The 109,747-nt window shown below is 68.8% G+C and carries 97 protein-coding genes, 3 tRNA genes and 4 pseudogenes (1 of these 104 running past the window's edge); 57 read left to right on the top strand and 47 right to left on the bottom strand.

Translation table 11 applies throughout. From position 1 onward, the window contains the following. Positions 1–110: 110 nt before the first annotated feature. Positions 111–1,553, bottom strand: coding sequence for a CCA tRNA nucleotidyltransferase (locus ABZV38_RS01870; RefSeq protein WP_356323447.1), 1,443 nt, complete (start codon positions 1,551–1,553; stop codon positions 111–113). A 183-nt stretch (positions 1,554–1,736) separates the two neighbouring features. On the opposite strand from ABZV38_RS01870, the gene ABZV38_RS01865 reads away from it, so the two are divergent. The 7 genes from ABZV38_RS01865 (at position 1,737) to trxA (ending at position 11,403) form a co-directional block, all read left to right on the top strand. Continuing rightward, the gene (locus ABZV38_RS01865) at positions 1,737–4,034 is read left to right on the top strand and encodes a DUF6049 family protein (protein ID WP_356323445.1); all 2,298 of its coding nucleotides are present in this window, start codon (positions 1,737–1,739) and stop codon (positions 4,032–4,034) included. Between the two features lie 49 nt (positions 4,035–4,083). After that, positions 4,084–6,240, top strand: a complete 2,157-nt coding sequence (gene murJ / locus ABZV38_RS01860) for a murein biosynthesis integral membrane protein MurJ (RefSeq protein WP_356323443.1) — start codon at positions 4,084–4,086, stop codon at positions 6,238–6,240. A gap of 128 nt (positions 6,241–6,368) precedes the next feature. Beyond that, the gene (locus ABZV38_RS01855; RefSeq protein WP_356323441.1) at positions 6,369–8,084 is read left to right on the top strand and encodes a protein kinase family protein; all 1,716 of its coding nucleotides are present in this window, start codon (positions 6,369–6,371) and stop codon (positions 8,082–8,084) included. A gap of 164 nt (positions 8,085–8,248) precedes the next feature. Beyond that, on the top strand, positions 8,249–8,953 hold the full coding sequence (gene sigM / locus ABZV38_RS01850) for an RNA polymerase sigma factor SigM (protein ID WP_356323439.1): 705 nt from the start codon (positions 8,249–8,251) through the stop codon (positions 8,951–8,953). Next, positions 8,950–9,927: a hypothetical protein gene (locus ABZV38_RS01845; protein WP_356323437.1), complete on the top strand. Its 978-nt coding sequence runs from the start codon at positions 8,950–8,952 to the stop codon at positions 9,925–9,927. Before sigM ends, ABZV38_RS01845 begins: the two co-directional genes overlap by 4 nt. Positions 9,928–10,060: 133 nt before the next feature. Beyond that, on the top strand, positions 10,061–11,023 hold the full coding sequence (gene trxB / locus ABZV38_RS01840) for a thioredoxin-disulfide reductase (RefSeq protein WP_356323435.1): 963 nt from the start codon (positions 10,061–10,063) through the stop codon (positions 11,021–11,023). Positions 11,024–11,070: 47 nt separating this feature from the next. Continuing rightward, positions 11,071–11,403, top strand: coding sequence for a thioredoxin (trxA, locus tag ABZV38_RS01835; RefSeq protein WP_030930508.1), 333 nt, complete (start codon positions 11,071–11,073; stop codon positions 11,401–11,403). Between the two features lie 79 nt (positions 11,404–11,482). On the opposite strand, the gene ABZV38_RS01830 is transcribed toward trxA, so the two are convergent. The 9 genes from ABZV38_RS01830 to rpmH all read right to left on the bottom strand — a co-directional run bounded on the left by ABZV38_RS01830 (position 11,483) and on the right by rpmH (position 18,365). Further along, positions 11,483–12,100: a GNAT family N-acetyltransferase gene (locus ABZV38_RS01830; protein WP_356323433.1), complete on the bottom strand. Its 618-nt coding sequence runs from the start codon at positions 12,098–12,100 to the stop codon at positions 11,483–11,485. 300 nt (positions 12,101–12,400) lie between these two features. After that, positions 12,401–13,498, bottom strand: a complete 1,098-nt coding sequence (locus tag ABZV38_RS01825) for a ParB/RepB/Spo0J family partition protein (RefSeq protein WP_356323431.1) — start codon at positions 13,496–13,498, stop codon at positions 12,401–12,403. Continuing rightward, positions 13,495–14,571 (bottom strand): ParA family protein, encoded by a 1,077-nt coding sequence (locus ABZV38_RS01820; RefSeq protein ID WP_356323482.1) that lies wholly within the window; start codon positions 14,569–14,571, stop codon positions 13,495–13,497. Before ABZV38_RS01820 ends, ABZV38_RS01825 begins: the two co-directional genes overlap by 4 nt. Before the next feature lie 291 nt (positions 14,572–14,862). Continuing rightward, entirely contained in the window at positions 14,863–15,579 is a 717-nt protein-coding gene (rsmG, locus tag ABZV38_RS01815) for a 16S rRNA (guanine(527)-N(7))-methyltransferase RsmG (protein ID WP_356323429.1), read from the bottom strand. Positions 15,580–15,688: 109 nt separating this feature from the next. After that, a complete protein-coding gene (locus ABZV38_RS01810; protein ID WP_030930494.1) occupies positions 15,689–16,198 on the bottom strand; it encodes a R3H domain-containing nucleic acid-binding protein in 510 nt (169 codons plus the stop codon). Positions 16,199–16,212: 14 nt separating this feature from the next. Further along, positions 16,213–17,478: a membrane protein insertase YidC gene (gene yidC, locus ABZV38_RS01805; protein WP_356323426.1), complete on the bottom strand. Its 1,266-nt coding sequence runs from the start codon at positions 17,476–17,478 to the stop codon at positions 16,213–16,215. A gap of 3 nt (positions 17,479–17,481) precedes the next feature. Then, a complete protein-coding gene (yidD, locus tag ABZV38_RS01800) occupies positions 17,482–17,841 on the bottom strand; it encodes a membrane protein insertion efficiency factor YidD (protein ID WP_356323424.1) in 360 nt (119 codons plus the stop codon). After that, positions 17,838–18,209 carry a ribonuclease P protein component gene (rnpA, locus tag ABZV38_RS01795; RefSeq protein ID WP_078852784.1) on the bottom strand — a complete coding sequence of 124 codons (372 nt, stop codon included), beginning with the start codon at positions 18,207–18,209 and terminating at the stop codon, positions 17,838–17,840. The genes yidD and rnpA overlap by 4 nt, the downstream gene beginning before the upstream one ends. Positions 18,210–18,227: 18 nt before the next feature. Further along, the gene (rpmH, locus tag ABZV38_RS01790; RefSeq protein WP_030930485.1) at positions 18,228–18,365 is read right to left on the bottom strand and encodes a 50S ribosomal protein L34; all 138 of its coding nucleotides are present in this window, start codon (positions 18,363–18,365) and stop codon (positions 18,228–18,230) included. A gap of 392 nt (positions 18,366–18,757) precedes the next feature. Between rpmH and dnaA the strand changes: the two genes are divergently transcribed. From dnaA to ABZV38_RS01745, 9 genes are all read left to right on the top strand, one after another. After that, complete coding sequence (dnaA, locus tag ABZV38_RS01785) at positions 18,758–20,548, top strand: chromosomal replication initiator protein DnaA (RefSeq protein ID WP_356323421.1); 1,791 nt, start codon at positions 18,758–18,760, stop codon at positions 20,546–20,548. Positions 20,549–21,574: 1,026 nt separating this feature from the next. Next, entirely contained in the window at positions 21,575–22,705 is a 1,131-nt protein-coding gene (gene dnaN, locus ABZV38_RS01780) for a DNA polymerase III subunit beta (protein ID WP_267004087.1), read from the top strand. Between the two features lie 133 nt (positions 22,706–22,838). Continuing rightward, entirely contained in the window at positions 22,839–23,717 is an 879-nt protein-coding gene (gene gnd, locus ABZV38_RS01775; RefSeq protein ID WP_356323419.1) for a phosphogluconate dehydrogenase (NAD(+)-dependent, decarboxylating), read from the top strand. A gap of 85 nt (positions 23,718–23,802) precedes the next feature. Beyond that, on the top strand, positions 23,803–24,933 hold the full coding sequence (gene recF / locus ABZV38_RS01770; protein ID WP_356323417.1) for a DNA replication/repair protein RecF: 1,131 nt from the start codon (positions 23,803–23,805) through the stop codon (positions 24,931–24,933). A 26-nt stretch (positions 24,934–24,959) separates the two neighbouring features. Next, positions 24,960–25,523 carry a DciA family protein gene (locus ABZV38_RS01765; protein WP_356323480.1) on the top strand — a complete coding sequence of 188 codons (564 nt, stop codon included), beginning with the start codon at positions 24,960–24,962 and terminating at the stop codon, positions 25,521–25,523. Between the two features lie 415 nt (positions 25,524–25,938). After that, the gene (gyrB, locus tag ABZV38_RS01760; protein ID WP_356323415.1) at positions 25,939–28,008 is read left to right on the top strand and encodes a DNA topoisomerase (ATP-hydrolyzing) subunit B; all 2,070 of its coding nucleotides are present in this window, start codon (positions 25,939–25,941) and stop codon (positions 28,006–28,008) included. Positions 28,009–28,054: 46 nt separating this feature from the next. Beyond that, positions 28,055–30,697 carry a DNA gyrase subunit A gene (gyrA, locus tag ABZV38_RS01755; protein WP_356323413.1) on the top strand — a complete coding sequence of 881 codons (2,643 nt, stop codon included), beginning with the start codon at positions 28,055–28,057 and terminating at the stop codon, positions 30,695–30,697. A gap of 93 nt (positions 30,698–30,790) precedes the next feature. Continuing rightward, a complete protein-coding gene (locus tag ABZV38_RS01750) occupies positions 30,791–31,411 on the top strand; it encodes a DUF3566 domain-containing protein (RefSeq protein WP_356323411.1) in 621 nt (206 codons plus the stop codon). A gap of 70 nt (positions 31,412–31,481) precedes the next feature. Then, positions 31,482–31,555, top strand: a tRNA-Ile gene (locus tag ABZV38_RS01745). Between the two features lie 383 nt (positions 31,556–31,938). Here ABZV38_RS01745 and ABZV38_RS01740 read toward each other — a convergent pair. Next, positions 31,939–32,307 (bottom strand): DUF6344 domain-containing protein, encoded by a 369-nt coding sequence (locus tag ABZV38_RS01740; RefSeq protein ID WP_356323409.1) that lies wholly within the window; start codon positions 32,305–32,307, stop codon positions 31,939–31,941. Between the two features lie 275 nt (positions 32,308–32,582). Here ABZV38_RS01740 and ABZV38_RS01735 point away from each other — a divergent pair, with 275 nt between their 5' ends. From ABZV38_RS01735 to ABZV38_RS01725, 3 genes and pseudogenes are all read left to right on the top strand, one after another. Next, positions 32,583–32,717: a DLW-39 family protein gene (locus tag ABZV38_RS01735; protein ID WP_003958712.1), complete on the top strand. Its 135-nt coding sequence runs from the start codon at positions 32,583–32,585 to the stop codon at positions 32,715–32,717. Between the two features lie 221 nt (positions 32,718–32,938). Beyond that, positions 32,939–34,666 (top strand): annotated as a pseudogene (locus ABZV38_RS01730) (hypothetical protein). Beyond that, entirely contained in the window at positions 34,666–36,018 is a 1,353-nt protein-coding gene (locus ABZV38_RS01725; RefSeq protein WP_356323407.1) for a hypothetical protein, read from the top strand. Before ABZV38_RS01730 ends, ABZV38_RS01725 begins: the two are co-directional and overlap by 1 nt. A 53-nt stretch (positions 36,019–36,071) precedes the next feature. Here ABZV38_RS01725 and ABZV38_RS01720 read toward each other — a convergent pair whose 3' ends face one another. Both ABZV38_RS01720 and ABZV38_RS01715 read right to left on the bottom strand, forming a co-directional pair. Further along, a complete protein-coding gene (locus ABZV38_RS01720; RefSeq protein ID WP_356323405.1) occupies positions 36,072–37,448 on the bottom strand; it encodes a protein kinase in 1,377 nt (458 codons plus the stop codon). 81 nt (positions 37,449–37,529) lie between these two features. Continuing rightward, positions 37,530–38,078 carry a DNA-binding protein gene (locus ABZV38_RS01715; protein WP_356323403.1) on the bottom strand — a complete coding sequence of 183 codons (549 nt, stop codon included), beginning with the start codon at positions 38,076–38,078 and terminating at the stop codon, positions 37,530–37,532. 171 nt (positions 38,079–38,249) lie between these two features. Between ABZV38_RS01715 and ABZV38_RS01710 the strand changes: the two genes are divergently transcribed. Continuing rightward, positions 38,250–38,322: transfer RNA gene (locus tag ABZV38_RS01710), tRNA-Ala, on the top strand. Between the two features lie 101 nt (positions 38,323–38,423). On the opposite strand, the gene ABZV38_RS01705 is transcribed toward ABZV38_RS01710, so the two are convergent. Continuing rightward, positions 38,424–39,362: a LysR family transcriptional regulator gene (locus ABZV38_RS01705; protein WP_356323401.1), complete on the bottom strand. Its 939-nt coding sequence runs from the start codon at positions 39,360–39,362 to the stop codon at positions 38,424–38,426. A 73-nt stretch (positions 39,363–39,435) separates the two neighbouring features. On the opposite strand from ABZV38_RS01705, the pseudogene ABZV38_RS01700 reads away from it, so the two are divergent. Both ABZV38_RS01700 and ABZV38_RS01695 read left to right on the top strand, forming a co-directional pair. Beyond that, positions 39,436–39,954: pseudogene (locus ABZV38_RS01700) on the top strand (amino acid decarboxylase); the annotation flags it as partial. A gap of 55 nt (positions 39,955–40,009) precedes the next feature. Continuing rightward, positions 40,010–40,960, top strand: a complete 951-nt coding sequence (locus tag ABZV38_RS01695) for a hypothetical protein (protein WP_356323398.1) — start codon at positions 40,010–40,012, stop codon at positions 40,958–40,960. Positions 40,961–41,186: 226 nt separating this feature from the next. Here the strand turns inward: ABZV38_RS01695 and ABZV38_RS01690 are convergent, their stop codons facing one another. Then, positions 41,187–41,912 (bottom strand): DUF5324 family protein, encoded by a 726-nt coding sequence (locus ABZV38_RS01690; protein WP_356323478.1) that lies wholly within the window; start codon positions 41,910–41,912, stop codon positions 41,187–41,189. A gap of 362 nt (positions 41,913–42,274) precedes the next feature. Here ABZV38_RS01690 and ABZV38_RS01685 point away from each other — a divergent pair, with 362 nt between their 5' ends. Next, positions 42,275–42,802, top strand: coding sequence for a peptidylprolyl isomerase (locus ABZV38_RS01685; protein ID WP_356323396.1), 528 nt, complete (start codon positions 42,275–42,277; stop codon positions 42,800–42,802). A 153-nt stretch (positions 42,803–42,955) separates the two neighbouring features. Beyond that, complete coding sequence (locus ABZV38_RS01680) at positions 42,956–43,855, top strand: rhomboid family intramembrane serine protease (protein ID WP_356323394.1); 900 nt, start codon at positions 42,956–42,958, stop codon at positions 43,853–43,855. A 301-nt stretch (positions 43,856–44,156) separates the two neighbouring features. Here the strand turns inward: ABZV38_RS01680 and crgA are convergent, their stop codons facing one another. After that, positions 44,157–44,411 (bottom strand): cell division protein CrgA, encoded by a 255-nt coding sequence (gene crgA / locus ABZV38_RS01675; RefSeq protein WP_356323391.1) that lies wholly within the window; start codon positions 44,409–44,411, stop codon positions 44,157–44,159. 137 nt (positions 44,412–44,548) lie between these two features. On the opposite strand from crgA, the gene ABZV38_RS01670 reads away from it, so the two are divergent. Genes ABZV38_RS01670 through ABZV38_RS01645 form a run of 6 tightly spaced genes read left to right on the top strand, consistent with a single transcriptional unit; the run spans position 44,549 to position 49,058 of the window. Then, a complete protein-coding gene (locus ABZV38_RS01670) occupies positions 44,549–45,316 on the top strand; it encodes a DUF881 domain-containing protein (protein WP_356323389.1) in 768 nt (255 codons plus the stop codon). 25 nt (positions 45,317–45,341) lie between these two features. After that, positions 45,342–46,064: a class E sortase gene (locus tag ABZV38_RS01665; RefSeq protein WP_356323387.1), complete on the top strand. Its 723-nt coding sequence runs from the start codon at positions 45,342–45,344 to the stop codon at positions 46,062–46,064. A gap of 56 nt (positions 46,065–46,120) precedes the next feature. Beyond that, positions 46,121–46,303: a hypothetical protein gene (locus ABZV38_RS01660; protein ID WP_356323385.1), complete on the top strand. Its 183-nt coding sequence runs from the start codon at positions 46,121–46,123 to the stop codon at positions 46,301–46,303. After that, positions 46,300–46,938 carry an aminodeoxychorismate/anthranilate synthase component II gene (locus ABZV38_RS01655; RefSeq protein WP_030930417.1) on the top strand — a complete coding sequence of 213 codons (639 nt, stop codon included), beginning with the start codon at positions 46,300–46,302 and terminating at the stop codon, positions 46,936–46,938. The genes ABZV38_RS01660 and ABZV38_RS01655 overlap by 4 nt, the downstream gene beginning before the upstream one ends. Beyond that, complete coding sequence (locus ABZV38_RS01650) at positions 46,935–48,299, top strand: class E sortase (protein WP_356323383.1); 1,365 nt, start codon at positions 46,935–46,937, stop codon at positions 48,297–48,299. The genes ABZV38_RS01655 and ABZV38_RS01650 overlap by 4 nt, the downstream gene beginning before the upstream one ends. A gap of 27 nt (positions 48,300–48,326) precedes the next feature. Then, positions 48,327–49,058, top strand: a complete 732-nt coding sequence (locus tag ABZV38_RS01645) for a class E sortase (RefSeq protein WP_356323381.1) — start codon at positions 48,327–48,329, stop codon at positions 49,056–49,058. 69 nt (positions 49,059–49,127) lie between these two features. Here ABZV38_RS01645 and ABZV38_RS01640 read toward each other — a convergent pair whose 3' ends face one another. From ABZV38_RS01640 to ABZV38_RS01610, 7 genes are all read right to left on the bottom strand, one after another. Further along, positions 49,128–50,054, bottom strand: a complete 927-nt coding sequence (locus ABZV38_RS01640) for a restriction endonuclease (RefSeq protein WP_356323379.1) — start codon at positions 50,052–50,054, stop codon at positions 49,128–49,130. 194 nt (positions 50,055–50,248) lie between these two features. Then, positions 50,249–52,249: a Stk1 family PASTA domain-containing Ser/Thr kinase gene (pknB, locus tag ABZV38_RS01635; protein WP_356323377.1), complete on the bottom strand. Its 2,001-nt coding sequence runs from the start codon at positions 52,247–52,249 to the stop codon at positions 50,249–50,251. Positions 52,250–52,416: 167 nt separating this feature from the next. Continuing rightward, positions 52,417–53,874 carry a penicillin-binding transpeptidase domain-containing protein gene (locus tag ABZV38_RS01630; RefSeq protein ID WP_356323375.1) on the bottom strand — a complete coding sequence of 486 codons (1,458 nt, stop codon included), beginning with the start codon at positions 53,872–53,874 and terminating at the stop codon, positions 52,417–52,419. After that, on the bottom strand, positions 53,871–55,283 hold the full coding sequence (locus tag ABZV38_RS01625; RefSeq protein ID WP_356323372.1) for an FtsW/RodA/SpoVE family cell cycle protein: 1,413 nt from the start codon (positions 55,281–55,283) through the stop codon (positions 53,871–53,873). Before ABZV38_RS01625 ends, ABZV38_RS01630 begins: the two co-directional genes overlap by 4 nt. A 23-nt stretch (positions 55,284–55,306) precedes the next feature. Next, entirely contained in the window at positions 55,307–56,812 is a 1,506-nt protein-coding gene (locus tag ABZV38_RS01620; protein ID WP_356323370.1) for a Stp1/IreP family PP2C-type Ser/Thr phosphatase, read from the bottom strand. 129 nt (positions 56,813–56,941) lie between these two features. Next, on the bottom strand, positions 56,942–57,457 hold the full coding sequence (locus tag ABZV38_RS01615) for an FHA domain-containing protein (RefSeq protein ID WP_356323368.1): 516 nt from the start codon (positions 57,455–57,457) through the stop codon (positions 56,942–56,944). Between the two features lie 10 nt (positions 57,458–57,467). Beyond that, positions 57,468–58,343 carry a DUF3662 and FHA domain-containing protein gene (locus ABZV38_RS01610; RefSeq protein WP_356323366.1) on the bottom strand — a complete coding sequence of 292 codons (876 nt, stop codon included), beginning with the start codon at positions 58,341–58,343 and terminating at the stop codon, positions 57,468–57,470. 325 nt (positions 58,344–58,668) lie between these two features. On the opposite strand from ABZV38_RS01610, the gene ABZV38_RS01605 reads away from it, so the two are divergent. Next, positions 58,669–58,751: transfer RNA gene (locus ABZV38_RS01605), tRNA-Leu, on the top strand. A 180-nt stretch (positions 58,752–58,931) separates the two neighbouring features. On the opposite strand, the gene ABZV38_RS01600 is transcribed toward ABZV38_RS01605, so the two are convergent. Continuing rightward, positions 58,932–59,543, bottom strand: a complete 612-nt coding sequence (locus ABZV38_RS01600; RefSeq protein ID WP_356323364.1) for an NAD(P)H-dependent oxidoreductase — start codon at positions 59,541–59,543, stop codon at positions 58,932–58,934. Between the two features lie 131 nt (positions 59,544–59,674). On the opposite strand from ABZV38_RS01600, the gene ABZV38_RS01595 reads away from it, so the two are divergent. Then, positions 59,675–60,019 (top strand): helix-turn-helix domain-containing protein, encoded by a 345-nt coding sequence (locus ABZV38_RS01595; RefSeq protein WP_356323362.1) that lies wholly within the window; start codon positions 59,675–59,677, stop codon positions 60,017–60,019. Positions 60,020–60,043: 24 nt separating this feature from the next. Here ABZV38_RS01595 and ABZV38_RS01590 read toward each other — a convergent pair whose 3' ends face one another. Continuing rightward, entirely contained in the window at positions 60,044–60,511 is a 468-nt protein-coding gene (locus ABZV38_RS01590; protein WP_356323360.1) for a MarR family winged helix-turn-helix transcriptional regulator, read from the bottom strand. 78 nt (positions 60,512–60,589) lie between these two features. Here ABZV38_RS01590 and ABZV38_RS01585 point away from each other — a divergent pair, with 78 nt between their 5' ends. The 4 genes from ABZV38_RS01585 to ABZV38_RS01570 all read left to right on the top strand — a co-directional run bounded on the left by ABZV38_RS01585 (position 60,590) and on the right by ABZV38_RS01570 (position 64,710). After that, complete coding sequence (locus ABZV38_RS01585) at positions 60,590–61,750, top strand: hypothetical protein (RefSeq protein WP_356323358.1); 1,161 nt, start codon at positions 60,590–60,592, stop codon at positions 61,748–61,750. Between the two features lie 136 nt (positions 61,751–61,886). Then, positions 61,887–63,338: a DUF2252 domain-containing protein gene (locus ABZV38_RS01580; RefSeq protein WP_356323356.1), complete on the top strand. Its 1,452-nt coding sequence runs from the start codon at positions 61,887–61,889 to the stop codon at positions 63,336–63,338. Between the two features lie 59 nt (positions 63,339–63,397). Further along, the gene (locus tag ABZV38_RS01575) at positions 63,398–64,306 is read left to right on the top strand and encodes a hypothetical protein (protein WP_356323354.1); all 909 of its coding nucleotides are present in this window, start codon (positions 63,398–63,400) and stop codon (positions 64,304–64,306) included. A 59-nt stretch (positions 64,307–64,365) separates the two neighbouring features. Further along, a complete protein-coding gene (locus ABZV38_RS01570) occupies positions 64,366–64,710 on the top strand; it encodes a rhodanese-like domain-containing protein (protein ID WP_356323352.1) in 345 nt (114 codons plus the stop codon). A 50-nt stretch (positions 64,711–64,760) separates the two neighbouring features. On the opposite strand, the gene ABZV38_RS01565 is transcribed toward ABZV38_RS01570, so the two are convergent. From ABZV38_RS01565 to paaA, 6 genes are all read right to left on the bottom strand, one after another. Continuing rightward, positions 64,761–65,939 (bottom strand): acyl-CoA dehydrogenase family protein, encoded by a 1,179-nt coding sequence (locus ABZV38_RS01565; RefSeq protein WP_356323350.1) that lies wholly within the window; start codon positions 65,937–65,939, stop codon positions 64,761–64,763. Between the two features lie 138 nt (positions 65,940–66,077). Further along, positions 66,078–67,136 (bottom strand): 2Fe-2S iron-sulfur cluster-binding protein, encoded by a 1,059-nt coding sequence (locus ABZV38_RS01560; protein WP_356323348.1) that lies wholly within the window; start codon positions 67,134–67,136, stop codon positions 66,078–66,080. Further along, on the bottom strand, positions 67,137–67,643 hold the full coding sequence (gene paaD, locus ABZV38_RS01555) for a 1,2-phenylacetyl-CoA epoxidase subunit PaaD (protein WP_356323346.1): 507 nt from the start codon (positions 67,641–67,643) through the stop codon (positions 67,137–67,139). Then, positions 67,637–68,338, bottom strand: coding sequence for a 1,2-phenylacetyl-CoA epoxidase subunit PaaC (gene paaC, locus ABZV38_RS01550; RefSeq protein ID WP_356323343.1), 702 nt, complete (start codon positions 68,336–68,338; stop codon positions 67,637–67,639). The genes paaD and paaC overlap by 7 nt, the downstream gene beginning before the upstream one ends. Continuing rightward, complete coding sequence (gene paaB, locus ABZV38_RS01545) at positions 68,335–68,625, bottom strand: 1,2-phenylacetyl-CoA epoxidase subunit PaaB (protein ID WP_030972485.1); 291 nt, start codon at positions 68,623–68,625, stop codon at positions 68,335–68,337. Before paaB ends, paaC begins: the two co-directional genes overlap by 4 nt. After that, positions 68,622–69,692 carry a 1,2-phenylacetyl-CoA epoxidase subunit PaaA gene (paaA, locus tag ABZV38_RS01540; protein ID WP_356323341.1) on the bottom strand — a complete coding sequence of 357 codons (1,071 nt, stop codon included), beginning with the start codon at positions 69,690–69,692 and terminating at the stop codon, positions 68,622–68,624. Before paaA ends, paaB begins: the two co-directional genes overlap by 4 nt. Before the next feature lie 115 nt (positions 69,693–69,807). Between paaA and ABZV38_RS01535 the strand changes: the two genes are divergently transcribed. The 3 genes from ABZV38_RS01535 to ABZV38_RS01525 are packed head-to-tail and all read left to right on the top strand — an operon-like array spanning position 69,808 to position 72,559. Further along, entirely contained in the window at positions 69,808–70,584 is a 777-nt protein-coding gene (locus tag ABZV38_RS01535; RefSeq protein WP_356323339.1) for a DUF5819 family protein, read from the top strand. Then, a complete protein-coding gene (locus ABZV38_RS01530; RefSeq protein ID WP_356323337.1) occupies positions 70,581–71,816 on the top strand; it encodes an HTTM domain-containing protein in 1,236 nt (411 codons plus the stop codon). Before ABZV38_RS01535 ends, ABZV38_RS01530 begins: the two co-directional genes overlap by 4 nt. Next, on the top strand, positions 71,813–72,559 hold the full coding sequence (locus ABZV38_RS01525) for a TrmH family RNA methyltransferase (RefSeq protein ID WP_356323335.1): 747 nt from the start codon (positions 71,813–71,815) through the stop codon (positions 72,557–72,559). Before ABZV38_RS01530 ends, ABZV38_RS01525 begins: the two co-directional genes overlap by 4 nt. Positions 72,560–72,653: 94 nt before the next feature. Here the strand turns inward: ABZV38_RS01525 and paaN are convergent, their stop codons facing one another. Beyond that, complete coding sequence (paaN, locus tag ABZV38_RS01520) at positions 72,654–74,354, bottom strand: phenylacetic acid degradation protein PaaN (RefSeq protein WP_356323333.1); 1,701 nt, start codon at positions 74,352–74,354, stop codon at positions 72,654–72,656. Positions 74,355–74,477: 123 nt separating this feature from the next. Here paaN and ABZV38_RS01515 point away from each other — a divergent pair, with 123 nt between their 5' ends. Next, a complete protein-coding gene (locus tag ABZV38_RS01515; protein WP_356323331.1) occupies positions 74,478–75,071 on the top strand; it encodes a TetR/AcrR family transcriptional regulator in 594 nt (197 codons plus the stop codon). Between the two features lie 143 nt (positions 75,072–75,214). On the opposite strand, the gene ABZV38_RS01510 is transcribed toward ABZV38_RS01515, so the two are convergent. Next, positions 75,215–75,721 carry an Lrp/AsnC family transcriptional regulator gene (locus tag ABZV38_RS01510; RefSeq protein WP_356323476.1) on the bottom strand — a complete coding sequence of 169 codons (507 nt, stop codon included), beginning with the start codon at positions 75,719–75,721 and terminating at the stop codon, positions 75,215–75,217. 264 nt (positions 75,722–75,985) lie between these two features. Here ABZV38_RS01510 and pdhA (ABZV38_RS01505) point away from each other — a divergent pair, with 264 nt between their 5' ends. The 7 genes from pdhA (ABZV38_RS01505) (at position 75,986) to ABZV38_RS01475 (ending at position 84,643) form a co-directional block, all read left to right on the top strand. Continuing rightward, positions 75,986–77,149, top strand: a complete 1,164-nt coding sequence (pdhA, locus tag ABZV38_RS01505) for a pyruvate dehydrogenase (acetyl-transferring) E1 component subunit alpha (protein WP_356323329.1) — start codon at positions 75,986–75,988, stop codon at positions 77,147–77,149. After that, entirely contained in the window at positions 77,146–78,174 is a 1,029-nt protein-coding gene (locus ABZV38_RS01500; RefSeq protein WP_356323327.1) for an alpha-ketoacid dehydrogenase subunit beta, read from the top strand. The genes pdhA (ABZV38_RS01505) and ABZV38_RS01500 overlap by 4 nt, the downstream gene beginning before the upstream one ends. After that, a complete protein-coding gene (locus ABZV38_RS01495; protein ID WP_356323325.1) occupies positions 78,174–79,586 on the top strand; it encodes a dihydrolipoamide acetyltransferase family protein in 1,413 nt (470 codons plus the stop codon). Before ABZV38_RS01500 ends, ABZV38_RS01495 begins: the two co-directional genes overlap by 1 nt. 65 nt (positions 79,587–79,651) lie before the next feature. Then, positions 79,652–80,500, top strand: a complete 849-nt coding sequence (locus tag ABZV38_RS01490; RefSeq protein WP_356323323.1) for an NTP transferase domain-containing protein — start codon at positions 79,652–79,654, stop codon at positions 80,498–80,500. Between the two features lie 353 nt (positions 80,501–80,853). Then, entirely contained in the window at positions 80,854–82,458 is a 1,605-nt protein-coding gene (locus ABZV38_RS01485) for a molybdopterin molybdotransferase MoeA (RefSeq protein ID WP_356323474.1), read from the top strand. Then, positions 82,416–83,549 carry a potassium channel family protein gene (locus ABZV38_RS01480; protein ID WP_356323321.1) on the top strand — a complete coding sequence of 378 codons (1,134 nt, stop codon included), beginning with the start codon at positions 82,416–82,418 and terminating at the stop codon, positions 83,547–83,549. Before ABZV38_RS01485 ends, ABZV38_RS01480 begins: the two co-directional genes overlap by 43 nt. A gap of 104 nt (positions 83,550–83,653) precedes the next feature. Then, entirely contained in the window at positions 83,654–84,643 is a 990-nt protein-coding gene (locus ABZV38_RS01475; RefSeq protein WP_356323319.1) for an NAD(P)H-quinone oxidoreductase, read from the top strand. 105 nt (positions 84,644–84,748) lie between these two features. On the opposite strand, the gene ABZV38_RS01470 is transcribed toward ABZV38_RS01475, so the two are convergent. From ABZV38_RS01470 to ABZV38_RS01455, 4 genes are all read right to left on the bottom strand, one after another. After that, a complete protein-coding gene (locus ABZV38_RS01470; protein ID WP_356323317.1) occupies positions 84,749–85,291 on the bottom strand; it encodes a bacterial proteasome activator family protein in 543 nt (180 codons plus the stop codon). Positions 85,292–85,424: 133 nt separating this feature from the next. After that, entirely contained in the window at positions 85,425–88,277 is a 2,853-nt protein-coding gene (locus ABZV38_RS01465; RefSeq protein ID WP_356323315.1) for an ABC transporter permease, read from the bottom strand. Continuing rightward, positions 88,274–89,059 carry an ABC transporter ATP-binding protein gene (locus ABZV38_RS01460; protein WP_356323313.1) on the bottom strand — a complete coding sequence of 262 codons (786 nt, stop codon included), beginning with the start codon at positions 89,057–89,059 and terminating at the stop codon, positions 88,274–88,276. The genes ABZV38_RS01465 and ABZV38_RS01460 overlap by 4 nt, the downstream gene beginning before the upstream one ends. A gap of 146 nt (positions 89,060–89,205) precedes the next feature. Further along, entirely contained in the window at positions 89,206–89,823 is a 618-nt protein-coding gene (locus tag ABZV38_RS01455) for a PadR family transcriptional regulator (protein WP_356323311.1), read from the bottom strand. Positions 89,824–90,019: 196 nt separating this feature from the next. Between ABZV38_RS01455 and ABZV38_RS01450 the strand changes: the two genes are divergently transcribed. Then, positions 90,020–90,349: a hypothetical protein gene (locus ABZV38_RS01450; protein ID WP_356323309.1), complete on the top strand. Its 330-nt coding sequence runs from the start codon at positions 90,020–90,022 to the stop codon at positions 90,347–90,349. Positions 90,350–90,894: 545 nt separating this feature from the next. On the opposite strand, the gene ABZV38_RS01445 is transcribed toward ABZV38_RS01450, so the two are convergent. Further along, complete coding sequence (locus tag ABZV38_RS01445; protein WP_356323307.1) at positions 90,895–92,556, bottom strand: protein kinase; 1,662 nt, start codon at positions 92,554–92,556, stop codon at positions 90,895–90,897. A 303-nt stretch (positions 92,557–92,859) separates the two neighbouring features. Between ABZV38_RS01445 and ABZV38_RS01440 the strand changes: the two genes are divergently transcribed. Beyond that, on the top strand, positions 92,860–94,443 hold the full coding sequence (locus ABZV38_RS01440) for a protein kinase (RefSeq protein ID WP_356323305.1): 1,584 nt from the start codon (positions 92,860–92,862) through the stop codon (positions 94,441–94,443). Positions 94,444–94,455: 12 nt separating this feature from the next. On the opposite strand, the gene ABZV38_RS01435 is transcribed toward ABZV38_RS01440, so the two are convergent. The 3 genes from ABZV38_RS01435 to ABZV38_RS01425 form a co-directional block, all read right to left on the bottom strand. Continuing rightward, a complete protein-coding gene (locus tag ABZV38_RS01435; RefSeq protein WP_356323472.1) occupies positions 94,456–95,439 on the bottom strand; it encodes a phosphotransferase in 984 nt (327 codons plus the stop codon). 63 nt (positions 95,440–95,502) lie between these two features. Then, a complete protein-coding gene (locus ABZV38_RS01430) occupies positions 95,503–95,955 on the bottom strand; it encodes a pyridoxamine 5'-phosphate oxidase family protein (RefSeq protein ID WP_356323303.1) in 453 nt (150 codons plus the stop codon). Between the two features lie 148 nt (positions 95,956–96,103). After that, positions 96,104–96,763 carry a response regulator transcription factor gene (locus ABZV38_RS01425; RefSeq protein WP_356323301.1) on the bottom strand — a complete coding sequence of 220 codons (660 nt, stop codon included), beginning with the start codon at positions 96,761–96,763 and terminating at the stop codon, positions 96,104–96,106. A 338-nt stretch (positions 96,764–97,101) separates the two neighbouring features. Here ABZV38_RS01425 and pdhA (ABZV38_RS01420) point away from each other — a divergent pair, with 338 nt between their 5' ends. Genes pdhA (ABZV38_RS01420) through ABZV38_RS01410 form a run of 3 tightly spaced genes read left to right on the top strand, consistent with a single transcriptional unit; the run spans position 97,102 to position 100,672 of the window. Then, positions 97,102–98,250: a pyruvate dehydrogenase (acetyl-transferring) E1 component subunit alpha gene (pdhA, locus tag ABZV38_RS01420; protein ID WP_356323299.1), complete on the top strand. Its 1,149-nt coding sequence runs from the start codon at positions 97,102–97,104 to the stop codon at positions 98,248–98,250. Between the two features lie 2 nt (positions 98,251–98,252). After that, positions 98,253–99,233 carry an alpha-ketoacid dehydrogenase subunit beta gene (locus ABZV38_RS01415; protein ID WP_356323297.1) on the top strand — a complete coding sequence of 327 codons (981 nt, stop codon included), beginning with the start codon at positions 98,253–98,255 and terminating at the stop codon, positions 99,231–99,233. A gap of 11 nt (positions 99,234–99,244) precedes the next feature. Further along, complete coding sequence (locus ABZV38_RS01410) at positions 99,245–100,672, top strand: dihydrolipoamide acetyltransferase family protein (protein WP_356323295.1); 1,428 nt, start codon at positions 99,245–99,247, stop codon at positions 100,670–100,672. On the opposite strand, the pseudogene ABZV38_RS01405 reads toward ABZV38_RS01410, so the two are convergent. Beyond that, positions 100,659–101,084, bottom strand: a pseudogene (locus tag ABZV38_RS01405) (ATP-binding protein); the annotation flags it as partial. The gene ABZV38_RS01410 and the pseudogene ABZV38_RS01405 sit on opposite strands and share 14 nt — an antisense overlap. 235 nt (positions 101,085–101,319) lie before the next feature. On the opposite strand from ABZV38_RS01405, the gene ABZV38_RS01400 reads away from it, so the two are divergent. Then, entirely contained in the window at positions 101,320–101,505 is a 186-nt protein-coding gene (locus ABZV38_RS01400) for a DUF397 domain-containing protein (protein WP_356323293.1), read from the top strand. A 51-nt stretch (positions 101,506–101,556) separates the two neighbouring features. Here the strand turns inward: ABZV38_RS01400 and ABZV38_RS01395 are convergent, their stop codons facing one another. Further along, entirely contained in the window at positions 101,557–102,456 is a 900-nt protein-coding gene (locus tag ABZV38_RS01395) for a D-alanyl-D-alanine carboxypeptidase (RefSeq protein ID WP_356323290.1), read from the bottom strand. A gap of 173 nt (positions 102,457–102,629) precedes the next feature. Between ABZV38_RS01395 and ABZV38_RS01390 the strand changes: the two genes are divergently transcribed. After that, complete coding sequence (locus tag ABZV38_RS01390; protein ID WP_356323288.1) at positions 102,630–103,304, top strand: GntR family transcriptional regulator; 675 nt, start codon at positions 102,630–102,632, stop codon at positions 103,302–103,304. Then, positions 103,301–104,611, top strand: a complete 1,311-nt coding sequence (locus tag ABZV38_RS01385; protein WP_356323286.1) for an MFS transporter — start codon at positions 103,301–103,303, stop codon at positions 104,609–104,611. Before ABZV38_RS01390 ends, ABZV38_RS01385 begins: the two co-directional genes overlap by 4 nt. Before the next feature lie 74 nt (positions 104,612–104,685). Here the strand turns inward: ABZV38_RS01385 and ABZV38_RS01380 are convergent, their stop codons facing one another. Beyond that, complete coding sequence (locus ABZV38_RS01380) at positions 104,686–105,510, bottom strand: maleylpyruvate isomerase family mycothiol-dependent enzyme (protein ID WP_356323284.1); 825 nt, start codon at positions 105,508–105,510, stop codon at positions 104,686–104,688. 183 nt (positions 105,511–105,693) lie between these two features. Between ABZV38_RS01380 and ABZV38_RS01375 the strand changes: the two genes are divergently transcribed. Both ABZV38_RS01375 and ABZV38_RS01370 read left to right on the top strand, forming a co-directional pair. Further along, positions 105,694–106,494: a carbon-nitrogen family hydrolase gene (locus ABZV38_RS01375; protein ID WP_356323282.1), complete on the top strand. Its 801-nt coding sequence runs from the start codon at positions 105,694–105,696 to the stop codon at positions 106,492–106,494. Positions 106,495–106,697: 203 nt separating this feature from the next. Then, entirely contained in the window at positions 106,698–108,515 is a 1,818-nt protein-coding gene (locus ABZV38_RS01370; RefSeq protein WP_356323280.1) for an NHL domain-containing thioredoxin family protein, read from the top strand. Between the two features lie 47 nt (positions 108,516–108,562). Here the strand turns inward: ABZV38_RS01370 and ABZV38_RS01365 are convergent. From ABZV38_RS01365 to ABZV38_RS01355, 3 genes and pseudogenes are all read right to left on the bottom strand, one after another. Further along, positions 108,563–109,124, bottom strand: a pseudogene (locus tag ABZV38_RS01365) (AfsR/SARP family transcriptional regulator); the annotation flags it as partial. A gap of 98 nt (positions 109,125–109,222) precedes the next feature. Then, a complete protein-coding gene (locus ABZV38_RS01360; protein ID WP_356323278.1) occupies positions 109,223–109,444 on the bottom strand; it encodes a DUF6458 family protein in 222 nt (73 codons plus the stop codon). Between the two features lie 126 nt (positions 109,445–109,570). Continuing rightward, positions 109,571–109,747: the 3' end of an ABC transporter permease gene (locus tag ABZV38_RS01355; RefSeq protein WP_356323470.1), read on the bottom strand. The gene runs 1,032 nt beyond the window's last position; the window shows 177 of its 1,209 coding nt (coding positions 1,033–1,209); its start codon lies off the right edge, out of view — the gene reads right to left on this strand; it ends in the stop codon at positions 109,571–109,573.

Below are 109,747 nucleotides of genomic sequence, written 5' to 3'. Positions count from 1 at the left end.
GTTGTTAATTCGTGTGATATTACTATATGGGGAAATTTTTCACGTTAAACAGTGCCCCTCGTCGCATCGGCCGCGTCATGTTTCACGTGAAACATGACGACGGTCCGACCTCAGTTCTGTGCGGCCCACCACTTCTTGAGCTCAGCAACCGCGGTGTCGTGCTCCATCGGACCGTTCTCCAACCGCAGCTCCAGCAGGAACGCGTATGCCTTACCGATCACCGGTCCAGGGCCGACGCCCAGCGTCTGCATGATCTCGTTGCCGTCCAGGTCGGGCCGGATGGCGTCCAGCTCCTCCTGGTTCTTCAGCTGCGCGATGCGCTCCTCAAGTGCGTCATACGTCCGCGAGAGGGCACTGGCCTTGCGCTTGTTCCGTGTCGTGCAGTCCGAGCGGGTCAGCTTGTGCAGCCGCTCCAGCAGCGGACCCGCATCGCGCACATACCGACGCACAGCGGAGTCGGTCCACTCCCCGTCGCCGTAGCCGTGGAAGCGCAGATGCAACTCCACCAGCTTCGAGACGTCCTTGATCATCTCGTTGGAGTACTTGAGCTCGGCCATTCGCCTCTTGACCATCTTGGCGCCCACCACCTCGTGGTGATGGAACGAGACGCGCCCATCCTTCTCGAAGCGCCGGGTCCGCGGCTTGCCGATGTCATGGAGCAGCGCCGCGAGCCGCAGAGTCAGATCGGGTCCGTCCTCCTCCAGCTCCATCGCCTGCTCCAGGACGATCAGCGAGTGCTCGTAGACATCCTTGTGACGGTGATGCTCGTCACTTTCCAGTCGCAGCGCGGGCAGCTCCGGCAGCACCTGCTGCGCCAGTCCTGTGGAGACCAGCAGGGCCAGACCCTTCCGGGGGTGCGCGGAGAGCAGCAGCTTGTTGAGCTCCTCACGGACCCGCTCGGCCGAGACGATCTCGATACGGCCTGCCATCTCCGTCATCGCGGTGACCACATCGGAGGCCACGTCGAAGTCCAGCTGCGCGGCAAAGCGCGCGGCGCGCAGCATGCGCAGCGGGTCGTCGGAGAACGATTCCTCGGGCGTCCCGGGGGTGCGCAGCACGCGCTCCGCCAGGTCCTCGAGGCCGCCGTGCGGGTCGATGAATTCCTTCTGCGGCAGCGCGACGGCCATCGCGTTGACCGTGAAGTCGCGGCGCACGAGGTCTTCCTCGATGGAGTCGCCGTAGGAAACCTCCGGCTTTCGCGAGGTCCTGTCGTACGCCTCCGACCGATACGTGGTGACTTCGATCTGGTAGCCGTTCTTCTGGCACCCCACCGTGCCGAAGGCGATACCGACCTCCCACACCGAGTCGGCCCACGGGCGGACGATCTTCAAGACGTCCTCGGGACGGGCATCAGTGGTGAAGTCCAGGTCGTTCCCCAGCCGGCCCAGAAGCGCGTCCCGGACCGAGCCGCCAACCAGGGCGAGACTGAATCCGGCATCCTGGAAGCGGCGGGCGAGGTCGTCGGCGACCGGGGACACCCGCAGCAGTTCGCTGACTGCTCGGTGCTGCACCTGGGTCAGGGCACTGGAAATGTCTTCATTGGCGTTCGGCACAACAGAAAAGGGTACGTGCCCGGACCGGCCCAGGCGTCATTGTTTCTTTCCGCCCTGCAAGACTCTCCCGATCACCAAGCGCACTCCCGAGCGCTGGGCCCCGGCGCACATCGTTACCATGCGGGGACGCAGCAACCGACAACGATCGACAGCAGCTGACTACGACGAGGGACGGACGGGCGCGTGGCCGAGGCGGCAGACATCCAGGGGATCAGTCACTCTCCTGCCCGCCGGTGGCTGCGGCGCACAGCCTCCGTGATCCTCGGGGCGCCACTCGTCGCCTCTCTGCTGGCCGGTCCGGCCGTGCCCGGGGCGCAGGCCGACGAGGCGAGCAAGGCTCCGACCGGCTCCAGCACCGTCGACGTGTCCCTGGACTCCCTGACCCCCAGCGCGCCGGTGAAGGGGGACGCGCTCACCGTCTCCGGCACTTTGACCAACAGGAGCAAGGAAACGGTCACCGATGCCCGGGTCGACCTGCGGGTGGGACCGCAGCTGTTCGGCAGGACATCCATCGACGCGGCCGCCGAACGCACGGGTTATGTGCCCGGCGGTGATCCGGTGGCGATCGGCGGCAAGTACACGCTGAAGATCGCGAAGCTCCCGTCCGGGGTCACCCGGGACTTCACGCTGTCCGTGCCCGTCGGCAAGCTGGGGCTCGACGACGCCGGTGTCTACCAGCTCGGTGTCTCGCTCTCCGGGCAGACCTCCCGTGTCCCGTACGAGCAGGTCCTCGGCATCGAGCGCACCTTCCTTCCCTGGCAGGAGGACGAGAGTGATTCCAGGACCCGGATCACCTACCTCTGGCCGCTGATCGCGTCGGCGCACCTCACTGCCGAGACGGGCTCCGACGAGCAGCAGACCCCGGTCTTCGCGGACGACGACCTTGCCGCGGAGCTCGCTCCGGGCGGACGCCTCGAGCAGATGGTCTCGCTGGGCAGCCAGCTGCCCGTGACCTGGGTGATCGACCCGGATCTGCTGGCCGGCGTCGACGCAATGACGAAGAGCTACCGCGTCAAGGTAGGCGAGACCACCGTCGCCGGGAAGAACCAGGCCGTCGCCAAGCAGTGGCTCGCCTCGCTGGAGGCAGCTGTGGCGAACCACAAAGTCGTCGCGCTGCCGTTCGCCGACCCGGATCTGGCGTCCCTCGCCCACCGCGGAAAGAATGTCTCGGGAAGCCTCAGCCACCTGCAGAACGCCACCGAGGTGGCCGACCTGACGGTAGAGACCGTCCTGCATGTGAAGCCGTCCACGGACTTCGCGTGGCCGGTCGACGGCGCCATCGATCCGTCGATCGTCGATGTCGCCACATCGGCCGGTGCGCACAACGTGATCGCCCGCAGCGACAGCCTCCAGGAGACCGGAGGGCTGCCGTACACGCCGAGCGCGGCCCGGCCGATCGGTGGCGGCACCACCGCCGTCGTCGCCGACTACCGGCTCTCCAGGGCCTTCGAGGGCGACATGTCGAATGCGGGGGATTCCACTCTCGCCGTTCAGAAGTTCCTCGCCACGACCCTCGCGCTGAACGAACAGGACACGGACGCCGAGCGCAGCATCGTCGTCGCACCGCAGAGGATGCCGACCGCCGCCCAGGCCCAGTCGATGGCACGCGCACTGCACGCCCTCGACGACGAACGGTGGACGCAGCCCCTCGACCTGGTGGGCGCGGCCGAGGCGAAGCCCGATGCCGGGGCGACGACGAGGGTCCCCGGGACCTCCCAGTACCCGAGGAAGCTCCGCAGCCAGGAGCTGCCCACCCAGGCCTTCCAGGACATCAAGGCCACCCAGGCCTCGCTCAACAGCTTCCAGGTCATCCTCACCCAGCCAGAGCGGGTCGTGACCCCCTTCGGCAACGCGATCAACCGGTCCATGTCGACGTCGTGGCGCGGCAGGCCACTGGAGGCACAGCAGTACCGGGACTCGGTACGCACGTACCTGCAAGGCCTCACCAACGAGGTGCAACTCATCTCCAAGTCGGACGTCACCCTGTCCGGCCGCAGCGCCACGATCCCGGTGACCGTGCAGAACAAGCTGGTGCAGGGTGTCGATCATCTGGTTCTCCGGCTGAAGTCGGACAACGCGACGCGGCTCAGGCTGAACAACGGCGGCGCGGTGGCAGAGAAGCCGATCCGCATCGCGGGCGGCCACAGCCAGTCCGTGAAGTTCGACGCCTCGGCGAACGCCAATGGCCAGGTTCAGGTGAGGGCGCAGCTCTACACCGAGGACGACACACCGTACGGCGAGGAGATGACCTTCACGGTGAAGGTCTCCGAGGTCACACCGACCGTGCTGCTGGTGATCGCCGGCGGACTGTTGCTGCTGGTCCTTGCGGGCATCAGGATGTACACCCATCGCAAGCGTGCCAACGCGGGCGGCCCGTCCGGAGGCGACGGCGGTGAACCCGAGCAGCCGAGTGACCCGACGCCGGACACCGGTCCGGAAAGCGGGGAGCCGTCGGGCACGGGTGAGAAAGTGGACCGTTGAGCGATGTCTGTCGTGGCCGGTCGGCCGGGGACAATGAGGTGGGGTATCGATGAACGCGCCGTACGACGGTGACCGCGGTCAGGGTGCGGGCGGAGCTGGGTCTTCCGACGGGTTCCCGGTGCCCTCGGACCCGGGGCAGGTGGATCCGGTGCCGGACCCGTATCTCCAGGACGCGTACAACCACGATCCCTACCGCGCTCAGGACCTCTCCGCCCAGGACCCGGTGGCCGAGGTGCTGTACGACCGCGCCGCACACCCGCCCCCGCCCCCTGGCACGTACCAGCAGCCGCAGCCGCTCTACCAGCAGCCGCCCGCGGCGCAGTACGCCCCCGATCCCCGCGTCTGGGCGCAGACCCCGCCGCCCGAGCCCGCCGGGCCGTCCTGGCACCTGCCGTACGGCGAGGACGCGGCAACCACCCAGTTCGTCGGCGTGGACGACCTGGTCACCCAGGCGTCCGAGGACCACGAGGAACCGGATGCGTTCGCGCACCTGTTCCGGGACCAGGAGGGGCCGGCCGGGCCCCCCGTTCCGTCCGAGCCGGAACCGGCTCCGGCGCCCGCCCCACCGAAGTCCGGCGGCCGGGCCTCCAGCCTGCTGAGGTCCAGCGCGGTGATGGCGGCCGGCACCCTGGTGTCCCGGCTCACCGGATTCGTACGCAGCCTGGTGATCACCGCTGCGCTGGGTGCGGCACTGCTCGGTGACAGTTTCACCATCGCGTACACGCTCCCGACAATGATCTACATCCTCACCGTCGGCGGCGGACTCAACTCGGTCTTCGTTCCACAGCTCGTCCGTTCCATGAAGGACGACGAGGACGGCGGCGAGGCCTACGCCAACCGCCTGCTGACCCTTGTGATGGTCGCGCTCGGCGTGATCGTGGCGATCGCCGTCTTCGCCGCCCCCCTGTTGATCCACCTGATGTCGAGCACCATCGCGATCGATCCTGCGGCCAACAACGTCGCCACCACGTTTGCCCGGTACTGCCTGCCGACCATCTTCTTCATGGGCGTGCATGTGGTGATGGGCCAGATCTTGAACGCACGCGGCAGGTTCGGCGCGATGATGTGGACCCCGGTCCTCAACAACATCGTCATGATCTTCACGTTCGGCATGTTCATCTGGGTCTACGGCACCTCCGCCGAATCCCACATGGGTGTGCAGACGATTCCGCCGGAGGGTATCCGGCTGCTGGGCATCGGCACGCTGCTCGGTCTGGTCGTCCAGGCCCTGGCGATGATTCCGTATCTGCTCGAGGCCGGCTTCCGCTTCCGTCCGCGCTTCGACTGGAAGGGCCACGGCCTCGGTAAGACGGTCAAGCTGGCCAAGTGGACCGTCCTGTTCGTCTTCGCCAACCAGGCCGGTGTCCTGGTCGTCACGCAGCTGGCGACCGCGGCCGGCAAGGCTTCCGGCAGGAACGGCGCGGGTTTCCTCGCCTACTCCAATGCCCAGCTGATCTGGGGAATGCCGCAGGCGATCATCACCGTCTCGGTCATGGCGGCCCTGCTGCCCCGTATCTCCCGCGCCGCCCATGACAACGACCCCGGCGCGGTCCGTGACGACATCTCCCAGGGGCTGCGCAACTCCGCCGTGGCGATCGTGCCGGTGGCCTTCGCGTTTCTCGCGCTCGGCGTCCCGATGTGCACCCTGCTGTACTCGTCCAGCGGCACCGAGGCTGCCCGGTCCATGGGCTTCATCCTGATGGCGTTCGGACTCGGCCTCATCCCGTACTCCGTGCAGTACGTCGTGCTGCGCGGCTTCTACGCGTACGAGGACACCCGCACGCCGTTCTACAACACGGTCATTGTCGCCGCGGTCAACGCTGCCGCCTCCGCTCTCTGCTACGTGGTCCTTCCGGCCCAGTGGGCCGTCGTCGGCATGGCAGCCTCGTACGGGCTGGCCTACACCGTCGGCGTGGGCATCGCCTGGCGTCGACTGCGCAACCGGCTGGGCGGCGACCTGGACGGCGCCCATGTCGTGCGTACGTACGCCCGCCTGTGCCTCGCGGCGATCCCCGCAGCGGTCATCGGCGGCGGCGTGGGCTTCGCCCTGCTGCTGGGCCTGGGCGAGGGTGCCTTCGGTTCGCTGATCGCGTTGATCTTCGGCGGGGCCGCGCTCATGGGGGTCTTCTTCGTCGCTGCGAAGCGCATGCGGATCGAAGAGATCAACGGCATGGTCGGTATGGTCCGCGGACGGCTCGGACGCTGAAGACCGGCGGCCCGCACAACCATCGCCGGTCTCCGTGTGTCGTGCATAGCGCTGGAGTGTGGGCACAATTGGCGTGACTGTGCAGAGCTGGCTGGCATCGCGCAACGGATGGGGAGGCAGGAACGACGGTGGCGGAACGTAGCACGGCTGCCGTCGACGTGGCCGACAACAGCGGTGATGAACCGCTGACCGCCAAGGCGGATGAGGCCACGACCGACGGGACGACAGAAGCCCAGGACACGGAGGGCACAAGCCCCCAGGACGCGGACGGTGAGCGAAGCAGCTCTGAAGCCGCCGCAGCGACCCCGGACCTGCACAGCGGTCACAAACTGGCCAGACGCTACCGGCTGGAGGAATGTGTCACCCGTCTGGACGGATTCAGCAGCTGGCGTGCTGTCGACGAGAAACTGCGCCGCGCGGTGGGTGTTCATCTGCTCCCGGCGGACCATCCACGAGCCCGTTCCGTGCTGGCCGCGGCCCGGTCCTCCGCGCTGCTCGGGGACCCGCGATTCGTGCAGGTCCTCGACGCGGTCGAGGAGGACGACCTCGTCTATGTCGTCCACGAATGGCTCCCCGACGCCACCGAGCTCACGGCTCTGCTGGCCGCTGGCCCGATGGACGCTCACGACGCCTACCAACTGGTCAGCCAGGTATCCCAGGCCATGGCCGCCGCACACCGCGAGGGCCTCGCGCATCTGAGGCTCACCCCGGGCGCGGTACTGCGGAGTTCGACCGGCCAGTACCGGATCCGCGGCCTCGCCGTGAACGCCGCCCTGCGCGGCATTACCGCCGACGGTCCGCAGCGCGCAGACACCGAGGCGATCGGCGCCCTGCTCTATGCCGCATTGACGCAGCGCTGGCCGTACGAGATCGATGCCTACGGTCTCACCGGGCTCCCCAAGGGTGTGGGGCTGATCGCCCCCGACCAGGTGCGGGCTGGAGTTCACCGCGGCCTCTCCGAACTCGCCATGCGCGCCCTCGCCAACGACGGGGCCACCGCCTCCCGGCAGGAACAGCCGTGCACCACGCCTGATGAGCTGGCCAAGGCGGTCGCGGCAATGCCCCGCATCCGCCCGCCGGAGCCCACCTTCACGGCTCCGCCCGAGTACCAGCGCACGACCTACCAGCAGGGCAGCTACGGGCGTCCGCCCGCCGGCCCCGGCGTTCCCGCGACGCAGCCCGTCATGGCCCCACCGCCGGCACCGCTCCAGAGCCGCACCGGCAAGGCTCTCAAGTGGGCCGTGTCAGCCCTCCTCATCGCTGCCCTCGGCCTCGGCAGCTGGCAGCTCGCGGAGACGCTCCTCGACCGCGGCAACGAAACGGACGACCCGGGAACCACACAGACGGATCCGGAGAACGGCGACAAACCTTCTCCTGCCCCGGCCAAGCCGCTGCGGCTCAGCGGTGCGACAGAGTTCATGCCCAGCGGGTCGGGAATCAAGCAACAGGACGCACCGAACGCCGTCGACGGCAAGTCCGACACTGCCTGGATCACCCCCAGGTACAAGGGCTACCCGAATTTCGGGAACCTCCCGCCCCGCAGAGACGGCAGCGGCATAGTCGTTGACCTGGGCAGTGTGCAGAACGTCAGAGGCATCAAGGTCCAGCTGTACCGCAGCGGCCAGACGACCGAAGTGCTCGCAGCTGCCGAGGATGCCTCCGCTCCGTCGTCGCTTTCGGATTTCCCGCAGCGCCTCACCAAGAAGAGCAAGGCAGGAAGCAGCCTGGAGGAGACGCTCGCCAAGCCCGTACGCACCCGCTACGTGCTGATCCATGTCACCGAACTCCCACCGGACGGGTCGGACTTCCGTGGCGGGATCTCGGAGATCTCCGTACTCGGCTGACCGAGCAGGCCGGCAGGGACCATCCTCCCTGCCGGCCTGCTGCATGTCCGGCCGCTGATGACCGCAGCCCTCACTGAACCGATCTTCCTCATCTCTATGCCGCACGGCACATGAATCGTGATAGACAGACGGCCCCGACGCACAGAGGGAGGGAGGGAGGGGAGGTGGCCTCCGAGCCGTCAGAGCCACTCAGCGACTCAGACCTCCTCGCTCGCCATGTAGCCGGTGAACCGGATGCTTTCGGTGAGCTCGTCCGACGCCACCGAGACCGGCTGTGGGCCGTGGCACTACGGACCCTGGGGGACCGCGAGGAAGCGGCCGATGCGGTCCAGGACGCCCTGGTCTCCGCCTTCCGGGCCGCCCACACCTTCCGCGGCCAGTCCGCCGTCACCACCTGGCTGCACCGCATCACTGTCAACGCATGCCTCGACCGGGTCCGTAAAGCCGCCACACGCAAGACCTCACCGGTCGACGACACCGAGCGGCTTGAGCAGCTCCTTGAGCCTCACGAATCCGCCGAGGCGCCGGCCGAACGCCAGGATCTGCACCGTGAACTTCTGGCAGCGCTCGGCACCCTTCCCACCGAGCAGCGCGCCGCGCTTGTGCTCGTGGACATGCAGGGCTACCCAGTGGCCGAGGCCGCCCGCATCCTCGACGTACCGACCGGCACGGTGAAGAGCCGCTGCGCGCGGGGCCGGGCCCGGCTCGCTCCTCTGCTCGTCCATCTGCGCAGCGAGGGCGGAAAGGCCGGTGAACTCAGCCCCGGAAGGAACCGGACGCAGAGAGCATCCGTCCCACCCGCGTCGGGGCCGAGTGACACAGGAACCAGTGATCCTGCCGGAGTGAAGGGCGGAGGTGGACACACATGACATCAACGGCCGACACGACCCAGCACCCGGATGTCTCGGAGATCTCCGACCTCACCGAAGGACTGCTGTCTCCGTCCCGCACGACGGAAGTACGCCGCCACGTGGACGAGTGCGGCATCTGCGGAGACGTCCTGGTCTCTCTCGAAGAGATTCGTGGGCTGCTCGGCGCCCTGCCTGCCCTCGAGCGCATGCCCGACGACATCGCAGACCGTATCGATGCCGCACTGGCTGCCGAACCACTTCTCGCCCCCACGACACCGGACGACGCGGCAGATGTTTCACGTGAAACCGAGACCGCCCCGGTAGACGATCAGGAAGCCGGAGACCAGGAGACAGAGGGCCAGAAGCCACAACCCACCCTCGCGAACCGTCCTACGGGACACCCGCGGGCCGCAGCCGGCCCCGGCCGCCGGCCGACGCGACGACGACGCCGCACCATCGTTCTCGGCACAGCCCTCGGCACGGCCATCGTCGGCGTGAGCGTCCTCATGCTGCAGACGGTCCAGACTTCCCAGAACTCCGCCGCCACCAGCAAGGCTGCGGACAGCGGCGTCAGCGCCTCCGAGGACGGAGTGAACGCGTTCTCGGGCTCCCCGCTCAGCCAGCGCGTGGAAGCGCTCCTCAGCGGCACCGGCATGCCCGCCTCAGGGGAATCGGACGAGAAACGCCCGCCGTCCGTCGATATGCAATCGACCCCCGATACCGAATCCCCCACACCCCCCTCGGGCAAAACGCCATGGCGCACCCCCGCCGCGACCGTCCCCGCCTGCATCCAGCAGGGCATCGGACGAAGGACTGCCGCTCTCGCCATCGAGGAAGGCACCTACGAGGGAACGCACGCATACCTCGTCGTTCTGCCGCACCAGACCGACGCAGCGCTCGTCCAGGCCTATGTCATGGACGCCAGTTGTGTCGACGTAGACCCCACGGGCAAGGGAACGCTGCTCCTGACCCACACCTACAGCCGCCCCTGAAAATGGTGCCGGGCGCCGCTCCGGCACGTCGGGAATGCATCCCCCGTAGGATCCGTTGGGTGGGGTGTGAGTCGTTGAACCGACCCCATTAGGCGTGGACAGTAGGCAGTCTGCAGAGACGAGGAAGAAGCCCGTGAGCGACGTCCGTAATGTGATCATCATCGGCTCCGGGCCTGCGGGCTACACCGCGGCCCTCTATACCGCGCGTGCGTCGCTGAAGCCTCTGGTGTTCGAGGGCGCCGTGACTGCTGGTGGCGCTCTGATGAACACCACCGACGTGGAGAACTTCCCGGGGTTCCAGGACGGGATCATGGGCCCCGAGCTCATGGACAACATGCGTGCCCAGGCGGAGCGGTTCGGCGCCGAGCTCGTCCCCGACGACGTGGTTGCCGTCGATCTGGCCGGTGACATCAAGACCGTCACCGACACGGCGGGCACGGTGCACCGCGCCAAGGCCGTCATCGTCACCACCGGCTCTCAGCACCGCAAGCTCGGGCTGCCGAACGAGGACGCCCTGTCCGGACGTGGTGTCTCCTGGTGCGCGACCTGTGACGGCTTCTTCTTCAAGGACCAGGACATCGCTGTGGTCGGCGGTGGCGACACGGCCATGGAGGAGGCGACGTTCCTCTCCCGCTTCGCCAAGTCGGTCACGATCGTCCACCGACGCGACTCGCTGCGGGCTTCCAAGGCCATGCAGGAGCGGGCCTTCGCCGACCCGAAGATCAAGTTTGCCTGGGACAGCGAGGTCGCCGGGGTCCACGGCGAGCAGAAACTCTCCGGTCTGACGCTGCGCAACACCAAGACCGGCGAGCTGTCCGAGCTCGCGGCCACCGGCCTGTTCATCGCCGTCGGCCACGACCCGCGTACGGAGCTCTTCAAGGGCCAGCTCGACCTCGATGAGGACGGCTACCTCAAGGTCGATGCTCCGTCGACGCGCACCAACCTGACCGGTGTCTTCGGTGCCGGCGACGTCGTCGACCACACCTACCGGCAGGCCGTCACCGCTGCCGGCACCGGCTGCTCCGCCGCTCTCGACGCCGAGCGCTTCCTCTCTGCGCTTGCCGACGAGGAGAAGGCCGCTGCGGCCTCCGCCTGATCCACGCCTCTCTCACCCCACACCCCCGCAAAGTTAAGGAGGCCGCCGTGGCCGGCGCCCTGAAGAACGTGACTGACGACTCCTTTGACGAGGACGTCCTGAAGAGCGAGAAGCCCGTACTGGTGGACTTCTGGGCCGCATGGTGCGGTCCGTGCCGCCAGATCGCCCCGTCGCTGGAGGCAATCGCGGCTGAGCACGGCGACAAGATCGAGATCGTCAAGCTCAACATCGACGAGAACCCGGCCACCGCTGCCAAGTACGGCGTGATGTCCATCCCGACGCTGAACGTGTACCAGGGCGGCGAGGTCGCCAAGACCATCGTCGGCGCCAAGCCGAAGGCCGCCATCCTCCGCGACCTCGAAGGCTTCATCGCCGAGTAGGGCCACGGTCCGCTGTTTCACGTGAAACGGGTCCATCCCCAAGGGATGGACCCGTTTCACGTTCTCGTCGGCTCCCCGATCACAGCGGGCGCAGCGCCGGCTCCTTCTGCACGGCACCGAGCAGCCGGTCCAGCGCCAGTTCGACGTCTTCCTTCCACGAGAGCGTCGTGCGCAGCTCCAGTCTCAGCCGCGGATGAACCGGATGCGGGCGCACTGTCTTGAAGCCCACCGCCAGCAGATGGTCCGCCGGGAGCACACAGGCCGGCTCCTTCCACCGGGTATCCCCGAACGCCTCGATCGCCTTGAATCCCCTTTGCAGCAGATCTTTGGCAACGGTCTGCACCATGACCCGCCCCAGACCCTGGCCCTGGTAGCCGGGCGTGATCCAAGCAGTCATCAACTGCACGGCGTCGGGGGAGACCGGACTGGTGGGAAAGGCGGTCGAGCGCGGCACATACGCCGGCGGCGCATAGAGAACGAAGCCGACCGGTACGTCGTCCACATAGACGACGCGGCCGCAAGATCCCCATTCCAGAAGGACAGCGGAGATCCAGGCTTCCTTCTCCAGCTCCGGGGTCCCTGCTTTTATCGCAGCTTCCCCACTGACCGGATCAAGCTCCCAGAAGACACACGAGCGGCACCGCTTGGGGAGATCGGGAAGGTTATCCAGTGTGAGCGGTACGAGCCGCCGTCCCATGAAGGCTGTTCCTCGCTTCCTTCGCCCGCCGCGCGTGCGGCGGCCAATGCGCTCCGTTCACGGAGCAGGCCGCCGACAAAACCTCCGACAGCCCCCAGGCCCAGCCCTACTGTCACCAGTTGGCTGCGGCTCACTGATCGCATGGCCCTCCCTCCGCCGAGGTGGATCAAGCTGGATGTGCCATACCAGAACGAATCGTATCCACCCGGAGATGAAGTCGATACCGTAAGAAAGCAAAGGGCGGGCTGTGTTCCGGCATGTTCCGGAATACAGCCCGCCCCAACGTGCTTCCGCCGGCCGTCAGCTGTCGCTGTCCTCGGCAGTCTCTTCGGAGAGACTCCGCTCCAGCACGCGGCCCTCACCTGGCGCCAAGCTGTCGAGAATGCGGTCCAGATCTTCCATCGAGGCGAACTCGACGACGATCTTTCCCTTCTCGCGCCCGAGGTCGACCTTCACCCTGGTCTCGAAACGGTCCGAGAGTCGGGAAGCAAGGTCGGTGAGCGCGGGCGACACCCGGCCGCCGGCCCGGGGACCCCTGGACTTGGGCGCGCTGCTGGGGCGGGAGCCCATCAGCGTCACGATCTCCTCGACTGCTCGCACCGACAGCCCCTCGGCCACGATGCGATGGGCCAGCCGGTCCTGCTCCTCGGAGTCGTCCACGGACAGCAGCGCCCTCGCGTGACCGGCGGACAGCACCCCGGCAGCGACCCTGCGCTGCACCGGCGGAGAAAGCCGCAGCAGTCGCAGCGTGTTGGACACCTGCGGACGGGAGCGCCCGATCCGGTCGGCCAGCTGGTCATGCGTGCACTTGAAGTCCTTGAGCAGCTGGTCGTACGCGGCTGCTTCCTCCAGCGGGTTCAGTTGAGCCCGGTGCAGGTTCTCCAGGAGCGCGTCCAGAAGCAGCTTTTCGTCGTCCGTGGCCCGGACAATGGCGGGGATCCGCTCCAGACCGGCCTCACGGCAGGCCCTCCAGCGCCGCTCGCCCATGATGAGCTCGTAGCGCTCCGACCCCACCTTCCGCACGACTACAGGCTGGAGCAGCCCGACCTCCTTGATGGAGGTGACCAGCTCCGCCAATGCGTCCTCGTCGAACACTTCACGGGGCTGACGAGGGTTCGGAGTGATGGAACCGAGAGGAACCTCGGCGAAGTACGCCCCCGCGGCATCCGTCGGCCCCGAGGACGACTCGGACTCCGCGGGTGCACTCGGCTCCGGCACTGCGGGAGCGGCTGTGAGCGTAGCCACCTTCGCGGTGGCCACGCCCCGCTCGGTCGTCATCACCGGGATCACGCCCGGCGAGTCCGAACCAGCTCCTGGGGCCGACACCTGACGTTCCTGCGGGGCAGCGGGAATCAGTGCACCGAGCCCACGCCCCAACCCTCTACGACGCTCACTCACTGGATCCCCTCCGAAATGTTCTGCTGGCTGTTCTGGCTGCCCGTCTGGGCATGCTGAGCCTCGTAATGAACTCCGACCCCCCGCAGGGCGATCTCACGAGCGGCTTCAAGATACGACAGGGATCCACTGGAACCCGGGTCGTAGGTCAATACGGTCTGTCCGTAGCTCGGCGCCTCCGAGATCCGCACCGACCGAGGAATGCTTGTGCGCAGCACTTCCTTGCCGAAGTGGCTGCGCACCTCCTCTGCCACCTGGGATGCGAGCCTGGTCCTGCCGTCGTACATGGTGAGCAGGATCGTCGACACATGCAGGTCGGGGTTGAGATGCCCCCGAACGAGGTCGACGTTCCTCAGCAGCTGCCCCAGTCCCTCCAGCGCGTAGTACTCGCACTGGATAGGAATCAGCACTTCGGCGCCCGCGACCAGGGCATTGACCGTCAGCAGACCGAGCGAAGGCGGGCAGTCGATGAGGATGTAGTCCAACGGCTGCTCATACGCCTGAATCGCCCGCTGCAGTCGACTCTCCCGCGCCACCAGCGACACCAGCTCGATCTCCGCACCGGCGAGATCAATGGTGGCGGGGGCGCAGAAGAGACCTTCGACGTCCGGGACGGGCTGAACCACGTCAGAGAGCGGCTTGCTCTCGACCAGGACGTCATAGATGGAGGGGACCTCGGCATGGTGATCAATGCCCAGTGCTGTGGAGGCGTTGCCCTGCGGGTCGAGGTCGACCACAAGAACGCGTGCCCCGTGAAGGGCCAGCGAGGCGGCAAGGTTGACCGTCGTGGTGGTCTTGCCCACCCCGCCCTTCTGGTTGGCCACCACCATGACGCGCGTCTGGTCAGGGCGGGGCAGCCCCTCGCCGGCGCGGCCGAGAGCCTCGACCGCCAGCTGGGCCGCACGACCGATGGGTGTGTCATCCATCGGCGGCGGTGTTTCACGTGAAACACCGTCCCCCGCCGATTCGGTTCGGGGACCGGGGACCGGATCGGTCATCGGTCCCGCGATATTGGCGTCGGACCGCAAGGATTCACTCTCCTCGACTTCAGGCTCGCAATGAGCAGAGCCTGCCATGCTTTCGGGGTCGTGAACCAGCGAGGCCCGCTCTTCTGTGGATGAATCCACATCTGTGGACAACTCCGTAGCCCTAACGGGCCTGCGATGCCGCGGCGCGGCAGCCGCGCGACCGCGACTGATGATTCCATGCAGCAGAGAGCGACGTTTCACGTGAAACACGATGCCCCTGCAGCGTAGCTACAGGGGCACGACACTCCGCATGCGGTACGTATGGCTGCCGACGCGGAGCATCACGGATAAACGGCGCGAACTGTATGTAACACACTGTCGCAGCGTTACGTCGCGGTCTCAGCGACGCCGGCGCGTACGACTGACCCTGGCGGCCTTCGCCCTCTTTGCGGCGAACCTCACACCGCCCGGACTCTCACCGACCACCACCCGCACCACAGTGGACATCGGTTCGACCACACCCTCACCGACGTGCAGCACCTCGGTCTCCACCACGCCGAGCTTGCTCAAGGCCGCACGCGCGCCGTTGATCTCCTCCTCGGCCGTATCGCCCTTGAGCGCAAGCATCTCTCCGTACGGACGCAACAGCGGCACGCCCCAGCCCGCCAGCCGATCGAGCGGCGCCACGGCACGAGCAGTCACAACATGAACCGGCTGCAGCGTCCCCAGGACCTCCTCGGCCCGGCCGCGGACGACCGTCACGTGGTCCAGCCCCAGCAGCTCGACAACTTCCTGAAGGAAATTCGTCCGCCGGAGCAGCGGCTCCAGCAGGGTGATCTTCAGATCCGGACGCACCAGCGCCAGCGGAATGCCAGGGAGGCCGGCGCCGGAGCCCACATCGCAGACCGTGACACCCTCGGGCACGACCTCGGATAGCACCGCACAGTTCAGCAGATGCCGCTCCCAGAGCCGCGGCACCTCACGAGGACCGATCAGCCCTCGCTTGACCCCGGCATCGGCAAGCAGCTCCGCGTACCGGACAGCCTCCGGGAAGAACTCACCGAAAACCGCCCGCGCCTCTTCGGGCGCCTGGGGAAGTTCTACCTCCGCCGTCACGGGAACCGTCCTTCCGTACCGCATTACCGCACTGTGGGTGGCTGACTATCAGGCTGACAAAGATCGGCCCCGCCTGCGAACAGACGGGGCCGACAGAACAACGGTCCGGTCAGGCCGGGAGAACGACGACGAAGCGCTGCGGCTCCTCGCCCTCCGACTCACTGCGCAGACCCGCGGCCGCGACCGCATCATGCACAACCTTGCGCTCGAACGGCGTCATCGGGTCCAGCTTGACCGGTTCACCGGTCTTCTTGACCTCGTCCGCGGCCTTGGCACCCAGCTCGGCGAGGACCGCGCGCTTCTTGGCCCGGAAGCCCGCGATGTCCAGCATCAGCCGGCTACGGTCACCGGTCTCCCGGTGCACGGCCAGTCGCGTCAGCTCCTGGAGCGCCTCCAGCACCTCACCGTCCCGGCCCACGAGCTTCTGCAGTTCACGTGCCGAATCGCTGATGATCGAGACCGCGGCCCGGTCCGCCTCGACATCCATGTCGATGTCACCGTCGAGGTCGGCGATGTCGAGCAGGCCCTCGAGGTAGTCGGCCGCGATCTCCCCTTCCTGCTCGAGGCGGGTCAAGGTGTCGCTGCCCTCAGCGGCCGTGGAGGTGGTGCCTTCCGTCACGGATGGACTCCTTCTTACTTCTTGGACGGGTGCTTGGGCCGCTGCGGGCCCTTGCGCTGTCCGGACTTGGCTTGGCGTGAGGAGCCGGACACGGGCTTGCCCGCCGGCTTGGGCTTGTCGTCCTGCGGTGCGTCCTGCTTCTCCAGCGAGGTCTTGGACTCCGACTCGGTGGAGTCGGCTTCCTTCGTCGCGCCCGGCTGGACGGCACCGCTCTGACGCTTCGCCTTGGTCTGGCGCTTGGGCTGCTGGCGCTTCTGCGCGGCTCCGCCCTCGGCCTCGGCGAGAGCGGTGTCGCTCTTCGTCACCGTGCCGTCCTCCTGGGCAGTGAGGCCGAGCTTGGCCAGTCCGGTGATGAACTTCCGCTCGATGTCGTTGCGGTCCGAGCCCTTGGAGACGATCCGCTTGACGGTATTGCGCTTGGTCCTGCCACGCACCTCACCGTGAGCGGTGACGCTCTTCAGCAGACGTCCCAGGTACTGGTCCTGCGCCTTGCTGCCCGGGGTCGGGTTCTGGTTGATCACGTACATCTGCTGACCCATGGTCCAGACGTTGGTGGTCAGCCAGTAGACGAGGACACCGACAGGGAAGTTGATGCCCATGACGGCGAAGATCAGCGGGAAAATGTACATCAGCATCTTCTGCTGCTGCATGTACGGCGTCTTGACCGTCAGGTCGACGTTCTTGGTCATCAGCTGGCGCTGGGTGAAGAACTGTGACGCCGACATCAGGATGATCATGACCGCGGTGACGACACGGACGTCGCCCAGCGAGGCACCGAGCGCCTCGACCTTGCCCGCGCTGTCCGTGAACTTCGCAGCGAGGGGCGCACCGAAGATGTGTGCCTGACGGGCGCTGTCGAGCAGCGGCTGGTCGATGACACCGATCGTCTTGCCCGAGGCGATGGCCGAGAGCACGTGATACAGGGCAAAGAAGAACGGCGACTGAGCCAGGATGGGAAGGCACGAGGAGAGCGGGTTGGTACCCGTCTCCTTGTACAGCTTCATCATCTCTTCGGACTGACGCTGCTTGTCGCTCTTGTAGCGCTCCTGGATCGCCTTCATCTTCGGCTGGAGCACCTGCATGTTCCGGGTCGACTTGATCTGCTTAACAAAAAGCGGGATCAGGCAGATCCGGATCAGCACCACCAGGGACACGATGGACAGGCCCCAGGCCCAGCCCGTGTCATCACCGAAGATCGCTCCGTACAGCGTGTGGAACTGGACGATGACCCACGAAACGGGGTAGGTGATAAAGCTGAACAGACTGGCAATCGTGTCCACTAATCAGGCTCCTTGAGCTTTGGGCGAGGTCTCTGAGGCCGGGCTGGGGGGTTCGGAGGCCGTTCCCCCAGGAGGCACATCAGCGGCGGAGTCCCCGCCCTTGCTGCCACGTATGGCATTACGCAGCAGTTCGTGCCAACGCGGGCGTTTGCGTGGCGGGACGTGATCCACGCCGCCTGGTGACCACGGATTGCATCGCAGGATGCGCCATGCGGTCAGCGCCGTTCCCTTGATCGCTCCGTGCCGGTCGATCGCCGTATATCCATAGTGGGAACACGACGGGTAGTAACGGCAGACAGGCCCGAGTAGTGGGCTGATCGTCCACTGATACAGCTTGATAAGAGCCAGCAGCGGGTACTTCATCGCGCGCCCCCTCCCAGCAGCCGCTGAAGGGCGGCATCCAGGTCTCGGGCCAGCTGTTCATGGTCGGCGTCACCCGATCCGGGTAGCGCTCGTACGACAACCAGGCTACCGGGAGGCAGCAGGGCCAGTCGTTCGCGGACCAGATGGCGAAGCCTGCGCTTCACGGCTGTGCGTACGACCGCTCCACCCACGGCTTTGCTGACAACGAAACCCGCACGCGGCGGGGGAGCACTCTCCCCAGTCACGTGCGGGTCCGTTGCACCGCTGCGTAGATGGACGACGAGTAGCGGGCGGCCGGCCCGGCGTCCTCGACGTACTGCGGTCGCGAAGTCCTCGCGCCGCCTCAGCCGATTCTCGGTAGGCAGCACGTCATGACCTGTACGCGATCAGGCGGACAGGTTGGCGCGACCCTTGCCACGGCGGGACGCGAGAATCGCGCGGCCGGCACGGGTGCGCATACGCAGCCGGAAGCCGTGGGTCTTCGCGCGACGACGGTTGTTCGGCTGGAAGGTGCGCTTGCTCACTCGGGGGCTCCAGAAATGATCGTGTGTTGGCGGGACATCGCCTGGCTGTCACCGTGCGCCCACGAGAGACTCGCGTAAACGCCTTAGTGCACCGCTTCACAATCACTGATCGTGATCTTTGCCCATCGGAGGCAGGCGGCAGCAGCCATCGACAACTCGACCTGGTCACGGTACGCGCGGCTACGCCATCCGGTCAAACCGGCTCCTCGGTGGCCCCGCAATGGTCCTGCAACGACCCGCGCTGTACACAGGCTGTGGACAACAACTTGAACGACGCGGGTCGGCCTGACTACCGTGGCTGAACTCCGGTTCTTTTTCTTCCCGCCTGCCGGGCCTTACCCATCCCGTCCCGAGAACCACACATTCGTGGGACCAGCGAGAGAGCGTGCCTTGTGGCTGACGTACCTGCCGATCTTGCCGCAGTGTGGCCACGAGTGCTGGAGCAACTCCTCGGGGAGGGCCAGCAGGGCATCGAGCCGAAGGACAAGCAGTGGATCGAGCGCTGCCAGCCGCTCGCACTCGTCGCCGACACTGCGCTGCTCGCCGTACCCAACGAATGGGGCAAGCGTGTCCTGGAGGGCCGGCTCGCGCCGCTCATCAGCGAAACGCTGAGCCGGGAGTGCGGCCGCCCGATCCGGATCGCGATCACCGTCGACGACTCCGCGGGCGAACCGCCGAACCCGCCGGCGCCCCCCATGCACCAGCCCCAGCAGCACCGCTACCAGGGACCGCAGCACGACGAGCGGCACCACAACGACGCGTACGAGGGTTACGGCCACCGACCCGCGGACGACGGCATGCCGACGGCCCGGCCCGCCTACCCCGACTACCAGCAGCAGCGTCACGAGCCGGGCGCCTGGCCGCGCACCCCGGAGGATCTCTCCTGGCAGCAGCCCCGGCTCGGCGGCTTCCAGGAGCGCGACACGTCTGCGGAGCAGTGGCGTGAGCAGCAGCACGACTACCGGTCGCAGCCGCCGCAGCACGACTACCGGTCGCAGCCGCCCGAGCGCCAGGGTTACGAGCAGCGCCCCGAGCGCCACGACATGCCCGAGCCCCAGCACCGGCAGGGCGGCCCCGGCACCGGACGCCCCGGCGGCGCCACCGGCCCGATGGGCGCACAGCCCGCACCCGCGCCCGGTCCCGGCGAGCCGCATGCCCGGCTGAACCCGAAGTACCTCTTCGACACCTTTGTCATCGGTGCGTCCAACCGCTTCGCGCACGCGGCGGCCGTCGCCGTCGCCGAGGCACCTGCGAAGGCGTACAACCCGCTCTTCATCTACGGGGAGTCGGGGCTCGGCAAGACCCACCTGCTGCATGCCATCGGGCACTACGCGCGCAGCCTCTACCCGGGGACCCGGGTGCGCTACGTGAGTTCCGAAGAGTTCACCAACGAGTTCATCAACTCGATCCGCGACGGCAAGGGCGACACCTTCCGCAAGCGGTACCGCGATGTGGACATCCTGCTGGTCGACGACATCCAGTTCCTGGCGAGCAAGGAGTCGACGCAGGAGGAGTTCTTCCACACCTTCAATACGCTCCACAACGCCAACAAGCAGATCGTGCTGTCCTCGGACCGGCCGCCCAAGCAGCTGGTCACCCTGGAGGACCGGCTGCGGAACCGCTTCGAGTGGGGGCTGACCACCGATGTGCAGCCGCCGGAACTGGAGACGCGGATCGCGATCCTTCGCAAGAAGGCGGTGCAGGAGCAGCTCAACGCCCCGCCGGAGGTCCTGGAGTTCATCGCGTCCCGCATCTCGCGCAACATCCGCGAGCTGGAGGGCGCGCTGATCCGGGTGACTGCCTTCGCCAGCCTCAACCGGCAGCCGGTGGACCTCGGGCTGACCGAGATCGTGCTCAAGGACCTGATCCCGGGCGGCGAGGACTCGGCTCCGGAGATCACGGCGTCGGCCATCATGGCGGCGACCGCGGACTACTTCGGTCTGACGGTGGAGGATCTCTGCGGATCCTCGCGCAGCCGGGTGCTGGTGACGGCTCGCCAGATCGCGATGTACCTCTGCCGGGAGCTGACGGATCTCTCGCTGCCCAAGATCGGTGCGCAGTTCGGCGGTCGCGACCATACGACCGTGATGCACGCGGACCGCAAGATCCGCGCGCTGATGGCGGAGCGGCGCTCCATCTACAACCAGGTCACCGAGCTCACCAACCGCATCAAGAACGGCTGACGGAGCGCCGGTACGGCCTCTTGTCACACTCTGTACAGCGCCGGACGGGCGCCCTGGAGGGACTCTCACCCAGTCCTCGGGGCGCCCTTCGTCGTTTCCGGGCGCCCGCGAAGGTGTCCCGAGCGCTTCCAGGGGGCTTCCGAAACATCTCCACGGACCCCCGCACCGTCTCGATGAGCCTCATGAGCGCTTCCGAAGAGCGTCCGGAGCACGTCCTAGACCTCTCCGGACGGCTTCCGTGCGTATCCGGCGCGGCCCCGGTGTTCGAATACATGTCTCCGACCTGCGGTTCTCCACAGATCTGAGGAGAATTCGCCCTCCACAGCCTGGGGACCACGAAGTTGTCCATACTGCTTCCACAGGGACGACGGCCGATACCCCATCAGGCCAGGTCAAGAGCCTGGGGATTTGTGGTCAAGAGTGATCCACAGCCTGTGGACAGAATATTCGTCCACAAGAGGCATCCGATGTTGTCCACCGGCGGCCCACAGGCAGGGCTCCGTTGTCCCCAGCTTCTCCACACCCCTGTCCACTGTTCGGCAACGCGACACCGCCTTTCACCGCGCAGAGTGAAAGGCGTCACACCAAGGAGACTGGTTGGGCTGTGGGGAACCTGGGTAAAGCTGGGGACAGCCCTGGGGAGAAACACCCCCGCCCTGTGCATCGGGTGTGCAGAACTTTTGCGTGTCCACAGAAACACCGGGTTGTCCACCGGTGCCGCCCACAGGGTCGGTGGACAAAAAAGTGGGTCTGACCTGCGGAAACGACGTTATCCACGGTTTCCACAGGCCCTACTACTACTACCACTTAGAGTTAGCTCGGAATCTGCTTCGAAGTAGGGCCTGTGCACAACTCGGCGCCGGAGCTCCCCGAACCTCTCGTCGCGACTTGACCCCGAGCAGCCACGAGTGTCGGTGCCGTACGTCAGACTGGTCCCCGGCGTCCTCCTCCTGCCATCGGCGGAGCGACCCCGACCAGACGACGAAGGCCAGCAGGGCGAGCGAGCAACAGCAGGAGGCGGTTCCGGTGAAGATCCGGGTGGAGCGCGATGTACTCGCGGAGGCGGTGGCCTGGGTGGCTCGCAGCCTTCCGGCCCGTCCGCCGGCGCCCGTTCTTGCGGGCCTTCTGTTGAAGGCTGAAGACGGGGCCCTCAGTTTCTCGAGCTTCGACTACGAGGTCTCGGCCCGGGTCTCGGTGGATGCCGAGGTCGAGGAGGACGGCACGGTGCTGGTCTCCGGCCGGCTGCTCGCCGACATCTGCCGGGCCCTTCCCAACCGCCCGGTGGAGATTTCCACAGACGGTGTACGGGCCACCGTGGTCTGTGGCTCCTCTCGATTCACACTCCACACCCTTCCTGTGGAGGAGTACCCGGCGCTGCCGCAGATGCCGACCGCGACGGGCACGGTCCCCGGCGAGGTCTTCGCCTCGGCTGCCGCCCAGGTCGCCATCGCCGCGGGCCGCGACGACACGCTGCCCGTCCTGACCGGTGTGCGGATCGAGATCGAGGGCGACACGGTCACCCTGGCCTCCACCGACCGCTACCGCTTCGCGGTCCGCGAGTTCCTGTGGAAGCCGGAGAACCCGGACGCCTCGGCTGTCGCGCTGGTGCCCGCCAAGACGCTGCTGGACACCGCGAAGGCGCTGACCAGCGGTGACACGGTGACTCTGGCCCTGTCCGGCTCGGGTGCCGGTGAGGGTCTGATCGGTTTCGAGGGCGCGGGCCGGCGTACCACCACGCGGCTGCTCGAAGGCGATCTGCCGAAGTACCGCACGCTGTTCCCCACCGAGTTCAACTCGGTCGCGGTCATCGAGACCGCCCCGTTCGTAGAGGCCGTCAAGCGTGTGGCCCTCGTCGCCGAGCGGAACACCCCGGTGCGGCTCAGCTTCGAACAGGGTGTGCTGATCCTGGAAGCCGGTTCCAGCGACGATGCACAGGCTGTGGAGCGTGTCGACGCCGCGCTGGACGGCGACGACATCTCGATCGCCTTCAACCCGACGTTCCTGCTCGACGGCCTCAGCGCGATCGATTCCCCGGTCGCCCAGCTCTCCTTCACGACGTCCACCAAGCCCGCGCTGCTCAGTGGCCGGCCCGCGGTGGATGCCGAGGCGGATGACGCGTACAAGTACCTGATCATGCCGGTTCGTCTCTCCGGCTGATCCGGTCATCGGTCTGTCACGGCAGATCCCGACGGGCACGCTCAGCGCCGAACATGCCCGTCGGCGGCCTGTCCCCGAGCGGGCGTAGGCTCGGCTTCGGGTACGAATCGGCACAAGGCTTAAGGAATCTCTGATGGAGCTCGGTCTCGTCGGCCTCGGCAAGATGGGCGGCAACATGCGCGAGCGCATCCGCCGCGCAGGCCACACCGTCATCGGTTACGACCGCAACCCGGACGTCTCCGATGTCCACAGTCTCGAAGAGCTTGTGGGCAAGCTGAAGGGCCCGCGGGTCATCTGGGTGATGGTCCCGGCCGGTGCCGCGACGCAGGCCACGATCGACGAGCTGGCCGCGCTCCTGTCGCCCGGCGACATCGTCGTGGACGGCGGGAATTCCCGCTGGACCGACGACGAGAAGCACGCGGTCGAGCTGGGCATCAAGGGCATCGGCTTCGTCGACTGCGGTGTCTCCGGTGGTGTCTGGGGCCTGGAGAACGGCTACGCGCTGATGTACGGCGGCGACGCCGACCACGTGGCGAGGGTCCAGCCGGTCTTCGACGCCCTGAAGCCGGAGGGCGACTTCGGTTCGGTCCACGCGGGCAAGGTCGGCGCCGGCCACTTCGCGAAGATGGTTCACAACGGCATCGAGTACGCCATGATGCAGGCCTATGCCGAGGGCTGGGAGCTGCTGGAGAAGGTCGACTCCGTCACCGATGTGCGCGAGGTCTTCCGCTCCTGGCAGGAGGGCACGGTCATCCGTTCCTGGCTGCTCGACCTGGCGGTCAACGCGCTGGACGACGACGAGCACCTCGACAAGCTGCGCGGCTTCGCCGCCGACTCGGGTGAGGGCCGCTGGACGGTGGAGGCCGCGATCGACAACGCGGTGCCGCTGCCTGCGATCACCGCGTCGCTCTTCGCGCGTTTCGCCTCGCGTCAGGACGACTCCCCGCAGATGAAGATGATCGCCGCGCTGCGCAACCAGTTCGGTGGCCACGCGGTTGAGAACAAGAAGTAACCGCATCGGAAGGCGGGCCGGAGCAGCACCACCGGCCCGCGCTACGGAGCACGGAGCAGGAAGCCGGGAAGGTCGGCGTACACCCATGCATGTCACGCATCTCTCGCTGGCCGACTTCCGCTCGTACGCCCGGGTCGAGGTACCTCTCGATCCGGGCGTCACCGCGTTCGTGGGTGCCAATGGCCAGGGCAAGACGAATCTCGTCGAGGCCGTCGGCTACCTCGCGACGCTGGGCAGCCACCGCGTCTCCTCCGATGCGCCGCTGGTACGGATGGGCGCGGACCGGGCCGTCATCCGGGCCGCCGTCGCACAGGGCGAACGCTCCCAGCTGATTGAGCTCGAGCTCAACCCGGGCAAGGCCAATCGTGCCCGGATCAATAGATCGTCGCAGGTCAGGCCGCGTGATGTGCTGGGGGTCGTGCGGACCGTGCTCTTCGCGCCGGAGGATCTGGCGCTGGTCAAGGGCGACCCCGGGGAGCGGCGGCGCTTCCTCGACGAGCTGATCACGGCGCGTTCGCCGCGGATGGCGGGGGTCCGCTCGGACTACGAGCGGGTGCTGAAGCAGCGCAACACCTTGCTGAAGTCCGCGGCGATGGCGCGCAGGCACGGCGGCCGGTCGATGGATCTGTCCACCCTCGATGTGTGGGACCAGCATCTGGGCCGGGTGGGCGCGGAGCTGCTGGCGCAGCGGCTGGATCTGATCGCGACCCTGCAGCCGCTGGCCGACAAGGCGTACTCGGATGTCGCGCCCGGCGGTGGCCCCGTGGCACTGGAGTACCGCAGTTCGGTCGGCGCGGACGTGGAGCCGGCCCGTACTCGTGACGAGCTGTACGAGCAGCTGATCGCCGCCCTTGTGGAGGTCCGTAAGCAGGAGATCGAGCGGGGTGTGACGCTGGTCGGTCCGCACCGCGACGATCTGCTGCTGGGGCTGCGCGGCATGCCCGCCAAGGGGTACGCGAGCCATGGCGAGTCCTGGTCGTACGCGCTGGCGCTGCGGCTGGCTTCGTACGATCTGCTGCGCACCGAGGGGAATGAGCCGGTGCTCGTCCTGGACGATGTCTTTGCCGAGCTGGACGCGCGACGCCGGGAGCGGCTGGCGGAGCTGGTGGCTCCGGGCGAGCAGGTGCTGGTGACGGCCGCGGTGGACGATGACGTTCCGGGCGTGCTGGCGGGGGCGCGGTTCGCGGTGTCGGCGGGCGAGGTGGAACGCGTATGAGTGGCTCCGATGGTACGGCGAAGGGCATGGGCGCTGGCGGCGGCTCGGGCCCGCAGGAACCCGCGGGCGAGGCGAAGCAGCCGGAGGCGTCGGGGGTCGATCTGGCCCGGGTGGCGTTGCGTGCGGCGAAGGAGCAGGCGCGGGCGCGCGGCGCTGCGGCGCAGCAGAAGAAGCAGGCCAGACGGGGCGGTGGTCTGCGTTCCGGAGCGCGGGCGGACGGCCGTGATCCGTTGCCGCTGGGCGCCGCGATCAATCGCCTGATCACGGAGCGTGGCTGGGAGGCGCCTGCTGCGGTGGGCGGGGTAATGGGCCGCTGGCCGCAGATTGTCGGTGAAGATCTGGCCAATCACTGTGTGCCGCTGCGTTACGACGAGGAGCCCGAGGAGCGGGTGCTCACGGTGCAGTGCGACTCGACGGCGTGGGCGACGCAGCTGCGGCTGCTGGCGCCGCAGCTGGTGGCCCGGCTCAACACGGATCTGGGGCACGGCACAGTGAAGTTGATCAAGGTGCTGGGGCCGGGCGGTCCGCAGCGCAGGTTCGGGCCGCTGCGCACGCCGGGGAGCATGGGCCCGGGCGACACATACGGCTGACCTGCACTTTTTCTCCCCGCTCGGTCCTCTGCCGGGCTCCGGCGGCGACCGTTTCCCGCTCCGTCGAGGCTCGGCTGTGGCGGTTCGCTGCCTGGTCCGGCGTGGTGCCCGCCGCTTCCGGGATGTGTCGTTCTGTGACGGTTGAAACCGTACGGATGGGCTGATGCGTCCCTCACCGTAGCGGGAGGTTGACAGGCCGAAGCGCTCAATGCCCGCGTGAGCCTCTTGGAGCCCCATCCCGAATATGGGGAGTCGTCAGGCGCTCATTCAGGGCGGCACATGCGGACTCAGGTACCGGCAAACCCCCATTCATGTCGGCGCTACCGGTAGACTGGTGAACAATCCCGCATCTTGGCGGGAGTCGTCGATACAAGCCGAACGACGCAGCCGCTCCCGCCTGCCCGGAGAACGGCCTGTGCTGTGCCAGAAAGGGCGCTTCGTGGCCGATTCCGGCAACCCCAACGAGAACATTCCGTCCACACCCGGTGGGAGCGGCGAGGTGGCTGCCTCCTACGACGCCAGTGCGATCACCGTCCTCGAGGGCTTGGACGCGGTCCGCAAGCGACCTGGCATGTACATCGGCTCGACCGGTGAGCGTGGACTCCACCACCTTGTGCAAGAGGTCGTCGACAACTCGGTCGACGAAGCCCTCGCCGGGCACGCGGACGCCATCGACGTCACGATCCTTGCCGACGGCGGGGTCCGAGTGATCGACAACGGCCGCGGTATCCCCGTCGACATCGTGCCGTCGGAGAAGAAGCCCGCAGTCGAGGTCGTGCTGACGGTGCTGCACGCCGGCGGCAAGTTCGGCGGCGGCGGATATGCCGTCTCCGGCGGTCTGCACGGTGTCGGTGTCTCCGTCGTGAACGCCCTGTCGGCGCGCGTCGCCGTCGAGGTCAGGCGGGACGGCTACCGCTGGACCCAGGACTACAAGCTGGGTGTGCCCACGGCGCCGCTGGCCCGTAACGAGGCCACCGACGAGACCGGTACGACCGTCACCTTCTGGGCCGACGGCGACATCTTCGAGACCACCGAGTACTCCTTCGAGACCCTGTCGCGCCGCTTCCAGGAGATGGCGTTCCTCAACAAGGGTCTGACGATCAAGCTCACGGACGAGCGTGATTCGGCGAAGGCGACGGCGGGCGCGGATGTCCCGGAGGCGGTCGAGGTCGCCGAGGAGGAAGCGGCCCGCACGGTCACGTACCACTACGAGGGCGGCATCGTCGACTTCGTGAAGTACCTCAACTCCCGCAAGGGCGAAGTCATTCACCAGTCGGTGATCGACATCGAGGCCGAGGACAAGGAGCGACTCCTCTCGGCCGAGATCGCGATGCAGTGGAACACGCAGTACAGCGAGGGTGTGTACTCCTTCGCGAACACGATCCACACGCATGAGGGCGGCACCCACGAGGAAGGCTTCCGTGCGGCGCTGACCACGCTGGTCAACAAGTACGCGCGGGACAAGAAGCTGCTGCGTGAGAAGGACGACAACCTCACCGGTGACGACATCCGTGAGGGTCTGACGGCGATCATCTCGCTGAAGCTGGGCGAGCCGCAGTTCGAGGGCCAGACGAAGACCAAGCTGGGCAACACGGAGGCGAAGACCTTCGTCCAGAAGGTCGTCCACGAGCACCTCACGGACTGGTTCGACCGGAACCCGAACGAGGCGGCGGACATCATCCGCAAGGGCATCGCGGCGGCCACGGCCCGCGTCGCCGCCCGGAAGGCACGCGATCTGACCCGTCGTAAGGGGCTCCTTGAGAGCGCCTCGCTGCCGGGCAAGCTGAGCGACTGCCAGTCGAACGACCCGACGAAGTGCGAGATCTTCATCGTCGAGGGTGACTCCGCCGGTGGTTCGGCGAAGTCCGGCCGTAACCCGATGTACCAGGCCATCCTGCCGATCCGAGGCAAGATCCTGAACGTCGAGAAGGCCCGGGTCGACAAGATCCTGCAGAACACCGAGGTCCAGGCGCTCATCTCGGCCTTCGGCACCGGAGTCCACGAGGACTTCGACATCGAGAAGCTCCGCTATCACAAGATCATTCTGATGGCGGACGCCGACGTCGACGGTCAGCACATCAACACCCTGCTGCTGACGTTCCTCTTCCGCTTCCTGCGTCCGCTGGTCGAGGCCGGGCACGTCTACCTCTCCCGCCCGCCGCTCTACAAGATCAAGTGGGGCCGGGACGACTTCGAGTACGCGTACTCGGACCGCGAGCGCGACGCCCTCGTCGAACTCGGCAAGCAGAACGGCAAGCGGATCAGGGAAGACTCGATCCAGCGCTTCAAGGGTCTCGGCGAGATGAACGCCGAGGAGCTGCGCATCACCACGATGGACGTCGACCACCGGGTGCTCGGCCAGGTCACGCTGGACGACGCGGCGCAGGCCGACGACCTCTTCTCGGTGCTGATGGGTGAGGACGTCGAGGCACGGCGCTCGTTCATCCAGCGCAACGCCAAGGACGTCCGCTTCCTCGACATCTGAGTCGGCCGTACCAGCAAGCCGCCGCTCGAAAGGACTTTGACCAGCAATGGCCGACGAGAACACCCCTGTGACGCCCGAAGAGGAGCCCGCAACCGCGGGTGTGGGCATGCGTGTCGAGCCCGTCGGGCTCGAGACGGAGATGCAGCGCTCCTACCTCGACTACGCGATGTCCGTCATCGTGTCGCGTGCGCTGCCCGACGTACGGGACGGTCTCAAGCCCGTCCACCGCCGCGTGCTGTACGCGATGTACGACGGCGGCTACCGGCCCGAGAAGGGCTTCTACAAGTGCGCCCGTGTCGTCGGTGACGTCATGGGTACGTACCACCCGCACGGTGACTCGTCGATCTACGACGCACTGGTGCGACTGGCGCAGCCGTGGTCGATGCGGATGCCGCTGGTGGACTCCAACGGCAACTTCGGTTCTCCGGGCAACGACCCGGCTGCCGCCATGCGGTACACCGAGTGCAAGATGATGCCGCTGTCCATGGAGATGGTCCGGGACATCGACGAGGAGACCGTCGACTTCCAGGACAACTACGACGGCCGTAATCAGGAGCCGACGGTCCTGCCGGCGCGCTTCCCGAATCTGCTGGTCAACGGTTCCGCGGGCATCGCGGTCGGCATGGCGACCAACATCCCGCCGCACAACCTGCGTGAGGTCGCGTCCGGTGCCCAGTGGTACCTGGAGCACCCGGAGGCTTCGCACGAGGAGCTGCTGGACGCCCTGATCGAGCGGATCAAGGGCCCGGACTTCCCGACCGGTGCGCTCGTCGTGGGCCGCAAGGGCATCGAGGAGGCGTACCGCACGGGCCGTGGGTCCATCACGATGCGCGCGGTCGTCGCGGTCGAGGAGATCCAGAACCGGCAGTGCCTGGTCGTCACGGAGCTTCCGTACCAGACCAACCCCGACAACCTCGCGCAGAAGATCGCCGACCTGGTCAAGGACGGCAAGGTCGGTGGCATCGCCGACGTCCGCGACGAGACGTCCTCGCGCACCGGTCAGCGCCTCGTGGTCGTGCTGAAGAGGGACGCGGTCGCCAAGGTCGTACTGAACAACCTGTACAAGCACACCGACCTGCAGACGAACTTCGGCGCGAACATGCTGGCCCTGGTCGACGGGGTGCCGCGCACGCTGTCGATCGACGCGTTCATCCGCCACTGGGTGACGCACCAGATCGAGGTCATCGTCCGGCGTACGAAGTTCCGCCTACGCAAGGCGGAGGAGCGGGCGCACATCCTGCGTGGTCTGCTCAAGGCGCTCGACGCAATCGACGAGGTCATCGCCCTCATCCGTCGCAGCCAGACGGTCGAGATCGCCCGTGAGGGCCTGATGGGCCTGCTGGAGATCGACGAGATCCAGGCGAACGCGATCCTGGAGATGCAGCTGCGCCGGCTGGCCGCGCTGGAGCACCAGAAGATCACGGCCGAGCACGACGAGCTCCAGGCGAAGATCAATGAGTACAACCAGATCCTGGCCTCGCCGGAGCGGCAGCGGCAGATCGTCAGCGAGGAGCTGGCGGCGATCGTCGACAAGTTCGGCGACGACCGGCGCTCCAAGCTGGTGCCCTTCGACGGTGACATGTCCATCGAGGACCTGATCGCCGAGGAGGACATCGTCGTCACGATCTCGCGCGGCGGCTATGTGAAGCGTACGAAGACGGACGACTACCGCTCGCAGAAGCGCGGCGGCAAGGGCGTTCGCGGCACGAAGCTCAAGGAAGACGACATCGTCGACCACTTCTTCGTGTCGACGACCCACCACTGGCTGCTGTTCTTCACCAACAAGGGCCGGGTCTACCGGGCCAAGGCGTACGAGCTTCCGGACGCCGGCCGTGATGCGCGCGGGCAGCATGTCGCCAACCTGCTGGCCTTCCAGCCGGACGAGCAGATCGCCGAGATCCTGGCGATCCGCGACTACGAGGCCGCGCCGTATCTGATCCTGGCCACCAAGGGCGGCCTGGTGAAGAAGACCGCGCTGAAGGACTACGACTCGCCGCGCTCGGGCGGTGTCATCGCGATCAACCTCCGCGAGACGGAGGACGGCAGCGACGACGAGCTGATCGGTGCGGAGCTGGTTTCGGCCGAGGACGATCTGCTGCTCATCAGCAAGAAGGCCCAGTCGATCAGGTTCACTGCGACGGACGAAGCGCTGCGCCCGATGGGCCGTGCCACCTCGGGTGTCAAGGGGATGAGTTTCCGCGCGGGCGACGAACTGCTCTCGATGAATGTCGTCCGGCCAGGTACGTTCGTCTTCACTGCCACCGATGGTGGGTACGCGAAGCGGACCGCCGTCGACGAGTACCGCGTTCAGGGTCGCGGCGGCCTCGGCATCAAGGCCGCCAAGATCGTGGAGGACAGGGGCTCGCTGGTCGGCGCGCTGGTGGTCGAGGAGACGGATGAGATCCTTGCCATCACGCTCGGCGGCGGTGTGATTCGTACGCGAGTCAATGAAGTCAGGGAGACGGGCCGTGACACCATGGGCGTCCAACTGATCAATCTGGGCAAGCGCGACGCCGTCGTCGGCATCGCTCGTAACGCCGAGGCCGGCCGCGAGGCCGAAGAGGTCGACGGGGCCGAGGACGCCGAGGGCGAGACGGCTGAGACGACTGCCGAGGTGACGACAGCCGAGGCGACTGTCGAGGGCACTGTCGAAGGCACCTCGCCTTCGGCCGGGGAGCACGAGGAGTAGAGCGTGAGTGGAGCCACGGGCGCCGGTTCGGCCGCTTCCGGAGCTGGAGCGAACGGTGCCCGTGGCCCTGCCACGGACTCCCAAGGGGGCACTGTGACAGACACCCGGGGGCCTCAGCCCCAGTACGAGGGATACGCGACCGGGCCGCTGCCCGGTGAGCGCGAGCCCGCACCGGGGCAGGCAGGCGGGCCGTATCACCCGCCGCAGGCGTACCCGCCCGCGGGCGGGGGGCAGGGCGGCCGGCCCCAAGGAACGCAGCAGCAGGGCACACAGGGCGGTCTGCAGGGCGCGGGCGGTACGCAGGCGACCCGTCGGCCGCGGACGGGGGCGCGGACAACTCCGCGTACCCGTAAGGCGCGACTGCGGGTGGCCAAGGCCGACCCGTGGTCGGTGATGAAGGTCAGCTTCCTGCTCTCCATCGCACTCGGCATCTGCACGGTCGTGGCGGCCGCGGTCCTGTGGATGGTGATGGACGCCATGGGCGTCTTCTCCACCGTGGGCGGCACGATCAGCGAGGCGACCGGTTCCAACGAGAGCAACGGCTTCGATCTGCAGTCGTTCCTGTCGCTTCCGCGCGTTCTCATCTTCACGTCGGTCATCGCGGTGATCGACGTGGTGCTGGCCACCGCGCTGGCGACGCTGGGCGCCTTCATCTACAACTTGTCGGCCGGCTTCGTGGGCGGCGTCGAGCTCACGCTGGCCGAGGACGAGTAGGGCTTCGGGTATCGATTTTGGGACTGGCCCCGACGTGCGCTAATCTTCAGAAGTCAGCGCGCAGCGCGGCGGGGCTATAGCTCAGTTGGTTAGAGCGCATCCCTGATAAGGATGAGGCCACAGGTTCAAATCCTGTTAGCCCCACAGTGACAACAGAAGGCCCGGTATCTCTTTGGAGGTGTCGGGCCTTCTGCGTGTGCGGGGCTGCGGGGGCGCCTGCGGGTGTCGGGGGCGTCTCTCGTCCGAGGTTCGCCCGGTGCAGCTCGGGGATAGGTTGCGCCGGGGCGGTCGTGCGGGGGCGAACGGGGCCGGCTGGGTGCCGGTGGTCGTTCGTGGGGCGGTCTACGCCGCGGGGGTGTGCGCGGCGTAGGTGGCGCGCTGTACGCGCGGTGTGCGGGGCGGTGGTGCGTGGCGGTGTACGGGCCAGCAGCGGGGCAGGAGCGTGCGCCCCCTTCCCGGCAGGGCACACGAAAAAGCCCCCGCCCGGAGTGAACCGGCAGGGGCCCTGTGCGTCAAGTGCGCCGCTCTCAGGGTGGAAGGAGTGATGCGTCCCCTGCTGGGGCGCCGTGAGCGATGCGGGCGGCACCTGTGGTGCTTGTGGCGCCCAGGGTGTTCCTCGTGTCCACGGTCAGGTTCCTGGTGGCCGGTGACGAGCCGTGCGCCTCGGCGCGGATGCGCTGCTTCATCGTGGGTGGCAGCGCCCTGTCACGCGGAAGGGTCCATCGCACCGACGGGGTGGTCGCGGTTGCGGTGGCAGCACCCGTGTGCTCGTGGTTCGTGGCCGTCGGCTCCTGCGCGGTCGCGGCGGGGGCGCTGATGAGCCCCATCGACGCGAGAAGCGCGAAGAAGGCAGTGATGAAGGCGGTCCAGATGCTCTTGACCTTGAAGGCGCTCATGGCCCCTCGCTTTCGGGTGGTCCGGTTTGCTTACCTTCCTGATGATGTGGATCCGGCTCGCGATTTCATGGACCGACGCCACGGATCCGCCGATCTTCAGATGAACACCACTCGTATGGTTCAACCGGGCTGGACGAGTCGGCGCGAAGCTGGTCGGGATGGTCGGTTTTGCCCGGGCGCCAGTTGGGTCGCGGGGAGGTAACCGATCGATATCGGCCGGTGTGTATAGTCGGGCGGCAGAAGTCTCCTACGTCAAGGAAAGACGAGGTCGCGCGGTGAAGAAGCTTCTCCTGGTCGCACTGGCCGCCATCGGCGGGCTCCTCGTGTACCGCCAGATCCAGGCGGATCGCGCCGAGCAGGATCTGTGGACGGAGGCGACTGACTCCGTGCCCGCAGGTTCGGGTGTGTGAGACAGAACAGCCTTTTGCGGGCCCCGGTCGCTGAGCGGCCGGGGCTTCGTGCTGTTGCGGGACCGTGACACCTGTGCTCTTGAGTTCACCTACGCAAATCAATAGGTTGCGTGAGCAAAGGAGCCGGTGTTTCGGTCGAGGGGGCACGGGTGAGGGGACTCAATCACCGCCGGACGGCAACAGCAGTGGGGGCATGGGCCGGCGGGGCATTGCTCGCCCTGATGGCGGGAGTGCCGCCGGCCGCGGCGGCCGGATCCGGAGCCCACGGCGCACATGGTGCAGCTGCCGCGACGCGCACGGCCGCCCCGGGCAACAGGAGCAGCCTCGTCATGGTGCTCGACTCATCCGGATCCATGGCGGACGACGACGGCACGGGCCGGACCCGGATGGAGACCGCACGCAGCGCCGTGGGTAACACGCCCATCGGCCTGTCCCTGCAGAAGGCCGCGGAGGACCTTCCCGGGCCCGCGGGCGGCGCGATCGGAACGCGCACGATCCTGCTGATCTCCGACGGTGAGGACAACTGCGGTACGCCGCGGCCCTGCGAGGTGGCCGAGCGGCTCGGCAAGGACGGGGTCGGGCTGCGGATCGACACCGTCGGCTTCCAGGTGAAGGGCAGGGCTCGCGAGCAGCTCGAGTGCATTGCGGAGGCGGGCAACGGCCGTTACTACGACGCGCCGGACGCCACGTCTCTGGCCAGACAGTTGCAGCGGGCATCGCAACTCTCCGCGGACGGTTACCGGTTCCGTGGCAAGCGGGTCGAGGGCGCCGCGACCGGCGACCGGGCACCCTCGCTCGTACCCGGGCAGTATCTGGACACCATCGGTCCGGGTGAGAAGCGGTACTACGCGGTCGATCTGGACGCGGTGTCCACGGTGGACTTCTCGGCGACGGCTGTGCCGCAGCCCGGGGCGGCTGTCGACACCTTTGACGGACTGCGTACCAGCATGGCGTACGGCACCGACAGCTCCTGCGCGACGAACACCGAGCACTTCTACCAGAAGGAGGGGGCGGCCCCGCTGACCTCGGCGGTTGCCCGTATCCCCTCTCCGGAGGGGACCCGCGTCTGCGACCGGGCGGGCCGCTACTGGCTGGTGGTGGAGCGGGAGAGCAAGAAGGGCTCTGACGCCGCACGTTGGCCGCTGGAGCTTGTCCACGGGGTGGAGGCGCCGCTGAAGAAGGGCGTCACGCCCGCCGCCTCGGAGCGGGAGTACGGCGCCGGCGGCAAGAACGCCGTGCTGCCCTCCGGCGACCCCCGTGACGTGCGGGGCGGCACCGGATTCAACGACGCCAAGGAGCTCGGCCGGGGCGTGTGGCGCGACCGGATCCTGCCGTCACAGACGCTCTGGTACAAGGTTCCGGCGGGCTGGGGCCAGCAGGTGCGTTACGACGTCGAGTTCGCCAACGAGCCGACCGTGGAGCAGGCCTCCTCGACGTACTCGTACGGGGCGACGCACCTGTTCACACCGGCCCGTTTCCCGGTCGGTGGTGGCGGCGAGTTCACCTCGACGGCCATGTGCAACGGCCGTCCGGCCGCGATCGGCATGGGGTCGGTGCCGGTCGCCTGGACCAACCGCTACGAATACCGCTCCATGGTCCAGCCGGTGCACACCCGGGGCGAGTTCTACATCTCTGTGACGCTGGGCGCGCGGGCCGCTGAGATCGCCGAGAACCCGCAGATCGGTGTGGTGCTTCGGGTGTCGGTGCTCGGCGACGAGCGGGCCGGACCGGAGCACGGTGCGGCGTCCCTCGCGGAGAAGACGGACAACAGGGTGGACTAGAAGGGCAATTCGACTGCTGCCGCAGACAGCGATGGTACGGGCGGGGCAGGATGGACCGGCATCGCGGCCGCTGCCGGGGCGGGCGCCGTGGTGGTTGTGACCGCGGGGCTCGTGTTCGTGCGCAGCCGCCGCAGGGTGGCCACCCAGACGACGAGGGGAAGCGCGTGATGAGGCAGCGCAACAGGGGCCGGGCGACGCTGGCCGCGGTCGCGGCGATGTGCGCGGTGGCGGCGCTGCCGGGACAGGCGTACGCGGCCGGTGAGCCCGCTCCGTACACCTTCGACCCCGAGGCCAGGACGGTCCGCGGCGCGGAGGTCAGCACCGATGCGTCGTCGCTCACCCCCGGATCCGTGTACAAGAGCTCGATCAAGCCGGGCGAGAAGCTCTACTACCGCCTCACCCTCGATGCCGACACCAACGCGTATGTCTCGGCGGTGGCGGTGCCCAAGCCAGGCGGCCAGGTCGCGTACGGGGACGGCATCACGGTCAGCATCCGGGACAGCACGGACCTGCAGTGCAGCTCGGAGGATGCCAGGTTCGAGTCGGCGGAGTACCCTCGCCCGATCGCCGCGTACGCCTACCGGGTCCCGGAGAAGGACAGCACCGTCTGTGATGAGGCCGGTACGTACAACGTGCTGGTCGAGCGGGAGGGCAAGGAGACCTCGACGCCGGAGGAGTGGGACCTGGAGCTCCGTTACGAGTCGGAGCCGAAGCTGAAGAAGGGCGGGTCGGTACCGGCCGAGGCCCCGGAGAACTGGCCGTCGGCGTCGCCGCCACCGCCCACCCGGGCCGCGCAGGAACGGCCGGGCGGCACCAGCTATTACGACGCCACCAGCCTGGAGACCGGCGAGTGGAATGACAGCATCGAGCCGGGGCAGACCCGCTTCTACCAGGTGCCGGTGGACTGGGGACAGCAGATCTTCGCCACCGTCGACCTCGGCAATAGCGTCGACGGCCCGGACGCATACGTCGGCAGCGCGCTCGCACTGTCCCTGGACAATCCGGCGCACGGCCATGTCGACGAGGCCTCGCCGCTGTCGTACTCCGGCAAGCCGGCCTCCGTGTCACTCGATCCCCTGCCCCCGGTGGCGTACGAGAACCGGTTCGCCTCCAGCGCCGATGCCAGTGCGATGCGGTTCGCGGGCTGGTACTACCTGTCGGTGACGCTGAGCCCGGAGGTCGAGAAGGCTTACGGCAAGAAGGCGATCCCGATGACCCTCAAGGTGAAGGTCGAGAACTCCGCGGGGCCGTCGCCGTACGAGGGTTCCGCCGGGGTCTTCGGTGTCACGCAGCACGACAAGGACATGGCCAGGAGCGGGCAGAACGCCCCGCAGGCCGCCAAGAGCGACACGATGAAGGTGGTTGCCGCGGCCGCGATCGGCGCGGGCGCCGTGCTCGTGCTCGGACTCGGGGCGTGGACGCTGCTCGCGCGGCGCCGCGCTGCGACCGTCACAGACGGGCCGGCCGCCGTGGGCGCGGCCGGACAGCCGCCGTACGGAGGACCGCCGCAGGCCTGGTGATTCCGGTCGCGGGCCTGGCGGTCCGGAGCCGTCAGAGGCTGAGACCGGCTGACTCAGGCCTGAGTCAGTGCCCAGATACCCACGGCGAAGCAGATCAGCGCCACCAGCAGGACCGGGACCGCCACCTTCGGGGGCGGTCCCGGACGCTTCTGAGGTGCGCGCGCGGGAACGCCCGCTGCGGGATGGGGAACCTGCGGCTGGTGAGCGGTGTAAGCACGAGTGAGAGCTTGTTCGTGCTGCACTGCCGCTGTCGGGGCCTGTGAGGGATCCGGTGCGGCGGCAGGGAAGGGGGGACCTGCATGCGCCGGGAGCGGATGAGGGACGGAGGCCGGCTGCACCGGCTGGGACTGGGCCTGTGGCTGGGGGGTGGGTGGCTGCTGCGGAGGCGGGGCGAGGTGGAAGCTGCCCGTCTCCGACATCGGGGAGGGCGACGGGGTGTGCGGCTGCTGTGCGGACTGATGGGGGTCCTGCTGGAGTGCCTGGCCCGTGGCCTGTGCGTTCTGCGCGGCTTGCGTGGGTCGGGCGGTGTGGGAGGGAGACCGGGGGGCCGCGAGGGGGCCTGCGGGGCCGAATCCGGCGGGCAGCGGGCCGATCTGGTCGAAGACCTCCACCGGTTCGTCGTCGATGCCGGGCTCCGGCAGCATCTCGACGGCGGCGGTCAGGGCCTTGCGCGCGCCCGTGGCCGTCCGGAACCGGGCCTGGGGATCCGGCTGGAGCAGGCCTGCGAGGACCTGCCACAGCGGTTCCGGGATGCCTTGCGGGGCGCCGGGTGTGCCGTGCGACGCGAAATGCTCGACGAGAGCCCTCGAGTCGGGCTTCTGACCCTGCAACAGATACAGCGCGACGAGACCGACGGCGAAGAGGTCTGCAGGGAAGTCGGGCTCCGCACCCATCATCTGCTCGGGCGCGAAGTAACCCGGCGTTCCCACCACGTAGTTGGTCTCGGTGAGGCGCGGCTCGCCCTTGCGCATGGAGATACCGAAGTCCGAGAGCCGCAGATGCGGCCGGCCGGTGCCGGTGGCCTCCATCAGAATGTTGGCGGGCTTGATGTCGCGGTGCACGACCCCCTCCGCGTGCACCGTCGACAGCCCGGACAGCAGCTGGTCCAGCAGTGTGCAGACGAAGCGCGGGGGCAGCGGGCCGTAGTCGCCGATGACATGTGCCAGCGAGCCGCCGCTGACCAGATCCATGGTGAACAGGACTTTGTCGTCGTCCGCGGCCCAACTGGCCGGGGCGAGCACATGCGGATGCTCGATCCGCAGCGCCTGCTCGCGGACGAAGCGCAGCAGTGTGTGCGCGTCGCTCTGCTGGAGCACCTTGGCCGCCACGTACCGGCGGCGCCGGTGATCCCAGGCACGCCAGACGGCGCCGACGCCACCACGTCCGATCGGATCGATCAGCTCGTACCGACCCGCGAAGACCTCACCCATTGCGCTGCGCCCGCTCCCAGTTCCTGTTTCGGCTCGTGCCCGGCTCTCGGGGGTAGTGCCCTAGGACTTGTCGGACAGGCCCTAGCTCTGGTGTCCCTCGTAGTGCGCGACCGCGTCCGCGGTGCGCCCTGCCCCGTACACCTTGAGGAACTCTGCCAGTTCCGGGTGGGTCGGGGCGAGGGAGTCGGCGGCATCGATGATGTCCCCGGCGGCCGCGACCGACCGCAGCAGCGACTGGATCTCACGGACCACGCGCCGGACGGTGGGTGCTCCGCCGGTGGTCGAGGTCTGACCGGTGCCGGTGAGGACGGAGCCGCCCTGGGACTTCTTGATCTCTTCCATGCGGTCGGTGGCCTCTCCTGCACTGATGCTGCCGTCGGCGACCTGGCCGGCCAGTTCCTGCAGGGCCTGGACACGCTGGACGACCGCCGGGTTGCCGATCTTTGCCCGCTGGCCGCTCATCAGCTGGGAGAGCATGGGGGCGGACAGCCCGAGTACGGCGGCGAGCCGGGCCTGATTCAGGCCGAGATCATCGATCAGCCGACGGAAGAGCGCCCCCAGCGGCTCTCCGTACCAACTGCGCTGAAGCTCCCTGGCTCTTGCCGTTGCCTCTTGCTGAGCTGCGTCCATTGCGTCTCCCCTTCGCTGCGGCTTCGCTGCTGCGAACCTCGACGAGCATCTTACGGAGAGTGGTTGCCGACCGGGAGCCCCCATCTTTTTGGAAGATTCGGGGGGTCACCCGGTACTCTGGTCTGCGGCGGTGACCGAGACGCTGATGCGTCCGGTGCTGTCCACTTTTTCGGGGCCTTAGCTCAGTTGGTAGAGCGCTGCCTTTGCAAGGCAGATGTCAGGAGTTCGAATCTCCTAGGCTCCACATCAGTAGAGACTCCCCTGGCCAGTGGAAACGCGGGCCGGGGGAGTCTTTGTGTTGCTGGCGTCAGCACCGTGCCGGTACCGGTCCGGCGTACCGGGCGGCTACGCGCCTCCGGCATCCGCGTCCGCGTCGCTCCAGCGCCGCTGGATCAGCCTCGCCTGTTCCGTGAGGGCGTCCACCAGTTCGCGAATACTGCGCGCGGCGGTGGTGCGGAGCACGGCGACGCTGATCTCCCGGGCCAGCGGGGTGCCCTTGAGCCGTCGTACGGCGACGTCCTCGCGCGGGGTTCCGAGGGCGAGCCGGGGGATGAGCGCCACTCCCGCGCCCGCTGCGACGAAGCCCTGGACGACTGCGTAGTCGTCCGTGCGCAGGGCATGCACGGGCTCGAAGGAGTGCTGGGCGCAGGCCCAGGACAGGAGACGGTCGCACGGGTCACGGGGGTCGGCCGCGCCGATCCAGTCGTCGTGCCTGAGCTCTTCGAGAGGTACGTGCGTCCGGTCGGCGCACCGGTGGTCCTCGGGCAGGACCAGCTGCAGAGGGTCGTGCAGCAGTGGATGCAGCTCGAAGTCGTCGTCGAGATCAAGACGGTCACCCGGCTGGGAGAAAACGAGGGCGGCGTGGAGCTCACGTGCGCGCAGTCCCCGCAGGAGGGTCGGCAGTTCGCCTTCGGCGAGTGAGATGTGCACCCCGGCGTGACGGAGAGCCTTCACTGCGGGCGGCAGCAGTAGCGCGCCGGCCGTGGGGAACGTGCCGATGTGCAGCGTGTGCGCGCCCTGCTCGGCGAGGTCGCGGACTTCCCGTTCGGCAAGTCTCAGCCGCTCGAGTACTGCCTCCGCGTGCGGCAGCAGTGCCGCGCCGAACTCGGTCAGTGCGGCCCCGCGCGGCCCGCGCTGAACGAGACGCGCGTCGAAATGGGACTCGAGCACCGCAAGGTGGTGGCTGATCGTCGGCTGTGTGTAGTGGAGGGCACGGGCGGCTGCGGCCAGGGAGCCCTCCTGCGCGATCGCCTTCAATACGTGCAGCTGACGAAGCTCAAGCATATAGACATTATATGGAGGGTTGCTGGGAACTCATGTATTCCTCGATAGCTCGTGGGGTACGACGCTCACCGGCGTGAACAGCACAACCACCGCATCCACTGATGCGCGACGGCCGACCGCATCCGGACAGCACCGTGCGCCGTACGCCGAAGCCCTGCGGGCCCACGCGCGCCGCAGCTGGTTTCGGCTGAACGTCCCCGGGCACGCGGCGGACACGCTCAGCTTCGAACCTCTGACCTCCCTGCTCGGGCCCGAACCGCTCCGCCTGGACTTTCCACCGCTCCTCGACGGGATCGATCTCGGCTCCACGGCTCCGCTGCACGAGGCGCTCGCCCTGGCCGCGGACGCCTGTGGCGCCCGGCGTACCTGGTTCCTGACCAACGGCGCCTCGCAGGGCAACCAGATCGCGTCCCTCGTGGCACCGGCACTCGGCCGCGTTCTGGTTGTGCAGCGCAGCGTCCACTCCAGCGTCATCGACGGCCTCGTGCTGTCGGGACTGGAGGCCGCCTTCGTGCAGCCGTCGGTCGACGCGGACCAGGGCATTGCTCATGGAGTCACCGCCGAGGACCTGGCCAAGGCCCTTGCCGAGCACCCGGACGCGGCGGCCGCGTACGTCGTCACCCCCAGCTATTTCGGCGCGGTCGCCGATGTTTCGTGCCCTGGCCGGGACGGCCCATGCCGTCGGCGTTCCCCTGATCGTGGACGAGGCATGGGGTGCGCACTTCGGCTTCCACCCCGGCCTCCCCGACAACGCGCTCTCCCAGGGCGCCGACCTGGTCACGTCCAGTACGCACAAGCTGGCGGGCAGCCTCACCCAATCGGCGATGCTCCATCTCGGCCACGGCCCGTTCGCCGACCGGCTGGAGCCCCTCGTGGACCGTGCCTTCCGCATGGTGCAGTCGACGAGCGCGAGTGCGCTGCTCATGGCGTCGCTCGACGTGGCGCGGGCGAGTCTTGTGACCAATCGCGAAGGCGTCGGCGCGTCGGTGGAGGCGGCGGAGAGCGCACGCCTGGTGGTCCGGAGACTCGGCCGGTACGCGATCGTCAGCGACTCCTTCGCGCTGTTCCCGGACATCGTCGCCGCCGATCCCCTGCGGATCGCCATCGACACCCGCAGCGGCGGCATATCCGGGCACGAGGCACGCCGACTCCTGGCCCGCGACCACCAGATCATGGTGGAGGTGGCGACCGATTCCGCGATCGTCGCCGTGGTGGGCGCGGGCGCCGTGCCCGACATGGGCCGCTTCATCGAAGCCCTTCACTGCCTTCCCTCCCCCCTGGTCGGCGGTGCCGAGGGCGACCGGTCCCGCCTGCGGCTGCCGGCTCCCGGTCCGGCCCGGCTCACGGCCCGCGATGCCTTTCTCAGCCCCTCCCGGGCCGTGCCGGCCTCGGACGCGATCGGCATGATCTCGGCGGACACCCTGGCGGCCTACCCCCCGGGCATCCCCAACGTGCTGCCGGGCGAGGTCTTCACGGCCGAAGTGATCGATTTCCTCCAGCGCACTGCTGCGGTTCCCAGCGGTCATGTACGCGGAGCGCTCGACCCCGCCGTCTCGCACCTTCGTGTCGTCGCCCCCGACGCACGGCTCTCGCACTGAGCCGGTCTCCCCTCCCGGTCCGACCAGTTCGACCGGCGCATCCTCGACGGCGTCGGCCAGTCCCTGATCCTGACCGTTCTATCGATGGCAGGCGGAACGCGGCACAGGAGTCCAACAGCGGAAGCGGAAAGCCCACTCTCTTCCCTCTACTGGCTCGCCACGGACAACGGAACGGGCGCCGGGAAACCTCAGGGTTTCCCGGCGCCCGTTCCGTGGGGCCGGTGGTTCAGCGGCGGTCGTCGAGGTCGGTTCCGTCCACCTCATCCGTCCCGTCGGGTCCCGCGTCATCCTGCTTGGCCTGGACCTCGGGGTCGAGGACCGTCGGGCCGCTGCCGTCGACCGAGGACAGCGGTGCGCGGTCGGAGACCTCCGTGGGGGCGGGGGGTTCGACCAGCCAGTCCGGGTTGGCCTGCTTGTCCCACCACCGCCAGGCGGCATAGGCGCCGGCCGCCAACAGGGAAATCACGGCGAGGCCCTTGAGCGCGCGGCCGGCCTTGGCCCGCCGCTTGTTCCTTCTGGTCAGCTGCTGGATCTCCTTCGGCGTGACCTGCCCGCGCAGGGCGGCCAGGGCCGCGACGCTGCGGGACGTGGCTTCCTCGGCGACGGGCTGGGCGGCGGCCACCGCGGACTCGACGCGGGGCACGGTGTACTCCGCGGCGCTCTTGGCGGCCTGGCGGGTGCGGAGCGCGGCGCGCTGAGCGGCCTCGTCGACCTTGGGCGGCACATGGGAGCGGGCCAGTTCGATATGTGGTGCGAGATAGGCGTCGTACTGGACGCGGGCCTGTTGGGCTGCTTTCGACACCTTCGGCACGAGCCGCGTACGGGCCTCGTACGCATAGTGTGCGGCCTGGTCCTTGGCCGTTTCGGCGTAGGGCGCCACCACTTCCGCGGCGTGCTGCACGCTCTCCTTCGCCGAGTCGGTTGCGGCGCGCACGCTGTCGATGCGGGTCACGGGATCCTCCTCCTTGGTGGCGGGTAGGTACTCCGCCTTTCCACCCATTTCGAGATCATGCCTGCCGGTGGCCTAAGTGGCATGTGGGGCGGGCATCCGGGTCATGAGCGACGGTCGTGAGAGACGTCCTCGGGCAATGCGGTGCAAGGGGAGCTTGCCGACGACAATGCCACGGTTCAGCTCAGTACGCGCCGGTTCGTCACGCACTTGGCCTCATTTGTTCCTGCGGGAAGCGGCAGGCGAGCGGCGTGGAATCAGGCAAGAAGGTGAGGATGTCCGTTCGCGGGTGGCGGTCGGGCTACCTGAGGGATGGTCCGTGCGAGGATCGGTGGACGTCAGCGAAGACTTACGGAAGGCAGATCGTGGCCGAGCAGCTTTACGCCACCTTGAAGACCAACCAAGGCGACATCGAGATCCGGCTTCTGCCGAACCACGCGCCCAAGACGGTCAAGAACTTCGTCGAGCTCGCCACGGGCGAGCGCGAGTGGACCCACCCCGCGACCGGCAAGAAGTCCACGGACCGGCTGTACGACGGCACCGTCTTCCACCGTGTCATCAGCGGCTTCATGATCCAGGGTGGCGACCCGCTGGGCAACGGCACCGGTGGCCCGGGCTACGAGTTCGGTGACGAGTTCCACCCGGACCTCAGCTTCAACAAGCCGTACCTGCTGGCCATGGCCAACGCCGGCCCGGGCACCAACGGCTCGCAGTTCTTCGTGACCGTCTCGCCCACCGCGTGGCTGACCGGCAAGCACACCATCTTCGGTGAGGTGGCGGACGAGGCCAGCAAGAAGGTCGTGGACGCCATCGCAGGCACCCAGACCAACGCCCGCACCGACCGTCCGGTGCAGGACGTGGTGATCGAGTCGGTCGTCGTCGAAACCCGCTGATCGCCGGTGGTCATCAAATGATCACTCTCTGATTCCATCTTCGGGAACCAACCGCCCTGCTTGTCCGTACTGCTTACATAGCGGATGAGCAGGGCGGCTTTGTGCGCGCTGCCGCTCACGAGAAACCGAGGGGACCAGGAAGTGATGGGACCGATGGACGAGCAGCCGCCCGGCACCCAGGACCAGTCCGCCGCCACCGACGGCCCGCTCGGCTGCTACCGCCATCCGGGCCGTGAGACGGGGATCCGCTGCACCCGCTGCGACCGCCCGATCTGCACCGAGTGCATGGTCAGCGCCTCGGTCGGCTTCCAGTGTCCGGACTGCGTCCGCCAGGGCTCCGGCACGGGGCACGGCCCGGCTGCCAATCAGCCGCGCACCGTCGCCGGCGGCACCATCGCGGCCGACCCCCGGCTGGTCACCAAAATCCTCCTCGCACTCAATATCGCCCTGTTCGTCGTGGTGCACGTGAAGGCGGCGCTGCTCCCGGATCTGACGCTGTTCGGCCGGGCCAGCCTCTACTACGGCGGTCCGCCGGAGGGTGTTGCGGAGGGCCAGTGGTACCGGCTGGTGACGTCGATGTTCCTGCACCAGGAGGTGTGGCACATCGCGTTCAACATGCTGGGACTGTGGTGGCTCGGCGGCCCCCTGGAGGCGGCGCTCGGCCGCGCCCGCTACCTCACGCTCTATCTGCTCTCCGGCCTGGCGGGCAGTGCTCTCACCTACTGGCTCGCCGAACCGGATCAGCCCTCGCTCGGTGCCTCCGGCGCCATCTTCGGCCTGCTGGGCGCCACCGCCGTGCTCATGCGCCGCCTGAACTACGACATGCGGCCGGTCCTCGTGCTCCTCGCGCTGAACCTGCTTTTCACCTTCAACCCCTGGGGCGGAATCGCCTGGCAGGCGCATGTCGGCGGTCTGATCGCGGGCACGGTGATCGCCATCGCCATGGTGCATGCACCGCGCGGGCGGCGTGCGCTGGTGCAGTACGGCACCAGCGTGCTGGTCCTGGCAGCAGTGGTTCTCATCGTGGTCGCCAGAACGGCCGTACTGACCTGATCACAGGCCTGGCCGCAGACCGGCCGAGGTCGCTCCTCGGGCAGTTGTCCACAGCAGGGGTGTGATCTTGTGCATTCTGTGGGAACAGCTGTGCCCCTTGTCGCTGAGCTGGGTTTTTCCAGCCCGGACAAGGGGCGTGCCGCCCCTCGATGAGGGGAGATGCAGTCACACCGGCGTCAACATCCAGGGAGTTATCCACAGATCGTCAGACCTTTTCCCCTGCCTGTGGATAACGCTGTGGGTAACTCAGGGCAAGGGTTGCAATACCGGTATCAGCTGTGGTGCCAGGTACGAGGTGGAGCTACTTCCACTGTGTGGAGACGCCGAAGCCGCCGGCGATGAAGCCGAAGCCGACAACGATGTTCCAGTTTCCGAGCGCCTGGACCGGCAGATCGCCGTCGGTCACGTAGAAAACGACGATCCAGGCCAGGCCGATCAGGAAGAACGCCAGCATCACCGGCGCCACCCAACCGCGGTTGGTCAGCTTTATGTTGGTTGCCTGCTTCGCCGGAGGCGGCGTGAAGTCGGCCTTCTTGCGGATACGTGACTTCGGCACGAGGAACTCTCCTGTCGATGCGCTGCGTGACCGCGCAGGGAACTATGGCTGGCGCCGGGGGCGCGAGGGGGAATGCTGCCTCCCCCGGGCGTCCGTTAGCGTAGTGCTTCCGCGGCGCCGAAGGAGATAAGGGTACGTTGAGCAATTCTGCCGACTCTCCCCAAGGGCCGGTCCGGCGCACCTTCCGGCACCCGGTCCGGGTACTCACCGCTGCCGTCTTCGCCCTCGCCGGGCTGATCTTCGTCACGAGCGCCAACACGGCCAAGGGCACCAACATCCGCACCGACTCCTCGCTGCTTAGGCTCTCCGACCTCATCCAGCAGCGCAACGGGAAGAACGCGGCGCTCGACGACTCCAACGCGTCCCTGCGCGACGACATCGACGCCCTGGCCCAGCGCGACGACGGCAGGACGAAGGCGGAGGACGCCAGGCTCAAGGCGCTGGAGCGGGAGGCGGGCACCACCAGGCTCTCCGGCCGGGCCGTCGCCGTCACCCTCGACGACGCCCCGCCGGACGCCACCGCGAAGCCGGGCTACCCGGACCCGCAACCCAATGACCTGGTCATTCATCAGCAGGACCTGCAGGCGGTCGTCAACGCTCTCTGGCAGGGGGGCGCCCGCGGTATCCGGGTCATGGACCAGCGGCTGATCTCCACCAGTGCCGTGCGCTGCGTCGGCAACACCCTGATCCTGCAGGGCCGGGTCTACTCACCCCCGTACAAGATCACCGCGGTCGGCAACCCGGACAACCTCAAGAAGGCTCTCGACAACTCCCCGGCGATCCAGAACTACCTGCTGTACGTGAAGGCGTACGGGCTGGGCTGGAAAGTCGACGAGCGCGAGGCGGTGACTCTTCCCGGCTACTCGGGCACAGTGGATCTCCACTATGCGAAGCCGGTGAAGTAGCGAGCAGTTCCGGGGAGGCCGACCGGTGTCGGTGCGACTGATCGTCAGGACGTTCAGCGAACTGTGCATCACCGTTGGCGCCCTGATCATCCTCTTTGTGGTGTACGTGCTGTTCTGGACCGGAGTGGAGGCCGCCGGCGCGACCGAGGGGCAGATCGACGGCCTTCAGGACCGGTGGGCACGCGGGTCCGTCTCCGCACCCGCGCCGACCGTTTCGCCCTCGTCCTCACCCACCCCCACTGCGCCCGCTTCCACCGCGCCCGCGCCCGCCGCGTACGCCGACGGGAAGGCGTTCGCGATGCTGTACATCCCCCGCCTCGGGAAGGGCTGGGAGTGGCCGGTCCTGGAGAACACCGAGGCCAGAACGTTGCAGAAGGGCCTCGGTCACTACCGGGGAACCGCCTTGCTCGGTGCGACAGGCAACTTTGCCGTGGCCGGACACCGACGCACGTACGGGGATCCCTTCAAGGATTTCCCGAAGCTGCGCCCCGGCGACGCGGTGATCGTGACGGACGGCACGACATGGTTCACCTACCGCATCGACAAGAAGCCCTACCGGACCGTGCCGAGCGACATCGGCGTGATCGCCCCCGTCCCCCGCAAGTCCGGCTTCGACGGCCCCGGCCGCTATCTGACACTGACCACCTGCGACCCCGAGTGGGGCAGCAGCCACCGGCTCATCGTCTGGGCGCATCTCGACGCGACGCAGCCTGTGACCGACGGCAGACCCGCGGCTTTCCACAGCTGACCCACGCCCCTGCCCCGGCCCTTTAGTCTGGTCCCGTACCGAATGGAGGGGACAGCATGTACGGCTGGATCTGGAAGCATCTTCCGGGCAATGCGTGGGTGCGCGGGCTCATCTCGCTCGTCCTGGCACTCGCCGTCGTCTATGTGCTTTTCCAGTACGTCTTCCCGTGGGCCGAGCCGCTGCTTCCGTTCGGCGACGTGACGGTCGACGGCACGAACGGAACGGGGGCCGGCCAGTGAGCGCCCGCATCCTTGTCGTCGACAACTACGACAGTTTTGTCTTCAACCTCGTTCAGTACCTCTACCAGCTCGGCGCCCAGTGCGAAGTGCTGCGCAACGACGAGGTGACCACGGCCCACGCCCAGGACGGCTTCGACGGCGTCCTGCTCTCGCCCGGCCCCGGTACCCCCGAGCAGGCCGGCGTCTGCGTGGACATGGTGCGCCACTGTGCGGCGACCGGCGTTCCGGTCTTCGGCGTCTGCCTCGGCATGCAGTCGATGGCTGTGGCATACGGCGGTGTGGTGGACCGGGCCCCGGAGCTGCTGCACGGCAAGACGTCGCCGGTGACCCACGAGGGCAAGGGCGTCTTCGCCGGACTGCCGTCCCCGTTCACCGCGACCCGCTACCACTCGCTCGCCGCCGAACCGGACACGATCCCGCAGGAACTGGAGGTCACGGCGCGCACGGCCGACGGCATCATCATGGGCCTGCGCCACCGGGACCTGGCGGTGGAGGGCGTGCAGTTCCATCCGGAGTCGGTGCTGACCGAGTACGGCCATCTGATGCTGGCCAACTGGCTGACACAGTGCGGTGATGCGGGAGCCGTCGCGAGGTCGGTCGGGCTCGCGCCGGTGGTGGGCAAGGCCGTCGCGTGACCGCACTCCGCCCCGAGCACGACGCCGGACAGGACGGCCCGCACGAGCAACGTGCGTACGAGGCCACGGGCGCGTTCGAGGCGGCGGTCGAGCAGCTGGCGGATCCGCTGAACGATCCCCTGCCGGAGCAGCATGCCTCGCCATGGCTCCGGGCGGAAAACCCTCCCGCGGACGGGACGGACACCGGGGTGGCGCAGGACGGGCAGGCGCAGGCGCCACAAGGGGCTCAAGGGCCTCAGGGAGCCCCGCGTGAGTGGTATGACCCCGAGGGGTACGAGCGGGACTGGTACGGGCAGCAGGAGCCCGTCACGGCGTCTTCGCCCCAGCCGCTCCCCCTCAACGACGAGACGGTCGGCCTGCGGACGGCCGACACGGGGCGCATGGCCGATCGTGCGGTGACTGCGCCCGCTCCGGCACCGCGACCGGAGCCGGAGCCGCAGTACGTATCCGAGTACGCACCGGAGCCCGACGCGGACAGCGAGGCAGCTACCGGCTCCCGTCCGGAGACGGCCGAACCCGGACCGCTGACGGACCCACCCACCGGCGGCCGCGCCGAGCGCCGGCGCGCCGCCAAGGGGCGCGGCCGTCGTCGCGCCGACCCGCAGCCGGAAGCCCGGTCGGAATCGGCGGCGCCGAACGGGAGACCGCTGACGCGCGTCGAGGCGAGGCGCGCCGCCCGCGCGGCCAAGGACAGCCCCGCCGTCGTCGCCAGCCGGGTCGTCGGCGAGTTGTTCATCTCGCTCGGTGTGCTGATGCTGCTGTTCGTCACGTACCAGCTGTGGTGGACGAATGTGCGCGCCGGTCAGATCGCCGGCAACGAGACGCACAAGATCCAGGACGACTGGGCGAAGGGAGACCGCAAGCCCGGAGCGTTCGAGCCGGGGCAGGGCTTCGCCATCATCCACATTCCGAAACTGGATGTCGTCGCGCCGATCGCCGAGGGCACCAGCAAGGAGAAGGTCCTCGACCGCGGCATGGTCGGGCACTACGGCGACGGCGCGCTCCGAACGGCGATGCCGTCGGCCGCACAGGGCAACTTCGCGCTGGCCGGTCATCGCAACACGCACGGAGAACCGTTCCGCTACATCAACAGGCTGCGCGAGGGTGACCCGATCGTGGTCGAGACGCAGGATGCGTACTACACGTACGAGATGACCAGCGTCCTTCCGCAGACGTCGCCGTCCAATGTCTCGGTGATCGGACCGGTGCCACCCGGATCGGGGTTCACAAAGCCCGGCCGCTACATCACTCTGACGACCTGTACGCCCGAATTCACGAGTACATACCGGTTGATCGTCTGGGGCAAGATGGTCGACGAGCGGCCGCGCAGCAAGGGGAAGCCTGACGCGCTCGTCGGCTGAACATCATCACGACAGGGGACGGGTGCGGTGGCAGCGAGGACCCAGCAGCAGGAAGAACAGACCGAAGAGTCCGCGTCCCCGGTGCGGAGCAGGGACCGCCACCTCGTGGTGACTGCGGTCAGTGTCTTCGGTGAGCTGCTGATCACTGCGGGCCTGGTGCTGGGCCTGTTCGTCGTCTACTCCCTGTGGTGGACGAATGTCCTCGCCGACCGTGAGGCCGAGAAGCAGGGCCACACCGTCCGCGACCGCTGGGCCGACGGACCCGGCGCCCTCGACACCAAGGACGGCATCGGCTTCCTGCACGTACCCGCGATGAAGAACGGCGAGGTGCTGGTCAAGAAGGGCACCGACACCAAGAACCTCAACGACGGCATCGCCGGCTACTACACGGATCCGGTGAAGTCGGCTCTCCCCTGGGACAAGCAGGGCAACTTCACGCTGGCGGCGCACCGCGACGGGCACGGGGCGAAGTTCCACAACATCGACAAGGTGAAGACAGGCGACGCGGTCGTCTTCGAGACCAAGGACACCTGGTACGTCTACAAGGTCTTCAAGGAGCTTCCCGAGACGTCGAAGTACAACGTCAAGGTCCTCCAGCCGGTCCCGAAGGAAGCGGGCGTGAAGAAGCCCGGCCGCTACATCACGCTGACGACGTGCACGCCGGTCTACACGTCGAGGTACCGCTACATCGTGTGGGGCGAGCTGGTGCGCACGGAGAAGGTCGACAAGGACCGTACGAAACCGGCGGAGCTGCGTTAGCAGTTACGATGAGTCAGGCCCGAAGTCGCAACTATCCTTTGCGACTTCGGGCCTTCTGCGGTGTGGCTACTACCTGAGTACCTGAAGTTTCGCGCCCGCGCTCCAGCCTTCCAGCAGGCCGCGGTGTACGGCGGTGACGCCGACCTGTTCCGCGATGTCGAGCGCCTCGCGAGAGAACGGACAGGTCGCCACGTACACAGCCACGTCTGCCTGGTGCAGCGTCTTGGTACCGACGAACTTCTGCATCTCGCCGCTCCATACCGAGCGGTATGGAGCGAAGTTCTTGCACTGGACGACCAGCCGACGCCCGTCGGCAGTGTGCGCGGTGATGTCGGCCCCGCGGTCGCCGCTGCCGCCGTGGATCTCGACGCCGGTGCAGCCGTCGCGGCGCAGCAGGCTTGCGATGTGCTGCTCGAACTCCCGCCAGTTCATGGCGTCGATGGAGGCCATGACTCCGGCGAGGGGGCGCTGCTCCCGGGTGCGCTCCAGTCGGTGCAGACGCTGCTCGTGCTGGGCCAGCTTGCGCTGTACGCGGTGGATGTCCGCGCGCGCCGAGATGAGATCCCGGCGCTGCTCGCCCGACGTCTCGATGAGGGCGTTGAGCATGGGGACGACGGTCTTGCCGAGGATGTGGGCGATGCGCCCGTCGATGCGGTCGTTGAGGTCTGCGGAGGGATTGTGGACAAAGTTATCCACAGGCTGAGTCCGTGCGGCGTACTCCGTGTCGAGGAGGTACGTACGCACCTGACGTGCGACTTCGCTGTCGCGGAGCAGCATGGCTACGTTGAGGATTGAGCGCCGGCTGAAGATGGCGAGGGTGGGTGTGCGTGACTTGATCCCACTGAGTTCCTTAAAGGAGCTCAGTTCTGTACCTGTCAAAACGCGATAGCCGTTGGCTGTCAGCTCCTCTCGATGATCGAAGATCAGGGACCGGATGGCCTTGATCCCCACCCCGAAATACGTGGCGACCATTGCCGCCTCATTGATCACGTTCATGTCCTTTCACGAATTCCGCGGTGGGCGGAACTCGGTACCCCGCCCTAACGGATCAACGAATCAGCACATATGAAGACACGATCGGTTTACGGCTGCATGTGCGGTATACCGGGCAGGAAGCATCGCGGCAGGCACAGCAAAGGGCCCCGGTCACCGTTGAGGTGCCGGGGCCCGATGAGTGGTGCGGTTCGGGGTCAGTCCTGTGAGCCGGACGGGCCGCCGAAGATGTTTCCGTTCCCGTTACCGTTGCCGCCCCCGGTAGTGAGGGTGACGACGGTGGTTGCCGGGTCGGCTTGGGTGCCCGGTGTCGGATCGCTGCTGATGACCCGGGCGTTGTCGTCCGTAGCGTTGCCGGCCGCGAACTGGATCTGGGTGAAGCCCTGCGCGGCCAGGAGCTGCTTGGCTTCGCCCACCGTCTTGAACCTGATTTCGGGGATCGGCTTGGTCGCGGGCTGCGTCGGGCCCTTGGAGACCGTCAGCACGATCTGGGTGTCCAGCGGCTTCTTGCCGTCCGTCGGCGCCGGGGTCTGGTCGATGACCTCACCCGCGGGCTTCTCCGAGTCGAGGTCTTTTCGTGAGACATTCTCGAAGCCGACTTGGTTGAGCTGGGCCACCGCGGCGTCGTACTGCTTGGTCCTGACGTCAGGGACGTTCTGGGTGGCCTGCTTGGCGACCGTGATCTCGACCTCGGACTCCTGCTCGGCCTTCGTGCCGCCCTTGGGGTTCTGGTCGAGTACGGTGTCGGGTTCCGCATCGGCGGACTCGGACGTGACGACCCGCACCGTGAAGCCCTCCTCCTCCAGGATCTTGCGGGCGTTGTCCTCGGACTTCTCCGTGACGTCCGGGACCTTGACCTTCGGCGCACCGGTGGAGACGACGACCGTGACGGTCTCGTTCTCCTGCATCTGGCCGTCCTTGGGGGTCTGGCTGCAGATCTTGTTCTTGGGCTGGTTGTCGCAGGGTTCCCGCGAGCCGACCTTGAGAAGGACGCCTGCGTTCTTTGCCAGATCCTCCGCCTCGCCCACGGTCGACCCGACCATGTTCGGCACGTCGACCTTGCCGTTGTCGCCGTTGTCGCCGCCGAAGACGGCTTTGCCGATCAGGATCGCGCCGATCAGCACCAGAATGCCCGCGGCGATCAGCAGGATCGTCGAGGTGTTGCTCTTCTTCTGACGCCGGCGGTCCGGGCGGTCGTCGTATCCGTAGCCGCCGTCGTCCGGGTTGACCGGAGGCAGCATGGAGGTCGGGGCGCCGTGCTGGTCGGCAGCGTGCAGTGCCGTGGTCGGCTGGTCCTGCCCGTATCCCTCGTAGCCGCTGTAGCCGGCCGCGCCCATCGCCGCGGTGGCGGCGACCGGTCGGCCGTCGAGGCAGGCCTCGATGTCGGCACGCATCTCGTCGGCCGACTGGTAGCGGTAGTCCGGGTCCTTGACCAGAGCCTTCAACACGATCGCGTCCATTTCGGGCGTGATCTCGGGGTCGAAGTTGCTGGGGGTCTGCGGCTCTTCCCGTACGTGCTGGTAGGCGACCGCGACGGGCGAGTCACCGATGAACGGCGGCCGGACCGTCAGCAGCTCGTAGAGCAGGCAGCCGGTCGAGTACAGGTCGGAACGCGCGTCGACCTGCTCGCCCTTGGCCTGCTCCGGGGAGAGGTACTGGGCGGTACCGATGACGGCCGACGTCTGGGTCATCGTCATGCCGGAGTCGCCCATGGCACGGGCGATGCCGAAGTCCATGACCTTGACCTGGCCGGTGCGTGTCAGCATGACGTTCGCCGGTTTGATGTCGCGGTGGACAATGCCCGCCCGGTGCGAGTACTCCAGAGCCTGGAGGATCCCGACCGTCATTTCGAGGGTGCGCTCGGGCAGCAGTTTGCGGCCGGAGTGCAGAAGCTCTCTGAGCGTCGACCCGTCGACGTACTCCATCACGATGTACGGGATGGAGACCCCGTCGACGTAGTCCTCGCCGGTGTCGTAGACGGCAACGATCGCCGGGTGGTTGAGCGAGGCGGCGGACTGGGCCTCACGGCGGAACCGGGCCTGGAAAGACGGGTCGCGGGCGAGATCGGTCCGCAGCGTCTTCACAGCGACGGTGCGGCCGAGCCGGGTGTCGTGAGCGAGGTAGACCTCGGCCATGCCACCACGGCCGAGCACCGAGCCCAGCTCGTACCGGCCGCCGAGGCGACGCGGCTCTTCCATAACTGTTCCAGCCCTCTCCGTCAGTCCCGACCGCACCGGTGTGTGGTCCGGCGGTGTGGTGCTCGCGCATACGCTACCGGCCACGCACTACCTGATCGGCCCAGAGCCGTCACCTGATATCTGACCGGTATCCCAATGTGCAGATATGGCGTCCCATGTGATGGGCGTCACCTCCTGCTGTCGATGACCGCCTTCATCACATCCCGAGCGATCGGAGCGGCGAGTCCGCCACCGGAGACGTCGTCCCTGTTGGCCTGGCTGTCCTCGACCACTACGGCCACGGCGACCGGGGAGCCGCTGTCGGTCTTCGCGTACGAGATGAACCAGGCGTACGGCTTCTCGCTGTTGTTCAGACCGTGCTGGGCGGTACCGGTCTTGCCGCCGACAGTGACGCCGTCGATGAGGGCGTTGGTTCCCGTACCGCTCTTGACGACGGTCTCCATCATCTGCTGGAGCTTCTGCGCGTTCTCACCCGAGAGGGGCTGGCTGAGCTGTTCCTTCTCGTGGGTGTAGATGACGTCGAGGTTGGGCGCCTGCCGCTCGGCGACCATGTACGGCTGCATGAGCTTGCCGTCGTTGGCGACCGCGGCGGCGACCATGGCCATCTGCAGCGGGGTGGCGCGGTTGGACGCCTGGCCGATACCGGCCATGGCGTTCTGCGGCCGGTTGTCCTTCGGGTAGATGCTGGCGTCGGCGCGGACCGGGGTGAAGATTTCCTTGTTGAAGCCGAACTTGGCGGCCTCGTCCATCATCTTCTGGTTGCCCAGGTCGTCGCTGATCTTGCCGAAGACGGTGTTGCAGGACATACGCAGCGCTTCCCGGAGCGAGGCGTCCTCGCACGGGATGTTGCCCTCGTTGACGAGGTTGTCGCTGGACTGAGGGAGCCGGTAGGGCAGCGGGGAGTCCGTTTTGCCGTCGATGTCGGTGTAGAGGCCGTTCTCCAGGGCCGCGGCGGCGGTGACGACCTTGAAGGTCGAGCCGGGTGGGTAGGTCTCGCGCAATGCCCGGTTGAGCATCGGCTTGTCCTTGTCCTTCAGGAGCTTCTGCCAGGCCTTGGTGTCCGTGTTGGAGTTGCCCGCGAAAGTCGAGGGGTCGTACGAGGGGGTGCTGGCGAGAGCGAGGATGGCGCCGGTCTGCGGGTCGAGCGCGGCGACGGCACCCTTCTTGTCGCCCAGTCCCTGGAAGGCGGCCTTCTGGGCGGCTGCGTTGAGGGTGGTGACGACGTTGCCGCCCTGCTTCTTCTCGCCCGTGAACATCGACAGGGTGCGGTCGAAGAAGAGCTGGTCGTCGTTGCCGGTGAGGATGCCGTCCTCAAGGCTTTCGAGCTGCGAGGCGTCGAAGGCCTGCGACGAATAGCCGGTGACGGGCGCCCACATGGGGCCGTTCTTCCAGGCCCGCTTGTACTTGAAGTCGCTGCCTTTGGTCTCGACCGAACTGGTCACGGGGTTGCCGTCGACGATGATGTTGCCGCGCTCATGGGCGTACCGCTCGATGCGGACACGGCGGTTCTCGTCGCGCGTGTTCAGCTCGTCGGCGCGGACGTACTGCAGGTAGTTCGTCCGCACGAGCAGGGCGAGGATGAGGACGCCGCAGAAGATCGCGATCCGGCGCAGGGGCTTGTTCACGGTCGGACCACCTGGGTCATTTCGGCGTCGGAGGACGGCGCGGGGGCCGGTGCGGGGCGGCGTGCGGTGTCGCTGATCCGGATCAGGATGCCGATCAGAGCCCAGTTGGCGATCACGGACGAACCACCGGCCGCGAGGAACGGCATCGTCATACCGGTCAGCGGGATGAGCCCCATGACACCGCCGGCGACGACGAAGACCTGGATCGCGAAGGCGCCGGAGAGGCCGATCGCGAGGAGCTTGCCGAACGGGTCGCGGGCGGCGAGAGCGGTGCGCACACCGCGCTCGACGATCAGACCGTAGATCAGCAGGACGGCCATCATTCCGGCGAGGCCGAGCTCTTCGCCGACGGTGGAGAGGATGAAGTCGGCGTTGGCGGCGAAGCCGATCAGGTCGGAGTTTCCCTGACCCCAGCCGGTGCCGAGCGTGCCGCCCGACCCGAAGGACATGATGGCGTCACCGATCTGCTGGCAGGCGCCCTCGGTCGTGTAGCAGGCGAACGGGTCCATCCAGGCTTCGACGCGCTGCTGGACGTGCGACTCGAACGTGGCCACACCGACCGCCCCCGCCGCGGACATCAGGAGACCGAAGACGATCCAGCTGGTCCGTTCCGTGGCGACGTACAGCATGATCACGAACAGGCCGAAGAAGAGCAGGGACGTACCGAGGTCCGTCTCGAAGACCAGGATCAGGATCGACAGTCCCCAGATCACGAGGATCGGTCCGAGGTCACGGCCGCGGGGCAGGTACAGACCCATGAAGCGGCGGCTGGCCAGGGCCAGCGCGTCTCGTTTCACCATGAGATAGCCGGAGAAGAAGACCGCGATGATGATCTTCGCGAATTCGCCGGGCTGGATGGAGAACGGGCCGAGGCTGATCCAGATCTTGGCGCCGTTCACCGCAGGGAAGAACATCGGAAGTATCAGCAGGACCAGCGCCACCGCCATGGAGATGTACGTGTAGCGCTGCAGGATCCGGTGGTCCTTGAGCGCCAGCAGGACGGCGACGAACAGGGCGACGCCGATCGCGGAGTACATCAGCTGCTTGGGCGCGTCGGGGCTGAAGGCGCCGAACTGTGACTCGGCCCGCTGGATCAGCCGAGGCGACTGGTCCAGTCGCCAGATCAGCACCAGCCCCAGCCCGTTGAGCAGGGTCGCCAGTGGCAGCAGCAGCGGATCCGCGTACGGAGCGAACTTGCGCACCACGAGGTGGGCGACGCCGCCGAGCAGGATCAGGCCGAGTCCGTATCCGAGCATGCCGGAGGGCAGCTCGCCGTCGATGGCAAGGCCCACATTGGCGTACGCGAACACCGAGATGCCGATGGCGAAAGCCATCAGGCCCAGCTCGGTGTTGCGACGGCTCGGCGCGTCGATCGCGCCGATCGTGGTCGTATTGGTGACAACGCTCATGGTGCTGAAGGCTCCCCTACGGCTTACTGCTTACCGCACTGCGGGACCAGCTTCTTCTCTTCCTCCGAGAGGCTGGGGCCGGGAGTGGGAGTCGCTGTGGTCGGCTTGGTCTTGGTGGCGTCGGATCGGGCGGATGTCTTGGTGCCCTCCGAGCCCGTGCCGCCGGCTTCGCCCTCACCGGTGCGGGCGTTGCTCTCCGCCTCGGCCGCGCGGCGCTGCGCGTCCTTCTTGCAGGCGGATACCTGCGTCGAGAGCTCGTTGATCTTCTCGCGGGCGTCCGCCAAGTTGCCCTCGGCGATGGTCGCCTCGACCTGCTTGCGCTGGTAGGGCGGGAGGTACTTGAGTTCGATCTCGGGGTGGTCCTTCTCGACCTTCGAGAGCGAGACCCACGCGAGGTCCTGGCTGATGCCGCGGAACAGCGCGACGTGTTCGTTCTTGGCGCCCACGTAGAACTGGTTCTGGGTCCAGCGGTAACCGCCGTACACACCGCCGCCGATGACGGCCAGCGCGAGCACGATGTACAGGGACCTCTTCAGCCACTTGCGGCCGCCGCCGGGCTTGATGAAGTCGTCGTCGGTGTACGCGTCGAAGGAGCCGTCCGGCATTCCGCCGTAGCCGAGGCCGTCACCACTGCCGGGCGGGCCGAAGCCGCCCGTGGGCGGCGGGACGGGACGGCCGAGACCGGCCGCGCGTCCGGCGGGGGTCTCCATCGCGCCGCCGTCGTTCAGCTGGGCGGCCTGGTTCTCGGCGACCGCGCCGACGATGACCGGGGTGTCGTTGAGCTGCCCGGCCAGGGTGTCGTTGCTGTCGACGTCGAGGACGTCGGCGACGATGCAGGTGATGTTGTCCGGGCCGCCGCCGCGCAGGGCGAGCTGGATGAGCTCCTGGATGGTCTCCTGCGGGCCCTGGTAGCTGGCGAGGGTCTCTTCCATCGTCTGGTGCGAGACCACGCCGGAGAGGCCGTCGGAGCAGATCAAATAGCGGTCGCCGGCTCGGACTTCACGGATGGAGAGGTCGGGTTCGACGTGGTCACCGCTGCCCAGCGCGCGCATCAGCAGGGAGCGCTGCGGGTGGGTGGTCGCTTCTTCCTCGGTGATCCGGCCCTCGTCGACCAACCGCTGCACCCAGGTGTGGTCCTGAGTGATCTGGGTGAGTACGCCGTCGCGCAGCAGGTACGCGCGGGAGTCGCCGACGTGGACCAGACCGAGGCGCTGACCGGTCCAGAGCAGAGCGGTGAGCGTGGTGCCCATGCCCTCCAGCTGGGGGTCCTCCTCGACCATCATGCGCAGTTGGTCGTTGGCCCGCTGGACCGCTGTACCGAGCGACGTGAGGATGTCCGAACCGGGCACGTCGTCGTCGAGCTGGACGAGCGTGGAGATCACCTCGGAGCTGGCGACCTCACCGGCCGCCTGACCGCCCATGCCGTCGGCGATGGCGAGAAGGCGCGGACCGGCATAGCCGGAGTCCTCGTTGCCCTCCCGGATCATGCCCTTGTGCGATCCGGCGGCGAAGCGCAGGGACAGACTCATGCGCACCTCGCCCGTCGGCTCGGGGTACAGCCGGTCTCGAGCCACACTGCCCACCCTCCGGTCGGGAGCCGGGCCGGGTCCGTTGCCCGGACGGCCGCGGCTCGCTCGCTCCGCTCGCTCATTGTCGTACTACTTCCGCAGCTCGATGACGGTCTTGCCGATCCGGATCGGCGCGCCCAGCGGAACAGGCGTCGGGGTGGTGAGACGGGTCCGGTCGAGATACGTGCCGTTGGTGGACCCGAGATCCTCGACGATCCACTGGCCGTCACGGTCGGGGTAGATCCTGGCATGCCTGCTTGACGCGTAGTCGTCGTCCAGCACGATCGTTGAATCGTGGGCCCGTCCCAGGGTGATGGTCTGCCCCTGGAGCGCCACCGTGGTCCCGGTGAGGGTGCCCTCGGAGACGACCAGCTTTGTGGGTGCCCCCCGGCGCTGGCGGCCGGGCTGCTGGCGTTGCTGCGGCGGTGCCGCGGCGGATTGGCGTGCCTGTTGCGGACGTGCGTCGCTCGCAGTGCGGCGTGAGCCACGCTGCGTGACGCGCGTTCCGAACAGGTCGCTGCGGATGACCTGGACGGCCACGATCACGAACAGCCACAGAACAGCCAGGAAACCTAGCCGCATGACCGTCAGGGTCAGCTCTGACATTGCCCCCGCTTCACCCTTCGGCTTGCCGGTAAACGATGGTGGTGCTGCCCACGACGATCCGCGAGCCGTCGCGGAGCGTAGCGCGGGTTGTGTGCTGCCCGTCTACCACGATGCCGTTGGTAGACCCGAGATCCTGGATCGTCGAGGGCGTTCCGGTCCGGATCTCACAGTGCCGGCGGGATACGCCGGGGTCGTCGATCCGCACGTCGGCTTCGGTGCTGCGTCCCAGCACCAGCGTCGGGCGGGAGATCTGATGGCGGGTGCCGTTGATCTCGATCCAGCGTCGCACCTGCGCGCTCGGCATGGGGCCGGGCGCGGCCGGCGGGCGCCGGTCGGTGGTGGTTGCTCCGGGACGGCCGCCGCCCGGCGGCGGGGCCGCGGGCATGGGCGGGACGGAGCTGGGCGGGTAGCCGTAGCCGCCTGTGGGCTGGGGGGCGGCGGACCGCCCATGGCCCGGGTGGCCGGACTGGCTCAGGTGGCCCTGAGGATCCTGCTGGCCCTGCTGCGACGAGCTCGACGCGAGGGTGCGGCTCCGTACGCGATAGAGCCCGGTGTCGAGGTCGTCGGCCTTCTCCAGGTGGACCTTGATGGGTCCCATGAAGGTGTAGCGCTGCTGCTTGGCGTAGTCCCGGACCAGGCCGGAGAGCTCGTCGCCGAGTTGGCCGGAGTACGGGCTGAGGCGCTCGTAGTCCGGGGCGCTGAGCTCGACGATGAAGTCATTGGGAACGACGGTCCGCTCGCGGTTCCAGATTGTTGCGTTGTTGTCGCACTCGCGCTGGAGGGCGCCCGCGATCTCGACCGGCTGGACCTCGGACTTGAACACCTTGGCGAAGGTGCCGTTGACCAGACCTTCGAGACGCTGCTCGAAACGCTTCATGACTCCCATGGGGCACCTCCTCCGGTGTTCTCGTTCCTGAACTGCTTACTGATCGTATCCACGCGTCGGGAAATCGGCTGGTTCCCCTTGTCTGCCCTGTGGATGAGTGTCACCTCTCACATGGATCGTAGAGGTGGCCTCCTGACAGTGTCCCGCACCCAGGGTGCACTGAGGAGGAGTGGGGGCGGTCGTCGCGCGTTCCCGCTGTCCGTCATTCGTTCTGCGTCCGTCTGCGAAACAACGGATGTGAATCCACCCTGTCCAGCGTGCTAATCTTCCGGATGTCGCCAGGCGCTCACACCAACAGGTGAGAGAGTCTGAAAACACCACTCATGCGCGAGTGGCGGAACGGCAGACGCGCTGGCTTCAGGTGCCAGTGTCCTTAGGGACGTGGGGGTTCAAATCCCCCCTCGCGCACAAGAGAGAAGCCCCACAGGCCAACGGTCTGTGGGGCTTCTTCGTTCCCCGACGGATTCAGTGCGTTGTTTCACGTGAAACGCCCGATTCGGTGTGTTCCAGTGGGTGTACGAGCATGACGAAGGGCCGGGGCCCGCGGAGGTCGACTGCTCCGCGAGCCCCGGCCCTTCATTGCGTGGCTCAGGCCGCGAGGCGGGCGGCGAGGGCCTTGGCCTTGTCCGCGGCGTCGGTGAACGCCTTGGCGCGGGAGGCCTCGGCGAGGGGAACGAGCTCGGCCATCGCCGGCTGGGAGTGAGCCAGCGTCAGCTCCGGAACGATGAAGTCGACCTCGGCACCGAACATGCTCGTCAGCAGCTTCTCCAAGTAGTTCTGGACGAACTCGGAGTCCGCGCGCGGCGTGCCGGGGGCGTACGAACCACCGCGGCTGGCGACGACGGTGATGGGGGTGCCCGCCACGTGGCTGTCGGGGCCTGCGTTGTGGCCGACGATGATCACCTGGTCGAGCCAGGCCTTCAGGGTCGACGGAATGCTGAAGTTGTACATCGGCGCACCGATCAGGACGGCGTCCGCCGCTGCCAGTTCGGCGGCGAGCTCGCTGCGCAGCGGGTCCTCGGTGCCGGCGGCGGCCGCGGCGGCGTCCAGGTGGGGCAGCGGGTTCGCGGCGAGGTCGCGGTAGACGACCTGGCCGTCGGGGTGCTGCTCGCGCCACGTCTGGACGAAGGCGGCGGTGACCTCGCGCGATGCCGAGCCCTGGGGGAAGACGGCGGAGTCGAGGTGCAGGAGCGTGGCCATGGGGGTCTCCACGGATATCTAGGGATGGTGCCCGGCCGGATAGGGGGGGGCATCTTTTTCGTGCGTACCTAGTAATAGCATAGGCCCTTACTTTTCGTAAGTCCCGCACGGCGACGCAGTACCCTAGGTGTATGGCGGACCACAGCGAGCAGGCGTGTCGGCGGGTCGACGTGGGCATCACGCGCGTTTTCGAGCTGTTCGGGAAGCGCTGGACGGGCCCGATCGTCTCCGTGCTTATGCAGCATCCGGTGCACTTCGCCGATCTGCGGCGGGCGATCCCGGGTATCAGTGAGCGCATGCTCTCCGACCGGCTGTCCGAGCTCGGTGCGGCCGGGCTGGTGGTCCGGGAGGTCGACGAGGGGCCGCCGCTGCGGGTCTCGTACCGCTTGACGCAGGCGGGCGCCGCGATGGAGCCCGCGCTCAAGGAGCTGGCGCTCTGGTCGGAGACCTACCTCGCCGACGGCGGCGGCTGCTAGCGGCTGCAGCCTCTGTGGCTGCGGCTACGGCTGTTGGGGTGAGTCCGGGGCGGTCGTCCCGCCCGACGAGTTGTAGCGCAGCAAGTACTCCGCGAACCGGTCCAGATCGTCCGCCGTCCACTCCGCGAGGCGCTCCTGATAGGCCGCGCGGCGGCTGGCCTGCGTCGAGGCCAGGGCCAGGGTTCCGGCCTCGGTGGGATGCAGCACCTGGATGCGATGGTCCTCGGGGTCCGGGTGGCGTTCGACCAGGCCCAGTTTCTCCAGGGCGCCGATCTGCCGGCTGACCGTCGACTTGTCCAGCATGTAGTGCGCTGCCAGGTCTGTTGCGCGGCAGCCGTGCTGGTCGTCGATGTGTGCCAGCAGCGTGTACGAGACCAGGGGCAGCTCCGGATGAAGTCGGGCTGCGGCGGCGCGCGCTCGGCGTGCGAACGCGGTCAATTCCCGCTGAATGACATCCAGTGCCTCTTCGCGTTCCCGTGGGGTGCCTGTCACGGAGCTCACCTTCCTAAAATGTCAGTTGTATAGTACAACAGATAGAGGAGTTGTAAAAGCCAACCATTGGAGTCCCCGATGTCCACAGGGCCGAGTGCCGCCGCCGGCTCCACCGCAGGCGTCCTGCGTCATGTGCTGAGCCATCTCGTCACGCCGCTGCTGATGTGCATCGGTATGGGACTCGCCTACCTGGGGGCGTTCCACGCACCGGAACCGCACGACCTGCGGGTGGACGTGGTGGGGTCGGGGCCGCGGGCCCAGGTGCTCGCGCAGACGCTGCAGGACAAGGGTGACGGGGCGCTGAGCGTGCGTACCGTCGCCGATCGGGCCACTGCGATGAACCACCTCAGGACACAACAGAGCTACGGTGCCTACCTGCCGGGGAAGCACCCCGAACTGCTCGTGGCCACGGCCTCCTCGGACACCAGCGCCACGGTGGTCGAGAAGGTCTTCACGAAGGTGGCGGCCGCGAAGGGCGATCCGCTGAAGGTGACGGACACGGCGCCGACCGCGGACGGCGATCCGACCGGCCAGGGGATCTTCTTCCTGCTTGTCGCGGTGAGCATCGGGTCGTACGCATCGGTCGCGGTGATCGGTGGCGCGGGTGCGGCGCTGGCGCTGCGGATCAGGGCCGCGCTGGTCGTCGGCGCGTCGCTGGTGGTGAGTGCGATCGGAGCGGCGTTCGCGGGGCCGCTGTTCGGGCTGGTGGATCACGGGCTCGGTGGTGTCTGGGCGATGACGTGGCTCTACTCGGCGGGCATCCTGCTGGTCGGTGTCGGGCTGCACACATTCCTGAAGCGGTGGACGACGCTCGGCGTGATGGTGCTGTTCGTGATGCTCAACTTCACCAGCTCCGGCGGCATCTTCCGGCCCGAACTGCAGCCCGGGTTCTTCGGTTCGCTGCATGCCTTCTGGAACGGTGCCGGCTTCGTCGAGGGTGTGCGCAGCCATGTGTACTTCGGCGGGTACGCGCTCGGCGGACATGTGCTGGTGCTCGCGCTGTGGTTCGTGGCGGGGCTGGCCGTGATGGGCGTGGCCGGGCTGGCCGAGGCCAAGCGGCGGAGTGCCACCGCGCATGCTCCGGGTGCGGTCGGGTCCCGGCACCGGGCCGGGGCGGAGAGCCGGTCGGTGGCTGAGAGCCGTTCCGGGGTGGGGGGCCTGTCCGAGCCCGAGCGCCGGTCCGGGGCCGAGTCGGGCGAGGAGCTGGAGGAAGAGCTCGAGGAGATCGTCGGCGTCTGACCAGGACAGGGAGTTGTCCACAGGCTTCTGCCCCGGTTTTCCACAGGGGCAGACGCCTGTTGGCGGACGGCGGTACCGTCGTCGCCAGTTGATGTTGGACAAGGACGCCGGTCGAGGGCGGGGGAGGCTGCGTGCCATGGATCAGTTCGAGGCGACGATGCCGGTGCAGCGGACTGTGACGGGTCGGCCGCGCATTCCGGCTGTGCCCGGGTTCGCGCGGCGCGCGGCCGTGGCGGAGCAGAGTGCGCCGCAGTTGCCCCGAGAGGCGGGCAAGGCGTTGCGGGACCGGGTGCCCAGGGCCTCGCACGACTCCCTTGTCCTTCCGGTCGGCCGACCCGACGCGGTGCAGGCGGTCGAGGAGTCGAGCCGGGGCCGCGTTCCCGGCCTCGCGCCGATCCGGGTGGGGCGGATGGCTGCCACGCCGTTCGCGTTTCTGCGAGGTTCGGCCGGGCTGATGGCCCATGACCTGATGGGCACACCCGTGACGGGGGTGGGCGCTCAGCTCTGCGGCGATGCGCATGCGGCCAACTTCGGGCTGTACGGCGATGCGCGGGGCAGCCTGGTCATCGATCTGAACGACTTCGACGAGACCGTGTTCGGCCCGTGGGAGTGGGATCTGAAGCGGCTCGCCACGTCGATGGTGCTCGCGGGGCGCGAGGCCGGGGCGGACGAGGACACCTGCCGTCAGGGCGCGTACGACACGGTGGGTGCGTACCGGCGGACGATGCGACTGCTGGCCAAACTGCCCGCTCTCGATGCCTGGAATGCCATCGCCGACGAGGAGCTCGTCTCGCACACGGATGCGCGGGATCTGCTCGGCACGCTGGAGCGGGTCTCGCAGAAGGCCCGTAACAACACCAGTGCACGCTTCGCGGCCAAGTCCACGGAGGAGTCCGAGGACGGCGGGCGCCGCTTCGTCGACGCACCGCCGGTGCTGCGGCGGGTGCCGGATGCGGAGGCCGCTGCGGTGGCAGCGGGGCTCGGCGACTACGTGGGCACGATCTCGCCGGACCGGGTGCCGCTGCTCGCCCGGTATGCGATCCACGATGTGGCGTTCCGGGTGGTCGGCACAGGGAGCGTCGGTACCCGGTCGTACGTGGTGCTGCTGCTCGACCACCGGGGCGAGCCGCTGGTGCTGCAGGTCAAGGAGGCGCGGCCGTCCGCGCTGGCGCCGTATCTGCCGGCCGTCGGGTTCGACATGCCGGAGGTGGCGCACGAGGGACGTCGGGTGGTCCTCGGGCAGAAGCGGATGCAGGTCGTCAGCGACATTCTGCTGGGCTGGGCGACCGTGGACGGCCGGCAGTTCCAGGTGCGGCAGTTCCGGAACCGCAAGGGCAGTGTCGACCCGGTGGCCCTCACGGCCGACCAGGTCGACGACTACGGGCGGATGACGGGTGCGCTGCTGGCGCGGGCCCATGCGCACAGTGCCGACCCGCGGCTGATCGCGGGGTACTGCGGGAAGAACGACGAGCTCGACGAGGCGATGGCGGGCTTCGCGGTGACCTACGCGGACCGTACGGAGGCGGACCATGCGGAGCTGGTGCGGGCCGTCGGTTCGGGGCGAATAGCGGCCGAGCTCGGGGTGTGAGGCGCGGTTCCGCCGACCGCGCGTCCTCGGGGCGCGGGGCGGGGCCATACGCTGGACGGGTGACCCACGAAGCCGCCGGGGTGCCGACCACCCGGAACGACGATGACCGGCAGGACAACGACCGGCAGCACGAGCAGCCTGGCCGCAGGACCGACGCGGGTGCGGATGCCGACGCCGGCGGTGCTGCCGATGGTGCGCGTCCCGAGGCCCGGCTGGCGAAGGCCGTGCGGGTGGCGGAGCAGGCGCTGATCGAGTTCGAGATCGCGGTGGAGACCTTCCGGGTCGAGGTCGAGAACTTCTCCCGGCTGCACCACCAGAAGCTCGGCCCGATGTACGCCCGCCTCGACGAGCTCGATGCGCAGATCGCGGAGGCCCGGGCCGTCAGGACCGGTGACCCCGAGGACCTGCGCAAGGCGCAGGAGGCGCGGGCACTCGTGATGCCGATGCCCGGTGTCGAGGAGCTCTTCCACGACTGGATCGACTCCGATGGGCTGTCCCCCGAGGCGGCGGCAATGCTGACCGAGCAGCCGGTCCGGCCGCCCAAGCGGGTCCGGCCGACCGAGGAGGCGCGCAAGCTCTACCGCGAGCTGGCGCGCAAGGCCCACCCGGATCTGGCCCAGGACGAGAAGGAGCGGGCGCGCCGGGACGAGTTCATCACGCGCGTCAATGCCGCCTACGGGCGCGGGGACGAGGCGCTGCTGAAGGAGCTGGCGCAGGAGTGGGCTGCCGGACCGGCCACGCAGCGGGCGGAGCTCAGCGAGAGCGAGGAGCTCTACGCCCGGCTGGACTGGCTGACCCAGCGCAAGGAGCTGCTGACGGTGCTCGCCCAGGAGCTGGAGGAGAGCGCGATCGGGGCCATGCTGCGGATGGCACCCGAGGATCCGGACCGGCTGCTCGACGAGATCGCCGAGCAGCTGCTGGGTGAGGTCTCGCAGCGCGAGGCGGAGCTTGCGGGGCTGGTGCAGTAGCGTTTCTGGTGACTCTGGAGCGTGACTCCGGAGCATACGTACGAGAGAAGGCCTGACCCATGAATTTCGCTCCGCTGCCCTCGGTGGATGTCGCGGCGGTGCCGTCGGACGGCCTGGTGCTGGACGTCCGGGAGAGCGACGAGTGGGCCGCCGGGCATGTCGAAGGTGCCCTGCATATTCCGATGAGTGACTTCGTCGGCCGCTTCGGTGAGCTGACCGAAGCGGCCGAGGACGGCCGGCGCGTGCACGTGATGTGCCGGGTCGGTGGCCGGTCCGCCCAGGTCACTCAGTACCTGGTGCAGCAGGGAATCGACGCCGTGAACGTCGACGGCGGGATGCTGGCCTGGGACGGTGCCGGGCGTCCGATGGTCACCGACAGCGGCACCCCCGCCTTCGTTCTCTGACGGCCGGAGTCTCGTCCGGTCCGCCTCGTCCGGTCCCGGGCTCGTGGTTCTCAGCCGAGGGGATGAGCGGCCAGCAGGTCTCCCAGGGCTTCCTCATGTGCCGCCGCCGGGCCGAGCGAGAGTTCGATCTGCTTCGCCCAGGCGTGGAAGCGGTGCAGCGGGTAGTCGGTGTCCGCACCGAACCCGCCGTGCAGATGCTGCGCCGTCTGCACGATCCGGCGGACGCCGTCCGAGGCCCAGATCTTCGCCACGGCGATATCGCCCGCGACGGGGAGCGCGCCGGCTGTACCCGTGGAGATCCGCCAGGCCGCCTGCCAGAGGGTCACTTCCATGGCCCGCAGGTCGATGTACCGGTCGGCGGCCTGGACGGCGACGGACTGGAACGTCGCGACGGGAAATCCGAACTGCTCGCGCTTTCCCGTGTATTCGCTCGTCATGGCCAGCACGGCCTCGCCAAGTCCCAGCGCGAGCGCGCAGGTTCCGGTGGTGAGCAGGGAGCGCAGCCACTCCCAGGCTCCCGGGACGTTGATCAGCGCGCGGTCCTCGACCCGCACGCCGTCGAGCTGGACCTCGGCGAGCAACTCGCCGCTGGTGGAGACCTGTTCGGCCAGTGTGACGCCTTCGTCGGTGCGGCGTACCAGGGCCAGGACGGCGCGGCCGTCGGCTGTGTGGGCGGGTACGGCGATCCAGTCCGCGGACTGGGCCCACGGCACGCCTGACTGCACCCCGTCGAGCACCCAGGCCGAACTGTCGCTGCCGCCGTTGCTGCTGGACCGGTCGTTCTTCCCGGTGTCGTCCCGGCGGGCGGTGACGGCGAGTTCGGCCGAGTCGTGGCCGGTGCGGCCGTTGGCCCCGACGGTGAGGACCAGCTCGCCCCGGCCGACGCGGGGCAGCAGCTCGGCGGTCAGGACGGGGTCGCCATCGCGCTGGAGCGCCATCGCGACCGCGCAGGTCTCCAGCAGCGGCACCCGGGCGAGCACCTTGGCCGACTCCCGCAGGACCAGGCAGAGCGCGACCGGATCGAGCCCGGCCCCTCCGTGTTCCGCCGCCAGCGTCAGGCTCAGCAGGTCGCCTGCGGCCAGCCTGGCCCAGAGGGGGCGGTCGATGTCCTCGGCCACCGCGCCCGGGGTGAGAGCGGGGCTGGGCACTCCGTCGGGCTCGACGCCGGAGAAGACCGCCCTCGCTGCCTCTACGGCTGCCTGCTGCTCCTCGGTGAAGGTGAAGTCCACTGCCCTGGCCTCCTGCGAACCGCTGCGCTCGTACTCGGACCTGACGGGTCGTCAAGATAGAACAGGTTCTACAAGAAGGGAACAGTGGAGCGGGAGTGGGCAGGAGGTGAGGGCGGCGGGCTGGGGGATCCGGAGGTGTCAGCGGTCGAAGTCGAGCTCCACCTCCGGTGTGACCGGATGCGACTGGCAGGCCAGCACGTAACCCGCCCCCGTCTCTTCCGGTTCCAGTGCGAAGTTGCGGTCCATCCGGACCTCGCCGGAGACCAGGAAGGCTCTGCACGTCCCGCACACCCCGCCCTTGCAGGCGTAGGGCGCGTCGGCACGGCTGCGCAACACCGTCTCCAGCAGTGATTCGCCGTCCTGAACCGGCCAGTTGCCCGAGCGGCCGTCCAGTGTCGCGGTGAGTGTGCTGTGTGCGGGTGCCTCGACCCGGGCGCGGGCGGCCGCGGCCGGTCCATCGTCGACGTGGAAGATCTCCTGGTGGATACGGGCCCGGTCGACGCCGAGGCTGTGCAGCGCGCCTTCCGCTGCCAGGACCAGTCCGAACGGCCCGCACAGATACCAGCCGTCCACCTCTCCCACCGAGAGGAGCGCGGGCAGCAGCCCGGTCAGCCGCTCCCGGTCGAGCCGGCCGGACGGCAGACCGGCCTGCTGCTCCTCGCGGGAGAGCACCGTCACCAGCTGGAAGCGGTCCGGGTAGCGGTCCTTGAGGTCGGCGACCTCGTCCAGGAACATCGTTGAGGCCGCGGTCCGGTCGCTCCGGATCAGACAGAACCGCGCCTCGGGTTCTCGCGCCAGCAGTGTCGACGCGATCGACAGCACCGGGGTGATGCCGCTGCCGCCGACGATCGCCGCAAGATGCCCGGCGCGCGGCGTGAGCACGAAGCGTCCCATCGGAGGCATCGCTTCGACTTGGTCGCCGACGGCGAGCTCCTTGAGGGCGTACGTGGAGAACGCGCCGCCGTCGACCAGCCGGATGCCTACCCGCAGCGCCGGATCGGCGGGCGCCTCGGCGGCCGGGGCGCAGATCGAGTACGAACGCCGGATCTCCTCGCCGTCGACCGTGTAGCGCACGTTGAGATGCTGGCCGGGCTTGTGGCGGAAGGTCTCGCGCAACTCGGCCGGCACCGTGAAGGTGACGGCCACCGAGTCGTCGGTCAGCCGCTCGATCGCGCGGACCCGGAGCGGATGGAACATCTACAACTCCTTGAAGTGGTCGAACGGTTCGCGGCAGCTCACGCAGCGGCGCAGCGCCTTGCAGGCGGTGGAGGAGAACCGGCTCAGCAACTCCGTGTCCGTGGAGCCGCAGTGCGGGCAGCGCACGGAGAGGGTGAGCGACACCGGACCGCCGGACGCGCCGGCGGCGTCGTGCGGGCGCGGCGGCGCTATGCCGAATTCGGCGAGCTTGCGCCGCCCTTCCGCGCTGATGTCGTCCGTCGACCAGGCCGGTGCGAGGACGGTGACGACGGAGACCTCCGGTATCCCGTGGTCGTGCAGCACCTGCTCGATGTCGGTGGACATGGCCTCGATCGCCGGGCAGCCGGTGTACGTCGGGGTGAGGCGGACCGTGACCTTGCCGGGGGCGAGCACCTCCACCCCGCGGAGCACGCCCAGCTCCTCCAGGGTGAGGACGGGCAGCTCGGGGTCGGGCACAGACCCGGCGAGCCTGCGCACCTCCTCCTCCAGCAGTGTCCCGGTCACCATGACGCTCCCGGGTGGCTGCGGTGCAGATGCTGCATTTCGGCGAGCATCCGGCCGAAGGGTTCCGTGTGGATGCCCTGCCGTCCCGCCCCGGCTGTCCAGGCCCCGGACTGCGGGCCGGCCGGTACGGTCAGCGTGGCCTGCTCCAGCACGCCGGTGACCGTCGTCAGCCAGCTGTTCTGCAGCGACTGCCAGTCGATCTCCACGCCCTCGACCGGCTGGAACAGCTCACCGGTGAACCGCCACAAGGCGTCCACCCCGTGCTGCATCCGCTGATGGCTCTCCGCCGTGCCGTCGCCGAGCCGCAGCGTCCAGTGCTCGGCGTGGTCCTGGTGGTAGGCGACCTCCTTGACGGCCTTCGCCGCCAGCCCGGCGAATGCTCCCTCACCGGCTGCCAACTGCTCGTACAAACCCCGCTGATAGACGGAGAAGTAGAGCTGACGGGCGATGGTGTGCGCGAAGTCGCCGTTGGGCTGCTCGACCAGCTGGACGTTGCGGAACGCCCGCTCCTCGCGCAGGAACGCCAGCTCGTCCTCGTCCCCTGCGAGCGAGAGCAGCACCCGGGCCTGCCCCAGCAGATCCAGGGCGATGTTGGCGAGGGCCACCTCCTCCTCCAGCACGGGCGCATGGCCCGCCCACTCCCCCAGCCGGTGCGACAGCACCAGCGCGTCGTCGCCGAGGGCGAGGGCCGCGGTCACAGGTGCTTCACCCCTTCCGGGATCTCGTAGAACGTCGGGTGCCGGTAGGGCTTGTCGCCGGCCGGTTCGAAGAACGAGTCCTTCTCGTCCGGCGAGGAGGCTGTGATCTCCGTGGACGGCACCACCCAGATGGAGACGCCCTCGGAACGGCGCGTGTACAGATCGCGGGCGTTGCGCAGGGCCATCTCGGCGTCGGGGGCGTGCAGGCTCCCCGCGTGCGTGTGGGAGAGGCCGCGCCGCGACCGCACGAACACCTCCCACAGCGGCCAGTCCGTCGAGCTGCTCATGCCGTCGCCTCCGCGGTCGGTGTGGTGTGCTTTTCTGCGTGGTGCGTCTGCGCCCGAGGGCTGTCTGTGCGGTGCTTCACCGCGTACGCGGCTGCCGCGTCCCGGACCCAGGCGCCCTCTTCGTGTGCCCGGCGCCGCTGGGTGAGGCGCTGTTCGTTGCACGGGCCGTTGCCCTTCAGGACCTCCTGGAACTCCGTCCAGTCGATCGCCCCGAAGTCGTGGTGTCCACGCTCCTCGTTCCACCGGAGGTCCGGGTCCGGGAGGGTGAGCCCCAGCGCCTCGGCCTGCGGGACGCAGATGTCGACGAACCGCTGCCGCAGCTCGTCGTTCGAGTGCCGCTTGATCTTCCAGGTCATCGACTGCGCCGAGTGTGCCGACGCGTCGTCCGGCGGGCCGAACATCATCAGGGACGGCCACCACCAGCGGTTCACCGCGTCCTGGGCCATCTCGCGCTGCGCCGGGGTGCCGCGGCCGAGGACGAGCAGCAGCTCGTACCCCTGGCGCTGGTGGAAGGATTCCTCCTTGCAGATGCGGACCATGGCCCGGGCGTACGGCCCGTACGAGCAGCGGCACAGCGGCACCTGGTTGGTGATGGCGGCCCCGTCCACCAGCCAGCCGATTGCGCCGACATCCGCCCAGGTCAGCGTGGGGTAATTGAAGATCGACGAATACCTTTGGCGGCCCGCGTGGAGCTTGTCGAGCAGCTCCTCGCGGCTAGTCCCGAGGGTCTCTGCCGCGCTGTAGAGATACAGCCCGTGCCCTGCCTCGTCCTGCACCTTGGCCATCAGGATCGCCTTGCGGCGCAGCGAGGGGGCGCGGCTGATCCAGTTGGCCTCGGGCTGCATGCCGATGATTTCGGAGTGGGCGTGCTGGGCCATTTGCCTGACCAGCGAGGCCCGGTAGGCGTCCGGCATCCAGTCGCGCGGCTCGATGCGTTCGTCAGCGGCCACCGCGGCGTCGAACGCGGCCAACTGGGCCCCGTCAGCCCCGTCAGGGCCACCTGCTGTCGCCTGTGCCATCCCTTGCGCCTTCGCCTGCGCTGTCTGGTCCGCAGTCACTGCCGCCATCCCGGGCTCCCTACCGACCGATCGTTCGGTTCAATGACTTCAATGGTGGGTCGGCGGCCCGTAGGGTGTCAACCCTGTGGATAACTGACCGGGGATCGACGGGGATCGGGGCGGGATGGATTCGTACGACGACAGGGGTGCCGGAGGCGGGGACGGAAGCGTCGGGCCAGGGAAGGAGCGCGGCGAGGACGCGCCGTTCGACACCGGCCGGGACGCTGGTTCCGGCGCAGCGCCCGCGCCGCTCCGTGCCGGAATTTCCGGCCTGTCTCTTCCGTACCAGATCGCTGCCGCCGTCGCGCTGTCGATCATCGGGCTGATCGCCTGCACCCACCTGGCCATGGTGTTTCTGCACGTCGCCCCGTCCAACACCCTGACCAAGCAGCACGGCAAAGCGGTCGACGACTGGGTCTATCCCGAGTTCGAACAGAACTGGAAGCTCTTCGCGCCCAATCCGCTCCAGCAGAACGTCGCCGTGCACGTCCGGGCCGAGATAGCCGGCGCCGACGGACGCCGTACCACTCCCTGGATGAGCCTCTCCGGGGAGGACGGCAAGGCGATACGCGGCAATCTCCTCCCCAGCCACGTCCATCAGAACGAGCTCCGCCGTGGCTGGGACTTCTACGTCAATTCCCACGACATCGAGAACCGTCCGAACGGCCTGCGCGGCGAGCTCTCCGAGCGCTACATCCGCCGCATCGTGATGTTCCGCTTGAGTGAGCACGACTACGGCGGCACGGTCGAGCGCATCCAGGTCCGTTCCGAGACGCGCTCCGTCGCGGCGCCGCCGTGGAGTACGGAGAAGATCAGTACCCGGCCGAACTACCGGGTGCTGCCGTGGTGGACCGTCACCCCCGCCGACCTCCCCCAGAACGCCAAGGAGGCGGACAAGTGAGCACGTCTTCCCCCGACCGCAGGCTCGCCCGCGGGGTCCAGCGCATCACGTCCTCGGCCCTCGGCCCGTACCAGAGCGCTGTCATCCGGATCGGTTTCTCCACCACCTATCTGCTGTTCCTGCTGCGCGAGCTGCCGCACCGCCACGAGATGTACGGCCCCGACTCCCCGTGGGGCTGGGACATGGGGAAGCAGCTCATATCGGGCAACGAAGCCTTCTCCGCGCTCATGTGGTCGGACAGTACGGTCTGGTTCGAGATCGTCTACGTGGTCGCTCTGCTGTCCGCCGCGCTGCTGATGGTCGGCTGGCATACCCGCGCCATGTCCGTCCTGTTCATGGTCGGTGTGCTCTCGCTGCAGAACCGCAGCATTTTCCTGGGCGACGGTGGCGACAACGTCATCCATCTGATGGCGATCTATCTGGTGCTGACTCGCTGTGGGCAGGTCTGGTCGCTGGACGCGCGGAGAGCGGCGCGGGGAGTGTCCCCTGAGGGGGCGGGCGACAGTCGGCCGGTGCGGAATGTGGCCGGGACGGTCCTCTGGGCGGTGCTCGGCCTGGTCCTCGTGGCGGGCTCGGTGACCGACGGCTTCGGCGGCACCTGGTGGCTGCCGACCGTCTTCTGGGTGCTGTGGATCGGCCACGGGGCCTGGTGGGCCGTGAACCGTTACGCACCGCAGAGCGAACCGCGCGCTCTGCTCGATGTGATCGCCAACCTGGTCCACAATGCCACGCTCGTCGTGATCATGGCCGAGGTCTGTCTGATCTACGCGACCGCGGGCTGGTACAAGGTCCAGGGGTCGCGGTGGCAGGACGGCACGGCGCTGTACTACCCGCTCAAGCTCGACTACTTCACGCCCTGGCCCGCTCTGTCGGACATCCTCGCGTCCAACGGTGTGATGGTCATGATGCTGACCTACGGCACCGTCATCGTGCAGGTCGCCTTCCCCTTCACCCTCTTCAACCGGCGCGTCAAGAACGTCCTGCTCGTCGCCATGATGTGCGAGCACGCCGGCATTGCCCTGCTGCTGGGTCTGCCCTTCTTCTCCATGGCGATGATCGCCGCCGACGCCGTCTTCCTGCCGACGGTCTTCCTGGTCTGGCTGGGCGGCCGGGTGACGCTCGGGCGACAGCTGCTGTTCTCGCCCGCGGGCCGGGTGCCCGAGCAGCGGCGCAGCGGCGAGGAGGAGGCCCCGCAGCACAGCGGAACCGGTGGCCATACGCTCGTCGGGTGAGCAGCGATACCGGCAGCACCGGCCGTACCAGCAGTAGCAGCAGTCCCAGCAGCGAGGATCCGTCGAGCGCAGCCCTTGCCGCGGGTGAGCCGTCCGTGGAGCCGATGCAGTACGACGACGGGTTCGGGGCGGAGATCGGTGTCGGGCCGCATGCGCTGCCCTGGCCCGAGGGCGAGCGGTACGACCCCGAACTGCTCGCCCACGGCGACCGGCGCAATGTCGGCGACGAGTACCGCTACTGGACGCGTGAGGCGATCGTCGCCGATCTGGATCTGCGACGGCACGACTTCCATGTGGCCGTGGAGAACTGGGGCCACGACTTCAATATCGGGTCGGTGGTGCGCACCGCGAACGCTTTCCTCGCCAAGGAGATCCACATCGTGGGCCGGCGGCGCTGGAACCGGCGCGGTGCGATGGTCACCGACCGGTACCAGCATGTCCGGCACCACCCCGACACGGCGGATCTGACCGCCTGGGCGGCAGCCGAGGGGCTGCCGATCATCGGGATCGACAATCTGCCAGGGGCGGTGCCGCTGGAGCGGACCGAGCTGCCGCGCCGGTGTGTGCTGCTCTTCGGGCAGGAAGGGCCGGGGCTGACGGAAGAGGCCCGCAAGCGCGTGGCGATGGTCTGCTCGATCGCGCAGTTCGGCTCGACGCGGTCGATCAATGCGGGGGCTGCGGCGGCCATTGCCATGCATGCCTGGGTGCAGCGGTACGCCGATATCCCGGAGGCCGGGGTCTGAAGGGCGGGGGCACCGGAGTCAGGGGGCTCTGCCTGCCCCCCTGACTCCTGCTCCTGCGCCCCAAACGCCGGAGGGACTGAAATGCGGGCCTTTGCTAGGCCTGGCGGCGGACCTCCACCATGCGGAAGCGGTTCGACACGAATGCTCCGTCACACAGGGCGGCGTTCGCCGCAGGGTTGCCGCCCGAGCCGTGGAAGTCGGAGAAGGCCGCCGTCTGGTTGACGTACACCCCGCCCGTCAGGTTCAGCGAGAGCTGAGCCGACTCGTCCAGGCAGACGTCCTCCACCGCGCGCTCCACGTCCGGCGAGGTCGTGTACGCGCCGACCGTCATCGCACCCTTGTCACGGATCGTGCGGCGCAGCAGCTCCACCGCGTCCGCCGTCGAGTCGACCGCGACCGCGAAAGCGACCGGTCCGAAGCACTCCGACAGATAGGCCGCCTCGTCGTCCGGCTTGGTGCCGTCGAGCTTGACGACGACGGGGGTGCGGACCACCGCGTCCGGGAACTCCGGGTTGGCCACCTCACGCGATGCCAGCGCGACTTCGCCCAGTCCGGCCGCCGCCTCCAGGCGGGCCTTAACTTCCGGGTTGACCAGCGCACCGAGCAGCGCGTTGGCGCGGGCGTCGTCTCCGAGCAGGCCGGTGACCGAGGCGGCGATGTCAGCGACCACCTCGTCGTACGTCTTGTCGCCGGCATCGGTCGTGATGCCGGCGCGGGGGATCAGCAGGTTCTGCGGGGTGGTGCACATCTGGCCGCTGTACAGGGAGAGGGAGAACGCCAGATTGGCCAGCATGCCCCGGTAGTCGTCGGTGGAGTCGACCACGATCGTGTTGACCCCGGCCTTTTCCGTGTAGACCTGGGCCTGGCGGGCGTTGGCCTCCAGCCAGTCGCCGAAGGCAGTGGAACCGGTGTAGTCGATGATCCTGATCTCGGGGCGGACCGCCAGGGTCTTGGCGATGCCCTCGCCCGGCCGCTCGGCGGCCAGACAGACCAGGTTGGGGTCGAAGCCCGCGTCGCCCAGCACCTCGCGGGCCACCTGCACTGTGAGTGCCAGGGGAAGTACGGCGCGCGGATGCGGCTTCACCAGGACGGGGTTGCCGGTGGCGAGGGAGGCGAAGAGGCCCGGATAGCCGTTCCACGTGGGGAAGGTGTTGCATCCGATCAGCAGCGCGATGCCGCGGCCCGCCGCGATGAACGACTTGTGCAGCTGGAGCGGGTCGCGCTTGCCCTGAGGCTTGGACCAGTCCGCTGTCCGCGGGGTGCGGATCTGCTCCTCGTATGCATACGTGACCGCTTCCAGGCCGCGGTCCTGGGCGTGCGGGCCGCCCGCCTGGAACGCCATCATGAAGGCCTGCCCGCTCGTGTGCATCACGGCGTGGCCGAACTCATGGGTGCGGGCGCTGATCCGCGCCAGGATCTCCAGACAGACCAGGGCCCTGGTCTCGGGCCCCGCCTCGCGCCAGGCAGCCATCCCCGCACGCATCGCCGGGAGCAGCACGTCCAGCTCGGCGTGCGGATATTCGACGCCGAGCTCCGGACCGTAGGGAGAGACCTCCCCGCCCGTCCAGCCGTCGGTGCCCGGCTGCCCGAGGTCGAGCCGGGTGTGCAGCAGGGCGTCGAAGGCGGCCTTGCCCTCGGCAGCGCCCAGGCTGCCCGGGGCGCCGCCGTCGCCGTACGCCTTCGGGTGCTCGGGATGCGGGGACCAGTAGGCGCGCGTACGGATCGCGTCGAGGGCTTTGTCGAGCGTGGGGCGGTGCTTCTCGGACAGCAGTTGCGGGGAGAGCTCGGCGGCCATGACGGACCAACTCCTCTTCGAGCTGGGCAGGGACGGGCGGACAGAGTTAGAGTAACCGAACGATCGGTCGGGACAAGGGGGCCCACGGAACCTGTGGACAACTCGTAGGGGAGGATCGCGGACATGACCACGGCCAAGCGGGACACGTACACCCCGGAGACTCTGCTCACCGTCGCCGTCCGTGTCTTCAACGAGCGCGGTTACGACGGCACCTCCATGGAGCACCTGTCCAAGGCGGCGGGCATCTCCAAGTCGTCCATCTACCACCATGTCGCGGGCAAGGAAGAGCTTCTCCGGCGGGCGGTCAGCCGGGCGCTGGACGGGCTCTTCGGGATTCTCGACGAGTCGGGGGCGACGCGGGGGCGCGCGATCGAGCGCGTCGAATACGTCACTCGCCGTACCGTCGAGGTGCTGATAGCCGAACTGCCCTACGTCACGCTGCTGCTGCGCGTGCGGGGCAATACGACGGCCGAGCGCTGGGCCCTGGAGCGGCGTCGCGAATTCGACCAGCGGGTGGCCGAGCTGCTGAAGGCGGCGGTCGCGGACGGTGATCTCCGCTCCGACGTGGACATACGGCTGGCGACGAGGCTGCTCTTCGGGATGGTCAACTCTCTGGTGGAGTGGTACCGCCCGCAGCCGGGCGGCGGCGCCGAGGGGGAGCAGCTGGCGGACATGGTCGTTCAGCTGGCGTTCGAGGGCATGCGCTCCAGCCGCTGAACCGCCCACGGCCGGAAGGCCCAGACGTCCCTCCATGCTCCATGGCTGTCGTCCTGCGGGTGCCAGTGTTCCGGTGCGCTGCCGTGACGCTCGCCGCCGTGTCGCCGGCCGGTGGTGGCAGGGGCGAGGATGTGTGATTCCCGCTAGGTGAGTTCGGTGGGGCGGTCCGGGCCCGGGGCCAGGTCGGTCTCCTCGAACACCAGAAGCGTCCGGGTGGAGAGCACCTCCGGAATCGCCTGGATCCTGGTCAGAACCAGCTCGCGCAGCGACCGGTTGTCCGGGGTGTGTACCAGCAGCAGTACGTCGAAGTCGCCGCTGACCAGCGCAATGTGCGTCGCCCCCGGCAGTGCCTGGAGCTGCTCGCGCACTGTCCGCCAGGAGTTCTGGACGATCTTGAGCGTGATGTACGCGGACGCGCCCTGCCCCGCCCGCTCATGGTTCACGCGCGCGCTGAAGCCGCGGATCACTCCGTCGTCGATGAGCCGGTTGATCCGGGAGTAGGCGTTGGCGCGCGACACATGGACGCGGTCGGCCACCGACCGTATCGAGGCACGGCCGTCCGTCTGGAGCAGTCGGAGGATGTCGCGGTCGATGGAATCGAGCGGGCGCGCGGGCGGAACCTGGCCGGGGTCCGCGGCCCCGTCGGCCATTTGTTCAGCTGCCATGTCCCCGCGCCTCCCTGCCTTGGACGACCTGTCCCTATCCCAGGCTGTGGAGAACCGTTTGTCCACAGGCTGACAGTGCCTGTAGCCAAAATGCGCTCGCGACCGAACAATCGGTAGGTGAGGCACACCACATCCGCGCCTCGGACAGTGCTCGACATTTCGACACATTCAGCCACCCCTCGATATCGGGCGACCCCTCGATATCGCCAGACGCTGCTCGATATCCCTCGATGCCAGGAGGTGCTTGTCATGACGGTCCAAGAGCTGCCCGGCGCGGCCGCCTACCGGCCCACGCCGCCCCCGGCCTGGAAGCCGCTCACCGACCCCGCGCCGCTGCTCCCGGACCCCGAGCCGTACCGCGTGCTCGGTACGGACGCCGTGGCCGACGCAGACCCCGAGCTGCTGCTGCGGCTCTACGCCGAGCTGGTGCGCGGTCGGCGGTACAACGCCCAGGCCACCGCCCTCACCAAGCAGGGCCGGCTGGCCGTCTACCCGTCCAGCACCGGACAGGAGGCCTGCGAGATAGCGGCGGCGCTGGTGCTGGAGGAGCGCGACTGGCTCTTCCCCAGCTACCGCGACACCCTCGCGGCGGTGGCGCGCGGCCTCGACCCGGTCGAGGCACTGACTTTGCTGCGCGGCGACCGGCACACCGGTTACGACCCGCGCGAGCACCGCATCGCCCCGCTCTGCACCCCGCTCGCCACCCAGCTGCCGCACGCCGTGGGTCTGGCCCACGCGGCACGGCTCAAGGGGGACGACGTGGTGGCGCTCGCCATGGTCGGCGACGGCGGGACCAGCGAGGGCGACTTTCACGAGGCACTGAACTTCGCGGCCGTCTGGCGGGCCCCGGTGGTCTTCCTGGTGCAGAACAACGGCTTTGCGATCTCCGTACCCCTGGCCAAGCAGACGGCGGCGCCGTCGCTGGCACACAAGGCGGTGGGGTACGGCATGCCGGGCCGGCTGGTCGACGGCAATGACGCGGCCGCCGTGCACCAGGTGCTGGGCGAGGCAGTGGCGCGGGCTCGTGCGGGTGGCGGTCCGACCCTGGTCGAGGCTGTGACGTACCGGATGGACGCGCATACGAACGCCGACGACGCCACGCGCTACCGCGGCGAGAGCGAGGTGGAGGCGTGGCGGGCGCACGACCCGATCCAGCTTCTGGAGCGGGAGCTGACCGCGCGCGGGCTGCTCGGCGAGGACGGTATCGAGGAGGCGCGCACGGCTGCGGAGCGGATGGCAGCCGGGCTGCGCGAGCGGATGAACGCCGATCCGGTGCTCGACCCGATGGACCTCTTCGCCCATGTCTATGCGGAACAGACCGCGCAGCTTCGGGAGCAGGCGGCCCGGTTGCGGGTGGAGCTGGACGCCGAGCAGGGCCAGGACGGTACGAGTGGTGCGGGGGACGGCCGATGACCACGGCGGCGATGGCCGGCGAGCAGACGGAGAGGGCCAAGCCGGCCACCATGGCGCAGGCTCTCGGGCGTGCGCTGCGTGACTCGATGGCCGAGGACCCGTCGGTGCACGTTCTCGGCGAGGATGTCGGCACACTCGGCGGGGTCTTCCGGATCACCGACGGGCTGGCGAAGGAGTTCGGCGAGGACCGCTGTACAGACACGCCGCTTGCCGAGGCAGGCATCCTCGGTGCGGCCGTCGGCATGGCGATGTACGGGCTGCGTCCCGTGGTGGAGATGCAGTTCGACGCGTTCGCCTATCCGGCGTTCGAGCAGCTCATCAGCCATGTCGCCAAGATGCGGAACCGGACCGGGGGCGCCATGCCGCTGCCGATCACGGTGCGGGTGCCGTACGGCGGCGGGATCGGCGGGGTCGAGCACCACAGCGACTCCTCGGAGGCCTACTACATGGCGACGCCGGGCCTGCATGTCGTCACGCCTGCCACGGTCGACGACGCGTACGGGCTGCTGCGGGCCTCGATCGCCTCCGACGATCCGGTGGTCTTCCTGGAGCCGAAGCGGCTGTACTGGTCGAAGGCGGCATGGTCGCCGGACGCACCGGTGGAGGTCGAGCCGATCGGGCGGGCTGTTGTCCGCCGTCCCGGGCGCAGCGCGACGCTGATCACGTACGGGCCGTCCCTGCCGGTCTGCCTGGAGGCCGCGGAGGCGGCCGTCGAGGAGGGCTGGGACCTCGAAGTGGTCGACCTGCGTTCGCTGGTGCCGTTCGACGACGAGACGGTTGCCGCTTCCGTGCGGCGTACCGGTCGCGCGGTTGTCGTCCATGAGTCGTCCGGGTTCGGCGGCCCCGGTGGGGAGATCGCAGCTCGCATCACCGAGCGCTGCTTCCACCACCTGGAGGCGCCGGTGCTGCGGGTTGCCGGGTTCGACATCCCGTATCCGCCGCCGATGCTGGAGCGGCACCATCTGCCGGGCGTGGACCGGGTGCTCGATGCGGTCGCGCGGCTGCAGTGGGAGGCGGAGAGCTGATGCCGCAGGTGCTCGAATTCAAGCTGCCCGACCTGGGCGAGGGCCTGACCGAGGCGGAGATCGTCCGCTGGCTGGTGGAGGTCGGCGATGTGGTGGCCATCGACCAGCCGGTCGTCGAGGTCGAGACGGCCAAGGCAATGGTGGAGGTGCCGTGCCCGTACGGGGGTGTGGTGACCGCCCGCTTCGGTGAGGAAGGTACGGAACTTCCGGTCGGTGCACCGTTGTTGACGGTGGCTGTGGGGTCCACGGAGGGTGACCTTTCCGGGGATCTCTCCGGCAAGGGCGCCGTGGGGGCCGAATCGTCCGGCAATGTGCTGGTGGGGTACGGGACGGGGGCACCGGCGGCTCGCCGCCGGCGGGTGCGGCCCGAGGCGATCTTGGCTGCTGTCGCGGCGCCGGCGGTGCAACCTGACACGGTGCCGCTGGTGGTTCCTGCTTCGGCCAGGGGACCGGTCCCTTTGCCGGTTCCCGATGAGGTGTCGGGGCCCGTGGCGGTCGTTTCTCCGCTGGTACGGAGGCTGGCGCGGCAGCACGATCTCGATCTGCGGCAGTTGACGGGGTCGGGGCGCGATGGGCTGATCCTGCGGTCCGATGTCGAATCCGCGATCAGGGCTGCGGCGAGCGGGACGGTGGGGTCGACGGTGGAGCCGTCGGTTCCGGCCCCTGCCTCGGTGTCGGTCTCGAGGGCGGCCCCGGTGTCGCCTTCGGTTGCCGGGGAGCGGATTCCGTTGCGCGGCGTACGGGGCGCGGTCGCCGACAAGCTGGCGCGCAGTCGGCGCGAAATCCCCGATGCCACGTGCTGGGTCGACGCGGATGCCACCGAGCTCATGGCAGCCAGAGCCGCGATGAACGGCGCCGGTGGTCCGGCCGCGGGGCCCAAGGTGTCGGTGCTCGCCCTGCTGGCCCGTATCTGCACGGCGGCCCTGGCCCGGTTCCCCGAACTCAACTCCACGGTGGACCTGGAGGCCCGGGAGATTGTGCGGCTGCCCGCTGTCCATCTCGGCTTCGCGGCCCAGACCGAGCGAGGGCTGGTCGTCCCGGTCGTACGGGATGCGCAGTCCCGTAACGCGGAGTCGATCGGCGCCGAGATCGGTCGGCTGACCGAGGCGGCCCGGACGGGCACGCTGACCCCGGCGGAACTGACCGGCGGCACGTTCACGCTGAACAACTACGGGGTGTTCGGGGTCGACGGCTCGACGCCGATCATCAACCATCCCGAGGCGGCGATGCTGGGCGTCGGCCGGATCGTGCCCAAGCCGTGGGTGCACCGGGGCGAGCTGGCCGTGCGCCAGGTCGTCCAGCTCTCGCTGACCTTCGACCACCGGGTCTGCGACGGCGGCACGGCAGGCGGCTTCCTGCGGTACGTGGCCGACTGTGTGGAACAACCGGCTCTGCTGCTACGCACGTTGTAGGAGGAGGGCGAGGAGGAAGGGGACGGGGAGGTTCAACGGGAGCGTGTGGCACGCATACTCGGGACATGACCGCGTATGACGCCATCGTTCTTGCCGGAGGGGCCGCCAAGCGCCTCGGGGGTGCCGACAAGCCGGCCGTTCGGGTAGGTGGCCGGGCACTGCTCGACCGGGTGCTCGCCGCTTGCGCCGATGCCGCCACCACGATCGTGGTGGGCGGTCGGCGGCCCACCCTGCGCGCTGTGACCTGGACACGCGAAGAGCCTCAGGGCGGAGGCCCTTTGGCGGCACTCGGCGCCGGGGTACGGCATACGAGCGCGGAGCGTGTGCTCGTGCTCTCCGCCGACCTCCCGTTTCTCGGGGAGAGCACGGTCAAGGCGCTGCTGGCCGCCGCCGGGCACGGAGAGCGCGACGGGGCCCTGTGCGTCGATCAGGACGGCCGGGAGCAGCCCTTGGTCGCGGTCTATCGCGCCGAACCACTCCGCCGCGAGCTGGCTCTGCTCGCCACGGAGCACGGCGGCCTGGCCGGACTGCCGCTGCGGTTGCTGACACCTGAACTGGACCTCGCCCGCGTCGAGGCCGGTCCGCTCGCCTCGTTCGACTGCGACACCTGGGAAGACATTGCCGCGGCCCGGGCCCGTATCAGAGAGCATGGGACCGTGCTGGATGAATGGATCACCGCAGTCAAGAATGAACTGGGCATCGAACTCGACGTCGACACCGGCGTCCTGCTCGACCTCGCCCGCGATGCCGCCCACGGTGTGGCCCGGCCCGCCGCGCCCCTGACGACGTTTCTGGTCGGGTACGCGGCGGCGACGGCGAGCGACGGCGGGGGCGGACCCGAGGCGGTGGCCGAGGCTGCTCGCAAGGCGACCGCGCTCGCCCTCCGCTGGGCGGACGAGGCCGAGACGCCATGACGGCGCCCCAACGCAAGCCCGAAGGGGGTCCGGCGGCCGAGCGGGCGCCGGTTCCTCCGCCGGATCTGGGGATCAGGACCCGGGCGGCTGAGCAGGACGCCGCGGTTGCTCCGCCGGAGGACCGTGCGGCCGGGGTGGCCGGGGCGACCCGCGTCGCGGAGGAAGCCGGTGCCGTCGAGCAGGTCCACGCGGCGGAGGCAGGCCGGGTGGCCGGGGTGGCGCAGGGCGCCGGAGAACCCCGCGTAGCGGAGGTGGCCCATGCTGCCGACGCGGCCCGCGCCGCTGAGCAGGCCCACACCGCCGAGGCAGCCCATGCTGCCGAGGAGGACCGTGCTGTCGATCAGGCTCTTGCGCTGGTTGCGAGTCAGGCCTCGCGTGAGCCTCGATTCGTGGCTCAGCCGCAGCCCCAGGGCAGGGCCTCGGCGCAGAGTCATCGGCAGAGCTCCGGTCACAGTTCCGGCCCGCGCCTCGAACAGGGACCCGCCGCCGGTCCCGGGTCCCGTCCTCGCCAGAGTTCTGACCACGATTCTGACCACAGTTCTGGCCAGAGTGCCGACCACAGCTCTGGTCACGGCGCTGCCCGGAGCCCCGGTCGCCGCCCTGACCGGGAGCCCGGCAATGCCTCCGGTTCCGAGCACGGTTCCGGCCGGGGTTCCGGTCAGGCCCCTGCCCACGACCGGCGCAGACAGGCCACCACCTGGGGTGAGGCTCGTGCTGTTGCCGCGCGGGCCGGGCGCGGCGCCGCCCCCCGTACGCAGCGGCTTGCCCTCGACCGGGCCCTCGGACACGTGCTGGCCGAACCCCTGGCCGCGCTCACGGATCTGCCGTCGTTCGACACGTCCGCCATGGACGGCTGGGTCGTCGCCGGACCCGGCCCCTGGACGCTCCACAAGGGCGAAGGCGGGGGCGGAGGGCTGGGCATCCTGGCCGGACACAGCGCGCCGACCCCGCTCCCCGACGGTGATGCCGTACGGATCGCCACGGGCGCCCGCATCCCGGCGAATGCCACCGCCGTGATCCGGAGCGAACACGCCCAAGTGGACGAGGCCAAGGGGCTGTTGTACGCACAGCGCCAGGTGGTCCCCGGGCAGGACATCAGGCCACGCGGTCAGGAGTGCCGTTCCGGCGATCAACTCCTGCCCGTCGGCACCCTGGTGACGCCCGCCGTCCTCGGCCTGGCCGCCGCCGCCGGATACGACGAACTGGTGACGGTCCCCCGCCCGCGCGTCGATGTTCTCGTCCTCGGGGACGAACTGCTCACTGCCGGTCTGCCGCACGACGGCCTGATCCGGGACGCCCTGGGCCCCATGATCGGCCCCTGGCTGCGGGTCCTGGGCGCCGAGGTTTCCGCCCCGCGCCGTCTCGGCGACGACGCGGAGGCTCTTCGGCACGCCCTCACCACCTCCGTCGCGGACCTCGTCATCACCACCGGCGGCACCGCGGCGGGTCCGGTCGACCACGTCCACCCGATCCTCGCCAAGATCGGTGCCGGGCTGCTGGTCGACGGCGTCGCCGTACGCCCCGGCCACCCGATGCTGCTGGCCCGGCTGCCCTCCGGTGGCCCGTATCTCGTCGGACTGCCCGGCAACCCGCTCGCTGCCGTCTCCGGTCTCCTCACCCTCGCCGAGCCTCTTCTGTGCGGGCTGGCCGGCCGCGCACCGGCGGAGCCGTACCGGGTCGTCGTACGCGACGAGGTGCACGGCCACCCGCACGACACCCGCTTGGTCCCCGTCGTCCATCGGGGCGGATCCGGCGAGGGCGCCGGCAGCGCGGCAGGTGACGGGGTCGAGCACGTCGTGCCTCTGCACTACAACGGCCCGGCCATGCTCCGCGGGATCGCCGCCGCCGACGGGTTGGCCGTCGTACCGCCGGGCGGGGTACGGTCCGGCACCGAGGTGGAGATCCTCGATCTGCCGTGGGCTTCGGCGACGCCGTGGACGGAAGGGTGTTTCACGTGAAACTTCCCGGCCACGACGCGATGGCCCGGCGGGTCGACGAGCACCTCGTCCCCACCCGGATCCTGCTTCCGCGCCGAGTCGTCGACCGGCCTCTCCGGCAGGTCGCCAAGCGGCTGCTGATGGCGATACTGGTCCTGGCCGCCACGGTGCTGATCGTCTGGCTCGACCGTTCCGGCTACCACGACGCTGCCGATGGCTCGGTGGACCTGCTGGACGCCGTCTACTACTCGACGGTCACCCTCTCCACCACCGGGTACGGCGACATCACCCCGTACAGCGCCACCGCGCGGCTGACCAATGTGCTGCTCGTGACACCGCTGCGCGTGCTCTTCCTGATCATTCTGGTCGGCACCACCCTGGAGGTCCTGACGGAGCGGACCCGGGAGGACTTCCGGCTGAACCGTTGGAGAACCAACTTGCGTGACCGCACAGTTGTCGTCGGCTTCGGCACCAAGGGCCGGTCGGCGATCCAGACGCTCTGTGCCACCGGTCTGACGAAGGAACAGATCGTGATCGTCGACCCGGCGACCGAGGTGATCGAGGCCGCCAATGCCGAAGGGTTCGTCGGCGTCGTCGGCGATGCGACGCGCAGCGATGTGCTGTTGCGGGCCGAGATCCAGAAGGCGCGTCAGATCATCATCGCCACCCAGCGGGACGACACGGCGGTGCTGGTCACACTGACCGCGCGGCAGCTCAATCGCGGCGCGAAGATCGTCGCTGCGGTCCGCGAGGAGGAGAACGCACCGCTGCTGCGGCAGTCCGGCGCCGACGCCGTGATCACCAGCGCCAGTGCGGCGGGCCGGCTGCTCGGCCTCTCCGTCCTCAGCCCCAGCGCGGGCACGGTGATGGAGGAACTGATCCAGCAGGGCACCGGCCTCGATCTTGTCGAACGGCCGGTGATAAAGGCCGAGGTCGGCAAGAGCGTCCGGGAGACCGGCGATCTGGTCGTGAGCGTGTTGCGCGGCCACCGGCTGATCGGTTACGACGATCCGGCGGCCAGTCCGCTGCAGTTGACGGACCGTCTGATCACTATTGTGCGTGTCTCGGGCGGCGCCTCGCCGCTGAATGCGCCGCGTCAGCAAGGGGCGTGACAGCAAGGGGCGAGTGGCCTGCGCCTCGGACGGGCGACGCTCGCAACGTGTCGAAACCCCGCTGCCGACCCGTTGCGCCGACACCACGGAGTAGCCTCGCCGCCATGCATGCGATCACAATCCCCGCACCCGGTGGTCCCGAGGCGCTCGTATGGGCCGAGGTCCCCGATCCCGTACCCGGCGAGGGCGAGGTCCTCGTCGAGGTCGTGTCCAGCGCGGTCAACCGCGCCGATGTCCTGCAGCGGCAGGGCTTCTACAACCCGCCGCCCGGCGCGTCCCCGTACCCCGGTCTGGAGTGCGCCGGCCGGATCGCCGCAGTCGGCCCCGGTGTCACCGGCTGGTCGGTCGGCGACGAGGTGTGTGCGCTGCTTTCGGGCGGCGGTTACGCGGAGAAGGTCGCCGTGCCTGCCGGGCAGCTGCTGCCCGTGCCGGACGGCGTCGATCTGGCGGTGGCCGCGGCGCTGCCCGAGGTGACGGCCACGGTCTGGTCGAACGTGTTCATGGTGGCCCATTTGCGCCCCGGCGAGACGCTGCTGGTGCACGGGGGCTCCAGCGGTATCGGCACGATGGCGATCCAGCTCGCCAAGGCTGTGGGCGCGCGGGTCGCGGTGACCGCGGGCGGTCCCGAGAAGCTGGCGCGGTGCGCGGAGCTCGGGGCCGACATCCTGATCGACTACCGGGAGCAGGACTTCGTCGAGGAGCTGAGCAAGGCGACGGACGGGGCGGGCGCGGACGTCATCCTCGACATCGTCGGTGCGAAGTACCTGGACCGGAATGTGAAGGCGCTCGCCGTCAACGGCAGGCTCGCCATCATCGGCCTCCAGGGCGGCGTCAAGGGCGACCTCAATCTGAGCGCTCTGCTGAACAAGCGCGCCGCGATCACCGCGACCTCCCTGCGTGGGCGCCCGCTCGCCGAGAAGGCCGCCATCATCGCCGCCGTGCGCGAGCATGTGTGGCCGCTCATCGACAGTGGCGTGGTCCGGCCGGTCGTGGACCGTACGCTGCCGATGGCGGACGCCGCGGAGGCCCACCGGGTGCTGGAGTCCAGCACACACATCGGCAAGGTGCTCCTGCGTACGCCGGCGGCGGCCTGAACGCAGCGGAAAGAGACACAGCGGGCCCGGCACACACTCCGGTGTGCCGGGCCCGCTGTTCATATGTACGTGGATGAGGTTGAGGTACGGAAACCGCGTACTGCCTTACAGGTACGGGCCCGACCGGATCGCCCCGTGCGGGTCCGAACCGTCGTCGTCGTGACCGCTGCCCGGCGGAAGCGCGCGGCGCATCTGTTCCAACTGCGCGCGGGCCGCCATCTGCTGGGCGAACAGCGCCGTCTGAATGCCGTGGAAGAGACCCTCCAGCCAGCCCACCAACTGGGCCTGTGCAATCCGGAGTTCCGCTTCGGAGGGAACCGACTCCTCCGTGAACGGCAGGGAGAGCCGTTCGAGCTCCTCCACCAGCTCCGGCGCGAGGCCGTCCTCCAGCTCCTTCACCGAGCTTGCGTGGATCTCCTTGAGCCGGACCCGGCTCGCCTCGTCGAGAGGAGCCGCCCTGACTTCTTCCAGGAGCTGCTTGATCATGCTGCCGATGCGCATGACCTTCGCGGGCTGTTCGACCATTTCTGTCACCGGGACCTCACGCGATTCGTCGTCAGTGCCACCGCCGCCGATCGCCATGCCGTCCTGTCCCACTACGAGGACTTGGGGGTGCTCCTGCGACCGTTCATTCCTCGGCATCTCCATGCCGCCATTCTCTCGCACACGTGCTGTTCAACAGGGTGGTGCCCCCGGTTACGGTTGATCCACCATTCTCGGGGGCACCGAAACCGCCCGGTCAGCCAGCAATCAGCCCTCGACCGAAGTGTTCGGCCGCGTGTCATCCGGCCCGGCGCGCCACGGTCTGCCGCGAGCGGGTGAACGCCGCCGCACCCAGCCCGGCCAGCAACGGTACGACCACGGCCAGCAACCCGATGGTCGCCCACGGCAACACGATCGGCGTGTAGGCGGACTCCATCGGCTGCACCCGCATGTTCTTCACGGCCTCACGCAGATCGATGAGCCGGAGCGCCACTGCGGGCACCAGACCGGCTGCCGTGCCGAGCAGGACGCCGGTGAGCGCGACGACCAGGCACTGGAAACCGGAGAGGGTGCGCCGTACGCGTGGGGGTGCGCCCACCGCGCTGAGCGTGATGAGGTCTGCCTCCGCGTCGGCCTTGGCGAGACCGGTCGCGATCGCGGCCGCGCCCAGGGTCACCACGCCCGCGAACAGGGAGAGGAAGAGCAGGATCGTGTCCTCCCGACCCAGCGGACCCCTCTCTGACTGAAGGTAGATCCCGCCGCCGGCCAGTTCGATCGCCGCCGAGACCCGCTGGTCCTCGCTTTCCGTCGGCTCATGGGCGACCGCGTAGACACTGCCGTTCGCCTCGGTGTGCAGACCGAGCCGCTTCGCTGTCTGCAGAGGCAGGATCATGCGCACCCCGGACGTGGTGGCGTACTGCTCGGGTGCCTGATACACCTTCAGCCGGTCGGTACGGGTCTCGGCCTTGCCCGGGTGCAGCTTGCGGTTCTTCTTGTCGCGGTCGCTGTACCTGTGGACGGCCTTGAGGGTGACCTCGCCGTTCTTCGCGTACGCCGGGTTGAGCAGCACGGGTGTGCCGGCCGCCAGGGCCTTGGCGGCCGCGGGGTCCTGGAGCTTCACATAGGTGGAGAGGAACTTGGCGTCGCCCAGGACGATGCCGTCCGACGAGCCGTTGAACGGGCTCATGAACTCGTCCAGGCAGGCGGGGGACCGCACCAGCTTTTTGTGCTCTTCGGCGGAGAGACTCGCGGCTAGCTTCTTGGCGCCCTTGCCGACGAGCGGGCAGGAGTGGCCCTTGCCGGTGGGCTTGATCAGCTCGACCGAGCCGCAGCCTTTCTCCTCCTCGTAGTAGACATTGCAGTCGCTGCCCGCCCAGGCCCGGCCGACGTCGGCATGTCCACCGGTGACGGCGAGGTTGCGTTCGACGGCGGCGCGGGCGAGCGGGAGCCGGTCGGCCGTCTTGCCGTCGGAGGCAGTGAGCACGACCGTGCCGGGGGTGAGCCTCGCCGTGTACTCGAACTCCGACTCGGCCTGGCCGCTGGACATGACGGTGGCGATGGCGACCGAGCCCGCGACGGCTGCCATCACGGCCGCGACCGCCGGGGCCGTACGCCCCCGGTTGCGGGCCGCGTCGCGCAAAGCCATCCGTGGGGAGAGCGGCAGCCTGCGGCCGAGCCGCCCGAGGAAGCCGACGATCACCGGGATGCAGCCGAGCAGGCCGAGTTCGGCGACGACCGAACCGCCGGCGACCAGTGTCGAGCTGCCGCTGGTGCCGCCGTAGACCGCGACCGCGATGCCGACCAGCAGGGTGATGGAGCCCAGCACCGGCAGTACCCGGGAGCTGTGCCGGATGCCACGGCGGCCGCTGAGCGACTCCAGTACGGACTGCCGGCTCGCCACGATCGCGGGTACGAGCGCTGCCAGCAGACCGGTGATCAGGCCGAGCACGGCAATGATCAGCAGCTCCGACGGCTGCACGGCCAGCGATCCGAAGCGGTGTCCGGCCCAGCCCTCGATCACCGGGCGGAACACCACGGTGAGCAGGAATCCGGCCGCGACACCGGCCACGGCACCGACGCTGCCGAGCACCAGCCCGCCGGAGAGCACCACGGCCCGGACATGACGCCGGTCGCCACCGCACGTACCGACGAGGCCGAGCTGGCGGCGGGAGCGGCGGGCGCCGACGGCGAAGGCCGGTCCGGCGAGCAGCACGATCTCCAGGACGGCCATGGCGACCACGGTGACCAGCGCCGCGCTCAGCTCCTCGGAACCGCTGTACGAAGTGCCGCTCATGGACCGGGCCATCGGGACCTCGGAGTCCGGCGGCAGGTCGAGGACGACCTGCCGGGACATGACGAGGACGCCCTGCGCATTGGCGGCGAGCACGTCGGACCAGCTCACGCCCGCCCCCTCGGCGCCCTTGACCAGCCACTTCTTGGAGTCGACGTTCGGCGGAAGCACCTTCTTGTCGTGCCGGGCCGTGTTCGTCCACGGGGCGATGACCGCTCCCGGATCGGCGTACAGGGCCGCGGACTTGAGGTCGTCGGGCCGTTCGACGACCCCGGTGATGGTGTAGGTGCGCTCGGCGCCGCGCAGGGTGGTGCGCGAACCGACGTGCAGCCCCGACTTCGTCAGGAAGGGCTCGGTGGCGGCCATCTCGCCGTCGCCGTGCGGAAGGTCGCCCCGCACGAGGTCGACCTTGCCGCGGGCCATCGGGTCCGAGGTCCGGAACTCGACGATGTCGGTGGTGGTGATGCCGTACTTGGTGGTGACGCTCGCCGGGACGGACTGGATGCTGACCGCGTGCGCGCCCTCGGGGAGCGCGGCCCCTATGTCGATCGGCGGCACGGGTTCGTCGCCCGGCCGCGTGCTGTCCTCCGACGCCGGGCCGTACGACTGCCCGTCGGGCATCTGCTGGATCGCGCCCGACCCCATCCCCGGATCGCTGAACAGCGCGTCCGCGGAGCCCATCGAGGCCGTCAGCTTCTCGGCTTGGGTCGGCTCCACACTGCGGTACGTCACATCGGCGGCCGTCACCCCGAGCACCGGCAGCGCGATCATGGCGACGACCAGTGCGCTGCGGCCCTTGGCCCGCATCGCGTCGCGCCGGGCGATCCTGAGGGCGGCACGCCAGCCCGTGAACACGCTCACTTGGCGCCCTCGGCGGCGAGCAGCGAGTCGGCACCGGCGGTCAGTGTCTGGTCGACGATCGAGCCGTCCCGGAGGAACACGACCCGGTCCGCCCAGGCGGCGTACCGCGGCTCATGCGTCACCATCACCCCGGCCGCGCCCTGGTCGCACCGGTTGCGCAGCAGGGCGAGGACGGCCTCACCGGTCTCGGAGTCGAGCGCCCCCGTCGGTTCGTCGGCGAGCACCAGGCGCCGGTCGCCCACCAGCGCGCGGGCGATCGCGACCCGCTGCTGCTGGCCGCCGGACATCTCGTCGGGGAACCGGTCGGCGATCTGGAGGAGGTTCATCTCCTCCAGCGCGGCCCGCGCCTCCTTGCGTGCCTTGCGCACGGAGACCCCGTCGAGCTCGCGCGGCAGGGCGATGTTCTCGGCCGCGGTCAGCGCCGGGATCAGGTTGTAGTCCTGGAAGACATAGCCGACGCTGCGCCGGCGCAGGGCCGCGACACCCTTGCGGCCGAGGGTGGAGATGTCCTGACCCTCGATGATCACCTGGCCGCCGGTCGCGGCGTCGAGACCACCGGCCAGGGTGAGCAGGGTGGACTTGCCGGAGCCGGACGGGCCCATCACGGCGACGAGTTCACCGGTGTGCACCGAGAGATTGATGCCGCGCAGGGCGTGCACCTCGGCGATGCCGGTGCCGTGGGTACGTGTGAGGGCGCGGAGTTCGAGCACGGGAGCGTCGACCGGCAGGGGTGCGGCGGACAGTCGGGGCGACGGGGTTGCGGACGGGTCGTGCGAGGACATGGTGAGTGGTTCCCCCCTCGGGAATGGTCTGTGGTCAAATCCGCGCACGCGGGCGGCCGGCGACGCGGCAGAAGGCGGTCGACGCCCCGCATGCGGGCGGGCGGCGCCAGCGATCGAGGACAGTCGGCGCCCACGTACACGGGTGGTCAGCGCCGGGTACGCGATCGGGCAGGCGTGCGTGCCTGGGCGTGGTTGGCCGTACGCGCCGCGGGTTCCGGATCCGTGGCGGCGGCCTCGGCCAGGCGGACAAGTCGCGACTCGCAGTGGTCCAGCCAGCGGGCCTCGGCCTCGGCCTGGAAGATCAGCTGTTCCAGTACGAGCAGCCAGGCCACCTCGTCGCGGTTGCCCGGGACGTCGGCGAGGGCCTGCGCCTTCAGCCGGGTGTAGTCCTGCATCGCCCTCACGGTGTGGTGGCGCTGCGACTGGATGACGGCCCGGATGTCGACGCCGGGCGCACCGACGGCCATGGCGAGCTTGATCGCCAGCTCGTCGCGGGGCGGGCTGCTGCGGTCTACGGGCGTCTCGAACCAGTTCCGCAGTTCGGTGCGGCCGTCGTCGGTGATCGAGTAGAGGGCATGGCCCTGGTCGTCCTCGCCGTCCTGGACGACCAGGCCGTCGCGTTCCAGCCTGCTGAGCGTGGTGTACACCTGGCCGACGTTCAGGGGCCAGGTGGAGCCGGTGCGCGACTCGAATTCGGTGCGGAGCTGGGAGCCGTAGCGAGGCCCGCGCTCCAGGAGGGCCAGGAGGCCATGGCGGATCGACATACTCAGTATGTATACCGAGTATGTTGCTTGATGCAAGTCCCGTGCCATTCAGTTCGTGCGGCGCAGACGGACCCCGAGGAAGCCCAGACCCAGCCCTATCAGGGCGATTCCGGTGCCGAGCGACACCAGCTTCACCTGCCGCACGGCAGGCCGGTCGAGGGCCTGCGGCGCGAGTCGGCCCGGCGCCGCGGAGCCGGTGGCCGAAATCGTCGCCGAGGTCGTCGTCGCGGTCGGCGTCGAGGGCAGCGCCGCCGGGGCCGTCGCGGCGGGCAGCTGGTCGGACTGGTCGAAGGATTCGTCTCGTTGCGCGAGCTCCTGCGGAGAGTACGGCCGCCCGGGTCGCAGCCGCCCTTCCCCGGCCTGCCGCCCGGCGAGCGGGTGCTGCGCCTCGGGGTGCGCGGGCCGTCCGGCGGACGGACTGGCGGAGGGTGAGGGCGAGGGGGGGGCGGAAGCGGACGGCGAGGGCGACGGAGAGTCGGAAGCGGACGGCGACGCCGAGGCGGCAGGGACGGCCGGGGCGCGGTAGGTCGGGGTCGCAGGCGCCGGAGAGGGAGATTTCGACGACGGTTCGGCCGAAGGGGCGACGGGCGGATCGGCCGAGAGGCCCGGGGGCGGTTTTGTCGAGGGGCCGACGGGCGGATCAGCGGAAGGAGCGGCGGACGGTACGGCCGAGGAGTCGACGGACGGCTCGGCGGACGGGGAGGAGGGGGGAGTCGTGGGGGTCTCGGGAGCCGCCGCAGCGGCTGCCGAAGGGCTGGCCGGCCCGCGTGCCGGCTCCGGCGTCCAGCCGGGTTCGCGCTGAACCGCGCGCGCCTGACCCTGCACCGGCCCTAGCGCCGCCCCCGTCGCTATGACCAGACAGGCCAGGCACCTCGAAGCCCATGGGGGGAGGAGTCCTGAAGCCATGAGGTCAGCGTCACATGTGTCGATATGTCCGGCATCTGGTGGATCGTGAGGCGAATCGCCCGGCACACCTCATACGTGCCGGGCCGTCACTTCCGTAGGAACAGTGCTGTCGCCGAAGAGCGGTACCGCTGAACGGGTTACCGCCGAACAGGGCTACCGGCTTGCTCAGGCTGGGTCGCCCGTGGAGATGCGCAGCTCGAAGTGGGCGCCCTTTTCGGGAACGGCGGTACCCGCGGAGGGGAACTGGTCGACGACTTGGTCCTCGGCGTAGGTGTTCCCGGGGACCTCGATCGTTTTGATCGTCCAGCCCGCGGCCAGGGCGCATTCCTTCGCGGAGACGATGTCCTTGTACAGGAAGCTCGGCGCGTCGACCTTGTTCGGGTCGTCGCTGTCCTCCATGGCGTCCGTGCAGTCCGCGGTCTTCATCGTCCGGTTCCGCTCCGGATCCTTGTGCTCGCCGGCCACCGCCGAGCTGCTCGGGTCGCCACCCTTGCCCTGGTCCGAGCCCGGGTCGTCCTTCAGCGACAGCACCGTGATCAGGCCGCCGATCGCGATCAGCGCGACCACGATCGAGCCCACGATCACGGGCATGTTCCGCTTGCTGCCACCACCACTGCCGGAACCGCCGCCACCCACCGGCTGCGGTGCGATGGTGTACGGCGCCGGCGTCTGGTGCTGATGGTGCAGAGGAGCCGGGGTCTGGTACGCCGGGTTCGCCTGCGGGTAGCCGTACGACGGCGAAGGGGCAGGGGCAGGGGCCGGTGTCGGCGGGCCGTACGGGCCGGGCTGCTGCTGGTACTGCTGCGGCTGATACGGCATCTGCACGCTCTGCGGCGCCGGCGTGGACTGGTCGACCGGCGGGAAGACCGCCGAGCCGACGCCCGAGCCGCTGTTCGCCGGTGCGCCGCCGCCGATGATCACCGGGGCACCCGTCCGGCCGCCTGCGCTCAGCACACGCGTGATCTCGTCCTGCATCGCCGCCGCGCTGGGGAAGCGCTCGTTCGGATTCTTCTTCAGTGCGCGGGCCACCAGCGCGTCCATCGCCGGGGTGATCGACCGGTTGATAGAGGACGGCGCGACCGGCTCCTCCTGGACGTGCGCGTACGCGATGGCGAGCGGGGAGTCCGCGTCGAACGGGATCCGTCCGGTCAGCAGCTGGAACAGCATGATGCCGACCGAGTAGAGGTCGGAGCGCGCGTCCACGCCACGGCCCAGGGCCTGTTCGGGAGAGAGGTATTGGGGAGTGCCGACGACCATGCCGGTCTGCGTCATCGACGTGACGCCCGACTGCATGGCGCGGGCGATGCCGAAGTCCATGACCTTCACGACACCGCGCTTGGTCACCATGACGTTGCCGGGCTTGATGTCGCGGTGGACCAGGCCCATTTCGTGGCTGGTGTCCAGTGCGGCCAGCACGTCGCCGGTCACCTTGAGCGCCTTGTCGGCCGGCATCGCACCGTAATTGCTGATGTCCTCCTGGAGTACGGAGCCGAGCGGCTTCCCTTCCACGTACTCCATGACGATGTACGGCATCAGCGCGCCGCCGAGCTCGTCCTCGCCGGTGTCGAAGACCGAGACGATGTTGGTGTGCTGCAGCTTGGCTACAGCCTGCGCCTCGCGCCGGAACCGCTCACGGAAAGACTGTTCGCGCCCCAGTTCCGTGTGCAGCGTCTTGATCGCCACCTGGCGGTCGAGTGCGGAGTCGTACGCCAGGTATACGGACGCCATTCCGCCTTCGCCGAGCAGGTCGCGAAGCTGGTAACGGCCGCCGGCGACCGAACCGCCCGCGTAGCGACCCTGGGCACCGTGTGCGCCGTCCTGGCTCATGACTTGCTTCCCCCTAGGCGCGCGTCTCACGCGAAGATCCCTATTACGCGCCAAGTCTGCCCGAGGGGTACGACACGTCAAGCCGGGTGCCCGTTCCGTGACCCTACGCACAAGAAGCGTCTCGGAAGCGTTACAGGAACCGCATGGAATTTGCGTGGGCGGTGCGGCAGCCGGTTGGATGGCCCGTCCCTCTCGGAAACGGGGTGTCCGGCAGAGGCTGTAGCGTGACGTGGCAATGCAGCAAGGCATGCAAGACACCGTGAGAACCCGCGGACGCGCGGACAGATACGACGGCGAGGACTGATGGCACCCGAACCCGAAGCAAACGGCGGCGGAGTTTCGGATGCGGCCGACTCCTGGGGCATCGGCGGTGTGGTCGGTGACGGACGTTATCGGATGACGCACCGGCTCGGCCGGGGCGGCATGGCCGAGGTCTTCGCGGCCGAGGACGTCCGGCTCGGACGTACGGTCGCAGTGAAGCTCCTCCGTTCCGATCTTGCCGAGGACCCGGTCTCCAAGGCCCGGTTCACGCGTGAGGCACAGTCGGTCGCGGGCCTCAACCACCACGCGATCGTCGCGGTGTACGACTCCGGCGAGGACGTCGTGGGCGGCCGGACCGTCCCGTACATCGTGATGGAGCTCGTCGAGGGCCGCACCATCCGTGATCTGCTGCTCAATGCCGAGGCCCCGCCGCCCGAGCAGGCGCTGATCATCGTCTCGGGGGTGCTGGAGGCCCTCGCCTACTCGCATCAGCACGGCATCGTGCACCGTGACATCAAGCCGGCGAACGTGATCATCACGCACTCCGGTGCGGTCAAGGTGATGGACTTCGGCATCGCCCGTGCGCTGCACGGTGCGCAGTCGACCATGACTCAGACCGGCATGGTCATGGGCACGCCGCAGTACCTCTCCCCCGAGCAGGCACTCGGCAAGGCCGTCGACCACCGCTCCGATCTGTACGCCACCGGCTGTCTGCTGTACGAACTCCTCGCGCTGCGGCCCCCGTTCACGGGTGAGACGCCGCTCTCCGTCGTCTACCAGCACGTCCAGGACATCCCGGTCCCGCCGTCCGAGGTCTCGGGCGGGGTGCCGCCGGAGCTGGACGGGCTCGTCATGCGTTCGCTCGCGAAGGACCCGGACGACCGGTTCCAGAGCGCCGAGGAGATGCGCGGGCTGGTCCAGTACAGCCTGCAGATGCTTCAGGTGCAGGGCGGTCACACGGGCACCTGGAACACGGGCCCGGTCACCATGCACGAGGCCGGCCACACCCCCGCCATGGGCATGGCGGGCGGCACGATGGCGATGGGGCACCCGCAGCACGGGGACACCTCGCAGGGCCCGATCCTGCCGCCGAGGAACCCGGACGACGGCGGATACGACGGCGGTCACGGGGGCGGTGGCGGCCGCGGCAAGCTCTGGCTGTTCATCGTCCTCGCGCTGATCGCGATCGGGGCCGGTGTCGCCATCGCGGTCAACGCGGCGAACAACGGCGACAAACACCGGAAGACGCCGACCACGACCTCCAGCTCCCCGGCCCCGACGAAGAGTTCGGAGGCGCCCAGCGACGAGGAGACGGATGTGGTCCCGCCGCAGGACGACACCACCGGTGGTGAGCAGCAGCCGAGCTGGCGGCCGTCCACCACCCCGTCCACCACGCCCAGTAAGCCGTCCCAGACCCCGTCCGACTCGGCCACCCCGCCGGACACCGGCGAAACCGACGGTGGCACGAGTACGGACGGTGGGACGACCCCGGGCGGTGACCCGACCGAGGCCACTGTCGGCGGCACCGGTGGTGACCCGGCCGGTACCACCGCCGCCGGCGGCACCGGTGGTGACCCGGCCGGTACCAGCGCAGACGGCGGCACCGCCGCGGGCACCACCCCCTGACAGCCTGGGCCCTCACTCCGTGAAGGCCTCGCGCACCGTCTCGTACTCCCGCGTCCACCAGACCGCCAGGGCCGACACCGCAGGAAACTGCGGGTCGGCCCTTCGGTCGTGCAGGCGGTACCGCCAGTGCAATATCCAGAAGTCGTTGAGCCGCTCCCACCACACCCGGTGCACCGCGGCGGCTAGTTCGGCGGCGCCCGCCCCGGCCGCCCGCCGGTAGGCCCGCGCGTACGCCCGCACCTTCTCCAGTTCCAGCTTCCCGGTCGGCTGCACGAAGAAGATCGCCGCGGCCCTTACCGCCTCCTCGGCGCGCGGCTGCACTCCCAGCCTGTCCCAGTCGATGATCGCCACCGGGTCCGCGTCCCGGTACAGCACGTTCAGCGGGTGGAAGTCGCCGTGCACCCAGCCGGTCGCCGGGATGTCGGGGGCGGGCGGCCGCCGGTCGGCGTACTGCTCCAGCAGGGCACGCCGCTCGACGAGGCGGTGTTCGGCCAGCTCGTCGAAGGCGTCCCGGGGGCGCCGGCCGCGCGCCGCGGCCAGCAGATCCTCGATCAGCGCGAAGGTGTCGGCGGCGTCGGGGCCGGCATGCCCGCGCGCCTGGTCCACCCCCCGCTCCATCACCTGCGCGAGCCCGGTGTGTACGGCTCCGAGGAGCGCCCCGAGCCGCTGCGACTGGGCGGTGGTCAGCTGGGCGCCGACCCGGTGCAGTCCGTCGACCCAGGGGTGCAGGGCGTAGCACCGGCCGCCGATCTCCGTGACCGTGTCGCCCTCCGTGTCCTCGACGGGCGGAGCGACGGGCACCCCCAGCGACTGCAGCCGCTGGGTGGCCCGGTGCTGGCGGACGATCGTCGCGCGGTCGCCGGTGGAGTCGTCGAGGTGGTGCTTGAGGAAGTACGAGCCGCGGGTGGTGGAGACGCGGTAGCCGTGGTTGAGGAGGCCCAGGGTGAGGGGCTTGCAGGTGAGGGGCTCACCGGCGTTCGGATAGCGGCGCAGCACCTCGCCGACCGGTGGAACAGGCGGGAGGGTTACAGATGAGCGCGGCACTCACCAAATGTTAGATCACGCTGTGTGGCGGCTCGGCTGACTTGCGTGAAAGTCCAGGGTGTGCATGGTGACGACGTGCGGGTCGAGGCAGAGGTAGACAGGCTCGAAGGCTTCGCCGTTGACCTGCAGTGGCGCCGCACCGAAGCGCGTGCGCTGTTCCGCCGTGGGGCGCACGACCTCGGCAGGCCCGGTGAACTGCACCGACCACAGAGCGCCGCTGCCCCCGCCGCCCTCCTCGCTGCCCTCGTTCTCGCCGGTGGCCGCCGCGTCGAAGTTGTCCACCCCGTACGCGACGACGGTGCCGTGGCACGACTCGTGGTGACCGAGACCGCTGTGCATCCGCAGGATCACCCGCCCGTCGATCACGAGATGGCGAGCCACCGCCAGGAACGGGAGAGCCCGGCGGGTGGTCGCCAGCCGGCCGTACGGCACCCGGCCGATCAGCTCGATCGCTCGGACTCTCGTCACGTGGGGTTCCGTCGCTCGGGGTTCCGCAGAGGGCATGGGTCCACTTTCCGGTACGGCGACGGGTGCAGAAAGAGGCCGCAGCCCCCGGTGATCCGGGACCAAGGTCCCGAACCCCGCAAAACCCCCCGTGGAGTCCCGCCCGTGCGGCTCAGCGCCGCTCCGCCTGCAGCCGCGCCACATAGGCGGCGGCCTGCGAGCGTCGCTCCATGCCCAGCTTGGACAGCAGGCTGGAGACATAATTCTTGATCGTCTTCTCGGCGAGATGCAGCCGTTCGCCGATCACCCGGTTCGTCAGACCCTCCCCGATCAGATCGAGGATGCGGTGTTCCTGGTCGGTGAGGGCGGACAGCTTGTCGTCGCCCCGGGCCTCCTTGCCCTCGCGCAGCCGCTCCAGCACGCGCGCGGTCGCGACGGGGTCGAGCAGCGACTTTCCGGCCGCCACGTCCCGTACCGCGGCCAGCAGCTCATTGCCGCGGATCGCCTTCAGTACGTATCCCGACGCACCCGCCATGATCGCGTCGAAGAGGGCCTCGTCGTCGGCGTACGAGGTCAGCATCAGGCAGTTGATGGTCTCGTCCTTGGAGCGGATCTCCCGGCAGACCTCCACCCCGCTGCCATCCGGCAGCCGCACGTCGAGCACCGCCACATCGGGCCGGGTGGCGGGGATGCGGATCAGCGCGTCCGCTGCCGTGCCCGCCTCGCCGACGACCTCGATGTCGTCCTCGACCGCGAGCAATTCATGCACTCCGCGGCGGACGACCTCGTGATCGTCCAGCAGAAATACAGTGATTTTTCCTTCTTCATGCACAAATGCAGTCTCACACACTCCCCTCTTCCCTGCCGCTGAACGGCGGGATAACGTGCCGTTGTTCCGGCGGCCTGCAAGGCTGTTCCCAGTGCTGTGACCAGCGAAAGTTCCCGACTTTTTCGATTTACTTGGAAATCCAAGCAAAATCGCAGGTCAGATAGGGTTTCGCAGTTGTGCGACGCACTGGGTAACGTGCCCTTGACAGGACGCTCGCCGGGGCACCTGTCACGCCTGTTCCCGGCCGAGCGGCACCCACCCCGTGCACGGGTACGGACACAGGCGAGCCGCACTGGTCTCCCGGCAGACCCCGGGGGCCGGACCGACGGAGGAGCACGCACGTGACCGTGGAGAGCACTGCCGCGCGCAAACCGCGACGCAGCAGCAAGCGGACCAGCGCCGCGAGGACGCCACAGAGTTCCGAGCCCGAGCTCGTACAGCTGCTGACGCCCGAGGGCGAGCGGGTGGAGCACCCGGACTACGCCATCGACCTGACCGCGGACGAGCTGCGCGGTCTGTACCGGGACATGGTCCTGACCCGGCGCTTCGACGCCGAGGCCACCGCGCTGCAGCGTCAGGGCGAGCTGGGCCTGTGGGCCTCGCTGCTCGGCCAGGAGGCCGCCCAGATCGGCTCCGGCCGGGCGCTGCGCGACGACGACTATGTCTTCCCGACCTACCGTGAGCACGGCGTCGCCTGGTGCCGCGGGGTCGACCCGACCAATCTGCTCGGGATGTTCCGCGGTGTGAACCACGGCGGCTGGGACCCGAACACCAACAATTTCCACCTGTACACGATCGTCATCGGCTCGCAGACCCTGCACGCCACCGGCTACGCCATGGGCGTCGCCAAGGACGGCGCGGACTCGGCCGTGATCGCGTACTTCGGTGACGGCGCCTCCAGCCAGGGCGACGTGGCCGAGGCGTTCACCTTCTCCGCGGTCTACAACGCGCCCGTGGTGTTCTTCTGCCAGAACAACCAGTGGGCGATCTCCGAGCCGACCGAGAAGCAGACCCGTGTGCCGCTCTACCAGCGCGCACAGGGCTTCGGCTTCCCCGGCGTCCGGGTCGACGGCAACGACGTACTCGCCTGCCTGGCCGTCACCAGGTCGGCGCTGGAGCGGGCCCGCCGGGGCGAGGGCCCCACCCTCGTCGAGGCGTTCACCTACCGGATGGGCGCACACACCACCTCCGACGACCCGACGAAGTACCGGGCGGACGAGGAGCGCGTCTCCTGGGAGGCCAAGGACCCGATCCTGCGGCTGCGCACGTACCTGGAGAAGCAGGAGCTCGCCGACGAGGCGTTCTTCACCGCGCTGGACGAGGAGAGCGAAGCCCTCGGCAAGCGGGTCCGCGAAGCGGTACGGGCCATGCCCGACCCGGACCGGATGGCGATCTTCGACCACGCCTACGCCGACGGGAACCCGCTCGTCGACGAGGAGCGCGCCCAGTTCGCCGCCTACCAGGCTTCGTTCGCCGAGGAGGGCAACTAGTCATGGCCACCCAGAAGATGTCCCTCGCGAAGGCGCTCAACGAGTCGCTGCGCAAGGCCCTCGACACCGACCCCAAGGTCCTGATCATGGGTGAGGACGTCGGCAAGCTGGGCGGGGTCTTCCGGATCACCGACGGGCTCCAGAAGGACTTCGGCGAGGACCGGGTCATCGACACCCCGCTCGCCGAGTCCGGCATCGTCGGCACGGCGATCGGGCTGGCCCTGCGCGGCTACCGGCCGATCGTGGAGATCCAGTTCGACGGCTTCGTCTTCCCGGCGTACGACCAGATCGTCACGCAGCTCGCGAAGATGCACGCCCGCGCGCTCGGCAAGATCAAGCTGCCGGTCGTCGTCCGGATCCCGTACGGCGGCGGCATCGGCGCCGTCGAGCACCACAGCGAGTCGCCCGAGGCCCTGTTCGCGCATGTCGCGGGGCTGAAGGTGGTCTCGCCGTCCAATGCCTCGGACGCCTACTGGATGATGCAGCAGGCCGTTCAGAGCGACGACCCGATCATCTTCTTCGAGCCGAAGCGGCGCTACTGGGACAAGGGTGACGTCGAGACCGACCTCATCCCCGGACCGCTGCACAAGGCCGCGACAGTACGGGAGGGCTCGGACCTCACCCTCGTCGCGTACGGTCCGATGGTGAAGGTCTGCCTCGAAGCGGCCGCGGCCGCCGAGGAGGAGGGCAAGTCGATCGAGGTCCTGGACCTGCGGTCGATGTCCCCGATCGACTTCGACGCCGTCCAGGCGTCGGTCGAGAAGACCGGCCGACTGGTCGTGGTCCACGAGGCGCCGGTGTTCTACGGCTCCGGTGCCGAGATCGCGGCCCGCATCACGGAGCGCTGCTTCTACCATCTCGAAGCACCGGTGCTCCGGGTCGGTGGCTACCACGCCCCGTATCCGCCGGCGCGCCTCGAGGACGAGTACCTGCCGGGCCTGGACCGCGTGCTCGACGCCGTCGACCGCTCGCTGGCGTACTGAGGAGAAGGTTCGTGACGACGATGACCGAAACGTCTGCTCGCTTCCGTGAGTTCAAGATGCCCGATGTGGGCGAGGGACTGACCGAGGCCGAGATCCTCAAGTGGTACGTCCAGCCGGGCGACACCGTCACCGACGGCCAGGTCGTGTGCGAGGTCGAGACCGCGAAGGCGGCCGTGGAGCTGCCGATCCCGTTCGACGGGGTGGTGCACGAGCTGCGCTTCCCCGAGGGCACGACCGTCGATGTCGGCCAGGTGATCATCGCGGTGGACGTGGCGCCGGGCAGCGGCGAAGCGGCGGAGCCCACGGCTCCGGCCGTGGCCGAACCGGAACCGGCTGCGGAACCGGAGGCACCGAAGGCCCGCCAGCCCGTGCTGGTGGGCTACGGCGTGGCCGAGTCCTCCACCAAGCGGCGCGCCCGCAAGGGCACCGAGCCGCCGGCTGCCGCCGCTGCCGCGATCCAGGGCGAGCTGAACGGCGGCACGACCGTTGCCCCCACCCCCGCAGCCACCGTCGTCCCGGAGAGCCGCCCGCTCGCCAAGCCGCCGGTGCGCAAGCTGGCGAAGGACCTGGGCATCGATCTGGCGACGGTCACCCCGACCGGTCCGGGCGGGATCATCACCCGCGAGGACGTGCACGCGGCGGCCACGCCCGCACCGGCGCAGGCATCCGTACCCACCGCGCCGGCCGCGGCACCCGAGGTCGTTGCGGTGCCCGTTGCCGCAGCCCCCGTCCCGGGCGCCCGGGAGACCCGTATCCCGGTCAAGGGTGTACGGAAGGCCATCGCGCAGGCGATGGTCGGCAGTGCGTTCACGGCGCCGCATGTCACCGAGTTCGTGACGGTCGACGTCACGCGCACGATGAAGCTCGTGGCGGAGCTCAAGGAAGACAAGGACATGGCGGGGGTCCGGGTCAACCCGCTCCTGATCATCGCCAAGGCGCTCCTGGTCGCGATCAAGCGGAACCCGGAGGTCAACGCTGCCTGGGACGAGGCCAACCAGGAGATCGTGCAGAAGCACTATGTGAACCTGGGCATCGCGGCTGCCACCCCGCGCGGTCTGATCGTGCCGAACATCAAGGACGCGCACGACAAGACCCTGCCCCAGCTCGCCGCGGCACTGGGCGAACTGGTCGCCACGGCACGCGAGGGCAAGACGTCCCCCGCCGCCATGGCCGGCGGCACGGTGACGATCACCAACGTCGGCGTCTTCGGCGTCGACACGGGTACGCCGATCCTGAACCCGGGAGAGTCCGCGATCCTCGCGGTCGGTGCGATCAAGCTGCAGCCGTGGGTCCACAAGGGCAAGGTGAAGCCCCGCCAGGTCACCACACTGGCGCTGTCGTTCGACCACCGGCTGGTCGACGGCGAGCTCGGCTCGAGGGTGCTCGCCGATGTCGCAGCGATCCTGGAACAGCCCAAGCGGCTGATCACCTGGGCCTGACGGCCTTCGATCCCGCACCACCGGTGGGCCTGCGCGTCTCGACGCGTAGGCCCACCGTCGTCTGCCCGGACGGTGGCGCCAGGGCGAGTTCGGCGAAGACGGTCTTGCCGACCGTGCGGGGTTCGACGCCCCAGTGGTGGGCGAGTTGGGCGACGATCAGCAGCCCGCGTCCGTAACTCTCGTTGGCGGTGGCCACGCGGTGGCCGGGCAGCCGTTCGCCGCGCGGATCGCTCACCTCGATACGGAGGGCGGCGGCCGTGAGGATCAGGTGGACCCGGAAGAGTCGGTCACGCAGACAGCCGTGCAGGAGCGCGTTGGTGGCCAACTCGCTGACCAGGAGGGCCGCGTCGCCGGCCCGCTCGGAGTGGTCCCACTGCGCGACGAGCCGGGCGGCGCGGTGACGGCAGAGGGTGACGCTGCGGGCGTGGGGGGTGTAGTCGAGCCGGAGCTACAGGTTCTGCCCTATCTCGCGGGTGCCCACCCTGGCATGACCAGCGCTTTCACCATCGTTTCGTTTGCGGAGCCGGGGCGCTCGAGGTGGTCCACATGGATACCACCTCGACGACTCTCTGGCATCACACGGTTGGGGCTGCGCAGCGCAACACGGTCAGACTGATCGACGGAATCCCCAAGGAGCTGTAGCCCGCGTGCCCGCATTCAGGTTCGTCAAGTCCACCTACAGCGGCGGCAATGCCGGACAAGAGTGCGTCGAGGTTGCTCGCAACATCCCCGACACCGTCGCCGTCCGCGACTCCAAGCGCCCCACCGGCCCCGTCCTGATCATCGCCCCCACCGCGTGGGACGCCTTCCAGGCCGACCTGCGCCGGCCGTAGGTACAGCAAGAGGGGCCCCGCAACGCAGGGCCCCTCCTCCGTACCGCAGGACTACTTGCTGAAGCCGTAGTCCATGAGCTTCTTCGCGTCCGCCGTCCGGTTCGTCTCGGAGGTGGAGGCGAGGACGGTGCCGATGACCGTCTTGCTGTTGCGGGTCGCGGCGAAGACCAGGCAGTACTTGGCCTCCGGGCCGGAACCGGTCTTCACGCCGATCGCGCCGCTGTAGCTGCCGAGCAGCTTGTTGGTGTTGGTCCACGACATGTAGCGGTAGCCACCGCTCTTCGTGGTGACCTTCTGCGTCGTCGACTGTGTCTTCACGACCGTGCGGAACGTGGTGCTCTTCATCGCACTGCTGGCGATCTTCGTCAGGTCGCGCGGCGTCGAGTAGTTCGAGCCATTCCCTATGCCGTCGAACGAGTCGAAGTGCGTGTTCTTCAGGCCGAGGGCTGTGGCGGCGCTGTTCATCTTGCCGATGAACGACTTCACGCGGGCCGCGCGGGTGGTGCCGGAGCCGAACTTGTCGGCCAGCGCGTACGCGGCGTCGCAGCCGGACGGCAGCATCAGACCGTAGAGGAGCTGGCGGACGGTGACCTTGTCACCCACGATCAGACGGGCCGAGGAGGCGTTCTTGGCGACGATGTAGTCGCTGTACGCCTGCTGGATCGTGACCTTGGAATCCAGGTTGAGATTCGTCTGCGACAGGACCACCTTGGCGGTCATGATCTTGGTGGTGGAGCCGGTCGAGCGACGGGTGTCCGCGGCCTTGGTGAAGAGGGTCGTCCCCGTGCCGTTGTTCATCACGTAGCCGCCCGCGGCGACGATCGTGGGCGTCGGCAGTGTGGCGGCCTGTGCCGTGGAGGCGAACGCGCTGCCCGCGATGACAGCACCTGCGGTGAGGGCCACAGCGGCAGTGGCGGAAATGCGGTGTTTGCCCTTAATGCCGATTTTCAACTTGAACGCTCCAAATGCCCCTGGAATGCGGCCACATGAGGGTGCCGCTCGGTGGTGAGACTTATGAGGCGAGCGGATGGATGTGCGGATTCCCGGGGTAATTTCCGGGGCTTTACCGTCCGGATCCCGGACAGCGTCCCGGCATGCACGCATGTTGTATCTATGCTGTGTGCATGCCTGCCGCACCCCCTGTCGTGACACACCCGACCGCCAAGCGGCCGCCCGCCGCCGAGCGCGTCTACACCCACATCAAGCAGGCGGTTCTCGACCGCCGGTACGAGGGCGGGACGCTGCTCACCGAAGGGGATCTCGCGGAGGCCGTCGGCGTCTCCCGTACACCGGTGCGCGAGGCGCTGCTGCGGCTGGAGGTCGAAGGGCTGATCAAGCTCTACCCGAAGAAGGGGGCCCTGGTGCTCGCCGTCTCCGCACAGGAGATCGCGGACGTGGTGGAGACCCGGCTGCTGGTCGAGGAGTTCGCCGCCCGCAAGGCCGTGCCCGCCTCGGCAAAGCTGATCGCCCGGCTGGAGGAGCTGCTCGACGAGCAGCGGCAGCAGGTGGCTGCCGGGGATCTCGCAGCCGTGTCGGTCGCGGACCGCTGCTTCCACGCCGAGATCGTGCGCAACGCGGGCAACGAGATCCTGTCGCGCCTCTACGACCAGCTGCGCGACCGGCAACTGCGGATGGGTGTCGCCGTGATGGAGGCGCACCCCGGCAGGATCGCCGCCAACATCACCGAGCACGGCGAGCTGCTGGACGCGATCAGGGCCGGTGACGCGGACGGTGCCGCGCAGGTCGTACGGCGCCATGTCAGCCGGGTCAAGGTGCTGGTCCGGGGTGAGGACCGGTGAGTTCTGCCGCCGCTCCCACCCTGTCCCTGCCCGGTGATCCGCCCGGCGGCCGGCGTGCCGCCCGGGTCTGGGGCATCGGTGTCGCCGTCTACTTCGTCGCGATCATCTTCCGTACGAGCCTCGGGGTCGCCGGCCTGGACGCCGCCGACCGGTTCGGCGTCAACGCCTCCGCCCTGTCGACGTTCTCCATCCTTCAACTGCTCGCCTACGCGGGCATGCAGATACCTGTCGGCCTGATGGTCGACCGGCTCGGCACCAAGAAGGTGCTCACCATCGGGGCCGTCCTGTTCACCGTCGGGCAGCTCGGCTTCGCGCTCTCCCCGTCGTACGGCACGGCGCTGGCCTCCCGGGCGCTGCTCGGCTGCGGCGACGCGATGACATTCATCAGTGTGCTGCGGCTCGGTGCCCGCTGGTTCCCGGCCCGGCGCGGGCCGCTGATCGGCCAGATCGCCGCGCTCTTCGGTATGGCGGGCAACCTTATCTCGACGCTCTTCATCGCCCGTGCCCTGCACGGCTTCGGCTGGACCGCCACGTTCGCCGGCAGCGCGGTCGCCGGGCTCGTGGTGCTGGTGCTGGTGCTCCTCTTCCTGAAGGACCACCCGGAGGGGCACGAGCCGCCGCCCGCCGAGCACGCGGGCGCGGCATACGTACGCAAGCAGATCGCCGCCTCGTGGCGGGAGCCCGGCACCCGGCTCGGGATGTGGGTGCACTTCACCACGCAGTTCCCGGCCATGGTGTTCCTGCTGCTGTGGGGGATGCCGTTCCTGGTGGAGGCGCAGGGACTGAACCGGTCCACTGCCGGTGAGCTGCTCACCCTGGTGGTGCTCTCCAACATGGCCGTCGGCCTCGTCTACGGGCAGGTCATCGCCCGCCACCACGCCGCGCGCGCCCCGCTGGCCCTCGGCACGGTCGCGGTGACCGCCGTCCTGTGGGCGTCGGCCATCTTCTACCCGGGCGAGCACGTGCCGATGTGGATGCTGATCACGCTCTGTGTGGTGCTCGGCGCCTGCGGTCCCGCCTCGATGATCGGCTTCGACTTCGCGCGCCCGGCCAACCCGCCTGAGCGGCAGGGCACCGCGTCGGGGATCGTCAACATGGGCGGCTTCACCGCCTCGATGACCACTCTGTTCGCCGTCGGTGTACTGCTCGACGCGACGGGCGACAACTACCGCATCGCCTTCGCCTCCGTCTTCGTGCTGGAGGCGCTCGGGGTCGTACAGATTCTGCGGCTGCACGCCCGCGCCACGCTCCGGGAGCGGAACCACCATGTGATCAGCCGTGTGGAGGCCGTGCACGTACCCGCGTGAGCCCTGTTCCTGCCGGCTCGGCGGCGCGCCCGTCTCTTCACTTCACGAAAGACGGGCGCCGCCGACCGTGCCTGTTACGGCGTCACGGCGAAGTTCTGCAGGATCGCCGTTGCCAGCTCCTGGTCGCCCTCGACCTTGATCCGGTCCGCGACCGCCTGCGGGCGAACCCGCCCGCAGGCCAGCCGGACGAAGGTCTCCCAGTCCATCGCCAGCGTCACCGCGGGCCCCAGCGACGGCGAACCGTCCACCGAACCACGGCCGTCCGCGTCGACCCTGATCGTGCGCAGGAACTCCACGGGCCCGTGCACATCGAGCACGACCGCCGAGTTGGGCGGCGCGCCCGCATCCTTGGCGACCACCTTCGGCAGCGCGGCGAGCAGCGCGTCGCGGGTGATGGCGGCTCCGGGGGAGTCCAGGTTGCCGGGGAGGCCCAGCGTCATCCGCAGATCCTGCTCGTGCACCCAGACGTCGAAGGCCCGCATCCGCAGAGCCAGTTCCAGGGTCTGCTCGGTGCCGAGCGGCGCGCGGGTCATGGTCTCGGGGTCACGCGACTCGTTCCGCAGCTGGCGGGAGCGGCGGATGATCGTGTACTCCAGCTCGGAGGTCATCTCGGGTGCGGTGTGGTGGCGCCGCACATCGACCTGCATCTCCATGTAGCGGGTGAAGTCGTTCTGTACGTGGTACAGATCGCGCGGCAGCGTGTGGATCGGCCGCGGATCGCCGAGCTGCTCGCACTCCATGCCGATGATGTGCGAGACGATGTCGCGCACCGACCAACCGGGGCACGGTGTACGGCGGTTCCACTCCCCCTCGGCGAGCGGCTTCACCAGCTCGGCTATCGACTCGACGGAGTGGGTCCAGGCATCGGCGTAGGTCTGGAGGCTGGGATGGACGGTCACGGGACCCCTCGTGCGGTTCTGCGGTGCATGGGCTGGACTGCTGGGCGCGGTCTGCGGGCGGCGGCTGCGGGCTGCGTGGGAGGTTCGGTCGCTAAGTTACGCTGCGAGCAGGCACCCCGGCAGTGCTTTCGTGTGACGATCGTAGGCCTGTGTTGACGGCTCGAATGCCAGGACGGTGGTAGTGTGCGCGCCTCCCTCATCCAGATCGCAGTAGACCCGGACGAATCCGTCAATTCCCGCAGGGATCGTGTGGCTTCGTTGGTCGCGGACCAGCGCGGCGCCGATCTGGTGGTCCTTCCCGAACTCTGGCCGGTCGGCGCGTTCGCGTACACCGCCTTCGCCGACGAGGCCGAACCACTCCGCGGGCCGACCCACGACCTGATGGCGAAGGCTGCGGCCGACGCCCGAGTCTGGCTGCATGCCGGCTCCTTCGTGGAGCGCGCCGACGACGGCACGCTCTACAACACCTCGCTGGTATTCACCCCCGAGGGTGAGCGGGCCGCCGCGTACCGCAAGATCCACCGCTTCGGCTTCGACAAGGGCGAAGCGGTGATGATGGGCGCCGGCGAGGACCTTGTGACAGTGGCCCTGCCGCAGACCACGCTGGGCCTCGCCACCTGCTACGACCTGCGCTTCCCCGAGCTGTTCCGCGGTCTCGTCGATGCCGGCGCGCAGACGCTCGTCGTCCCGGCGGGCTGGCCGGAGCGACGCCGCGCCCACTGGACGCTGCTGGCCCAGGCGCGCGCCGTCGAGAACCAGGCGTACGTCCTCGCCGTCGGTACAGCGGGCACCCACGCCGGGGTCGAGCAGGCCGGTCACAGCATGGCCGTCGACCCGTGGGGCGAGGTGCTCGCCGAGGCGGGCGCGGGCGAGGAGGTGCTCACCGTGGAGTTCGACCCGGCGAAGGTCGCCGCCACGCGGGAACAGTTCCCGGCGCTCAAGGACCGGCGGCTGGGCCTCGCCCCGCCGTCGAGCGGCCGCTGACGCATCCGTCGGACCGGGCTTCGCGCCACCGTCGGGGCGGGACCCGGTTTCACGTGAAACATCCCGGTCAGCCGTCGTGCTCATGGCTGACAGGCCCCCCGGTGGCCCCCGGAACAGGTGAGACTCCCTGGGACGCGGGGGACCTCCACCATGCCTGGGACCCTCCGGAATGCGGACGCACCACGGTGATGTTGACTGTTCACATGGCAACACGTGCGCGCGTCAGGGCCCCCGAGCTGGTCGGCAAGGGCGGCTGGCTCAATACCGGCGACCAGCAATACACCCTCGCTGACCTGCGGGGACGCATCGTCATTCTGGATTTTTGGACGTTCTGCTGTGTGAACTGTCTGCATGTCCTCGATGAGCTCCGCGAGCTGGAGGAGAAGCACCGCGACACCGTGGTGATCATCGGTGTGCATTCCCCGAAGTTCGTCCACGAGGCCGAACACCAGGCAGTCGTCGATGCCGTCGAGCGGTACGAGGTCCATCACCCCGTCCTCGACGACCCCGAGCTCGCCACCTGGAAGCAGTACGCCGTACGCGCCTGGCCGACGCTCGTTGTCATCGACCCCGAGGGCTATGTCGTCGCCCAGCACGCCGGCGAGGGCCATGCGCACGCCATCGAGAAGCTCGTCGAGGAGCTGGAGGCCGAGCACGCCGCGAAGGGCACGCTGCGCCGCGGCGACGGCCCGTATGTGGCGCCCGAGCCCGTTGCCACACATCTGCGCTTCCCCGGCAAGGCCCTGCTGCTGCCGGACGGCGGCTTCCTGGTCTCCGACACCACCCGGCACCGCCTCGTCGAGATCGACCGTGACGGCGAAACGGTCCGCCGTCACTTCGGCACGGGGGACCGCGGGCTGGCGGACGGCGGGCCCGACGAGGTCCGGTTCAGTGAGCCGCAGGGGCTCGCCGTGCTGCCCGACGGCCGGATTGCCGTCGCCGACACCGTCAACCACGCCATCCGCGCCCTCGATCTCACCACCGGGGTGACGACGACCCTTGCGGGCACCGGCCGCCAGTGGTGGCAGGGCTCCCCGACGTCCGGCCCGGCGCGCGAGGTGGATCTCTCCTCCCCGTGGGACGTCGCCTGGTTCGCCGACCGGCTGTGGATCGCCATGGCGGGTGTCCACCAGCTGTGGTCGTACGACCCCGAGTCCACAGCCGTACAGGTCGCCGCGGGCACGACCAACGAGGGACTGGTCGACGGTCCGGCCGACGAGGCCTGGTTCGCGCAGCCGTCCGGGCTCGCCGCCTCCGTCGACGGCGACCGGCTCTGGGTGGCCGACTCGGAGACGTCCGCGCTGCGGTACGTGGACCGGGACGGGACCGTGCACACGGCCGTCGGCACCGGCCTTTTCGACTTCGGTCACCGCGACGGCGCCGCCGGCCAGGCGCTCTTCCAGCACCCGCTGGGCGTCACCGCGCTGCCCGACGGGTCCGTCGCCGTCAGCGACACGTACAACCACGCCCTGCGCCGTTACGACCCCGCCACCGGAGAGGTCACCACGCTGGCCACGGATCTGCGTGAGCCGAGCGACGCCGTGCTGGTCGACGGCGATCTCGTCGTCGTCGAGTCCGCCCGGCACCGGCTGACCCGGCTGCGGCTGCCCGAGGAAGCGGTACGCGTCGTCGACCAGGCGCACCGCACCCGGCGCGCGGCCACCGAGATCGCCCCTGGCACGCTCCGGCTGGACGTGGTCTTCCAGGCGCCCGCCGGCCAGAAGCTGGACACCCGGTACGGTCCCTCGACCCGGCTGCTGGTCTCGTCGACCCCGCCCGAGCTGCTGGCAGAGGGCACGGGCCCGGGCACCGATCTCTTCCGCGATCTGGTCCTGGCCGACGGCGTCACGGAAGGCGTCCTGCATGTGTCCGCGATGGCGGCGTCCTGCGACGACGACCCGGAGAACGAGTACCCGGCCTGTCACGTCCACCAGCAGGACTGGGGCGTCCCCGTCCGCGTGAGTGCACAGGGGACGCCGCGGCTGCCGCTGGTGCTCGCCGGGATGGACGAGCAGGCCTGACGGGCCGACGGGCTCAGAAGTCGTCCGCGCCGTTGCGCAGCTCGTACATCCGCGAGAAGCCGCCGTGTGCGGTGGAACCAGTCCAGTGCCTCCGACTGCCGTCCCGCCCGGTACAGCGCCGTCATCAGGGCAGCAGCCAGCGATTCCCGCATCGGATGCATGACGGCCTGGGCCTTCAGCACGGCGGCGGCCCGGTGATGTTCGCCCAGCGTGGCGTACGCGCGCGCCGTGTGCTCGACCGTCGCCAGCCGCGACTCCTCCATCGCCTGCGCAGCCGCCTGCAGCGGTGGACTGGGGAACGCGCCGGTGAGCGCGGGCCCCTGCCACAGCGACAGGGCCTCCTTCCGTGGGTGCCCAGGGCGACCCCGTATTCGTCCGCACGGTTGCCGGTGAGCAGGGCGCGCAGCCGTGAGACATGCCCCTGTACGACCGTGCGGGCATGGGCCGGCGGCCCGTCGTCCCACAGGGCGTCCATCAAGTGGCCCATGGGACGGGGGCGTTGGGATGCAGGAGCAGTGCGGCGAGCAGACTGCGGCGCTTGGCGGGGCCGAGTGGCAGATCGCCGGTTTCGGTCGCTACGGACACCGCACCGAGCAGGCGGAACTCCACTGTCACTCCTCCCCCGGGCAAAGAACTGAGGTTACCGCCCGGGGCCCAGCCGAACCGCTGTGAGCTGCGCCGCAACAGTAAAGAGGCCGGAATTCGGTTCAGAGGCCGCGGCGCTCGTCCTCGGACACGACCGTGGTGCTGGGCGGTACGACCAGCCGGCGACGCCGCGCGATGCTCGCGTAGACGAAGACTCCGATGATGCCGACGATCATCATGATCCAGCCGACCAGGTCGACATTGACGGTGTCCATCTTCCAGTCGGTGGCGAAGGTGAGTATCGCCCCGACGGCGATGAGGATGATAAATCCTCCGAGTCCCATGGGTCACGCCTCCTCGGCGGCCCGGAGGCTCCGGACCGTGTACGGATCGCGTACCCGGCCCGGCAACAACCATGTGTGGAAGGCGGATCAGTCCGCCGGGAACGGTGTCGGCGCGTTCACCTGCCCTCAGCGCCGGAGGGCCTCCACCGGCTGGATGCGGGCGGCCCGCCAGGCCGGGTAGATCCCGGCCAGTACACCGGTGAGCAGCCCGATGGCCGGTGCGGCGGCGACCGTCGCGGTGTGCACCACCGGCGTCCAGTCGCGGACCACCGCCACGGCCACCACGGCGATCGTGCCGATGCT

It is taken from the genome of Streptomyces sp. NPDC005181, assembly GCF_040608395.1.
Taxonomy (GTDB): Bacteria; Actinomycetota; Actinomycetes; order Streptomycetales; family Streptomycetaceae; genus Streptomyces.
The sequence above is the reverse complement of the archived record's forward strand: the minus strand, read 5'-3'. Positions and strand labels throughout refer to the sequence as shown.

Bases quoted from the DNA above. Each gene is read 5' to 3' on its own strand.
- ABZV38_RS01830 (WP_356323433.1), bottom strand. From the start codon at position 12,100: ATGGGACGGCGGCTCGTACCGCTCACACTGGATAACCTTCCCGATCTC.
- ABZV38_RS01720 (WP_356323405.1), bottom strand. From the start codon at position 37,448: ATGGGTGAGGTCTTCGCGGGTCGGTACGAGCTGATCGATCCGATCGGA.
- ABZV38_RS01680 (WP_356323394.1), top strand. From the start codon at position 42,956: ATGGACGAGCAGCCGCCCGGCACCCAGGACCAGTCCGCCGCCACCGAC.
- ABZV38_RS01625 (WP_356323372.1), bottom strand. From the start codon at position 55,283: ATGAGCGTTGTCACCAATACGACCACGATCGGCGCGATCGACGCGCCG.
- ABZV38_RS01455 (WP_356323311.1), bottom strand. From the start codon at position 89,823: ATGTCGATCCGCCATGGCCTCCTGGCCCTCCTGGAGCGCGGGCCTCGC.
- ABZV38_RS01460 (WP_356323313.1), bottom strand. From the start codon at position 89,059: ATGTCCTCGCACGACCCGTCCGCAACCCCGTCGCCCCGACTGTCCGCC.
- yidD (WP_356323424.1), bottom strand. From the start codon at position 17,841: ATGAAGTACCCGCTGCTGGCTCTTATCAAGCTGTATCAGTGGACGATC.
- ABZV38_RS01695 (WP_356323398.1), top strand. From the start codon at position 40,010: ATGTTTCGTGCCCTGGCCGGGACGGCCCATGCCGTCGGCGTTCCCCTG.
- paaB (WP_030972485.1), bottom strand. From the start codon at position 68,625: ATGAGCAGCTCGACGGACTGGCCGCTGTGGGAGGTGTTCGTGCGGTCG.
- ABZV38_RS01585 (WP_356323358.1), top strand. From the start codon at position 60,590: ATGTCCACAGGGCCGAGTGCCGCCGCCGGCTCCACCGCAGGCGTCCTG.
- ABZV38_RS01370 (WP_356323280.1), top strand. From the start codon at position 106,698: ATGGCAACACGTGCGCGCGTCAGGGCCCCCGAGCTGGTCGGCAAGGGC.
- ABZV38_RS01470 (WP_356323317.1), bottom strand. From the start codon at position 85,291: ATGGAGATGCCGAGGAATGAACGGTCGCAGGAGCACCCCCAAGTCCTC.
- recF (WP_356323417.1), top strand. From the start codon at position 23,803: ATGCATGTCACGCATCTCTCGCTGGCCGACTTCCGCTCGTACGCCCGG.
- ABZV38_RS01500 (WP_356323327.1), top strand. From the start codon at position 77,146: ATGACCACGGCGGCGATGGCCGGCGAGCAGACGGAGAGGGCCAAGCCG.
- ABZV38_RS01445 (WP_356323307.1), bottom strand. From the start codon at position 92,556: ATGAGCCAGGACGGCGCACACGGTGCCCAGGGTCGCTACGCGGGCGGT.
- ABZV38_RS01845 (WP_356323437.1), top strand. From the start codon at position 8,950: ATGACATCAACGGCCGACACGACCCAGCACCCGGATGTCTCGGAGATC.
- ABZV38_RS01360 (WP_356323278.1), bottom strand. From the start codon at position 109,444: ATGGGACTCGGAGGATTTATCATCCTCATCGCCGTCGGGGCGATACTC.
- ABZV38_RS01560 (WP_356323348.1), bottom strand. From the start codon at position 67,136: ATGTTCCATCCGCTCCGGGTCCGCGCGATCGAGCGGCTGACCGACGAC.
- ABZV38_RS01640 (WP_356323379.1), bottom strand. From the start codon at position 50,054: ATGAACGTGATCAATGAGGCGGCAATGGTCGCCACGTATTTCGGGGTG.
- paaN (WP_356323333.1), bottom strand. From the start codon at position 74,354: ATGGCCGCCGAGCTCTCCCCGCAACTGCTGTCCGAGAAGCACCGCCCC.
- gyrA (WP_356323413.1), top strand. From the start codon at position 28,055: ATGGCCGACGAGAACACCCCTGTGACGCCCGAAGAGGAGCCCGCAACC.
- pknB (WP_356323377.1), bottom strand. From the start codon at position 52,249: ATGGAAGAGCCGCGTCGCCTCGGCGGCCGGTACGAGCTGGGCTCGGTG.
- ABZV38_RS01740 (WP_356323409.1), bottom strand. From the start codon at position 32,307: ATGAGCGCCTTCAAGGTCAAGAGCATCTGGACCGCCTTCATCACTGCC.
- ABZV38_RS01610 (WP_356323366.1), bottom strand. From the start codon at position 58,343: ATGGGAGTCATGAAGCGTTTCGAGCAGCGTCTCGAAGGTCTGGTCAAC.
- gnd (WP_356323419.1), top strand. From the start codon at position 22,839: ATGGAGCTCGGTCTCGTCGGCCTCGGCAAGATGGGCGGCAACATGCGC.
- ABZV38_RS01580 (WP_356323356.1), top strand. From the start codon at position 61,887: ATGGATCAGTTCGAGGCGACGATGCCGGTGCAGCGGACTGTGACGGGT.
- ABZV38_RS01705 (WP_356323401.1), bottom strand. From the start codon at position 39,362: ATGCTTGAGCTTCGTCAGCTGCACGTATTGAAGGCGATCGCGCAGGAG.
- ABZV38_RS01510 (WP_356323476.1), bottom strand. From the start codon at position 75,721: ATGGCCGACGGGGCCGCGGACCCCGGCCAGGTTCCGCCCGCGCGCCCG.
- ABZV38_RS01570 (WP_356323352.1), top strand. From the start codon at position 64,366: ATGAATTTCGCTCCGCTGCCCTCGGTGGATGTCGCGGCGGTGCCGTCG.
- ABZV38_RS01715 (WP_356323403.1), bottom strand. From the start codon at position 38,078: ATGGACGCAGCTCAGCAAGAGGCAACGGCAAGAGCCAGGGAGCTTCAG.
- ABZV38_RS01390 (WP_356323288.1), top strand. From the start codon at position 102,630: ATGCCTGCCGCACCCCCTGTCGTGACACACCCGACCGCCAAGCGGCCG.
- ABZV38_RS01600 (WP_356323364.1), bottom strand. From the start codon at position 59,543: ATGGCCACGCTCCTGCACCTCGACTCCGCCGTCTTCCCCCAGGGCTCG.
- ABZV38_RS01440 (WP_356323305.1), top strand. From the start codon at position 92,860: ATGGCACCCGAACCCGAAGCAAACGGCGGCGGAGTTTCGGATGCGGCC.
- ABZV38_RS01620 (WP_356323370.1), bottom strand. From the start codon at position 56,812: ATGAGTCTGTCCCTGCGCTTCGCCGCCGGATCGCACAAGGGCATGATC.
- murJ (WP_356323443.1), top strand. From the start codon at position 4,084: ATGAACGCGCCGTACGACGGTGACCGCGGTCAGGGTGCGGGCGGAGCT.
- ABZV38_RS01535 (WP_356323339.1), top strand. From the start codon at position 69,808: ATGGATTCGTACGACGACAGGGGTGCCGGAGGCGGGGACGGAAGCGTC.
- ABZV38_RS01725 (WP_356323407.1), top strand. From the start codon at position 34,666: ATGAGGCAGCGCAACAGGGGCCGGGCGACGCTGGCCGCGGTCGCGGCG.
- paaD (WP_356323346.1), bottom strand. From the start codon at position 67,643: ATGGTGACCGGGACACTGCTGGAGGAGGAGGTGCGCAGGCTCGCCGGG.
- ABZV38_RS01490 (WP_356323323.1), top strand. From the start codon at position 79,652: ATGACCGCGTATGACGCCATCGTTCTTGCCGGAGGGGCCGCCAAGCGC.
- ABZV38_RS01495 (WP_356323325.1), top strand. From the start codon at position 78,174: ATGCCGCAGGTGCTCGAATTCAAGCTGCCCGACCTGGGCGAGGGCCTG.
- ABZV38_RS01475 (WP_356323319.1), top strand. From the start codon at position 83,654: ATGCATGCGATCACAATCCCCGCACCCGGTGGTCCCGAGGCGCTCGTA.
- ABZV38_RS01660 (WP_356323385.1), top strand. From the start codon at position 46,121: ATGTACGGCTGGATCTGGAAGCATCTTCCGGGCAATGCGTGGGTGCGC.
- paaA (WP_356323341.1), bottom strand. From the start codon at position 69,692: ATGGCGGCAGTGACTGCGGACCAGACAGCGCAGGCGAAGGCGCAAGGG.
- ABZV38_RS01615 (WP_356323368.1), bottom strand. From the start codon at position 57,457: ATGTCAGAGCTGACCCTGACGGTCATGCGGCTAGGTTTCCTGGCTGTT.
- ABZV38_RS01595 (WP_356323362.1), top strand. From the start codon at position 59,675: ATGGCGGACCACAGCGAGCAGGCGTGTCGGCGGGTCGACGTGGGCATC.
- ABZV38_RS01820 (WP_356323482.1), bottom strand. From the start codon at position 14,571: ATGGCAGGCTCTGCTCATTGCGAGCCTGAAGTCGAGGAGAGTGAATCC.
- ABZV38_RS01515 (WP_356323331.1), top strand. From the start codon at position 74,478: ATGACCACGGCCAAGCGGGACACGTACACCCCGGAGACTCTGCTCACC.
- ABZV38_RS01415 (WP_356323297.1), top strand. From the start codon at position 98,253: ATGGCCACCCAGAAGATGTCCCTCGCGAAGGCGCTCAACGAGTCGCTG.
- ABZV38_RS01765 (WP_356323480.1), top strand. From the start codon at position 24,960: ATGGGCGCTGGCGGCGGCTCGGGCCCGCAGGAACCCGCGGGCGAGGCG.
- pdhA (WP_356323329.1), top strand. From the start codon at position 75,986: ATGACGGTCCAAGAGCTGCCCGGCGCGGCCGCCTACCGGCCCACGCCG.